An 87,675-nucleotide genomic window follows, 5' to 3' on the forward strand; every position below is an offset into this window, starting at 1 on the left:
ATCGAGGAGCTGGCTGAGAGCGCCCGTGCTAGGGGCGGAGAGCACCACGATGAGGTCGAAATCGCCGCTGATGGCGTAGAGCGCCTGCACCTCGCTGATGCGGCCGAGCTGCCCGGTCACCTGGGCGGTGAGCCGCTGCTCCACCTCCACCAGCACGTGCGCCGCGACCTGCCCGGCACGGTAGGCCTCGCCGAGGGTCACCGTGTAGCCGGTGATAACCCCCTCGCGCTCGAGGCGGGCCATGCGGTTGTGCACCGTCGCCCGGGACACGCCGAGGCGGCGCGCGAGGGCCGTGGAGCTCAGGCGGGCGTCCTCGCGCAGGGCGGCGATGATACGTTCATCCAGCGAATCTGACATTCCGTCATAATAGGCTGACGAAACGTCAAACTGAAGGACAAATCCGCACGGTTCGGCTATTCAGTATGACAGGGGCCGCGCGTAGACTGAGACGCAGTCACAACATTCAGCAGTCACACCAGGCAACGGTCACGACGACAGGCAACAGCCAGGACGTACCACAGTCGCGAGAGACAAGAGCGCAACCGCCGCCACAGGAAACAGGAAGAGGTAGAAGCCATGCAGGTAACCCGCGCGACCTTCGACGAGGTCATGGTGCCCAACTACAACCCCGCCGCCGTCATCCCGGTGCGTGGCGAAGGCTCGCGCCTCTGGGACCAGGACGGCCGCGAGTACATCGATTTCGCCGGCGGCATTGCCGTGAACTGCCTGGGCCACTGCCACCCCGCCGTCGTGGGCGCCCTGAAGGCGCAGGCCGACCGGCTCTGGCACCTGTCCAACGTCTATACCAACGAGCCGGCGCTGCGCCTGGCGCGCAAGCTCGTTGACGCCACCTTCGCGGACCGGGTCTTCTTCGCCAACTCCGGGGGCGAGGCGAACGAGGCCGCCCTCAAGCTGGCGCGGCGCTGGGCCGTGGACCACTACGGCCCGGAGAAAGACCAGATCATTGCCTTCGAGCGCGCCTTTCACGGCCGCACTTTCTTCACGGTCACGGTCGGCGGCCAGCCGGCCTACGCCGAGGGCTTCGGCCCGCGCCCCGGCGCCGTGGACCACGTGCCCTACAACGACCTCGCCGCCCTCGAGGCGGTCATCTCCGACCGCACCTGCGCCGTGGTCCTCGAGCCCCTGCAGGGCGAGGGCGGCATCATCAACCCGGTGCCCGGTTTCCTGGCCGGCGTGCGCGAGCTCTGCGACCGGCATAACGCGCTGCTGGTCTTCGACGAGGTGCAGACCGGCGTCGGCCGCACGGGCCACCTCTACGCCTACGAGGGCGCCGGCGTCACGCCGGACATCCTCTCCAGCGCCAAGGCCCTGGGCGCCGGCTTCCCCATCGGCGCCATGCTCACCACGGCGGCCATCGCCGAGAGCTTCAAGGTCGGCACCCATGGCAGCACTTACGGCGGCAACCCGCTGGCCTGCGCCGTGGGCGAAACCGTGCTCGACCTCATCAACACGCCGGAGGTCCTCGACGGCGTGAAGGCACGCGGCGAGCGCTTCCGCGCCACGCTCGAAGCCATCAACGCCGAGCACCACGTATTCAGCGAAATCCGCGGTCAGGGGCTGCTCCTCGGCGCGGCCCTCGCCCCGGCCTACGCCGGCCGTGCGCGGGATTTCCTCAACGCCGCGCTGGAGGCGGGCACCATGGTGCTCGTGGCCGGTGCCGACGTGGTGCGCTTCGCACCGTCGCTGGTGATCCCCGAGGCGGACATCGACGAGGGCCTGCGCCGCTTCGCCGAGGGCGTGGCCGCCGTCACAGAACCGGCCGCGGCCGCGAGCTGACGCCATGATGGTCATCCGGCCCATCGAGGCCCGGGACTTCCCGGCCCTCGTCCGCTTCGCCTACGAGTCCGGCCACGGCTTCACCTCGCTGCCGAAGAACGAGCCGCAGCTCCAGGTGCGCATCGAGCGCGCCCGGCAGGCGTTTGCCGAGGGCCCGGACGCGCGCGGCAACGCGGGCTTCCTGTTCGTTATGGAAGACAGTGAGAGCGGCGCCGTCGTCGGCACCAGCGGTATCGAGGCACGGGTGGGTACGGAGGACGCGGTCTACCACTACCACCTGAGCAAGGTCGTGCACACCTCGCGCGAGCTCGGCATCCACAATACCGTGGACGTGCTAACGCTGTGCAACGACTACTCCGGCGCCACGGAGATCTGCACGCTGTTCCTCACCCCCGAGGCCCGGCAGCGGCGCAACGGCTTCCTGCTGTCGCGCTTCCGCTTCCTGTTCATGGCCCAGCACCCGCTGTTCTTCGCCGACACCGTGATGGCGGAGATGCGCGGCGTGAGCGACGAGGACGGACGCTCGCCCTTCTGGGGCTGGCTGCAGAAGCACTTCTTCTCCATGGATCTCGCCGACGCGGTGCACCGCGTCGGCATGGGCCAGAAGTCCTTCATCGCCGAGCTCATGCCGCACTACCCCGTGTACGTGAGCCTGCTCGACGAGGCGGCGCAGGCGGTGATCGGCAAGGTGCACGCGCAGACCGTGCCCGCGCTGCGCATGCTGGAGCGCGAGGGTTTTCTCTGGCGCGGCTATATCGACCCGTTCGATGCCGGCCCCACCGTGGAAGCCCGGCGCGAGGCCATCGGCTCCGTGGCGGCGAGCTGGGAGGAGAGCGTCGCCGTCATCGACCGCCTGCCGGAGGAGGCGCCAACGGCGCTGCTGACCAACGGCGAGTGCGCCGGCTTTCGCGCCACCCTCGCCGGCTACCGCATCGACGACAACGGCACGCTGCAGATCGACGCCGCCACGGCCGCCGCCCTGCGCACGGACAGTGGCGGCCGGCTGCGGGCGCTGTCCCTGCCGGCCCGACAACTACGTGAATGGCGAGAGGAGCACGCCGCATGAACAGTCATTTCTGGGACGGCCAGTGGCATGCCGGCAGCGGCGACCCGCTCCGCTCCACGGACCCGGCGCACGGCACGGTGCTCTGGGAGGGCCGGGCGGCGACCCCCACCGATGTCGACGCCGCTGTCGGCGCGGCGCGCGAGGCCGCCCCGGCCTGGGGCAGGCGCCCGCTGGACGAACGCGTCGCCCTCGCCGAGGCTTTCGCCGCGGCCGTGAAGGCCGACAGCGAGCGGCTGGCGCGGCTCCTCGCCGCGGAAGTCGGCAAGCCGCTCTGGGAGGCGCGGACGGAGATCGGCGCCATGGTCGGCAAGGTCAGGCTCTCCATCGATGCCCAGGCCGAGCGCGCCGGCACCCGCAGCCAGCCCATGGGCGCCGGCACCGCGGCCCTGCGCCACCGCCCGCACGGCGTGCTGGCGGTGTTCGGCCCGTACAATTTCCCGGGGCACCTGCCCAATGGCCACATCGTGCCGGCGCTGCTCGCGGGCAACAGCATCGTGTTCAAGCCCAGCGACCTCACCCCCGCCGTGGGCGCGGCCATGGTCGAGCTCTGGCACCGGGTCGGCCTGCCCGCGGGCGTGCTCAACCTCGTGCAGGGCGCCGTCGGTACCGGCGAAGCGCTGGCCGGGCACCCGCAGATCGACGGGCTGCTGTTCACCGGCAGCGCGAAAACCGGCCAGCTCCTGCACCGCCAGTTCGCCGGGCAGACCGGCAAGCTCCTGGCGCTGGAACTCGGCGGCAACAACCCGCTCATCGTCGACCGGGTGACCGACCTGGACGCGGCGGCCCACACGATCATCCAGTCGGCCTTCATCACCAGCGGCCAGCGCTGCACCTGCGCCCGGCGCCTGTTCCTGCCCGCGGGCGCGGACGGCGATGCGCTCCTCGATAAACTGCTGGCCGCGACCCGGGGCCTGCGCCTCGGCGCCTGGGACGACGAACCGGCCCCCTTCCTCGGGCCGGTGATTTCCGCGAACGCCGCTGCGGGTCTGCTCGCCGCGCAGGACGACCTGCTCGCGGCGGGCGCCGAGGCCCTGCAGCCGCTTGCCGGCGACCCGCGCGGCGCGGCCTTCCTCGCCCCGGGCATCGTCGAGGTCAGCGCCCTCGGCGACGACCTCCCGGACGAGGAGCGCTTCGGCCCGCTGCTGCAGGTGCTCCGCTACGCCGACCTCGACGAGGCCATCGCCGGCGCCAACGCCACCCGCTACGGTCTCGCCGCCGGCGTCATCGGCGACGACGAGGACCGCTACCGCTACTGCCGGGAGCGGCTGCGCGCCGGCATCCTGAACTGGAACGGTCCGACCACCGGAGCCAGCGGCGCGGCGCCCTTCGGCGGCGTCGGCGACTCCGGTAACCTGAGGCCCAGCGCCTGGTACGCTGCGGACTACTGCGCCTACCCGGTGGCGTCCGTGGAACTGCCGGCCGTGGCGCTGCCGGAGAACCCGGTGCCCGGCACCCCCTGGAGCCAGGAGGACTGACCCGCCCCATGGACCCGAACACCTTCTTCGCCCGCCTCTGGGACGATTTCCTCGCGCACGCACCGAGCGCCGAGGGCATCCACGCCCTGCTCGGCGGCGGCGCGCCCATCGTCAACGATCACGTCGCCCTGCGCACCTTCGCGACAGAAGAGCTCGGCGTCGATGCCCTGCACCCGCTGTTCGAGGCCCTGGGCTACGAGCTCGGCGACCACTACCGGTTCCGTGCCAAGAAGCTCCGCGCACGCTACTACCGCCACCCGGACCCGGCCCAGCCGAAGATCTTCATCAGCGAGCTGCTGCTCGACGAGTGCTCAGGCGCGCTGCGCGACACCGTGCTGCCGCTCTGCGAGCAGGTGCCGGCCGGTGCCGCGGACCAGCCAGCCTTCCTGTTCGGCGGTCGCCCCTGGGACCTGCCCTTCGCCAGCTATACCGCGCTGCGAAAGGAGAGCGAGTACGCCGCCTGGCTCGCCGCCCACGGCTACCGCGCTAACCACTTCACCGTGAGCGTGAACGACCTGCCGGGCTTCGACTCGGTCGCCGCGGTGAACGCCGCGCTGAAGCGCGCCGGCTATGCGCTCAACGACTCCGGGGGTGAGATCAAGGGCTCCCCGGCGGTGCTGCTGGAGCAGTCCTCGACCCTCGCCGACCGGGTGCCGGTGCGCTTCAGCGACGGCGAGCAGGTCATTCCCGGCTGCTTCTACGAGTTCGCCTGCCGCTACCCGCAGGCCGACGGCAGCCTCTACCAGGGCTTCGTGGAGGCGAGCGCCGACAAGATCTTCGAAAGCACGGACGCGGGCGCATGAGCGGTCTCGACGCCAGGGCCCGCGACGATGCCCTCGCCTTCGTGGCCGAGGGCGCTGACACCATGCGCGCGGAAACCATCGCGCTGGCCGAGATCAATTCCGGCAGCTACCACGCCGCGGGCGTGAATCGCGTGCGGGAGGCGCTCGCAGCGCTGTTCGCGGACCTCGACGCAGAGAGCACCGTGCTGCCCTCACCGCCCCTGGAAGTGCTCGACGACGACGGCGCCCTGCGCGAGCGCAGTCTCGGCGACGGACTGCGCCTGCGCAAGCGCCCGGACGCGCCCTTCCAGGTGTTCCTCTGCGGGCACATGGATACCGTGTTCCCGAAAGACCACCCCTTCCAGGCCGTGCGTGAAATCGACGGCGACACGCTCGGCGGCCCGGGCGTGGCCGACCTCAAGGGCGGCCTGGTGCTCATGCACCGCGCCCTCCTCGCCCTCGAGCGCAGCCCGCTCGCGGGGAAGATCGGCTGGGAGGTGCTGCTGAACCCGGACGAGGAGATCGGCTCGCCGGTGTCCGCGCCGTGGATCCGCGAGGCCGCCGAGCGCGCCGACGTGGGCCTGATCTACGAGCCGAGCTTCCCCGACGGCAGCCTCGCCGGCCGCCGCAAGGGCTCCGGCAACTTCGCCCTGCTCGCAGCCGGCCGCGCCGCCCATGCGGGCCGGGAACACCACCTCGGCCGCAACGCCATCCGCCTGCTCAGCGAGGCGCTGGTGGCGATTGACGAGCTCAACGGACAGCGCCCCGGCGTCACCTTCAACCCGGGCTTCGTGCACGGTGGCGGCGCCGTGAACATCGTCCCGGACACGGCCGTGGGCCGCTTCAATATCCGCGTGGAGGAGCCCGAGGACACGGCCTGGTGCGAGCGGGAGCTCGCGGCGATCATCGACACTTTGAACGCGCGCGACGGCCTCTCCCTCGAGCTGCACGGCGGTTTCACCCGCCCGCCCAAGGTACCGGGGCCCGCCAATGAACGCCTCTTCGACCTGGCCCGGGCCTGCGGTGCGAGCCTCGGCGTGGAGCTCGCCGTGAAGCCGACCGGCGGCTGCTGCGACGGCAACAACCTCGCCGCCGCCGGTGTGCCCAACATCGATACGCTCGGGGTACACGGCGGCAACATCCATTCGAGCGACGAGTGGATGCGTGTTTCCAGCCTGGTCGAGCGCGGACAGCTGAGCGCGCTGCTGCTGCTGCGGCTGGCGGCGGGGGACTGGTCACCGGCCTGACCGGTTCAGCAAACGACAGGCAAAAAAAAGGCCCGCTCGCGCGGGCCTTTTCTGTCAACCTGGCTGGCTCAGACGACTTCGATGTTCGACGCCTGCGGGCCTTTCTGGCCCTGGGTCACCTCGAAGGAGACCTTCTGGCCCTCGAGGAGGGTCTTGAAGCCGCTGCCGTTGATCGCGCTGAAGTGCGCGAACACGTCCGGGCCGTTGTCCTGCTCGATGAAGCCGAAGCCCTTGGACTCGTTGAACCACTTAACCGTGCCGGTGGAAGTTGCCATGATGTCTATCCTTTCTTTCCAATACTATCCAATAAGGTTTGCCCACGAGGGGCGGTCGTGCTTGAAGTCTTGCGGGGCCTTATGGACAAATCGGACGTGGGCCGCAGGGGCCGGGACGAACTCAGAGGACATAGTGCTGCAATTCTCAAACGTAACCAGCATAGCACCGATCGCGGCAAAAAGATCGCACTTTTTCACAAGAGTTTTCTCACGGCAGCCCCGAAGGCACCGGAGGCCCGACGCACCGTGGCATAATCGGGGGCGCGGCGCCGCGAAAGCCAAGACCCAGCCCCCTGCGTAACAGCATGCGGGCGACGGGAAGGCGCGTCGCAAACCATTAGCACCACAGCCAACGGAACGCAGCTCCTGATGTCACGACTCCTGGGCCTCGCAAGGCCCCTGCTCATTCTCGCGGTCGCAGCCGCCATCGCCGTGTTCATGATCAAGAGCCGGCCCCAGCTGGAGGCGCGCAACGTGGCCACGCCGCCGCCCCTGGTGGAGGTGGACACCATCCGCCTCGGCACCGTGCCGGTCACCGTCGTCGCCCACGGCAACGTCACCGCCTGGCGGGAGCTGGAGCTGGCCGCGCAGGTATCCGGGCGTATCCTCTGGCAGTCGCCGAAGTTCGAACCCGGCGTCGTGGTCGAGGCCGGCGAGCCGCTCCTTCGCATCGACCGCACCGATTACGAGCTGGCCCTGGCCGAAGCGCGGCAGGCCCTCGCCAGCGCCGAGCTGGCCCTGGCCGATGCGAAGGCCCTGCGCCAGTCCGCCCGCATCGACGAGGCGGAGGCGACCGTCGCCGCCGCGCGGGCGCGCATCGCCCGCGCCGAGCGCGATCTCACCAACACGGAAATCACGGCGCCCTACCGCGCCGTGATCGACGAGCAGCGCGTGGAGCTGGGCCAGTTCATCAGCGCCGGCACCGCCGTCGGCCGGGTGCTCGGTGCCGAGCGGGCCGAGATTCGCCTGCCCGTCCTCGCGAAGGACATCGCATTCATCGACGGCGACGCGCCGGCGCCGGTGGCGCTGTTCGCCGAGGGCGGCACCCGGGAAGCACGCTGGACCGGCAGGCTCGTGCGCATCGAGGCACGCCTCGACACCGCGACGCGGGTCGTGCCCGTGGTGCTGGAGGTCGAGGACCCGCTGGACGGCAGCCGCCATGAGCAGACGCTGCCCTTCGGCCTCTTCGTTCGCGCCGAGATCCCCGGTCAACCGGTGGAGCGTGCCGTGGAGCTGCCGCAGGACGCCCTGCACGGGGAGGACGTTTTCGTTTTTGCTGACGGGGCGCTGGAGCGCCGCGCCGTGACCGTGGCACGCCTGAGCGATGGCCGCGCCCTGGTAACGGACGGCCTCACAGACGGCGACCGGGTGGTGACCACCCGCCTCGACCTGATGTTCGACGGCATGGCGGTCGCGCTCCTCGATGGCTGAATACACCCCGCCCGACCGCCGGCGCGGCGCCGTCGCATGGATGGCGCGCAACCCCGTCGCCGCCAACCTGCTCCTGCTCATCGTGGTGGTCGCGGGCCTCTACGCCATGCAGGCCCTCGACAAGGAGGTTTTCCCCTCCTTCCCCACGGAGACCTTCACGGTCACCGTGCCCTACCCCGGCAGCTCCCCGGAAGAGGTAGAACGCGGCATCATCCTGCGCATCGAGGAGGCGGTGCGCGATATCGTCGGCATCAAGGAGATCCGCAGCGAGGCCCGGGAAGGGGTGGGCGTGGTGACGGTGCGCATGGAGCCCGGCAGCGACATGGCAAAGGCCGTGAACCTCGCCAAGGTGCGCGTCGACGGCATCTCCTCCTTCCCCGCCGACGCCGAGAAGCCCATCGTCGAGGAGATCGAGGCCGCCACCGGGGCGATCCGCGTGAGCCTGTTCGGCGAGATCGAGCCGACGAAACTCAAGGAACTCGCCGAGGAAATCCGCGAAGAGATTCTCGCCCTCGGCAACATCAGCGAGATCGCGGTGCTCGGCGAGCGCGACTACGAGATTTCGATCGAGCTGTCAGACGAGCGCATGCGCCGCTACGGACTCACCTTCGATGCCGTGGTGAACGCCATCCAGCAGCGCTCCCGGGACCTGCCCGGGGGCCTCCTGCGCACCGATGCCGGCGCGATCACCCTGCGCTCGACGTCCCAGGCCTACCGCGGCCGGGAGTTCGAGCAGCTCACGCTCATCAGCCGCGACGACGGCACGCGCATCCGCCTCGGCGACATCGCCACGGTCCGCGACGGTTTCGCCGATCAGCCGGTGCTATCGCGGGTGAACGGCGAACCCGCGCTGACCTTCGATATCGATCGCGTCGGGGCGCAGGACGTCCTCGAGATCACCGCGCTGGTAAAGGACTACGTGGCGGAGAAGCGGGCGGAACTGCCGGAGGGCATCGGACTTCAGGCCTGGGGTGACCAGAGCCGGATCCTCCGCGGCCGTATCGAGCTCATGCTGCGCAACGCCGCGTCCGGGGCGATCCTGGTGATCATTGCCCTCGCCCTGTTTCTCGACCTCGCCCTGGCTTTCTGGGTCGTCGTCGGCCTCCCCTTCGCCGTGCTCGGCTGCCTGGCGACCATCGGCTTCCTCGGCCTGCCCGTGTCCATCAACGTGCTCTCGGTCTTCGGCTTCATCCTCGTGCTCGGCCTGCTGGTGGATGACGCCATCGTCACCTCGGAGAGCGCCTATACCTCGCTCGAGAATGAGGGCCGTGGCGTCGACAGCGTCGTCGGCGGGGTGCAGCGCGTGACCACCGCCACGGTCTTCGGCGCCCTGACTACCGCCGTGGCCTTCGGGCCGAGCCTGTTCCTCACCGAGGGTTTTGCGCGCATCCTGTCGCAGCTGGGCTACGTGGTGATTTTCTGCGTGGTCTTCTCGCTCATCGAGACCAAGCTGGTGCTCCCCGCGCACCTGCGCCACATCCGCGTCCCGCAGCCGGGCGACCGGCTGGGCCCCGTGCGGCGCTTCCAGCAGCGCGTCTCCCGGGGCATGATCGCCTTCGCCCGCGGGCCCTACCGCCGAATGCTGGCGAAGGCCGTGCATTACCGCTACACCACCCTGGCCCTGTTCCTCGCCGGCCTCATGGTCTGCCTCGCCCTGGTGCCCGCGGGAATCCTGCGCGTGGTGTTCTTCCCCTCCGTGCCCTCGGACGCCATCGAGATCAACCTCGACATGCCCCAGGGCACGCCCTGGCAGCGGACCCACGACTATGCCGGGCGCATCGAGGACGCGGCCCGGGCGATGAACGAGCGCTTCAAGGCCCAGGACCCCGCGGGCCGCGATGTCATCCGCACGCTGCACCTGCTCTCGGAGACCGACACCTCGGCGCGGCTGATCATCGAGCTCATCGTGAGCGAAGAGCGTGACATCGACTCGGTGGAACTCGGCGGCTGGCTGCGCGAGGAGCTCGGCACGCTGCATGGGGTGCGCTCCTTCCGCCTCGACGCGGCGGCTGGCCCCGGCGGTTCGCCGATCGATGTGCAGCTGCGTGGCCGCGACCTCGAGCAGCTGCGCCAGGCGGCGAGCGAGCTCAAGCTGCAGATGGCCCAGGTCGACGGCGTGCGCGACATCCGCGACAGCTTCAATGCCGGCGGCCGGGAGCTGGATATCCGCGTGACGCCCGAGGGCGAGGCCCTGGGCCTCACGGACGTGGAGCTGGCCCGGCAGGTGCGCCAGGCCTTCTTCGGCGCCGAGGTGCAGCGGGTGCAGCGCGGCCGCGACGAGGTGCGCGTCTACGTGCGCCTTCCGGAAGAGGACCGCACGCAGCTCGACACGCTGCAGGAACTCTGGATCAGCCTGCCGAACGGCAACCGCGCCCCCTTCTCCGTGGTCGGCCACGCGCGGGAACAGGCGGGCCTCAGCGTGATCAACCGCATCGACCTGTCGCGGGTCGTGGACGTGCAGGCCGACGTCGACAAGGCGCTGATCTCCACCACGGAGGTGATGGACCTGATCGAGCGCGACATGCTGCCCGACATCCTCGCCCGGCACCCCTCCGTGCGCTACACCGTTGCCGGCGAAGTGGAAGAGCAGCGCGACACCTCCCAGGCCCTGCTCTACGGCGGCCTGCTGGTGCTGCTGCTCATCTACGCGGCGCTGGCGATTCCGCTGAAGAGTTACCTCGAGCCGCTGCTGATCATGTCCGTGATCCCCTTCGGCGTTACCGGTGCCTTCCTCGGCCACCTGATTCTCGGCATGGACGTGAGCATCCTCTCGGCCATCGGCATCATCGGGCTGGTGGGCGTGGTGGTCAACGACAGCCTCGTGCTGGTGGACTTCATCAACCACTTCATCGACGAGGGACATGACTGGGAGGAGGCGGTGCTGGAGGCAGGCCCGACCCGGTTCCGCGCCGTCATGCTGACCTCCCTCACCACCTTCATCGGCCTGCTGCCGATCCAGCTGGAGACGTCGATCCAGGCCCAGTTCGTCAAACCCATGGCCACCTCCGTGGCCTTCGGCGTGTTCTTCTCGACGGCGGTCACGCTGTTCCTGGTGCCGACGCTGTACTACGTGTCACAGGATATCCGGCGGGCCGTCGCCCGGCCCCGGCTGGCGCGGACATCCTGAGCGCGACGCCAACCCCCGGGGTGAACTCGGGGACGATGCCCTGAGCTGCTATGCTCCCGGCGTTGTCGGCCCGGGAGACCGCCCATGGATTTCAGCTACAGCCCACGCGTCGAAGCCCTGCGCCAGCAGCTCTGGCAGTTCATGGACCGTTACATTCTCCCGCGGCTCGGGGCCTGGCGCGCGGAGGTAAGCGCCGGGCAGTACCCGGTGTCCTTCATGGAGGACCTGAAGGAACTCGCCCGCGACGAGGGGCTGTGGAACCTGTTCCTGCCCTCCCTGAAAGACGGAGAGCCCGGCACGCGCCTCAGCAACCTCGAGTATGCGCCGCTCGCCGAGATCATGGGCCGCGTGCCCTGGGCCTCGGAGGTGTTCAACTGCAACGCGCCGGACACGGGCAACATGGAGGTGCTGCACATGTTCGGCAGCGAGGCCCAGAAAGCGCACTGGCTCGAGCCGCTGATGCGCGCTGAGACGCGCTCCGCCTTCGCCATGACCGAGGTCGCGCTGGAGCTGAAGCAGCAACAGGAACAGCTCGACCGGGTCAGCGCCTATCTCGCCGGCGCCTGAACCCCTTCTGCGGCGATCGCCGCCTGGACGTCGGCGAAGACCAGCAGGAAGCACGCCTCAAGGCCCGCCTCTTCGCTGGCCACCGTGTCCACGAGAGCCGCCACCGGCAGCGGCCGCCGGCGCCGTTCGGCAAGCCGTTCCAGCACGGCGGCGACGCCCTCGAGGGTCTCGTAGGCGCGCAGCCACTGCGCGTCCGCCCAGGCCGGCCCCAGGCTCGCAAAACCCGCGGGCAGCCAGGGGCGGTACTCGTGGATGACCCGGTAGACCGCCTGGCGGAACGGTTCCAGGGGCTCCGCGGCAAAGCGATGCCAGTGGCGACACAGAAAGTAGTCAAAAGCGATGTCCAGGGCCACGCCCGCGAAACGCCTCTGGCCTGCGGGGAAAACGGCCAGGGCCTCGCCATAGGCGTCGTGTGCGTCGGTCAGCGCATCGACCCGGCGGTGCCGGCGGACACCGGCCGCAACGCGCGGGTGCAGCGCCTGCCCCTCGAGCGGGCCCTTGACATGGTCGCCGGCGACATTGCCGATCAGCGCGCCCGGGTCGGGCTGGGCAAGCAGGGCGTGGGCGAGGTAGTTCACGAGGAACCCGCGCTCAGGCGACGCCCGCCGCGCGCAGCGCCTCCAGCGCCCGGTCGATGTCCGGCTCATCGTTGTAGATGTGCGGCGACAGGCGGAAGCCCAGGGCCCGCCGATCCACCTGTACGTCGGCGGCGGCGAAGGCATCGGCCACGCTGTCGTTGGCGCTGCCGAAATCGAGGATCACCGTCCCGCTGCGCGCGTCCGGATCCGCCGGAGAGACGCGGCCTTCGGCGGGCACGCCCGCGCGCAGCCGGTCGCCCAGGGCAAGGTTGTGGCCGCGGATGCGGGTCAGGCCGATCTCCTGCAGGCGCTCGATGCTGTGCGCCGCAATCGCGTAGGGAGCGATCGACGGCGTGCCGCCCCAGAAACGCAAGGCTCCCGGGTGGTAGCGGAAGTCATGGATGTCGAAGGCAAACGGGTCTGCGTGGGAGAACCAGCCGACCGCATCCGGCTCGCAGCGCTCGACCAGCGCCGGGGCTACCCAGAGGAAACCGGCACCCGGCCCGCCGCAGAGCCACTTCACGCAGGAGCCGAGCAGAAAGTCCGCGCCGATGGCCCGCACGTCGACCGGCAGGATGCCCACCGCCTGCGCCGCATCCACGACGCTGAGCGCACCGGCCTCGCGGGCGGCTGCGCAGACGGCCTGCACCGGCACCTGGACGCCCGTGTTCGACTGCACCTGCGTCACCAGCACGAGCGCCGTGTCGTCGCCAAGCGCTGCCCGCCAGGCCGCCGGGTCGCGCTCGTCGACAGCCGCCGGTAGAAAGCGCGGCGCGAGGCCGAGACTGCGCGCCCGCTCTGCCACAAAGCCCAGGGAGGGGAAGGCGCGCTCGCTGAGCAGGATTTCCCGGCGCGTGGTGAGGCCGGGCACACACTGGAGCACCCGCGCAAAGCCGGTGGAAACGTCCGGTTGCGGGCAGAGGTCGTCACCGCGCGCGCCCAGCAGCTCGCCCAGCGCGGCCCGAAAGCGCTCCACCGCCTGCAGCCAGGCGGGCCAGGGTTCGCCGGCGCCGCCCGCCCAGGGATCGTAGAACGCCGCCGCGAAGGCCTCCCGGCTATCCACCGGCGGTCGACCGACGGAATGGTTGAGCAGGTAGGTACCCGGGCCAAGATCAAAACGGTCGCGCAGGGCCGAGGCTTCCGGGCTCATGCCAGGCTCTCCCGCAGCCGCCGGATATCGGGGTGGCGCGAGGGGATATCCTCGCGGTCGGCCGCCTGGCGCAGGTCCCGCAGTCTCGCCAGCGCGCGCATGAGCACCGGCAGCGGCGGCCCGCTCGCGGTGAGGTTGTCCTGGTGCTGCTCGCCGATATGCTCGGCCGGCTTCTCGATGAACTTCGCCACCAGCTGGTCGTGGTGCTGTGCCGCCGTCTGCCCATGCAGTTCGCAGACCTCGAGGAACAGGGCGAGGTTCTCCCGGCAGGGTGACGCCCGGCGCGCCGCCTCCGGCAGGTCGAGAAAATCATCCATCAGGCTGCGCCGGCGCATGCAGTCGCGGAGGATGACCTGGTCCTCGGGCATCATGTAGAGGAACTTGTCCACGAGCAGCTGCGAGTAGTACGCATGGTCGGCACGGCAGAGGCCGAGGAGCATGTCGATGACGTTGATGCCTGCGAAGTCACCCGCGTTGGCGCCGCGGTACACGTGCTGGGCGACCCGGTGCGGCTTGAAGTAGGGGCGCACGCAGTAAAAGAAGCGGTCCGTGTCGAGCTCGGCGAAGAGACGCTCATTGGAAGCGACCACACCGGCCAGCGCGCTCTTCGCCATGCGCAGGAGGTCCGCGGTCACCGGGTGCCGCACGCCCAGGGGCAGACTGCGCAGCAGCGCATCGGCCGCGGCCTTGTAACCGAGGATGCCGCGCGTGTTGTAGTCGGTGAACAGGTACTCGTCGCGGAGCGTGGTGAAGCTCTTGTAGCGGCCATCCACGGCGCGGTTGTGGGTGGTGAGGTGGCTGGTGGCAAAGCGCGGCGTCACGCCCAGGCTGGCGCCGAGCTGCAGGGCCAGGGCCGAGGCCTCGGGCAGCCCGCCATCCTTCGCGTCCTGGTCCGCCGCACCGTGGCGGGCACAGGCGGCCATGAACAGGCCGACGTTGCCGAGCAGGTCGAAGCCCGCATCGAAGCCCTCGTCCGTGTTGCCCTCGGCCAGCAGGCGGGCGACGTGTTCGTTGCCCTCGACCTTGAGCCGGGCCTTCAGGTCCTCCCCGACCCCGGCGACCTGTGCGCGGTCTGCCTGCGCGAAATAGGCTTCTTCGAGCCGTGTATTGAGTTCCGCAAAGGTGCTGCGAATCCAGTGGTCGAAGCGTTCGGCGTTGGTGGTCATGCGGGGATTATACGTGTGAAGCACCGTGGGAGCTGTATCCTCCGCCCCGGCGGCAAACTTGCACGGTGAGCCGAAGATGATCACCTACGGATAGCACAGCTGTGCTACATTCTTCGCATAGCATGGAAGGGGAACGCAGCATGAGCACGACAACGATTCGCCTGCCGGAACAACTCAAGAAACGCCTTGGTGAGGCGGCGCGGAAGGCAGGCCTGACGCCCCATGCCCTGATCATCCAGGCCATCGCGGAACGTGTCGACGCCGAGGAAAAGCAAGGGAGTTTCATCGCCGAGGCGGAAGCGCGCTACGATAACCTTGTCTCGACGGGCGAGGCCATTTCCTGGCCGGAGATGCGTAACTACCTCGAAAACCGCCGCGCCGGCAAACGCACCAGGCGGCCTCGCACTCGCAAGCTGTAGCCCGGCCCGGGAAACAGTGGCCCGCATCGAACTGGCACCAGAGGTCGGCGACGATATCGAGCGCATTCTGCAGCATCTGGAGGACCACGACGCCGCCCATCTCCAGCAGAGACTGCGCGAACTGATTGACGCGCTTTCTGTACTGGAGCACAACCCGGCGATCGGACGCCTCGTGCAGGGCGACCTCCGGGAGCTCATCATCGGTAGCAACGCCCGCGGCTACGTCGCCCTCTATTGCTACATCGCTGCCATTGACACGGTCTTCGTACTGGCGCTGCGAAGCCAGCGGGAGGCCGGCTACTCGCGCTGACTGCGCTAGAGGTGCTCGCGGAAGTAGCGCGTCATGGTGCTGAAGACATGCAGGCGATGGTCGGCGATGCCGTGGCGCTGGTTGGGGTAGACCAGCATATCGAACTGCTTGTTCGCGCGGATCAGGGCATCCGCGAACTGCAGCGTGAAAGCGAACTTCACGTTCTCGTCGCCGGTGCCGTGGATGAGCAGCAGCTTGCCCTGCAGCCGGTCTGCGTAGTTCACCAGGTTCACCCGGGCGTAGCCTTCGGGGTTCTCCGCGGGGGTTCCCATCCAGCGTTCCACGCCCACCGCCTGGTAGCGGGTGAGGTCGATCACCGGCGCTACACTCACCGCCACCTTGAACAGCGGCGCGGCCTTGGTCATGAGTGCTGCCGCTAGGTAACCGCCGCCGCTCCAGCCCCAGAAGCCGATACGGTCGCCGTCGATCCAGGGCAGCGAGTTCAGGTAGTCGACCCCCTCGATGTAGTCGAGCACCGCCCACTTGCCATACTCGCCGTAGGTCAGGTTCTTCGCCGCTTTGCCGCGCCCGGTCGTGGTGCGGTTGTCCATGGCGAACACCACGTAACCTTCCTGCGCCAGGTAGCGGTGCCACAGGTCCTGGGTAGGACCGCGCTGCGTGCCCCAGCGGTTCACGACGACCTGCGAGCCGGCGTTGCCGTAGCCATAGGCGATCACAGGGTAACGCTTCGCCGGGTCGAAATCCGGCGGCTTGATGACGAAGGCATTGAGCTCGATGCCGTCGTCTGTCTCGAAGGAGACGAACTCCGTGTGCGCCATGGCGTAGTCGTCGAAGGCCGGAACCGCGTCATCCGCGAGCACCGACAGGCGCTCGCCGTCCGCAGCAAGCAGCTGCAGCGTGGGTGGCGTGCGCGCATCTGAGTGGGTGGCCAGGGCGTAGCGGCCGTCCGGCGAGAGCTGCCACCGGTGCCAGCCCGGCGCGCTGGTCACGCGCTCCACCGCCCCCCCGTTCAGCGCAACGCGGTAGACGTGCTGGTCGATCAGCGACTCGCGCTTGGCGTAGAAGTATGCCCACCCTTCCTTCTCGTCGACGCCGATCACGTCGCCCACGGTCCACTCACCCGAGGTGAGCGGTTGGGCCTTGCCATCCGCTGTAATGCGGTAGAGATGCCGCCAGCCGCTGTCTTCGCTGGTCCAGAGCACGGAACCGTCGGCGAGGGGGGTCAAATCATCGGTGATATCGATCCAGGCGGGATCCGTATCCGTGTGCAGGAGTTCCACGCCTTCCCCGTCCGCTCCCGCGCGCCACAGGCGCAGGGTCTTGTGGTCCCGGGTCAGGTGCTGGACGTAGAGGTGCTCGCCGGTAGAGTCCCAGTGCAGCTGGGGCAGGTAATCATCGGCATCGTGGCCGATGTCGATCGCGCTGGTCTTCGCCGTGCGCAGGTCGTAGACACGCACCGCATTCACGGCGTGCACCTCACCCGTATTCGGGTAGTGGAAATCGCGCACACGCGGGTAGCTGTGCAGCTCGTCGATCAGCGGATAGCGCGGTACCGCGCCGGCGTCCATGCGCCAGTAGGCAATCCGCCCCCCGGTAGGGGACCAGCGCCAGCCGTCCAGCCAGCCGAACTCGGTGCTGCCGTAGTCAAAGATGCCGTTGAAGACAGCTTCGTCGCCGTCACCGGTGACCGCCGTGGTCTCGCCCGTGCGCAGGTCGACCACGTAGAGGTTGTTGTCGAGGACGTAACCGGCATGCAGCCCGTCCGGGGACAGCTTGACCAGCTGCACCGGCCGATCGTCATCGCGCAGCGGGCGGGCGCGCCCGGCTTCGACAGCATAGTGGTACCAGCGGGCGCTGCCGTGGCCCTGCCAGTCGTTGGTGACCGGGCCGCGCAGCAGCAGCACATCGCGGCCGGCATGCCACTGGTAGTCCGTTACTTGCAATCCCGCCGGCAGCCCCGGCACCGCGGCAAGGGACAGCACACGCCCCCTGCCCTTGACGACGTCGTGGCTGATGAGGGCCGGACCGTCGGCGCCACTGTCGAGATAGGCGTAGCGCGCATCCGTCGGCAGCCACTGGAGGGCGCCGGGCATCCTGGCGGTGAAGGTATCGCTGGTGAAGATCGTCGCCAGGTCCAGTGCTTTGCCGTCCAGTGCCGCGGCTGGAAGCGCCAGCGCGAGTCCGAGCGCGGCCCCGCAGCGGAGCATGCGCCCGACGCGGGGAAAGGCAGCAGGGAAAAGACCCCCACGGTTACCGGCTATCACGTTCACGTCCCCCTGTCGTAGCGACCGTGGCACCTGCCCCAGGTCAATATCCAGCGAGCATAGCAGGAAGCTCACCGAAACGGATGCGGGTCGCAATATGCGAGCCCGTTCAACCTGCCGGGGTCGCTAACGCAGGGGCGCCCACCCGGGAGCGGACAGCAGATCGGTGGGAGGGCCTACCGCATGATCATCTTCTGCGAGGAAGAGCGCGCGCTGCACGAGTTCCCCTACGGCAACTTTGAGGGCAGGAACGCATCGGCAAAACGAGCTGCGGCTTGTCCTCAGGCGGGTTTCCGGGAAATCACGCGGGCCTGTGAGGCGGGATAGCGGCGCACGGCGAGGCAGTCGAGCGACGCGCCCCAGAGCTCCTTTAGCCTGTCTTCCGTCAGCAGGGCACGCATGTGGATGCCGCGCGCCTTCCCCGTCTCGTGCCAGCCCCGCGCCCGCGACCGCTTCGGCACCTTGCCCGGGTCGTGCACGGTGACCGAGACGTAGCCGCCGGGCTTGAGGATGCGCTGGAACTCGGCGATCCAGCCCGGTTGCAGGGCCAGGGGAATGTGCGTGAATACCGAGGTGGCGATGATCAGGTCGAAGTGGTTGTCCGGGTAGGCAAGCGGCGGCTCCAGCCGGGACATGGACAGGTCTGCATGCGCGCCGAGAGTTTGCTTCGTCCAGTCGTAGGACACCTGGTTGACGTCACAACCGCAGCGCTCGAGCTTGAGGGGCAGGAAGTGCACGAGCACGCGCCCGGTGCCGAAGCCGAAATCCAGCATGCGCTCGGCCCGGGTGATATCGAAGCCCAGCTCGGCGAGCTCGGTCAGGTAGCGGTAGGCGTCCATCGCCCCGCTGCCGCGGAAGGTCACCGGGTCGGCCTTGCTCGGGCCCTGCACCTGGTCCACCACCGCCGTGCTGGGCACGATGGCGGGGTCTGTCTGCAGCGGGTGGAACTCCAGCTCCCCGAGGTCCCGATAGACGTTCCGCAGCTTGTCGAGCCAGTCCTCTGCAACCGCGGGCGGCATGAGCTTGACCTTTTTGCGGAACACGCGCTTGACGGCGCGCACGTGCAGGTTACCGGTATGTACTTCCATGGGCGGGTCGCTCTGCAGCTGTTTTTCTAGGGCCGCAAGCCGGAGCACGCCGGCAGGCCGCGCGGAAGCATACACCAAAACAGGCACAGGTGGCCGGTCGCTGTGCTGCCCTGTGCTACGCTGACCCTTCATCTAAGGAGCGCAACCCATACCGCGATGCATCCTCGCCTTTTCGCCAGCCTGCCCCTTGTGGCGATGCTGTCAGCCCGCACCCGGTCCCCGGCCCCCGGGCGGCGTCGCAGCTGGCTGGCAGCATTCGGTTGCAGTCTCGCGCTATCCGTTCTCCCGGGAGTCGCCATGGCACAGGCAGAAGCAAAGGCAGCGACAGGGCTGGCCCGTCCATCGATCGACGAAACGGTCATCATGCTCTACTACCGGGACCTCGGCCCGGCGTCGGCTTTCTACGGCGACGCGCTCGGGCTGGAGACTATCTACGAGTCCGCGTCGGCAAAACTGTTCCGCCTGACGTCGACGGCGGTCGTCGGCATCGTGCGGGAGGGTGAGCAGGCCTACCACCCGGCTCGCGAGGAGAACGCGGTCATGCTCAGCATCGTAACGGCCGACGTGGACGCGTGGTACGAACGCCTGCGGGACCGCGGCGATATCGAGATCCTGAAGCCCGTTGCGAACAGCACGGACAACCCGATTCGCGCCTTCCTGGTCGCTGACCCCGGGGGGTACACGGTGGAGTTCTTCAGCTGGCTGAACGAACGGCCCTGACAGGCCGGCGCCCCTGCCCTGCTGCACTGGCTTGCCTCGCCTTGACCCAGATCAATTGCAAATGCGAATTGTTCGCATTATCTTATTGCTGAAGGACCCCCGACCGGGGCCTGTGCCAGACAACGGGGGCGACCATGCGCTTGAAATTCCTTTGCAAAACACACCGTCACTCACTGCTCGAAGACACGGAAGCGGCCCGATCGCTGTGGCTCGGCCTCTGTGACCAAATGCAGGCAGAACCGGCAGTCCCCACACCGCAGCGCGTGCGGGCTGCCGGCACCGCGCTGGAGGCGGCGGGCATCTACCTCATGGCCAACCCGGTGGCCGATGCCGGCCTTCTGCACCGCTACCACGAGACGGCACAGCAGCTCATCGAGCTGCTGGTGCAGCTACGCGAAACACGGCTGGCCATCGTCGTGATCTCCGGTGCCAGTGCCCTGGTCGAACACCTCGCCCGCAACGGCGCTGACCGCGAGGCCGCCCTCGCCGTCTGCCGCCGGCTGACGCTGCAGGGCATGGGCCGCATCGAGCAGAGTGGCCGCCACAGGCCGGCGACCGGCGCGCAGCGCCCGGCCATGGTGCGCACTGCCACCGTCCACTGAAGAACCGGGCCCGCCGGCGGCGCAGGTCACCCGGCGCGCTGCGTCTCCCCGAAGGTGGCCCCGGCGACCATGAACGCCTCGTAGTCATCGAGCAGCTCGGGGCGCTCGAAATGCAGGAAGTGGCCCACGCCGTCGACCAGCAGGCATTGGCAATCCGGTATCATCCGCTCGGCGAGCCACATGTCGTCGAGGTCGATGATGCGGTCCTCGGCGCCGTTGACGATGAGCGTTCGCGCGCGGATGCGGGACAAGTCCACGGTTTCCTGAAGGTGGCCAAGCTTCAGGATGTTCCGGCAGTGCTCGTAGAACACGTCGGCATTGTCGTCGCTCAGGTTGGCGAACTGCGCGGTAATCTGGCGCTTGTAGGTCGGACCGATCTGCTGGCCGAACATGTCGATGATGAGGTCCGCACCCGCGGCGTAGTCGCGCGCATCGTAGAGCGCCTGTGCATGGGCGACGATACCCTCCATCACCGCATTGGGCTTCATGCCGAAGCTGCTCAGCACCAGCTGGTGCACCGCCTCCGGGTAGCGGGCCGCATACGCGGCGGCGATCGCGGTGCCCCAGCTGCTGCCAGCCAGCGTCAGTGCTCCGCAGGGGGCAGCGTGTTCGACCAGCGCGTGCACTACCTCGAGTTGCTCTTCGACGGTAACGTGCGGGTTGCCGTGGAGAATGCGCGAGCGGCCAACGCCCGGCATGTCGAAGACGATAACCCGGAAATGGGGCGAGAAACGGCGGGTAATCGAGCGCCACACGGCCATGGTCTGCAGCACGCCGCTGACGCAGAGCAATACGTTCGGGTGGTCGCCGTAGACCCGGAAGGGAATCTCGAAGCGACCGTACTGGAGCAGCTGTTTTCCCGTCTTCATACCTGCGTTCCTTCCTTTGCCGCCCCGGCGGCGATAAGCGCCTCTGCGCGTCGCGCAGCGCTACGGCATTTCCAGCGGTACCAGGCTTTCGCAGCCAGGCGATTGGCGAGGCGGTCCAGCGGCGAAGTGACGAGCAGGTTGCGCGCGCTGAGCGCACGCAGCCGGAGCCGGGCCGGCGCCGCACGCAGGGAGACGCCCATGCCCGCCTCGAGATAGTGGAACTCGTGCCACCACCCCGGCGGCATGTACAGGGCCTGGCCCGGCTCCAGCACCACCTCGAAGCCCGCGGCACAAGCAAGGGCGGGAAAGCGGCCGAGGTCCGGGGTGTCTAGATCGACGTAGCTGCGCACGGTACAGGGATGGCGGTAGAGCGCCGTGGAGGCCTCCGGCGGAAACAGGCGAACCCTTCGCCGGCCGCGGATTACCGCATGGAGCACATGAGCCATGTCGATGTCGAAATGCAGCGGCGTCGTGCTGCCGCGACAGCCGAAAAAGCTGAACACGAAGCGGCGGGAGAAGCGCAGCCCGACGTCAGGGAGGCAGACATCATCGAGAAGCTCCGGCAGCTGCCGCGAGAGATTGTAGAGAAACATGCGCAGGTCGCGCCCGCGGGTCTGGGTCTCCTCGAGGAACGCCGCGAAGCTCATGGTCGCGATGCTGCCCATGTAGTGCCGCCCAGGGGCGCCGAAGCTGGCGTCGTAGACTCGAACGCTGCGCTGGCCGAAGCGCTCGGCAAGCCGTTCCGGGGTCCAGCGCCGGAAGGCGGGCCAGTCGACAGCGAAGTCATTCACGACGACCGGCCGGCCAGCGGCGATCGCCTCGCGCAACGCCGCACCGCCCTCGTGGCTGACCGGCGGAAGCGGCTGCCAGCGAAGCCCGGTGACGCAGGCCCCCGCCGGTGCTGCGGCGGGCTGGCCGGAAAACACCGACTGTGCCGGGACGCCCTGCGACAGTGTCACGGTGACGGCTCCGCGCTCAAGCCGGCCAGCAGTGCCTCCCGGTCGCAGACCGGGTCCGCGCCGAACCAGATCGACCAGAGCAGCCGGGCAAAGGCGATATCCGCCACCTCGAAAGCTCGCTCGCCGTTGAACTCGACCCGCAGGCGTCCACCCTCGAGCCAATAGAAAACCAGCCGGTCGCCGGCCGTGACCCCGCGGTCGATGCCGGCGAGGAACCGCTCGATGGTGTCATCGGCCGCCTCAAGCCAGGCAGGCTGCGCATTGCGCCGCAGGCTCTTTGCGAATTCGCTGCGGATCCGCTCCACGCCGAGGTCCCGCTGAAAGTGAAGCATCAGCGCCTTGCTGCGGTCATCCGCCAGCACGGCCTCCGGAGTGAGTGCCGGGCGGTCCTCGATCGCAGCATAGTGAGCGATTTCATAGACCCGGAAGACGAAAACCACACGCGCGGACTCGCCCGTGAACTGCAGCTGGTGGCGCTCTCCGTCCAGGTGCAGGCTGAGGGCCTGAGGAAACGCCGCAGCCCACACGGTCTCGCAGGCAAACAACAGAGCGAGGACCGGCAGCGCGCGGAGCGGCCACAAACGGCGGTCTCCCGCGGACCGGCGCGAGGTCGAGGGCGTTGCTAGGGACGCTACCATGGCTCCAGCCTTTACCTGACAGCCCAGTGTAGCGCACATTCGCCCGGCAACGACGATGGGAGAGGCGCAGGCAGGCAGTCGATCTCGACGCTGCACCCCCCGCATCCCGCGATCTGCAGCTCGTCATCGTGGCCGCCTGCGATAGCCTTAGAGCGGACGCCCGGGCACGCCGCGCAGCTAGGGCCTGACGGTGCGCAAGGTCTTCGAGGATGCACCGGCGCGGGCCGTTCCGGGCGTCGACGGGCGCGGCCGAGGCATTTCCGGTAGGATCGAAGCGTCGGCCCTGCGGGCCTCACCGAGGTGCTTCCCGTGTCAAAACTGCGTTTTCCTGTCGCCCTGGTGGCACCGCTGTCGATCTTCGCCGTGGCTGCCGCGAGCAACGCCGAGGTCACGGTCGGCAACCCCGCAGTAGCCTGTGCCGAGGACCCGGCCTGCATGAACCGGATCCATCCCGCCATACCGATGGTCGCCACGGCGGAGCCGGGGGAGCGCATCGTGTTCGTCGGTCGCGATGCCTTCGACCTCTCCCTGGACCCCGACGAACTGTCCAGCGCGCCGGCCATCCCGCGTGAAGGCATCGGCATCGTCCACGCGCTGACCGGCCCGGTCGCCATTCGTGGGGCACGGGCGGGCGATGTGCTGGCGGTCACCATCGAGGCGCTGGAGCCGGCGGCCGTAGGCTGGACCGAGGCCGGCCCCTTCGGCTTTGCCGGGGAGCAGTTCGGACAGGACGGGCGCTTCATCGTCTGGCGCATCAATGAGGAATACGCGGTCAGCGATGCGTTACCGGGGGTGCGTATCCCCAATGCCGCATTCCCCGGCGTCGTGACCACGCTGCCCGGGGAGCGCCTGCTGGCGGAAGTGCTCGAGCGGGAAGGGGAACTGCTGGCACTGGGCGGCACAGTGCTGCCCCCCGATCCCGTTGAGGCGCAGCCCGCAGCGCTGTGCGGCCCCGGGGGAACGCGGGCTTCCGAGTGCCTGCGCACGATCCCGCCGAGGGAGCACGGCGGCAACATGGATATCCGCTACATCACCACGGGGACCACCGTCTACCTGCCCTGCCAGATCGATGGCTGCGGCCTGGCGGTGGGTGACTTTCACTACGCCCAGGGCGATGGCGAGGTGTCCGGGACGGCCATCGAAATGGGCGGCGAGCTCACCGTGACCACGCGCATTGTGAACGGTGGGCCGGACCTGTCCCACGGCCCGCACTATGAAGGTCCCGCGTCGGTGCTGCGCATCCCCTCCGAACGCTTCTATGCGGTCACGGGTTTCCCGCTCAAAGCGCCGGGCAGCGTTCCCGCGAACATGGCCTACCTGGCTTCGGACCGGGTCGCCGGCCTCTCGAACCTCTCCGCTGATGTTCACCTCGCCGCACGCAACGCGCTGGCTGCGATGATCGATTACATCGTGACGGAGTACGGCTACGACCGGGCTCAGGCCTACATGATCGCCAGCGTCGCAGTCGATCTGCGGATCGGGCAGCTGGTCGACGTGCCGAACGTCGGCGTCACCGCCGTGCTGCCGCTGGACATCTTTACCGGCGAACGGCACTGACCGCTCGTGCCGCTGCCGTCGTGATCCGCGCCGCCGTCGACACGCCGAAGGTCCCCGGAGGCGCGACCAGCAGGGCTATCTGCTAAGTACACAGGCCGGGGCAGTAGTCAGAGTGGCAGGCAAGGGGTCGGTAGGAGTCTTTCTGGTCCGCTAGCCACCTGATTTCAGGCGATTAATGGCGGAGGGGGTGGGATTTGAACCCACGGTACGCTCGCGCGTACACCTGATTTCGAGTCAGACCCGTTCGACCACTCCGGCACCCCTCCGTGAGATCCCGCGACGGGGCGGCGATGATACCAGCACGCTTGCCGCGATGCCTACCCCGGACGCCTGCTAATGGTCCGACCGCCGGACCGGCGTCCGGCGTTGTGCCAGGCGCCACGTCGCCGTGCTAACCTCCGGACTGACGCTCGTGGGGCCAGCTCGTGGCAGCGCTGCCACTGCGCAGTCCGTCCTGGCATGGCTGCGCCGGCTCAGAACGATAACAAGACAGGTTCATCGCTATGGAGCAGCCAAGGGCTACCCCTGCAGGCCCCGACGACAACCCCTACCGGAGCACAGCGGCCTGCTGGTACGCGCTGGGACTGCTGACCGTCGTCTACACCTTCAACTTCATCGACCGGCAGCTGCTCGCGATCCTGCAGGAAGCGATCAAGGCCGAGCTGTCCCTGTCGGACAGTCAGCTGGGGCTGCTGACAGGTTTTGCCTTCGCGATCTTCTACGTGACAGCGGGGATACCCATCGCCCGCTGGGCGGACCGCAGCAACCGGCGCAACATCGTCGCCCTGTCGCTGTTCATCTGGAGCGGGATGACGGCGCTAAGCGGTTACGTGCAGAACTTCCTGCAGCTGCTGCTCGCGCGGATCGGCGTGGGCGTCGGCGAGGCCGGCGGCAGCCCGCCCTCGCACTCGATGATCTCCGATATCTTTCCGCCGAACCGGCGCGCCACGGCCATCGGCTTCTACTCCATGGGCGTGAACATCGGCATCCTCTTCGGGTTCCTGGCCGGGGGCTGGCTGAACGAGTTCTTCGGCTGGCGTGTCGCCTTCCTGGTCGTGGGCATTCCCGGGGTCGCCCTCGCCCTGCTGCTGCGCCTGACGCTGCGCGAGCCGATCCGGGGGCTGCACGACAATACGGGCGCCAACCCGGACCCGGTGCCCTTCGGCGAAGTGCTCAGGGTGCTGCGCACGCGGCGCACGTTCATACACATGGCGCTGGGCGCGGGCCTGAATGCCTTCTGCGGTTACGGCATCGCCAACTGGACCGCCTCCTTCATGATCCGCAGCTACCAGATGCCGACCGGTGAACTGGGCACCTGGCTGGCGGCGATCATCGGCCTCGGTGGCGCCGCGGGCGTGTTCCTGGGGGGTATGCTGGCGGACCGGCTGGCGCCCCGCGACCAGCGCTGGTACACGTGGGTACCGTGCATCGCCGGCTTCGTCGCCGTCCCCTTCATGGCCGCTGTCTACCTCGTCGACGGCGCCTACCTCGCCCTCGGCATGTCGATCGTCCCCGGCCTGCTGTTCCAGACCTACCTGGGCAACACCATCGCGACCACGCACGCCATCGTCGGCCCGCGCATGCGCGCCACCGCCTCGGCGCTGCTGTTCCTCGTGATCAATATCATCGGTCTCGGTGCCGGGCCCTATACCGTGGGCCTGGTAAGCGACCTGCTGGCACCGACCCTGGGCAGCGAATCGCTGCGCTACGCCATGCTCTACGTGCTGCCGCCGGTCATGACCTGGTCGGCCCTGCACTTCTGGCTGGCCGGGCGGAGCCTGCGCGAGGACCTGGCGGCGGCGCCGGCCTAGGCGCTCCCGGGCCGGGAGCGCCCTGCCCAGTCCTCACCCATCCGCCGCGAGCGGCGGGACGACGTGGGGAATCCCGTTGTCACCCGCCCAGCCGTTGACCGGTTCAAGGTACTCGTCCTCGATCCGGGTCAGCTCGGCGCGCAGCGCCTCCCACTGCGTTTCCAGGTCCGCCAGGCGCTCCCGCGCGCCGTCGGTAATCGGCGCACCGCCATCCTCGACCACGTCCAGGAGGTGGCGCAGCTGCCCGTCGAGCTTCATGACCCAGGCGTCCTCGTCCTCGAAGGTCTCGTGGCGTAGCTCGGTAAGCTCCGCTTCCCAGGCATCGATGGCCTTGATGGCCGCCGCGCCCCATTCGGCGAGCGCCGGGTCATCGTGATCGGCGAGCAGTCCCCGCACCTGGCGACGGGCCTCGCGGGCGCCATCCAGGGCACCGAGGACGGCCTCCAGCATGGTGGCCACGCGCGCCTGCATCGCGACCCAGGCGGCGAGTTCCTCGCCGGTCGCGTCCGAGCGCGGATCCGGCAGCACTTCGACGGGCGCGGTCGCCGACGACTCACCGGCGCTTACCCGCACCGTGTAGCGCCCCGGCGCGACGGGCGGGCCGTCGTAACCTTCGAAGAGGATGTGGTTGTCGATGCAGCGCACGTCGTCCCTGTGCAGGTCCCAGGCCCAGCGCTGCAGACCGGCCTCCGTGGCCGGATAGTCGATCGTCAGTGGGCGCCGCGGGTCCTGGTTGTCCAGGCGGCAGCGATCGTGGTCTGTCTCCTCGCTGCTGTAGCGGCGCAGTACGGTGCCGTCGGCATCCAATACCTCGATCGTCAGCGCGGCGTCGGCCGGCACGGTCTCGCCGAGGTAATAGTAGATCGGCAGGTCCGGCGACGGGTTCTCGCCCTCGAAGTTGCCCGCGCTGCTCCCCGGGCGACCCATGGCCAGCGCCGGCGGCGCGTACACGTGTACCGAAGCCTCTGCGTTGGCCGCCACTGCCTGGCGCACGACGAACAGGTCGTCCAGCACCCAGAAAGCCCGACCCTGCGTGGCCACCGCCAGGGCGTCCTCGCGAACGCGCAGGTCGGTGATCGGTACCGCCGGCAGGTTGAGATCCAGGGACTGCCAGCTGTCGCCGTCGTTGTAGGAAACGAACAGTCCCTTCTCCGTGCCGGCATAGAGCAGCCCGGGCACTTCCCGGTCCTCGCGGACCACGCGCACGAAGGCGCCGTCGGGGATGTTGCCCTCGATGCGCTCCCAGCGCTTGCCGTAATTCGTGGTCCTGTAGATGTAGGGCGCAAAATCGTCCAGCTTGTAACCCGTGACGGCGACGTAGGCAGTCCCCTCGGCATGGGGTGACAGCTCGATTGCGTTGATCATCGCCTCGCCGCGGTGCGGCGGAGAGATGTCAGTCCAGTTTTCGCCGCCGTCACGGGTCAGATGCACGAGGCCGTCGTCGGCGCCGACCCAGAGCGTGCCCTCCTCCCGCTCGGACTCCACGATGTAGAAGATGTTGTGGTAGAACTCCGCGCCGACGTTCTCCGGCGTCAGCGGACCGCCGTTCCGGCCGAGGTGCTCCGGGTTGTTGCGCGTGAGGTCCGGGCTGACCCGTTCCCAGCTCATGCCGCGGTCCGTGCTCTTCAGCAGGTACTGGGTGCCGTAGTAGATCACCGAGTGGTCGTGCGGCGAGGTGATGACCGGCGCGTTCCAGTTGGTGCGGTACTTGAGATCCTTCGCGTCCGCGCCGTAGACCCGCTCCGGATAGGGCACGATGTAGCGCTTCTTCTGGTTTGCCTCGTTGAACTCGGTGAGCGTGCCGTTGATGGTCGTGGCATAGATGAGTGTCGGGTCGTCCGGGTCGAAGGCGATGTGCGCGCTCTCGCCGCCGCCCACCGCGTGATAATCGTCGCGGCCGATGGCGCCGTCCCAGGCCCAGGCGGCGATGGAGACCGTGGAGTTGTCCTGCTGGCCGCCGTAGAGGCGCCAGGGCACCTGGTTGTCGGTGATGAGCCGGTAGAACTGCGCCGTGGGCTGGTTATCGATCGGCGACCAGGTCTCGCCGCCGTCGAAGGTCACGGTAGCGCCGCCGTCGTTGCCGTTGATCATGTTGCGGCTGTCGTCCGGGTTGATCCAGTGGTCGTGGTGGTCGCCGTGCGGCGTGGACACCTTGCTGAAAGTCTCACCGCCGTCGATGGACTTCATCAGCGGCACGTTGAGCACCCAGACCGTGTCCGGATCGTTCGGATCCGCGGTGAGGTGGATGTAGTACCACGCCCGGGTATGCAGCACCCGGTGCGGGTTGATGTGCTGCCAGCTCTCGCCGTAATCGTCGCTGCGCCAGAGGCCGCCCTCGCCGGGCTCGGCCTCGATGACGGCGTAGATACGCGACGGCTGGCTGGCGGATACGTCGAGCCCGACCTTGCCGATCAGGCCGGGCAGACCCCCTTCGAGCTTCTCCCAGCTGTCGCCGCCGTCGCTGGACTTGTAGATGCCGCCGCCCTCGCCGCCGGACTCGATGTACCAGGGCTTGCGGCCGTGGTGCCACAGGCCGGCGTAGAGGATGCGCGGGTTGGTAGGGTCGAGGGAGAGATCGGTCGCGCCGGTGCTGGCGTTGACCTTGAGCACGTGCTCCCAGGTCGCGCCGCCGTCGCGGGTGCGGTAGACACCGCGTTCCTCGTTGGGCGCCCAGATCTGCCCCTGCACGGCGACCCAGGCCGTGTCCGGATCCGTCGGGTGCACCTCGATCTTCGCGATCTGCCCGGCCTTCGGCAGCCCCATGAAGGTAAAGCTCCGGCCCGCATCGGTGGACTTCCACAGTCCCTCACCCTGGCTCGTGGTCACGCCGCGGATGGGCGCCTCACCGGTGCCGACGTAGATCACGTTCGGATCGGAGGGGGCAACGGCGATGGCGCCGATGGTGCCGACGGGAATCTCGCCGTCGGAGATGTTGTCCCAGGTCGCGCCGGCATTCTCCGTCTTCCACACGCCACCACCGGCGGCGCCCATGTAATAGAGCTGTGGATTGCCCGGCACGCCGGTCACCGCGGTGACGCGGCCGCCGCGCCAGGGGCCGATGAGGCGGTATTCCAGGCCGTCGACCAGGGAGGCATCGACAGCGGATACCGCTTGTGGGATCAGTGCCGCGCCGCCGACGGCGGCGGCCAGGCAGACGGTGCGATACAGGGAACGCAGCATGAGCAGGTCTCCGAAGGAAAAGGCCCGTCAGCGAGCCACAGGGGGCCAAAGCTACCGGCAGCTTCGCCCTGACTCAAGGGCCATGGTTCCTTGACGCCGCAGCAGGCCATCCCCCTTCCGGGTAGGGACGGGATGGTGATTGCCAGGCCCCGGCGCAGGACGGACAATGCGTCATGCCCTTCCGCTTTTTCGAGAAACTGGTCGACCCGTTCCCGCCGGTTGCGCCGGGCCGGTCGCCGCGCTCCATCTACCGCTTCTGCCGGCATTACTCGCGCGGCCTGGAGCCCTGGCTGCTGCTGCTGGCGCTGTTCAGCACCGCCATCGCCATCGTCGAGGTGGCGCTGTTCGACGTGCTCGCCGATGTCATCGACCTGCTCGGTGAGTTCAGCCCGGCCGAGGTTCGCGCGGGCGAGGGGCGGGACCTGCTCTGGCTCGCACTGGGCATCCTGGCCGCTTACCCCACGCTGATCGGCCTGCAGTCCCTGCTGCTGCACCAGACGCTCATGGGCAACTTCCCGATGATCGTGCGCTGGCTGGCGCACCGCTACCTGCTGCGCCAGAGCCTGTCGTTCTTCCACGACGAGTTTGCAGGGCGCATCGCGACAAGAGTGATGCAGACCGCCCTGGCGGTGCGCCAGACCGTGATCAAGCTGCTCGACATCATGGTCTACGTGGTCGTGTACTTCGTCTCCGTGCTCGTGCTGTTCGCGGGCATCGACCTGCGCCTCGCGATGCCGATGGCCGCCTGGCTGGTGCTCTACGTGGCGATTCTCTGGGTCGTCCTGCCGCGGCTGCAGCGGGTCTCGGAGCGGCAGGCAGATGCCCGCGCACTGATGACCGGGCGCGTTGCGGACTCCTACACCAATATCGCCACCGTCAAGCTGTTCTCCCACGCCCGCCGCGAGTCCGCCTACGCCCGCGAGGGCATGGAGGAGTTTCTCGGCACCGTGCACCCGCAGATGCGCCTGGTCACGATCATGGACACGGCGGTGATTCTCAACAACGCGGTGATGGTGCTCGCGGTCGGGGCGATGTCGCTCTACCTGTGGCTGAACGGCGCCATCACCCCCGGCGCCATCGCCGCGGCCATCGGCCTGTGCCTGCGGGTCACCGGCATCAGCGAGTGGATCATGTGGGAAGTCTCGGACCTGTTCGAGAACATCGGCACGGTACAGGACGGGATGAGTACCCTGTCCCGGCCCATCGCCGTGCAGGATGCGCCGGAGGCGAAACCGCTCAGCGTCCCGGCCGGGCACATCGCCTTCCGCGGGGTCGACTTCTCCTATGGCGGAGTGCGCGGCGAGAGCAAGCCGGTCTTCCAGGGGCTGGACCTCGATATCCCGGCGGGGACCAAGCTCGGCCTCATCGGCCGTTCCGGCGCCGGCAAGTCGACGCTGGTGAACCTGCTGCTGCGCTTCTACGACGTCGACGGCGGGCGCATCGAGATCGATGGACAGGACGTGCGCGCGGTCACGCAGGAAAGCCTGCGCGCCAGCATTGGCATGGTCACCCAGGACACCTCGCTCCTGCACCGCACCGTGCGCGAGAACATCCTCTACGGCCGCGAAGATGCCACCGAGGACGAGCTCATGAGCGCCATCGAGCGCGCGAGGGCCTGGGACTTCATCCAGTCGCTGGAAGACGCGAAGGGCAACCGGGGCCTGGACGCCATGGTCGGTGAACGCGGCGTCAAGCTCTCCGGCGGTCAGCGCCAGCGTATCGCCATCGCCCGGGTCATCCTCAAGGACGCACCCATCCTCATCCTCGACGAGGCGACCTCGGCGCTGGACTCAGAGGTGGAAGTGGCGATCCAGGAAAGCCTCTACGAACTCATGGAGGGCAAGACGGTACTGGCCATCGCCCACCGCCTGTCCACCATCGCCGCCCTGGACAAGCTCGTCGTGCTCGAGCAGGGGCAGGTCGTCGAGGCCGGGAGCCACGACGAGCTGCTGGCCGCGGGCGGCATCTACAAGCGGTTGTGGGACTACCAGTCCGGGGGCTTCCTGGCCGCGGACTGACGCGTGGTTGCAGACACCATCGGCGTCGTCCGCTTGTTACACTGCCACGCTTGAGAAGTGGGTTCAGGAGGCCCGTCAAGGCACATGAGCGACACCGAGCTGGAAGTCTTCGATCGCGATGCGCTCAACCGGGCGCGTCGCCGCGCCCTGCTCAACGAAGCCGGCAGGCAGTTCGCCGAGAAGGGCTTCCACGGCACATCGCTGGCCAGCATCGCCAGGGGCGTAAAACTGACCAAGTCAGGACTGTTCCACTACGTGGACAACAAGGAGGAGTTACTTTTCGCCTGCTACCGCGATGCGCTGCGCTCCGCAGAGGAGTGCCTGGAGGCCGCGGAGGAAAAAGAAGGCGATGCTCCGGCAAAGCTCGCCCATTACCTTCGCAGTCACCTCACCCGTATCGGCAAACCCGGGGGCTACTTCACGATCCTGAGTGAACTGTACGTCCTCAATGCGGCGCAGCAACGGGAACTCCGCGCCACGGCGCGGCGCATCGACGCTCGCCTCCGCGCCATCATCGAAGCCGGCATCGAGGAGGGAAGTATCGGCTACGATAATCCGCGCATGGCAGTGTACGCCATCGATGGAGCGCTCAACTGGCTACCCAAGTGGTATTCCACCGATGGGGCCGAGAGCATCGAGGAGATCGCCGAGGATTTCATCCGCTTCTTCCTCGACGGCCTTCGCAAGCGCTGAGGGTCAACAGATCTTCGGCCAGGACGCCATCAGCCGGCGACTGCGCTGGCCCTCTCCATGGCTGCCTCGCGCCAGGGCAAAGGCACGTGCCAGCTCCGAGCGGGTCTCCGCCGGGTCGATCACCTTGTCAATGAGATTCAGGGCGGCGGGCTCCCAGCATTCACTGCCCAGGGCGAGTTCGTCGCGGTAGCGGGCTGCCAATGCCTCCGGATCATCCGACGTCTCGAGCTGCCGGCCGTACATGACGTTCACCGCGACCTCCGGCGCCATGAAAGACACCTCAGCCGATGGCCAGGCGAGCAACTGGTCGCTGAGCATGTTGCCACCGGACATGGTGAAGTGCGCCATGCCGTAGGACTTGCGCAGGATCAGGCTCACCCGGGGCACCGTGCAGTGGTGAAGGGCCTCGATCAGTCGCATGATCTGGATCGGCATCTTGTGCTCTTCAGCCTCGCGACAGAGCAGGAAGCCGGGCGTGTCATGAATGAAAAGCAGGGGGATGTGAAAGGAGTCGCAGAGCGTGAGGAAGCTCGTGGCCTTTTCGCAGGCGCCATGACCCATGGCGCCGGCCGTGACCTGCGGGTTGTTGGCCAGTACTCCGACCACCTGTCCATCGAGCCTGGCCAGCGCGGTGATCAGGCTGCCATCGTACTCCGGCTTGAGTTCAAGCAGGCTGTCGGGGTCACAGAGCATCGCCAGGAACAGGCGCATGTCATAGCCCTGGCGGGCATCGGCCGGCACGAGTTCACAGAGCTGCTCACCGTCATGCAGCGCAGGGTCGGGGGCGGGTGCCGACGGCGGCAGCGCGCCGGCATGACTGGGCAGGTAGCTCAACGCGCGACGGACTAGCGCAAGGCACTCGAGGTCGTCTTCCGCGAACAGGTCAACAGCGCCCGTCGTGCGCGCGTGCAGTTCCCAGCCCCCCAGTTCCTGGTCGCTGACCTGCTCGCCCGTGGCCACCGCGATGATCGAGGCACCACCCACGGCGTAGACCGTGCCGCGGACCTGGATAACGATGTCAGACGTCGCGGCATTCCAGGAGGGCAGGCCGAAACACTCGCCCATGATCGCCGAGATCAGCGGCACGCGCCGATCGCGGGGCGCATGGTCGATGGGCCAGGCGGTACTCATGAGTCCCCGGGAGCCGAGGATGTCGGGCATGCGGGCACCGCCGGCGTCACCGAGGTTGATCAGTGGCAGCCCCTTCTCCACGGCGTAGGCTTTCGCCCGCCAGGCTTTCTTCATGCCAACAGAGCCTCCGGCGCCGGCGAGCACGGTCACGTCGTCGGCCGTCACGAACGCCTGCCGGCCGAGGATCGACGCGAAGCCGGCCAGCTTGCCGTCGGCAGGGGTCCGGCCCCGCATCTCCGGGCGTTCGCTGGCCGCGAGGAGACCGAACTCATCAAAGCTGCCGGGGTCGACCAGCGCATCAACGCGCTCCCGAGCCGTGAGCCGGCCCTTGGCGTGCTGCCGGGCGATCCGCTCCGGCCCGCCCATGGCCAGCGCCTCCTCCCTGCGCGCAGCCAGTTTCTTCCGCCCCTTCGGATCACCACCTGTACTCATTGCCCGGCAGACTCCATGCGAACCAGCAGCTGTCCCTTGCTGACACTATCGCCAACGGCAACCGCGACTCTACTGACTCTGGACGCCTCCGCTGCGCACACGGCATGCTCCATTTTCATGGACTCGAGCACGCAGAGGCAGTCGCCCAGCGCTACGGAACGCCCCTCACTCGCCGGTACCGCAATGACCCGTCCGGGCATGGGTGCGAGGTAGGCGCCGGGCTCGGTGCCAGCCATGGCGCCTGCGCCCCCCGCCGCTCCCCTGGCGACAAGGACAGCGTCGCCCTCGGCGAAGAAGTGATACTCACCGCCCGCCTCCGCAAAATGCCAGCGGCGGGCCTGACCCTCGATGTCGATGAGGAGGGGACCATCGCCACTACCCTCCAGCAGGGAGACATCCAGGCCGACCCCGTCCATTTCCACCCGGGCGCTGCGGTCACCCCGATGCAGCACCCGAAGCACCAGGTCACGCAAGGCACCCGGGCGACGGTAGCCGTAGCACGCATCCTTCATGCCCAGGGACCGCCGCCGCTCTGACTCCCTGAGCCACTGCCACAACGCCAGCGCCGGCAGAGCGGCAACCCATTCCGCTTCGCCCGGCCGACACGCGAGCGCCGGGCGGGCTTCGAGATAGGCTGTCGTCGTGCGTGCAGCCTGAAAGTCACCGTCACGCAGCACGGAAAGCAGCAGCTCCCGGTTGGTTGCTACGCCGAGGACTACCGATCGCGCCAGGGACCAGCGGAGCAGGCGGCATGCTTCGGCGCGGGTATCGGCCGCTGCGACGAACTTCGCCAGCATCGGATCGTAGCGCGAGGATATCTCCATACCCTCGGTCACGCTGCTCATGACCTCGCCGCCGCGGGCGGCGACGGGCACCCAGCGCGCCAGGCAGCCGGCAGCGGGAAGGAAGCCCTCTGCGGGGTCCTCGGCGTAAAGGCGGGCCTCGATGGCGTGGCCCTGCAGCTCAAGATCATCGAGTAGCGCGCCCAGGGCCGCTCCCTCGGCCAGCCGCAACTGCCAGTCCACGAGGTCCAGCCCGGTTACCTTCTCGGTCACCGCGTGCTCCACCTGCAGGCGCGTGTTCATCTCCAGGAAGTAGTGGGTCCCGGTACCTGGCTGAACAATGAATTCCACCGTACCGAGACCGCAGTAGCCCACGGCCGATGCAATCTGCACGGCCGCGTCGCACAAGCGCGCGCGCTGCTCGGAGGAGAGATTGGGCGAGGGGGCCTCCTCGATCACTTTCTGCCGGCGCCGCTGCACCGAGCATTCGCGATCGAACGCATGGGCAACGGTGCCGTAGCGATCCCCGAGCACCTGCACTTCAACGTGGTGCACGTTCTCGACAAAACGCTCGAGGAGTACGCGCGGATCACCGAACGCTGCCTCGGCCTCGCGGCGAACGGCAGACAGCGCATCAGGAAAGGCCGCTGGGTCCACCACCACCCGCATACCCATGCCGCCACCGCCGGCAACTGCCTTGACCAGCAAGGGAAAGCCGACACGATCAGCCGCCCGCCGCAGGTAGTCGTCACCCTGCTCCACCGGGTTTTCTCCCGGGATGACGGGCAGACCGATGCTGGCCACCAGCGCCCGCGCGGCCTGCTTGTCCGCCATGGTCTCGATCGTGCCGGGGTCGGGGCCGATGAAGCGAAGGCCCGCCTCGCCGACGGCGCGTGCAAAGGCTGTACTCTCGGCCAGGAACCCGTACCCGGGGTGTACGGCATCGGCGCCGGACGCCAGGGCGACCGCGAGCAAGCGATCGATAGCGAGGTACGTCTCGCTCGCCTTGCTGCCGGCCAGCCGGAAGGCCTGATCCCCCGCCAGTCGATGCGGGCTGCCGGCGTCGGCGTCGGAGTAGACCACGACCGTATCGATACCGCGGCGACGGCAGGCCTCTGCAATACGGATAGCAACCTCGCCCCGGTTGGCGATGAGAATGCGGCGCAGGGGGGCCGGCACGTTCATCTGCCGAGCCCCGCCTCGGGCGTACTAGCAGCGCCAGCGAAGGCCCCGTCCCCGGACCTCAGAAAGGGATCGGTCACGGCGACAAGTGGCCCTGCGCCCGAGCCGACCATTTGTCGCAGGCCTGCCACGCGCGGAAAAATCCGCGAGAAATAAAAGACTGCGGTGAGCAGCTTGCTTTCGTGGAGGTCATCGGCCTGTGCTGTCGCTAGAGCATCCGCGGCCGCCTCCGCTGCACGTAGCCAGGCATGTCCAAGAAGCAGGTAGCCGGAATACATGAGGTAATCCGTTGCTGCCGCGGGAACAGCGAACGGGTCCCGCCCGGCATCGGCGACCAGGGCCTCCGTCAGGGCGACCCATTGCGTGCACTCAGCCTTCAGCGCCTGCGCGTGGGTGGCGATGTGGCCGTGGCGTGCCGCCCTGTCGCAGCTGGCGGCAATGGTCTCGGCCTCGCGCTTCACGGCCCGGCCATCATCGCGCACCACCTTGCGACCGAGCAGGTCCAGCGCCTGAATGCCGGTGGTACCTTCGTAGATGGTCGCGATGCGCGCATCGCGGAGATTCTGTTCAAGACCCCACTCGCGGATATAGCCGTGACCACCCAGGCATTGCAGCGCCAGGCCGGCCGCCTCGACACCGAGCTCGGTCAGGAATCCCTTGATGATGGGGGTAAGGAAGGCCAGCCGCTCCCGCGCCGCCGAACGGGATGTCTCGCTGTCTCCATGATCGGCCGTGTCGAGAAGGCAGGCGGCCTCCAGCACCAGCAGGCGCCCGCCCTCGGCGATCGCCCGCTGCTGCAGCAGCATCCGGCGAACATCGGGGTGCAGGACGATGGGGGCGGGACCGTCGCCACCGCCGGGGGCGCGCATGGCTCGGCGGTCCTTCGCATAGGCCAGCGCGTTCTGGTAGCCCAGCTCCGCATGCACCACACCCTGCTGACCGGCACCGATTCGCGCCGCGTTCATGAAGACGAACATGCACTGGAGGCCGCGGTGCGGCTCCCCCAGCAGCTCGGCCTGCGCAGCGTCGAAATGCAGTGTGCAGGTGGCCGACCCCTTGAGGCCCATCTTGTCCTCGAGGCCGCCGCAGCGCACCGCGTTGCGAGAAACCGGGCGGCCCGTGTCATCCGGAATAAACTTGGGCACGAGGAAGAGAGAAAGGCCGGCCGTGCCCGCTGGCGCGTCGGGCAGACGGGCGAGAACGATATGCACGATGTTCTCGGCGAGATCGTGTTCGCCCGCGGTAATGAAGATCTTGCTGCCCGTGAGCGTATAGCGCCCGTCTTCGGCCGGTTCCGCGCGCATGCGCACCTGGGCGAGATCCGAACCGCACTGCGGCTCGGTCAGACACATGGTGGCGGTCCAGCGCCCACTCACCAGCGGCGGCAGATAGCGCGCCTGCTGCGACCGCGTGCCGTGGGCTTCAAGCGTGTCCATGGCACCGGGGGCAAGGCCCGGGTACATGCTCCAGGACCAGTTCGCCGTCGCAAACAGCTCGGTCACCGCTACTCCGAGGGACGCGGGCAGGCCCGAGCCGCCCCACTCCGCGGGCCGGGACAGACCGGCCCAGCCGCCGTCGCACCAGGCCGCATAGGCCTCGCGAAAGCCCGCGGGCGTCTGCACGTTGCCTTCGACAAACCGGCAACCCTCCGCGTCTGCCGACTGGTAGAGCGGGACCAGGGCCTGCTCGGCAAACGCCGCCGCGGCCTCGAAGATGGCCCGGGCCTGTTCCCGGTCCAGGGGCGCGCGCCCCTGTAAGGAGTCCAGGTGATGCTCATAGCCGAGCACCTCGTAGAGCAGAAACTCGAAGTCGCGCAGCGGGCAGTCGTAGTGAATCATGGAGAAGGGCTCGCAGCAGGCTAAAACAGCCAAGGGCCTGGGCGGAAAAAAAGAGGGCGCCGGAACGCCCTCACAGGGGTACTGCTCAGAACCGGTATTGCAGCTCGACACCGACGGTGCGGGGCGGCCCGAGCACGCTGAAGTACTGGCTCACGAAGGGGTTCGTGAAGAGATCGAAAGTGCTGACGAGATAGGTTTCGTCGGACAGGTTGTAGCCCCACAGCGCGGCATACCAGTTCTCCGCATTGAGCGTTATCCGCGCGTTGTAGAGGCTGTAGCCCGGCTGCTCGTTGAAGGGGTCGATCGAGGAGGGCCGGGCGTCGAGGTACATGTCGCCCTGCCGGCGCCACTCGCCGCGAAGTACCAGTTCAAGGTCTGCCGGTAACGGTATGGCGTACTCCACGTCCGCGGACGCAGTGTAGTCAGGCACGCGGGTAAAGTGATCCAGGGGGATGCCCTGACCCACACCCGTCGGCAGCTCGCCATCATCGTAGCCGGCGTCCAGGTAGTTGCCCATGAGGTTCACGGTCAGGCGGTCGGACAGCAGGGCCTTCACCTCGATCTCGACGCCGTTCGAATGGGCTTCACCCGCGTTGTCGATCCGCGGGTCGAAGGACTGCGGTGTCGTCGGGTCATCGGCGCGGATGTGAATGTCCTCCCACTGCATCGCATACAGCGACGCATTGACCAGCAGCCGCTGGTCGAACCAGGTGGATTTCAGACCGAGCTCGTAGTTGTCGAGGAATTCCGGGTCGAAGCCTTCCGCCTGCTGAGAAGGTACGCCGGAATCGACGTTGTAGCCCCCGCTCTTGAAGCCGCGGCTGTAGGTGGCATAGAGCATCACGTCATCGGAGTGATGGTAGCGGAGCGTGACCGTCGGCGTTGTCTCGTCCCAGGAGTCGCTGGCTTCCGCAGACCCGGTACCACCCAGGATCGGCGCGCCGAAGATGGCCTCGAGGTCGTTCTGTACCCAAAAGAAGTCCTTCTCCTCCCAGGTATGGCGTGCACCGACGGTGAGCTCGAACTGCTCGTTGAAGCGGTAGTCGACGCTGGCAAAGACCGCGTAGGTTTTCGCCGTATGGTCGCCCCGGGAACCCCCTTCCACCTCGCCCAGGAACCCGGCACCCAGCAGGGTGAGCAGGTCGTTCTGGATGAGGATGCCGCCGTCATTCACCGAGTCGAGCTCTGAGTAGTAGACGCCTGCCAGCCACTGCAGCGGTGCATCGGTCTGCGAGGCGATGCGCAGCTCGCTGGTGAACAGGTCAAGTTCCTCCGGGTCGAAGTTGCGTCCGATGCCGAACGGCAGCAGGTCCGACTCACCGTCGACGAAGTACTTGTAGGTCCGGTAACCACCGATACCCACGACCTCGTAACCGTCGCCACTGTAGACGCCGCGGAGGGAAACGCCGTACGCATCCTCGAGGGTCTCTTCACCGGCAAAGTCACCGAAGGTGACCCGGTCTTCCGGGTCCCGGTTGACCAGCAGGCCGAGGGAGCCGAGCAGGGAGTTGTCGTCGTTCGCGAGCGTTTCGAAGGTCTGCGCCTTCTGGTCTGCCTCGCGGACATCCGCACTCAACAGGAACTCGAGGCGGTCGGTCGGCGTGAACAGTAGCGAGCCGCGAAGGCCCCACTGGTTGCGATCGTTGGTGTCGGTATTGAGAAACGCGTTGTCCAGGTAGCCTTCGCGCTCGTGGTAAAGACCGGTGATCAAGCCGCTCAGCTTTCCGGGGACCAGCGGACCCGAGACGGTACCGAAGTAGCGCTGCATGTTGTAGTTGCCAAGCTGCGCGGTGAACTTGCCGGTCAGTTCGTCCGTAGGCCGCTTCGACGTGATGTTGATTACACCGCCGATGGTATTGCGTCCGTACAATGTGCCCTGGGGCCCACGCAGCACCTCGATCCGCTCCGCGTCGTAAAGGTCGATGACACTTCCCACGGTGTTGCCGAGGTACACTTCGTCGATGTAGTAGCCTACCGAGGGGTCCGCCCCGGCCGAGCCGGACACAGGCGCGATGCCGCGGATCGTCGTCGACGACGACTTCATGCGCTCGCCTTCGCGAAAATACAGGCCCGGGGTCGCCCGAGCGACACGGTCCATGGTTATCGCGCCGAGTTTCTCGAGGTCATCCTCCGACCAGGCCGTGACGGCGATGGCGACATCCTGCAGGCTCTCTTCGCGGCGCTGGGCGGTCACGATCACCTCCTCGATGCGAAGGCTCGTTTCCTGCGCTTTCAGCACGCTGCCATAACCCCCTGAAACGGCCGCAACGATCGCACCGACTAGTACCTGTCTGTTCATTCCCTCAACTCCCCCTGGAGCGGACGCCATGCGCCCATCTGAATGGTTTTTTTACCAACCGCATGGTCTTTTTGGCAGACGATTGACACTGTGTCAAGTTTTATTCATTAAGTCAGAGGCTTTGCTGAGGGCTGCCGCGGCGAACCGACAAAGCATGGACGAGCCCGCCAAGTCCCAGGAATGCCCCGGCCAACGCGGCCTGGCGAGGGCTCCCCGCCACCACGAGCAGCGCAATTGCCGCAGAAGCAACGACAAGCAGCCCGGCAGATGCGCGAAGCGCGACGGAAGGCAGGACAAAGCCGGCGGTTGCGAGCCTGTGCGGATCCCGCCGGGGCAGCTGCCACAGGGCGAGACCGAGGAGCACCTGCGCAAAGAGAATACCGAGCACGGCCTGGGTCGCGAGCGCCGTGATATCCCCGCTGCTCATCACGGCGACGAGGGCCAGGAGCGTCATCGGGACAACGCCGGCGGTACGGTCCGGCAGGCTTCGCGCGTGCAACAGGAGTTTCCGGGGGAGCAGGCCGCGCTCAGCCAGGGCATGCAGGTCGCGGGAGTAGGCGAGAAGGATTCCATTGATCGAACTCGCGCCGGCCGCCACCGCGGTAAGCGCAAGCGGCAGCATCAGCGCTTCCGGGAGCACGCGACGGGCAGCCGTGACCACCGGCGCAGGATCGCCCCCCAGCGCTTCCCAGGGGACCAGCCCTACCAGCGTCAACGCAACCGCCAGGTAGGTGACGACGACCAGGACAAAGCTGATCGCCATGGCTCGCGGGATGGTCTGCGCCGGGCTTTCAATCTCACCCGCGAGTTCAATGATCACGAAGAAGCCGGCATAGGAAAAATAGGCGGGGACGATGGCGGCAAAAACCGGACCGGCTCCGCGTGGCAAGAACGGGCTGAGAAGGTCACCGTCCACGGCCGGGAGCCCCGCACCCACGAACAGGAACAGCGCAGCGAGGAATGCGACCACCAGTACCAGCTGCAGGCCGGCGCCCGCCCGCGCGCCACACAGATTGACCGCGCCGGACACCAGCACGGCGCCGACCGCCACACCGCGCACCTCGACCGTGAGAACGTTGCCGAGGTAGTTCGCGAGCCCGAGCGCCAGCAGCCCGACGCCGATGGCGCTGGCCCCCACGATCATCCAGACGAGCAGGAAACCCCAGCGCACGCCCAGCAGCTGCGACACAGCAACGAAACTGGCGGCGTCGGTCTGGTAGGCACAGCCGAGCTGCGCGCCGACCACACCGGCCAGCAGACCAAGCAGGGAAGCCGCCGCGTAGCTCACCACCACCCCGGGACCGGTACTGCCGGCCAGGGAACCGGGCAGGACGAACACCGATACGCCGATGACAAAGCCGACGATAATCGCCGTGGCACCGACGACCCCCACGGTGCGTGCAACTTCGCTTTGACCGGATTCAGCCACGGGCCGGCGTCGGCATGCTAGACGGCCTGCTGGCAGATCGCGGCGACGAGGGCATCCGCTTCCAGGTCCAGCGTCTCCTCGAGTGACAGCGTCGAGGACTCGCGCAGCGCGCGTTTCCAGCGGGCGACAGCGCTGGCGGGCAGCTCGAGCAGTTGCTCCGCAATGCCGAGGGCAGCCTCGAGTACCTGCTCATCGGGGACGACCCGGTTGGCCAGGCCCAGGCCCTGCAGCGTGTCCGCGTCGTACTTCTCGCCGAGCAGGAACATCTCCCGAGCGCGCGCCAGCCCCACGATACGCGGCAGCAGGGAGAGTACGCCACCCGTGGGGAAGAGACCGAGACCGAGCTCCGGGAAGAACGCCCGCGCTTCCTGGCCCCAGACCGTCAGGTCGCAGTTGAGCGCCCATTCGAAGCCAGCGCCGACAGCCCAGCCGTGGATGGCACCGACCACCGGCTTGTCGCCCAGCAGAAGCTTGCGGGAGATGGCCTGCAGGGCCTCGGCATGGGCCTGCACGTCTGCCCGGGCAATGCCGCCGGCAGCCTGAGCGTCGCTCGCCTCCAGGTCATTCCCTGCACAGAATGCCCTGCCCTCCCCCCGCAGCAGGATGACCCGGTCGTCGGGGCACTCCAGCGCCGCCGCAAGCGCGTCATTCAAAGCGGAAATCAACGCGGCGTCGATCGCGTTGAGCTTGTCGGGACGGTTCAGTGACAGGATGCAGATGCCGTCGCGATGTTCGCGCGTGACTGGCTGGTTCAAGCGTGTACTCCTCTGTTCAACCGGGGCTGTCCAGCTGCTCGGCGGCAAGCCGCTGGAGCCGGGCCTTGTCGATTTTTCCAACGGGCAGCAGCGGCAGCTCACTGACGATGCGGTAGTGCTTGGGTACCTTGTAGTTCGCCAGCTGATCGCGGCAGGCGTCGCGCAGCAGCGACTCGCTCAGCCGGGTGCCCGCCTCCGGCACGACCCAGGCATAGCCCACCTCCTGGTAGAGCGGGTCGGGGACACCGACCACCGCCGCCGCGGCGACACCCGGTATCGCTTCCAGTGCGGCTTCGAGTTCCCGGGGGTAGACGTTGTAGCCACCGGATTTGAACATCTCTGAGCGGCGGCCTTTCAGGCGCAGGCGGCCATCGACGTCGAGCGTTCCGATGTCGCCACTTCGAAACCAGCCATCGTGCGTCCAGGCATCCCGCGTCGCCTGCTCGCGTTCCCAGTAGCCGATGAAGAAGAAGTCAGCACGGAACTGAAGCTCCCCGGCTGCTCCCGGCGCGCAGGGATGGCCCTGCTCATCGACGACGCGGCAGGCGACAGAGGGGTCGGCTCTGCCGACGCTGTCAAAGAGCGCTGCGGGATCCTCGCGACTGTCGCCGAACGCAATGTTGGCGGACGTCTCCGTCAGGCCATAGAGCGTCATCAGCCGGGGCGCGAGCTCGTTCAGCCGCCCGAGGTACTCCCGGGGCATGGCGGCGCCGCCCCAGGCAATCAGCTCGAGTGACGACAGGTCCAGGGTGGGCAGCAGGGGATCTTCGAGCAGCAGTTGCAGCATGGTCGGCACGCCGCCGAGCATGGTACAGCCCTCCTCGGCCGTCGCCTCGAGGAGCGCCCGCGGGTCGAAGCGCTCCTGGAATACGATCTTGCCGCCGCTGACCAGGGTGGTCGCACAGGTGTCGGCCAGGCAGGCGACGTGATTGATCGGGAAGCTGACGACCATGGACTGGACCGATACGTCGAGCTGGGCCACCTGCATGCCCGCACCGGTTACCAGACCGTGGTGGCTCAGCAGCGCACCCTTGGGTTTGCCGCTGCTGCCGGAAGTGTACACGAGCGCTGCCGGGCGTTCCGGCGAGCGCGCTGCCCGGGCCCGGTCCCGCAGGCGTGGTGCGGCGGTCGCCGTCGCGCCCGTGTGTCCCGCCGTGAACTCGTCGATCGCTACAAGCTCGTAGCCGTCCGGCGGCGCGCCCTCGAGGCGCTCGAGTTCGCGCAGGTAATCCCTGTCCTCAAACGCCGCGATAGCGAGAACCAGCTTTGGACGGCTGTCGGCGAGCAAATAGGCCAGCTCCGCAGGTCGGTAACGGGGATTCAACCCCATCCAGATTGCGCCGACGCGCATGACAGCCAGGGCACTGCACCAGAACTCAAGGCTCGGGCAGGCCAGCACGGCGACCCGGTCGCCCGCCTCGATGCCCCTGCCCACCAGCGCAGCAGCACACTGATCGACCCGCTCTTCCAGCTGAGCGTAGCTCAGCCGTCTACCGCTGCAGACGACCGCCGTGTCAGCGGGCCTCTCTGCCGCGTGATGACTCAACCAGTCATCGAGGTAGGCAATCGCAGTCATGACCAGCCGCCGCCCAAACCCGCTTTCGATCCAAGGAACATAAACTATAGTTTTATTTTTGACATGTCGTCAAATTATGCCATAGTTGTCAACATCCACGGCCCAGGGGCGACAACCGGAGAAGGAAGGATGGCGAGAGAAAAGCAGCCAGCGAAGAGCAAGAGCCGCCGCGGCGGCGATCCGACTTTCACGGAGCGGGCGCGCCGGACACAGATCATCGACGCCGCGGCTGCCCTCTTCAGTAGCCAGGGTTTCGCCAACACGTCCATGGACGATATAGCCAAAGCGGTCGGCGTCAGCCGCGGCGTCCTGTTCTACTACTTTGACGGCAAGGCCGAGATCGGTGAGCACACGCTGAGGCTGGCGGTGCGGGCCTACAGTGACTACGTACGCGACAGGGTACGGCGTCGCCGTACGGCGCGGGGAAAGCTTCACGAGTTCGCCGAGGCGTGCCTCGACTACCAGGCCGAACATCCGGACCTGTACATCGCCTTTGTGGAACTGCTCGGGTGCCTGGGTGAAGACGAGGAAAAGTACCGCCTGACCCGCTCCCTCAACCAGCGTACGCGAAATCAGCTCATCGAGATCATCCAGGCCGGCGTCGACCGTGGCGAACTGGCCGCGGTCGATGCGGGGGCACTGGCGGACATCATCCAGGCCTTCATTGACGGCATGATGGAGATGATGGCCATGGAGCCGGGGGCCGTAGCGGTGCCCGCCACAAAACGCCTGTGGCGGCAGATGCTGGACAGCGTGCTGTAAACGTTCCTATCGATGTACTGACCCGGGAGATGACCCCATGCTCATGCCCTTCCGATCGATTGCTCTCTACCTGTTCACTGCGCTTCTCCTGACGGCCCGGGCTGAGGACGTCACGCGGGCGAGGGATCTCGGCGTGCCTTTCGAGGGCGTGCCGGGGCCAGTGAACGCCATCACCGATGTGGCAGGCGTGATGGTCGGTCACAGCACCCTCATCCACGGCAGTGGAGAGGTCGTCATCGGCGAAGGCCCCGTGCGCACCGGCGTCACGGCAATCCTGCCGCGGGGGAGAGATTTTTCGCAGCTGGTCGCTGCGGGCCGGGCCGTGATCAACGGCACCGGGGAAATGACCGGTAGCTGGCTCATCGACGAGACCGGCTACTTCGGCGGCCCCATCATGCTTACGGGCACGACCAGCGTCGGCATGGTGCACCACGCCACGACACGCTGGATCCGCGACCAGCTGCCACCGTCGCAGTGGTTCTCGGGCCTGATCCCCGTTGTCGCCGAAACCCTGGATATCCATCTCAATGACGTGTGGGGCTTCCACGTTAAGCCGGAGCATGTCTTCGAGGCCCTCGACAGCGCCAGCGCCGGCCGCGTCGCGGAAGGCAACGTCGGCGGCGGCACCGGGATGATCGCCTACGCCTTCAAGGGCGGCATCGGCACGGCGTCGCGAAGGATCGCGGTGGGCGATGACACGTACACGGTCGGTGTGCTGCTGCAGGCGAACCACGGCAAGCGGGAGAACCTCAAGATCGCGGGCGTCCCGGTGGGCCGCGAGATTCCCGACATGATGCCGAGCCGTGATTCCGCCGAGGCAGAGAAAAACTCCCTGGTGATCATCCTGGCCACTGACGCACCGCTGACGCCGACGCAGCTTCGCCGGCTGGCCCGCCGGGCCGCGCTCGGCGTCGGCCGCGGTGGCAGTATCGGTGGCTACATGTCCGGCGAACTCGCGCTAGCCTTCTCCACGGGCAATACCATCTCCATCGGCCAGCAGCAGCAGACCCTCACATCGCCCACAGCGTGGCACGGTGAGGCGCTGAACGGCCTGTTCAAGGCGGCGATTCAGGCAACAGAGGAAGCGCTGGCCAACGCCCTGGTGGCGGCGGAGACCATGACCGGGGCCAATAATCTCACCGTGCATGCACTGCCTGAGGAACGCCTGCAGTCGGTGCTGCGCCGCTACAATCGCCTTGACGAAGCGGCTTCCGCCCCTTCTTCGCCGTAGCGCCCAAAAGATCCCGCCAGCTTACTCGTCTCGACAGACACGACAGAAAGGGTACCCACATGCACAGGTTGTTCTCCTTCGTTGCGCTACTCTCCCTCCTGCTCACGCTGCCCTCGCCGTCGGGTGCGGCTCCGCTGACGGCGGCGCAGACCGAGGCCCTCGAGGCAATTCTCACCCAGGCCCAGGAAGGATCGCGCATGCCATCGCTGGTCGCGGTGGTAGATAAAGGTGGCGAAACGCTCTATGCAGGCGCTCTCGGTCATGCGGAGCTTTCCCACAAGGTCCCGACCACGGTCGGCACGGCCTATGCCATCGGCTCGATCACCAAGACCTTCACCGGGCTCGCCGTTGCGCAACTGGTGGACGCGGGCCGCATCGAGCTCGACGCCACGGTGGCTGACTACCTGCCTGACTACGCAGGCCCGGGACGGGTCGCGACGGTGGCACAGTTGCTGACCCACAGCTCCGGCATCCCCAGCTACAACACCGAGATTCCGGGCGTCCGCGAGGCCCTGAGCCGCAATGCCTGGACGCGCGATGAGCTGGTCGCCCTGTTCGAGGAGCTGCCGCTCAACTTCGAGCCCGGGGAGCGTTTCAGCTACAGCAATTCCGGCTACTACCTGCTCGGCCTGATCATCGAGACGGTCACCGGCACGGATTACTACAGCTACCTGCAGGCGCAGGTCTTCGAACCGCTGGGCATGGACCGCAGCTTCGGCGGGGACCTCACCGAGGTGATCCCGGACATGGCCCGTGGCTACGAGCTGGGTGACGGCGCGTACAGCCACGCGCCGCAATGGCACCAGCTCGTGCCGTTTTCGGCGGGCTCGCTGGTGTCGACCGCCGCCGACGTGATTGCCTACCGCCGCGGCGTCTTCCACTCTCCGGCCATCCCGGATTCAGTGCGGGAACAGCTGCTGAGCACGACAACGCTCGCAAACGGTGTGGAGAACACCTACAGCCTGGGCGGCTTGGTACTGTCCGAATTCCACGGCCATCGCAAGATCTCCCACGCCGGCGATATCTGGGGTTATTCATCGAACCATGCGTACTATCCGGAGGAAGACCTCACCATCGTGCTGCTCGCCAACCGGCAGGGCGGCAACCCGACGCTGTCCTCCATCGAGGCGAAGCTGGCGCGCGTTATCCTGGGTATTCCGCCGCTCGAGGTACGCCAGCTGACTCTGCCCGAGGCAGAGCTGCGTCGCTACGCCGGTGACTTCGAGGTTCACCCGTTCCTGATCGGCTTCGAGCGGCTTGGCTTCATCGCCGGCGACGACGGCCAGCTGCTGCTGCGCTTCGGCGGCACCGCGGCGGCCGGCCCCGCTATTCCGTTGCTCGCCCAGGGCGACGGCGTTTTCCGGGCGCCCTTCGACGACGAGTGGGTCTTCCGGTTCAGCGACGAGACGCCCCGCGCATTGCGCCTGACGTCACAGTACCGGGACGGCACGATCACCGCACAGCGCATCGACCCGGCACAATGAAGGAACGCGGGCAGGCCGCCCTCCGACGGCAGCGGTGCCACAGGCCGTGGGCCGTGATGCCGCTCGTGGTTCTGCTCTCCTCTCCTTCCCTCGGGGCGGCGCCCGCAAACGGTGCGCGCTTCTCGGTCGTGGAGAAGAGCTTTGCCGAGCTGCAGGAGTCCATGGCGGAGGGGAGGACCACTGCCCGCGCCATCACCACGCAGTACCTCCAGCGTATTGCCCGCTACAACGACGACCTTAAGGCGGCACTGGCGGTCAATGACCGGGCATTGGAGTACGCGGACCTGTTGGACCGGGAGCGGGCCGCGGGCCGGCTCCGCGGGCCACTCCACGGCATCCCCATCGCACTCAAGGATCTGATCCAGACTACCGACATGCCCACCACCGGCGGCGCACAGGCCCTTCGCGGCTACCTGCCCCCCTACGACGCGACCCTCACCCGCAAGCTCAGGGACGCCGGCGCGGTCATCATTGCCAAGACCACCCTGACCGAGCTGGCGAACTGGATGGGCACGGATTTTCCCAACGGCTACAACGCGATCGCCGGCCACAGCTACAACCCCTACGATCCGCGGCTCCATCCGACCATCGCCGACGGCCGGGGTCGGCTGGACACCGGTGGCTCGAGCTCGGCGATCGGCACGGCCGCCAACCTCTGGGCGGCGAACGTCGGCACGGAAACCTCCGGCTCCATCATGTCGCCGGCCAGCACCAGTTGGCTGGTCGGCATCAAACCGACCGTCGGGCGCATCAGCCGCTACGGCGTGATACCGCTCACTGCCGACCAGGACACGCCGGGGCCGATGGCCCGGAGCCTCGCCGATGCGGCGGTGCTGCTCGCTGCCATGGAAGGACCTGACCCCGCGGACCCAGCCACCGGTGCCTGTCGGCCCCTGGCCGGGAACGGCGCCTGGACCGGTGATGCAATCGAAGACCTGTCCGGCCTGCGCATCGGTATTCCGCAGGCCTTCTATGTCGAACCCGTCACGCCACCCGGACAGCAGGCGCCGGTCGGCGGTCTGTCCGCCGCAGGCGCCGAGCGCCTGCGCGAGGCGGGTGCGGCGCTCGAGGCGCTCGGCGCGACGGTCATCGAACCGGCCGACATACCGAGCATCACGGCGCCGCGGGCAGTCGACAACTTTCTAAGCTTCGGCATCTGCGCCTATCCGTCACAGGTACGCGGTGCGGACGGCGATTGCTCGCTGGTCGCAAAATACGGGATGAAGCGCGACTTCAACCGATGGCTGGCCACCCAGCAAGGCGCCGCACCGTTCGCCTCGCTGGACGGGCTGATCGCAATGAACCGCACCCTCGCCCCTTTCGGAGCGACTCGCTACGGCCAGGCGCGGCTTGAACTCTCCGCCACCGTGGACCTCGCGCGGGACCGGGAGCGTTACCTGCGCGACCGGGCGCGGGATCTTCGCCTTGCCCGCGCGGAGGGCATCGACGCCGCGCTCGAGATCCACGCGCTGGACGCGCTGCTGTTCCCCGCAGCTGCCGGCGCCCGATTGATCAACAAGGCCGGCTACCCGGCCGTCACGGTTCCCTTCGGCAGCGTGTCACTTTCCCCGGATGGCGCTGACGGCGATGACCCTGCGAGCGCCGTCGCGACCCGGCCCTGGGCGGTAACGTTCGCCGGCGGCGCCTGCGAGGAGCCGAAGCTCCTGCGCATCGCCGCCGCGTTCGAGCGGGTAACCCGCGCCCGGCAGCCCCCGCCGGCCTTCCCGTGACGCGGGCGCGGGCGGGGCTAGCCCGCAGGCGCGGCTGTGAGGCGCCGGGCGACCTGCTCCGCTGTGCGCAGGGCGCGCAGGATGTTGCCGTTGGCCAGCGTGGCAAGCTGTTCCTCCGTCCAGCCGCGCCGGATCAGCTCCGCGAACAGCTTCGGGTAATCGTCCGCCTCCGAGAGCTCCGGCACCATCCAGTCGGGTTCACCGAACAGGTCCGCGCCGATACCGACGTGACCCCGGCCGGCCACGGCGGCAATGTGCTCGATGTGGTCGGCGACATCGGCCACCGTGGCATCGGGCACCGGATGTTCCGCCGTGTACGCGTCGAGCGCCTCGTCATAGCCTGGCTCTCCCCATTCGACATCGCCGCGGAAGGCCTTGAAGCCGGCCTCCCACTCCGCGAAGCCCGGCGTGTTGAAGCTGTTGACGAAAGAAACCATGACCACACCGCCATTGAGACGGAGCCGCTCGAGCACCGCGTCGGGCACATTGCGACGGTGCGGTGTCAGTGCGTAGGCGTTGGAGTGGGAAAAGATCACCGGTGCCTCGCTCAGGTCCAGTGCGTCGTTCATCACCGCCGGCGAGACATGGGACAGGTCGATCAACATGCCGAGACGATTCATTTCACGGATGACGTCGCGGCCGAAATCCGTGAGCCCGCCGTGCTCGTCCTGGCCCGCAGCGTCAGCCCAGTCCACGCTCTGCGAGTGCGTCAGTGTCATGTAGCGCACGCCGAGGTCGTAGTAGGCGCGAAGGGCACCCAGGGAATTCTCGATCGCATGGCCGCCCTCGATGCCGTAGAGCGATGCGATCCTGCCCTCGGCCATGGCGGCTTCCACCTCGTCGGCAGTACCGGTAAACGCGAATACTTCCGGGTACCTTGCTACCAACGCACGGGCAACGGCGAGCTGCTCGAGCTGGGTCTTGGCAAAACCCTCAGCTCTCATGGCCTCGGTGCCGGGAATGAATACGGACCAGAACTGGCCGCCCACGCCACCGGCGCGCAGCCGGGGGATATCTGTGTCACCGGGAACTTCACCATGGAAGTCCCAGTCCGCCACTTCCGCCCCGTATTCCCGGATCACCCACGGCAGATCGTTGTGACCGTCGATGATCGGGTGCGCCTCGAGCAGCGCCCGGGCACGCTCCAGCGCATCGTCGGCGCGCCCGGGCAGTGCCAGGAAGAACAGGAACGTGCAGGCGGTGGCACGGAAAACAGGGGACAGTTTCATGGGGAGAACTCACTATCTTGGGGGCGTGACCATGCCGCAAACGATTCGCGGCTGGTGTCTAGTCTCCGCATCGAAGCGCGCCTTGGCAAGGCAGCGCCCCATCCCTGCCGAGGCGCCCCACGCCCCCGCCCTGGTCCCTAACGGAAAAGAGGAACGCGTCATGCAAGCTCCCGGCGCCAAAATCCGCCTTGTCACCCTCCTCCTGGCTGTCGTCCTGGGCACTCCACTGGGCGCCGGTCAGACCCTCGCCGACACACAGGAATTTGACCTGGTGCTTCTCGGCGGGACCGTCGTGGACGGCACCGGGGCACCGCCACGACGGGCGGATGTCGGCTTCCGCGATGGACACATTGCGGCAATCGGAGACCTCGGCACTGCAAGCGGCGCAGAGCGGCTGGCGGTCGCGGGCAAGGTCGTGGCACCCGGGTTTATCGACGTCCACAGCCACGCGGATCGCGCGTTCGCTGACGAGCAGGCCGCAGCCATGGAGGGCTTTCTTCGCCAGGGCGTTACAACCACGGTCTTCGGAGTCGACGGTTACCAGGGGCTCGAGGATCTGAAAGAAACGGCTGCACGTGCGGCGGCGGGGCAATCCGGGCTGAACTTCCTGTCCTACATCGGCCACAACGCGGTAAGGGCCTCGGTGATGGGCAACGCGCAGCGCGCGCCCACGGAGGCGGAGCTTGACCAGATGAAGGCACAGGTCCGTGAAGCCATGGAATTCGGCGCCGTCGGGCTTTCATCCGGGCTCATGTACCTGCCGGGTCGCTACGCCGACCAGGCTGAACTGATCGCCCTGGCCAGGGTCGTCGCCCCCTACGGCGGTCGCTATGATTCGCATGTCCGCGACCCCGCCAACAACCTGATCGCCTCTCACCGGGAGTGCCTCGAAACCGGAGCCGCTGCCGGCGTTCACGCACACCCGGCACACATGAAAGCCGTGGGTGGGAAAAACTTCGGCAGCGCTGAGGCGCTTGTCGAGCTGGTCAACGACTTCCGCAGAGCAGGGCATGAGGTGACCGTCGACGTCTACCCCTACGACGGCGCCGCCACTGCACCTGTCGTCAACCTCCTGTACCCCGGAACGGACCCCGCCGGCGAGGCTTTGATGCAGCGCCTCGATCCGCTGCTCTCAGGCAAGAGCATCCCGGCGGAGAGCATTGCGCAGCTGTTGACGGACCTCCGCAGCTACTGGCGCGAAAGCGCTGACAACCCGCAGGCGCTCGCCACTGCCCGTGCCAGGACCGAGGATCCACCGGCAGGTGTCTTCAGCTGGATTGCTACGGTCGGGTACGCATCGTTGCGTATCGTGGTCAGCGCCGAAGGATCCTACGAGGGCCGCCTCGTCACGGAACTGGCAGCCGAGCAGGGGATCGGGCCCTTCGAACTGCTGCGCCGTATCGTCGTCGCCGAAGGCACTGATGCCATGGTCACGCTGGGCGCGATCCTCGAGGAGGATGTCCGCCGGGTGCTCAGTCAGCCCTGGGCTATGGTCGCCTCCGACGGCGAGGAGCTGGCTCCCTCCCATCCGCGCGGGCGTGGTACCTTTGCGCGTCTTCTGGGCCGCTACGTGCGTGAGTGGCAGGTGCTGTCCCTCGAGGAGGCCGTCTACAAGGTGACCGGGCTGCCTGCCAGCTACCTTCGCCTCGAGAACCGGGGCGTCCTCCGCGAAGGCGCCGTCGCGGACGTCGTCGTTTTCGACCCCGGGGAGATCATTGACCGCGCCACCTGGGCGCAGCCCCAGCGCTACGCGACGGGCGTCAGCCACGTCTTCATCAGGGGCCGGCCGGCGATCGCCGACGGTGTCCTGCAACCGCAGCGCCTGGGACGTTACCTTCCCTTCAAAGGCGACAGCATGACCGGGGCAGGGACCATCCCGTCACCGTGAACTGGCGCGCCTACCTGCTGCCCGGGCTCGTGTTTCAGTCCGTGATCATCGGTGGCGGCTACGCCACCGGGCGGGAGTTGGTCGAGTTCTTCCTGCCGGCGGGTCCACTCGGCGGGATCCTCGGCCTGCTCGTCGCCGGATTGGTCTTCGCCGTGGTGATGGGCACCGCCTACGAGTTCGCGCGAATCACCGGCGCTCACGACTACCGCACCTTTACCCGCGCCCTGCTCGGCCGTGCCTGGCCGGTCTACGAACTGGCCTACCTGGTCCTGGTCATCCTGATCCTCGCCGTCATCGGCTCCGCAGCCGGTGAACTGGCGAACAGCGCCCTGGGCTGGCCAGCCTGGGCCGGTACCGTCGGCATGATGCTGCTGGTGGGCGTGCTGACCTTCCTGGGGTCGTCGGCGATCGGCGGTGTGCTCGCGGGGTGGTCCGTGCTGCTCTACGCGGTCTACCTTCTCCTGTTCGGCCTGACCTTCCTCGACCACGGACCGGCCATCGAGGCCGCGCTGCGCCAGCCCCCGGAGACGCGGGACTGGGCGCTCGCCGGCGTGCGCTATGCGGCCTACAACGCGAGTATTCCGGCGGTCCTGTTCTGCATGACCCTGCTCACCAACCGGCGCGAGGCCGTCGGCGCCGGTGTGATGACCGGGGTGATTGCCATCATTCCGGCACTTCTCTTCTATCTCGCCATGCTGGCACACTACCCGCACATCGCGGCGGAGCCTGTGCCCGCGCTGTACCTGATGAGCGAACTGAATATTCCCTGGCTCGAGGCGCTGTTCCAGCTTGTCGTTTTCGGCACTTTCGTCGAGACCGGGGCCGGGGTGCTGCACGCGATCAACGAGCGGCTCGACGTCACCGCGAGGGAGCGAGGCGCAGGCCTGCCCCGCCGGGCCCGTGCCGCCGTTGCCCTGGGACTGTTCGTGCTGTCCGTTTACGGCGCAACAAGCTTTGGTATCGTGGCGCTCATCGCCCGGGGCTACGGTCTGCTGAGCTGGACTTTCATCGTCGTCCTGATTCTGCCGCTCATGACCGTGGGGCTATGGCGCATCGTGCGCGGAACTGCTTGAGGAGCTGACATGCCCACGCTGACCCTGAGAACACCGTTCCTGATCTTCGTCGGCGACGAGAGCCGGGTCACCTATGCCAAGACCGGCCGCGGCATCGTCGACTGGCGCCGGGACCACTGCGCCGGCCAGCTGCGGCTGAGCGCCGGGGCCTGCGACCTGGGCCTGCCCGACATGACCGTGGCCGAGGCGGCGGGCGCCGGCGTCGGCTCCCTCGTCATCGGCACCGCGCTGGTCGGCGGCAGCATTCCGCCAGCCTGGATCGCCACCCTCACCGAGGCCGCGCGCGCCGGGCTCGATATCGTCGCCGGCCTGCATACCCGCCTCGCCGGCATCCCCGAGCTGGCCGCAGCCGCCGCCGAAGGTGGCGCGAAGCTGGTCGATGTTCGCACGGCGCCTGCTGACCTGCCCGTCGGCAGCGGCAGGAAGCGCACCGGCATGCGGCTGCTCACGGTTGGCACGGACTGCGCGCTGGGCAAAAAGTACACCGCATTGCAGCTCGAGCGCGATATGCGCGCTGCAGGATTGTCGGCGGACTTCCGCGCGTCCGGCCAGACGGGGATCATGATCGCGGGCGAGGGCGTGCCCATCGACTGCGTCGTCGCCGATTTCATCTCCGGTGCAGCGGAAGTCCTCTCCCCCGAGAATGCACCGAACCACTGGGACGTCATCGAGGGCCAGGGCGGCATTTTCCATCCCGGCTACGCGGCCGTGACCCACGGCCTGCTCATCGGCTCGCAGCCCGACGCGTTCGTCGTCTGCCATGCAGCCGGGCGCACGGAGATCGAGGGCTGGCCACACGTGCCGCTGCCCAGCATCGGTGACGTCATCGAGCGCACCGTGCAGATCGGCAGACTCACCAACCCCGCCATCCGCTGTGTCGGCATCAGCGTGAACACCTCGACGCTGCCGGAAGGCGAGCGCCGCGAGTACCTCGCCCGTCTCGGCAAGCGCTATGGCCTGCCGGCCGTCGATCCGCTGCTGACGGGCACCGCGGCCATCATCGACAATCTCTGATCCAGCCGGAGCCCTCATGAAACTCACGGTCGACATCGTTTCCTTTCCGCTGGAAAAGCCGTTCGTGATCACCGGCCATGTCTTCGAGACCACGGACACGGTCCGGGTCACCCTCAGCCGCGATGGCGTCGCCGGCCGCGGCGAGGCAGTCGGCGTCTACTACCTCGACGAGACGGCCGAGAGCATGGCCGCCCAGCTGGAGGCCGTGGCCGGCGAGCTGCGCGAGCCCGATGCAGCGGCCATCCAGGCGCTGCTGCCCCCGGGCGGTGCCCGCAACGCGCTGGACTGCGCCTGGTGGGACTACCGGGCCAAGGCCGCGGGCCGGTCTGTCTGGTCCTTGCTGGATCTCTCGCCGAAGGAGCTGACGACGGTCTACACGCTGGGCATCGCCGAGCCCGATGTCACGGCCGAGCGCGCCGCGGCGGCCCATCGCTTCGCGCACCTGAAGCTCAAGCTAGACAGCGACCGACCCATCGAGCGGATCGAGGCGGTGCGCGCGGCGCGGCGGGATGCGGCGCTGGTCATCGACGTGAACCAGGGCTGGACCTTCGACGAGCTGCGCGAGTACCTGCCGCACTGCGAGCGCCTCGGCATCGCCATGATCGAGCAGCCGCTGCCCCGGGGCGGCGACGAGGCCCTCGAGGGCTTCCGCTCGCCGGTGCCCCTGGGCGCGGATGAATCCTGCCTGCACCTCGGCGAGTTCGACACCGCCGCCCGGCGCTACGACGTACTCAACATCAAGCTCGACAAGTGCGGCGGGCTGACCGAGGGGCTGGCACTGGTTGCAGCAGCGCAGCGCGCGGGGATGGCGCTGATGGTCGGCAACATGACCGGCACGTCGCTGTCCATGGCGCCGAGTTACGTGGTCGGCCAGCACTGCCGTTTCGTTGACATCGACGGCCCGCTGCTCCTCGCCGGGGACATCGAGCATGGGCTCGCTTACCGCGACGGCGGAAAGGTGGGCCTGCCGACGCCTGCGCTCTGGGGCTGAACGGTCAGCGCGAGTTCCCGTCGCGTTCGAGCGGCGGCACCCAGCCCGGCTCGAGCGCCGTGCGCGGATGGTAGGCCGTGACCTGGCCCATGAACGGCGGATGAATCGAATAGCCCAGGAGGGACTGCACCCCTGGTGACATCGCCCGCACCCGCGCCGGCGGGATCGCGAGGAAGAAGTTCTCCTGCGGCCGCGCCCAGGGCTGGCAGTACTGGTTCGAGAAGGCGCGGCGGGTGCGCGTGCTGCCGTTTTCGCCGCCGCGGTGCAGCAGCGTGCCGGCAAAGACGAGGCAGCTGCCGGCGGACATGATTACCGGCCGGGCCTGCGCCGCGAGGCGGTCGGCGAGCGCCGGATCTTCCTCGGCATCGCCCTGGCGGTAGTAACCCGCGACCTCGGTATCGCTCCAGCGGTGACTGCCGGGAATCACCTCCGTGCCGCCGTTCTCCGCATCGAAGTCCTCCACCGCCACGATGGTCGACAGGCTGACCATGGGGCGCGGCCGGGGGATGGGGTAGAAGGAATCATCGGTGTGCCAGGGCTGCGGCGTTTCACCGGGGCCGATGACGATGGCCTGGCTGGCCGTGAGCAGGTAGTTGGGCGCGAGCACCGCATCGCAGAGCGCGAGGATCCGCGGGTCCTCGACGATGTCCTCGAACACGCGGTCCCGGGCCACCAGCGTGTAAATGCGTTCCGTGCACGTGCCCTCGAAGTTGTTGCGCCCCCGGTGACCGCCGAGCCACGCGTCGTAGAGCGCATTCACCCGGGCCAGCCGCTCGCGGTCGAGGAACCCCTCGATAACGGTATACCCCTGGCTGTCGAGTTCCGACAGCCGCTTGACGCTATCCGTAGCCACAGCCCCGTTCATTCTGCGCGGGCCCCTGAAGGTGCCGACCCCAGGTGTTCCGCGAGGAACGCGGCGGTCTCGCCGTAGGCCTTGAGCCAGGACGCGTGACGGTGGAAGCCGTGCACCTCGTCCGGCAGCACCAGCACTTCGACATCGACCCCGCGGTCGAGGAGCCGGTGGTAGAGGTCCACGGTTTCGTCGAAGCGCACGTTGCGGTCGTCGTCGCCGGAGATCAGCAGCACCGGCGAACGCCAGCCCTCGATGTGGGCGACCGGTGAGGAGGCGCGCGCCTCCGGCCTGTCGGCGTCGGCGAGCCCCCAGTAGCGTCCCTCCTCGCCCGGCATGGGCAGCGACCAGTCGTGCACGCCGTGCAGGTCGACGCCCGCGGCAAACAGGTCCGAGTTGCGCGCCAGGGCCAGTGCCGTGAGGTTGCCGCCGTAGGAGCCGCCCCAGAGGCCGATGCGGTCGGCGTCGACGGTGTCGAGGCCGGCGAGATACTGCCGCGCGGCGAGCACATCGAGATATTCGCTCGCTCCCCGCGGACCGGTATTCGGCGCCAGGTGGAAGTCGCGGCCGTAGCCGATGCCGGCGCGATAATTGAGGGACAGCACCACGAAACCGCGGCTGGCCAGGTACTGGTTCATGCCGTAGGCGTTCGCGTAGTAGCCGCGATCGTGCCAGCCGAGGAGCATCTGCCGGATCGGGCCGCCGTGCAGGAAGATCACCGCCGGGCGTTTGCCGCCGTGGTCGGCGGGCCGGAACAGCTGCCCGTGCAGCTCGACGCCATCCGCGGCCGTCATGTGCACCGGTTCCGGCGCCTGCAGCGCATCCGCGGGGAACACCGCGGGCGGCGGCGCGGTCAGCCGGCGCACGCTGCCATCGCTGCGGTGCAGGGTCGCCGCCATGGGCTGGCGATGGTCGCCGGCCAGCACCGCCAGGGCCCCGCCGGCGAGAAGCCGGGGCCCGACCTCGATACCCTCGCCTTCGGTGAGCGCAGACAGCTCACCGCTGGCGAGGTCCACGGCGGCCACGTGCCGCCGGTTGCTGTCGCCGCAGTTGTGGGCAAAGGCGACGCGATCGCGGTCCGGCGCCAGGTCGAGGCCGAGGACCTCGCAGCTCGCGGGGCTGAGCGCCTCGGCCGTGGCGCCGGCCGTGGGTTCGACACCGTAGAGGCGCAGGAACCCGTCGTGCTCGGAGTAGAACAACAGCCGGTCGGCCTGCGGCCACCAGAGCGTGCGGCCGTAGAGAAACTGCGGCAGGCCCGACGCGGGCTCGTCGGTGGACCAGGCTTCCTGCACGGCGCTGCCGTCCGCGGCGGCCACCATGACCCGGAACGGGTGGCCCGCGGTGATGTCGAGCCGCTCGCCGATGAGCAGCGGCCGGCGGCGCAGGAACGCGATGGATTCGCCGTCCGGCGACCAGGTCGGCTGCTCGTCCTGCCACGCGCTGGGAGCGATCCAGGTGACCGTGTTCGAGGCGAGCTCCAGCACGCCGATGAGGCTGTGCTTGGCGCGGCGCGCGCTGACGAAGGCAATGCGATCGCCCGCGGGCGAAAACACTGCGCCGATCGTCTTTCCCTGGAGCGTCAGCAGCGCATCGGGCGCCGGCGCCTCCTCCCGGAACGCGCCTTCCGCAGCGACACGGTAGAGGCCATCGCTTCGCGCGAGCAGGAGCATTGCGCCATCCGGCGAGAAGGCCGCCGGGCTGCCCTCACCGAGGCTGACGGTCGCCCCGTCAGCGGTGCGCAGCAGCACCACTTCCCGGATGCCGCCGCGCGGCAGACTGGCGGGATTGGCGTTGCTGCCAGCGGCATTGGGTCCGCCGCCACGGGCGAAGGCGAGCAGCGCGCCGTCGGCGGAAAGCCGCAGCGCCGAGAGCGGTTCGCCACGGTCGCCCTCCAGCGCAAAGACTTCCCGGGGCGCGTAGCCCGGTGCGCTGGCGACATGCACGCTCCGGCGGCCGGCGCTGTTTTCCACCCAGGCGATGCTGTCACCGGCTTTTGAGCGCACGAGGTCGCTGGCCATGGGGGCAGAGAGCACAGCTTCCAGTTCCATGGCCCGAGCCGCGGGGACGGCCATCCCGGCTAGCGCCAGCATCATCCCCGCGCAGACTGCTGCTACCCGATGTCGATACGCGCTGATGATCATGCGTCCTTGTCCCGTTGGGGTCGGTGCCGCGTCGCTCAACCTCGGCAGGTAAACGCGGCGCGAAGAGGCTAGCATGCCCGCCTGAGCAGGCAAGCACCAGTCGCGGCACACTACCCGTCCGCATCGACGCCATCGCGCGGCATGCCCGGACCGTCGGCATGGGGGACTTGGACCCCAACCCGGCGCAGCGGGTTTTGAGGCAGCCTCCGACGCAGGGCTTGCGATCATCAGCGCCGAAGACCCATCGCCGCCCTGAGGGGTTCCCTTCTCCGCCGGCTTCGCTAAGCTACCCGGCGATAAGGTTTCCCCTGCCCTGAGAGAAAAGCCATGGCTCAAGCCTACGAGAAAGGTTTTCCGCCCAGCCATCCCGAACCCTCCCCCGAGATCATCGCCGAATGGCGCTGCATCGCGACGCTGCTCGCCAAGGCCTGCGGTGTCGAGGCAGGACTGGTCATGCGCGGCAATCCGGACACGATGGAGGTTATGGCCGCTTCGGAATTGCCGGAAACGCCTTATGAAGAGGGCGAGAAGGCGCCGCGAGAGCCACTCTACTGCAATACCGTGCTGCGCACGGGGTCCGAGCTGGTCGTCCACGATGCCTTCAACGACCCCGAGTGGCGGGACAACCCCGACACCGAGCTCGGCCTGGCCTCCTATTTCGGTATGCCTATCAGGTGGCCAGACGGAGAGCCCTTTGGCACCATATGCATTCTCTCGGTCGCACCGCGGTCTCCGAGCACCTTCGACCGTGAATTGATGGACCGCTTTGCCCATGTCGTCGAATTGACGCTCCAGTTATTGGTCGCCCAGGCCGAGCTGAAGCATGCAGCGACGCATGATCCGCTCACCGGGCTGATGAATCGCAAGCCCCTGGAGCCCCTCGCCGAGCAGTTCATGCACCTTGGGGAGCGCAGTGGCGTTCCGGTCTGGCTCGTCTACTGGGATCTCGATCATTTCAAATCGATCAACGACCTCCATGGGCACGCCGCCGGTGACGAGGTGCTCGTCGCGGTGGCCGACGCAGCGCTTGCCTCCTTCCGCGCGTCCGATCGTGTGGCGCGGATCGGTGGCGAGGAATTCATCACCCTGATGTATGACGTGGACGAACGGCAGCTCGCAGAAGCACTGGATCGGTTCATGGAGCGTCTCAGCCGGATACGTATCGGCCAGCCGGATAAGACACAGACCATGACGGCGAGCCTGGGAGCCACAGCGCACATCGCCGGCGAGAGCCTCGCCGACTGGATTGCCCGGGCGGACCGCCTGATGTTCCAGGCCAAGAACGCGGGGCGCAACCGCTACCTCCTCGCCTGAACCTCGTCTTTCGCTGTCCATCGGTTGTAGTCACGAGCTCCCGGAGAATGCCACGAGGAGCCGCTGGATAGTCCGGCAGCAGGGTGCACGCTCCGGCGGGCAAACGCGGCTTCCATACGATGGCATGCCCGCCTGAGCAGGCAAGCACCAGTCATGGCACACTACCCACCCTTCACGGGGAATACAGCTCATGACAGACCCGGCTTTGCTCACTCAAGGCGCCCACGTCGAGCACTGGCTTGCCGCTGCCATCGAGCAGGCCGAGAAATCCTGGGCCGAAGGCGGCATCCCTATCGGCGCCGTAATCGGCGCGGCGGACGGCAGCATCGTCGCGCGGGGCCACAATGAGCGGGTCCAGAGCGGTGACCCCACGGCGCACGCCGAGATTGCCTGTATCCGCAACGCCGGCCGCCGCCGCGACTGGCCGCAGCTCACCCTGGTTTCCACCCTGAGCCCCTGCATCATGTGCACCGGCGCCGCCGTGCTCTATCGCTTCGGGCGGGTCATCGTGGGGGAGCACCGCACCTTTCTCGGCGCGGAGGACCTGCTCGCCGCCAGCGGCATTGCCGTCGCTGTGCTCGACGACCCGCGCTGCATTGCGCTCATGGAGCGGCTGCAGCGCGAGAAACCGGATCTCTGGGCTGAGGATATCGGTGAATAGCCACTTCGCCCATCCTGTGCAAATTGTTGCAAGACACCTTCTATGAGGACATCCGCCATGCGCCCGCCAGCTCTTCAACGCGCCCTCAGGACCACCGTCGCCGTCCTCGCCCTCCTGCTGGTGAGCGCCGCCGCGACGGCGGCAGGGCGCTACGACACCCTGATCCGCAATGGCCTGATCGTCGACGGCTCCGGCGAGGCGCCCTACCCGGCTGATCTCGCCATCCGCGGCGACCGCATTGCCACCATCGGAGACCTCGAGGACGCCGCGGCGGCGAGGGTGATCGATGCAACGGGCAAGGCGGTGAGCCCGGGCTTCATCAACATGATGGCCTGGAGCGTCATCGACCTGATCAGGGACGGGCGCGGCATGAGCGACCTCACCCAGGGCATCACCCTGGAGGTCTTCGGCGCCACCACGCCGCGCGCCTACGTCCTCGGCATGGACGACGTGCAGCCGACACCGGCGCAGCTGATGGCGATGCAGGACTTCGTGCGCGATGCCATGCGCGAGGACTCGGAAGAGTGGGAGAACATGCTCACCGGCGCCGGGCCGAGGGCGAGTTCCTGAAGAACAGCACCCACCCGCGCGACTACGGCATGTTCCCGCGGGTGCTGGGCCATTACGTCCGCGAGGGAAGCCTGCTGTCCCTGGCCGAGGCCGTGCGCAAGGCCAGCGCGCTGCCGGCCGAGAACCTCTCCCCGGTCGACCGCGGCCGGCTGGTCCCGGGCTTCTACGCCGACGTGGTCGTGTTCGACCCGGAGACCATCACTGACCGCGCCACCTGCGAGGCCCCGCACCAGTACTCCACCGGCGTGGAACAGGTGTTCGTGAACGGCGGCCGCGTCATTGCCGACGGCGCACACACGGGCGCGACCCCCGGGCGCGTCGTGCGCGGGCCGGGCTGGACGGGCTGGGAATAGACCCGGGGACTTGACCTGCCGCAAGAAGAGCGCAGGTAAACGCGCCGCGAACTGCTAAGCGTCATCTGCCTGTGGCACACTCGCCGCCATCCCGCTGCAGCAAAGCCAGCTGCGGTAAAGGAAGAAGGAGGACATCATGCGCAAGCAAAGCCAATCCGCCGCGGCCTGGCTGGCCGCCCTGGCCATCGCCCTGCTCGCCCCGCTGGCCAGCGCCCAGGGCCTGTTCGGCGGCAGCGTGCCGACGATCACCCTGGAGGAGATCCGCGAGGCCGAGGAGAAGGGCGAGCCGCTGCAGTTCGTCGACGTGCGCTCCGAGGAGGAGATGGCCGTATCCATGCTGCCGGGCGCGATCACGCGGCGCGAGTACGAACGCAATCCCAAGGCCTACGAGGATGCCCGCATCGTGCCCTACTGCACCGTTGGCGCCCGCAGCGGCAAGTACACCCGCGAACTGCGGGAGCGCGGGATCACCGCCGTCAACTATCGCGGCAGCATCATCGACTGGGTCGAGCACGGCGGACCGCTGGTCACGCCCGACGGTGAGCCCACGAAACGGGTCCACACCTACAGCGACCGCTTCTCGGTGCCCGAGCCCTACATCGCGGTCACCGAGTGACGGAAAACGGCGGCGGGGCGCCCTACCGGCCCCTGCCGGGTGGCATCAGCTGCATCGACGCGGCTTACGTCGCGCCGGGCGTCGCCTGCTTCTATCTCGTCGAGGGAAATGATGAGTACGCTCTCGTCGAGACCGGCACGGCCCACAGCCTGCCCAACCTGCTGATCACTCTCGACGCCCTCGGCATTGAGCGCGAGCAGCTGCGCTACGTTGTACCGACGCACGTTCACCTGGACCATGCCGGCGCTGCCGGCCTCTACCTGCGCGAGTTCCCCCGGGCGGAGCTCCTCGTCCACCCGCGCGGCGCGCGCCACCTCATCGATCCGGGCAGGCTCGTGGCCAGCGCTATCGGCGTCTACGGAGAAAAGAGCTTCCGCGACCTCTATGGTGAAATTGTGCCGGCGCCGCCAGAGCGGGTGCGCACGCTGGCGGACGGCGAGCGTTTCGAGGTCGGCGGCCGCACCCTGGAGGCGGTGCACCTGCGCGGTCACGCGGAACATCACTTCTGCCTCTGGGACGAGGCCACGCGCGGCTGGTTCAGCGGCGACATGTTCGGGATCTCCTACGACCACCTGCGCCTGCCGGCCGGTGCCTTCGTGCTGCCGGCGACCACGCCGACGCAGTTCGACCCGCCCGCCTACCGCGAGAGCGTGCGCACCCTTGCGCGGCGTGACCCCGCCTGGCTGTACCTCACGCACTACGGTGCGCTCGCCTACGACCCGGCGCAGGCAGACCTGCTCTGCGACCAGCTGAGCACCTACGAGGCCCTGGGTGCGCGACCCGAGGAAGACCTCGACCGCGCCCTGCGTCGCTGTACCGAGGCAGCGCTGCAGACGCTGGTCGATGAAGACACCGCCCATGCCATTGCGGGACAATTGCAAATGGACCTGGCGCTCAATGCCCAGGGGATCGCCTGGCGGGCGCAGCAGCTCGCGGCGCGACAATAAGCGAACACGGAGACCATCGACCGATGATCCGCCTGCCCCGGCTCTCTCTCACCGCGCTCATCGCACTCGCCCTGGCCCTGCCGGCCACCGCCCACGACCTCGTGCTCCGCGGCGGCCGGGTCATGGACCCGGAGACGGGCCTCGATGCCGTGCGCGACGTCGGCATCGACGGCAACCGCATCGCGGCCATCAGCGAAGAACCACTCGCCGGCGACCGGGTGATCGACGCCACCGGCAAGGTCGTCGCGCCGGGCTTCATCGACGCCCACCTGCACGGGGTGACGCCCATCGCTTACAGGCTGGCGCTGCGCGACGGCCTCACCACCGCCATGGACCTCGAGTTCGGCACGCTCGGCACTCGCGTCGACGACTGGTACGCCGAGCGCGCCGGGCGCACCCAGGTGAACTACGGCACCGCCTCCAGCCACGAGCTTGCCCGCTCCCTCGTGCTCGACGGCATCGAGGCGAAGGACGTGAGCGAGGCCGCGCGCAGCCGCGGGCAGGGCACCCGCTGGGCGGACGGTGTGCCCTCCCCCGAAGAATCAGCGGCTATCATGCAGACCATCGACGCCGGCCTCGCGGCGGGCGCTATCGGCCTCGGCTCCACCGTCGGCTACCTGCCCGGTGCCAGCGCACGCGAACTCTACGAGGCGCAGAAAGTGGCGGCGCGCTACGGCCGCCTGAGCGCCGTGCATACAAGGCACACGCCCGGAACAGCCACTACCACGCCGAACGGTATCCAGGAAATGCTCGCCAATGCCGTCGCCCTGGGTGCGCCGGCCATCGTCATGCACTTCAACAACCCGGGCTGGGAACTGGTGCAGGACCTGCTCCTCGGCCTGCGTCGCGAGGGGCATAACGTCTGGGGCGAGATCTACCCTTACGCGGCGGGCTCCACCACGCTGAATGCTGCGTTTTTCCGCCCGGAAGTCTATGAGCAGGAACTGGGCAAGCGCTACGAGGACACGCTCTTCGACCCGGCGACGCAGACCTTCTACACGAAGGCGCGCTACCTCGAGACGGTGGCGAAAGAACCGGCCCGGCCCGTCATCGTCTACAAGATGCCGCCGGAACAGATTCCCGACTGGCTGCGCATGGAAGGCATCACCATGGGCTCCGACGGCATGCCTATCGACGGCCGCCACGGCTGGGAGACGCCCTACGAGGCACTGCCCGCCATGCACCCCCGGGGCGCCGGGGCACGCGGGCGCTCCCTGCGCCTGGCGCGGGAACACGACATCCCGCTCATGCACGTGCTGGCCGCCCTGAGCTATCGCACCGCAAAGCATCTCGGCGACACCGGCCTTGCCGCCATGCGCGAGCGCGGCCGGCTGCAGGCGGGGATGGTGGCGGATATCGTGGTGTTCGACCCGGCGACGGTGACCGACAACGCCAGCTATGCCGAGAGCACGCGCCCGACCACAGGTATCGACTACGTGCTGGTCGGCGGCCGGGTCACCGTCGACGGCGGCCGCGTGCGCGATGATGTGTTCGCGGGCGAGGCGATCCGCTTTCCCCCGCAGGCGCCGGACTAGCCTTCGGCTTCCCGCGGGCCGGCCTCCACGTCACGCAGCGCGGTGAGCACGTAGACAGCCGCGAAGGGCGTGAAGAAGATCGAGCTCAACCCATCCGTCAGCGCAGACAGCACGGCACCCAGCAGCAGAAGGACCAGCGTCAGCGTGAACTGCTGCGCGAGGCCCACGCGGTCCGCCAATGCCTTGCTCTCGCGCATGGCCTCGCCCAGCCCCAGCTCGCGCTCGACCATGAGCGGAAAGACGTAGAGCCAGATCGTCGCCAGGAAAAGCCCCGGCAGGATGAAGAACGCAAAGCCGATGGCGATGAGAATCACCAGCGCGTAGAAGGCGAGCACGAACTGCAGGAAGCGGTCGAAGTAGAACACGTCGCCGAACTGCGGCTCCCGGCCCTCGCGCAGGCGCAGCGAGACCATGCGGTAGAGACCGGCCAGCAGCGGCCCGCCGAGGATGCCGAGCGTCAGGCCCGTGAGGAGCGAGACGAAAAAGCCCGCGACGATGAGGGGCAGAATGTCGCGCAGGAAGGCGTCGAAGGCGCGTTTCAGGATGCTCAGGATCGCGGCGCTGTCCATCGCTTGACCTCTGTCTTCAAGTGGCCTTCCATAAACGCATCGACCAGCGATCGCTGTCAAGCGAGACGCCGCTGCCCGGAGCGCGGAGCCCCATGCCCGACACCGTGATCGCCATCAGCCTGCCCCGCCTCGCCCTCGCGTTCCTGCCGGTGTTGGCGACCCTCGCGGTATTCCTCGCCTGGACTCTTGACGTGCGCCATCCGCTCTACGCGCTGCTGCGCATGCTGGTGCAGCTGCTGCTGGTAGGCTACGTGCTCGCCTACATCTTCGGCGCCGACACCTGGTGGCTGATCCTGCTGGTGCTGCTGTTCATGGCGGGCGCGGCCGGCTGGATCGCCCTCAACACGGTGCCGGAGCTGCGCTGGCGGCTGCTGGCACACTCCCTGGTCGCCGTATTGGTCGGCGGCGGCGTGACCCTGCTCTTCGCCACCCAGGGCGTGCTGCAGGTAGAGCCCTGGTACAAGCCGCGCTACCTCGTGCCCCTCGGCGGTATGACCTTCGCCAACGCCATGACCGCCGTAAGCCTGGCCGCGGAGCGGGTGCGCAGTGAACTGGGGCACGGCGCCCCGTGGATCGAGGCGCGCAACACCGCCTTCCAGGCAGCCATGATCCCGGTGATCAACGCGCTGCTCGCCGTGGGCCTGGTATCCCTCCCGGGCATGATGACCGGCCAGATTCTTTCCGGCGTCTCACCGCTGCTGGCGGCCCGGTACCAGGTCCTCATCATGTGCCTGATCTTCGCCGCCGCGGGCCTCGCCGCGGCCCTGTTCCTCGCCGGCGCGCGCCCGGTGCTCGCCCCCCGACAGCCCGGGGACCACGGCCACTGAACTTTCTCGACGGACAGTCAGCGACTATGCTGGGACCGTCCACGCACCGGAGTCTGTCCATGGTTCAGCAACGACTTTTCCTGCCCCTTATGCTCCTCATGTCCGCCTGCGTTGCGGGAAGCCCGGAGCCGACCGACCCGCGTCCGCCCAACCCGGACCCGGCCCACAACAGCCGCCTCAGCCTGGACTGGGAGGGCACTTACCGGGGCATACTGCCCTGCGCCGACTGCCCGGGGATCGAGACCGTGATCACCCTGACCGCGGACGGCACCTACCTGCGCACCGTCCGCTATCTCGAGCGCGAGGACGGCTACCGGCGCGACCAGGGCGAATTCGAGTGGAACGAGGCCGGCTCTTTGGTCACCCTGGGTGATGGTGAGGACAGCCAACGCTACCAGGTAGGGGAAAACCGGCTGTTCTTCCTCGACCGGCAGGGGAAACGCATTGAAGGCGCACTCGCGGAGAACTACGTACTCGTGAAAGACCTGACCGACCCCAGGCTGGAGAGCCGGGACTGGGTGCTCACCGAGCTGATGGGTAAACCCGTTTCGCTCCCCGAGGGCCAGCCCGCGCCGAGCCTCCGCTTCGACCCCTCTACCGGGAGGGTCAGCGGCAGCGACGGCTGCAACCGCCTCATGGGCAGCTACCGGCTCTTCGAACGGGACCGCATCGAGTTCGGCCAGCTCGCCGGGACGCTCATGGCCTGCCCCGACATGACCCTGCCGGACCGCTTCCGCGACATGCTCGGCAAGGTGGGCGACTACGCGATCAGCGACGGCGAGCTGTCGCTGTTCAAGGGGCGCATGGCGATCCTGGCGCGCTTCCGCGAGTCGCCGGCCTCGATGGAGTAAACCGTCCGGCTGAAGCCGCCGGCGTTCAGTTCGCAGCGGTCTCCAGCAGGGACCGGCTGCCGGCGGCAAAGCGCGCATCGATCACGGCGCTGATCGCCCTGCGCACGCGCTCGGGAACGACAGCACGCTCCACCACGGCCGCCTCGACGGTGGCAGCCGCCGGGTCGTCCGGCAGCGTTTCACTCAGTTTTTCGACCATGATCGTGGGCACGGCTTCGGGGGCGACTCCCACGTTCCGCGCAGCCGCGGGTGGTGCTGCCGGCACCGCGGGATCGATGCCCAGCGCCGCGAACAGGCCGGCGCCGGGATAGGCCTCGCTGTCGAAGTCGAAGACCCGCAGCGGCGCACCGGGCACTCGGCGGCGGAAGCGGGACAGATGCCTGCCGTGGTCCAGCAGGCACAGCCATTCCGGCGCGAAGAAATCGCCCGGGGCCGGTTCCGCAATGCGCACGAAACCGTCACGCAGCGCCTCGGCGAGGAGCTGGAATGGATCGTAGTAGCCGTGACCCGCGAGCTGACCGACCATGCTCCAGAACTGCGCCGAGGGCCGGCGCAGGTAGACCGCCAGCGCCACCGACGCGTCACACTCGCGGCGCACGGCCTGGACCAGTTCCACGCCGAGCCCCGGCCGCACGAGTAGCGATGACAGGTCCTCGGCCGAGAGGACGACCTGGCTCGCGCCGGTCTCGAAGCCCGCCCGGGCGTAGGCCAGCAGCGGGTCCAGGTCGCCCTGCTGCAGGGCCCAGGCCTCCGGGTAATTGCCTTCGATCGGACCTTCGGGACGGCGAAAGAAAACCCCGGCCTCGGCCAGCCGGGCCTGCTCCTGTGCCAGCATGGCCTGGATGTAGGTCGAACCGGTCTTGTGCAGCCCCGCGTGCAGCCAGAGCCGACGCTGCGGCGCGTCTGTCACGCTAGAGCGGACCGTCGCCGGCCCAGCGCGCCAGGTTCAGGAACTGGCGCCGGCTGGTGGGGCCGTAGGTGCGGAAGTGCGGGTCGGGCTGCTCGCGGTAGCGCGCCCGGGCGCGGGCGACCCGGTCCGCGCTCAGGGTGTCGACGAGGCCGGGCTCCACGTCGTACACGCGCAGCGCGTTGCCGGCGAAGATCTTGCGCTTGCGCGCCGCGGTGAGCGCCGGGTAACCGTGCTGCTCGGCCACGGCGGGGTCGATCTGGAAGGCGCGGAAGGCCTGGATCTGGTCCTGCGGCGAGCCGTACCAGATCGAGTCCGTGCCCCAGAGGATATTGTCCTCGCCCAGGTGCTTGAGCAGCTTGCCCAGCGCGTGCGCAGCCGAATCCGGGTCGCGCAACAGGTAGCGCCAGGTCGAGCCGAGCTCCGCATACACGTTCGAGCCGTGGCCGAGATCGTTGTCCAGCACCGTCTTCACCAGCGAATCGATGCCCTCGTTCCTCTCGGGATCATAAGGGCCTTCCGGCTGGCCCGGCACGAAGCCGGAGTGATAGACCAGAAAGTCGATGTCCGGGTAGCGACGCGCCGCCCGGCCGATGTCGTCACAGAGGGAATGCTCGTAGGACTGTTTGCCGAAGGGAATGCCCTTGTGGATGGCCACGCGCTTCACGCCCAGCTCCCGCGCCTGCTCGAGGAAGGGGATGCCGGTGTCCGGATCATCCAGCCAGTAGCCCACCCCGTCCGGCCCCCACTGCGTGTAGGTCTTCCAGGCGCAGATGCCGAAGTCGTCCCGAAGGCGGCGCATGTCGTCGATATCGCCGGGCTGGTTGGGGTTGACCCGCCCGTGCAGGAACAGCCGCTTCGAGCCTTCCAGCTGCGCCACCACGGACTGCGCGGCGGCGGCCTCCTCGATGGTCAGCGGCTCCTTCGCCCGCGTCGACGGCACGAAGGACAGCACCATCAGCTCCGTGTCGGAATCCATGAACACGTCCTGCACGAAGGCATCGGGACCCAGGCACTGCAGGTAGCTGCGTTCCCCGGGCTCGCTGGCCAGGGCGCAGCCCGCCTGCGGCATGCCAGACAGCGGCCGCGCGTCCCCGGGCAGCAGGTCGAGCCAGGCGCCCGTCGGGTTCACGAAGTGTCCCTGCACATCGAAGATCAGCTCGTTGCCGCCGAGCACCGCATTCGCGGCCTCTTCTTCCAGCGCGGTCTCGGGCGCGAGGGCATAGTAGCCGGCCGCCCCGCCGGCAGCGGCGCGGGCGGCGTTGAACGCCAGCAGGGTACAGGCGGCGCCGCGGGCGGAGACGAGAAAGGTCCGACGGTTCAGGCCCAGTCGCCGGGCCGTTTCCGTGGCCCGTGCCTGCGCAAGCTCGTTGGCATGTGCGCTTAGCGGGTCGAGGGGAAGGGGTTCGAACTCACCGTTGCTGGTGCTGTCGACCTTGATCGGCAGGCGGTGACCCTCGGGGTCGTGCGTCGATGGCATGGGGGAAGCCCTCTGCTGCGCTTTATCCCCCTTGTGCCAGATAGCGCGGGCCCCGGCAACCATCCATCGTTACCGGCATCCCCTGGTCACTTCCCCAGCGCAGGCCTCGGGTGCGCCGGTCTCCCGCCGGTGCAGGTCAATCGTCAATGATGAAGCGCAGGCGTGTCGGCGCCTCCAGGCCGCCTCCGCCGCCGCTCTCGCAAAGATCGATGGCCGCTCTCGCGGAGCGCACGTCCTGGTCCTCGGTGTAGCAGACCGTGTAGGTGCCATTTTCCGCATCGAAGCCCTCGAACACCGCGTAGCCGGTCAGGTCCGGCCGCTCCGTGCTCGCGAGCTGGGTATAGTTGATCACCCGGTCGTTCTGTTCGAAGTTGTATTTGCCCGCGGCAAAAATCGGCCCGGCCCGCTTGGTATAGCTGCCGTTTTTGGAAAAACTATAGGTGACGGTCAGGCCGGACTCGCGAACCGTAAAGGTGGTGGAAACGAACAGGTCCGGGTCGAAGGCGTCCGTGGGAATCTCCTCGAACTGCGGCACGAGGTAGAAGATCTCTTCCGGGCGCTCAAGGAAGCCCATCAGGACCTCGTTGCCCTCGAAGCCCGCGGTGAGCAGCCGGCAGGGGTCGTCGGAGCCGCCGCAGAGGCCGCGATCCCGCTTGAGCCAGCCGTCAAAGCGGTAACCGGTCGCCGGCTCGGCGCTGAAGGTCTCGTCGAAGAACAGGTCCACGACGTCGATGCTGCACACCTCGCCGGTGCTGCAGCTGTAGACACCGGATTCGGTCACTACCTGGCCGCCGAGCGGAACTTCGATCTGGATCTTGCAACCTGCGGTAAATAACAGTGGCATGGTAATGACTATCAGCTTCGACTGTTTCATGATGCGCTACCTCTGTGTTCTGGTCGGAATCGTCCGGGTCCCCGCCGCGCACGTAGGCATGGACACCTGCCAGACGCGCGTCGGGAGGTAAGCAAGATAGGATGGGCGGCCGGGGAAATAACGAAAAGCGGACGAAATTTCACGAAATTTGCGTGAATTCCGCTGAAAACGCGAAAAAAAGGGCAACTTGAACATGCCATCAGCGGAGCCAACTGATCTGCTCACCTACCGGCATTTCTCCGTCGATGTCAGCCGCGGTGAGGTGCTCCGCGACGGCCAGGCGTATACGCTCCGCCCCCAGTCCTTCCGCGTCCTGCACTATCTCCTGAGCCATCCGGACCGCCTGGTCAGTAAGCAGGAGTTGTTCGAGCAGATCTGGGGCGAAGCCGTCGTCACCGACGACAGCCTGGCGCAGTGCCTCGTCGATATCCGCAGGGCGCTGGGTGAAAGCGGCCGCCAGGCCGTGAAAACCGTGCCTCGCCGGGGCTACCTGTTCCAGGCTGCCGAAGCCGGCGCGCCAGCCGATGCCGGGGTGCCGAACGAAGCGCGCCCGGACCGGCGCGCCGGGGCGCGATGGCTTGCGGTGACCCTGCTGCTGCTGGCCGTGCTCTCGGGCTGGTGGCTTCTCGACGCACGCCGGCCCGACCGGGAGGCGGCGGCGCCGGCCGCGTCCCCCGCGCCGGCGCCGGTCATCGCCGTGATGCCGTTCGCGGATTTTACGGCGGACCAGGACATGGCTTACCTCGCCTACGGCCTGCCGGAGGAAATCCTCAACACCCTGACACGCCTCCAGGGCCTGCGGGTCATCTCCCGCACCTCCTCGTTCCTGCCGCGCTTCAGTAACCAGAAAACGGCCACGGAAATCGGTAAGGAACTCGGCGCGACGCACCTGCTCGAGGGCAGCATCCGCGAACACGACGGCTTGCTGCGGATCACGGTACAGCTCATCGAAACCCGTACCGGCCACCACAACTGGTCCGAGACCCTTGATCGCAGCCAGGAAGACCTTTTCCGCGTGCAGAGCCAGCTTGCCGCCGCCGTCGCGAACCGCTTTCGACTCACGGTCATGCGCCCGGTCGAGCAGTCCGTCAGCGCCGGGGACTACACGCGGTACCTGCGCGCGATTTACCCGCTACGCCAGGGAGAATTCGGCAGCCGCAGCGCAAGCGCGCTGACGCTGGAAGGCGTCGTGCAGCGGAATCCGGCATTCGTACCGGCGGCTGACGCGCTGGCGGAAATCACCTTCTTGCAGGTGTACCTTGGGGATCTGTCCACGGCCGAGGGGGCGGCCCGGGTGCGCGCCCTGGCGCAGGGGATGCAGTCTGCGCCGTCGGGCGAGGCCAGTGCCCACGGCGTGCTGGCAGAACTGGCCCTGCGGCTGGAGAATGATCTACCCGGCGCTGCGGCGCATATTTCCCGGGCCCTGGCGATCGCGCCGAACACGCCGCGCTACCTGCGGATTGCGGGCGATCTCGCCTACGCCTTGTACCGCTTTCCAACCGCGATCCGGTTTCACCAGGCGGTCATCGACCTGGACCCCCTGTGCGCCGGCTGCCACGCCGCCCAGCTGCGGGCCTACATCGCCGCCGGGGAACTCCGCCTAGCCGAGCAGGCCGCACACAGGGTCATGGAACTGAGTCGCGGTGGTCACTTCAGCCTGGCACTGATCAAGACAAGGCAGGGTGCCTTCGACACGGCGCAGCAGATCCTGGAAACGGAAATTCCGCGCAAGGCCGAGCCGTTCCGGCAGTTCTACGAGGCGCTGCTTTGTCACGCCCGCGGAGATGAGCCCTGCTACCGGTCCAGGCTCCAGGTCTTCGAGGCCGGGCAAGGTGAGGAGGAGGCGGTGCGCATTGCGCAGCTCTACGCCATCGATGGCGACAGCGACCGGGCGCTCGCCTGGATCGAGCGGGCGCGGCAAAGCAACCTGGCCCTGTTGCTGACGACGCTGCCCGACCCGTTGTTCGACAGGCTGCGCGAGGATGACCGCTGGCAGCAGCTGCTGACGGAACTCGGGCGGTCACAGCGGCAGCTCGACGCCATCACCCTCGATGCGCAGACGCTGCTTGCCGGCGAAGCGGGCGGGAACTGGCAGGAACAAGCGGAGAGGAGTTAGTGAGAACCGGTCATCCCCCGTTAATGGGGTAGAGCCCCGGAAAGGACCTTTCGAGATTGGTCGGGACGGCAGGATTTGAACCTGCGACCACCACACCCCCAGTGTGGTGCGCTACCAGACTGCGCTACGCCCCGACGGGTCGCCCTTGCGGCGAGAGGCGCATTATACGCGACCGGGCCCGCGACACAACGGCTCCGGGGGAGCCGGCCGGGCCGGCCTAGCGGCTCGCGGGCTTGAGGAGTTCCAGCACTTCCTCGAGGTCGCGGATCGATTCCTGGATCACCGCCTTGATCTCCGCCGGGCGCACGCCCTGCTCACCGTCGTCTTCCATGCGCTGCCGGGCGCCACCGATCGTGTAGCCCTCCTCGTAGAGGAGCGAGCGGATCTGGCGGATCGTCAGCACGTCCTCGCGCTGGTAGTAGCGGCGGTTGCCGCGGCGCTTCACCGGCTTGAGCTGGGGAAACTCCTGCTCCCAGTAGCGCAGGACGTGGGGCTTTACCGCACAGAGCTCGCTGACTTCGCCGATGGTGAAATACCGCTTGCCGGGGATGGCCGGCAGTTCGTTGTTATGACTCGGTTCCAGCATACGCTTCCACCCTGGCCTTGAGCTTCTGCCCGGGCCTGAAGGTTACGACGCGGCGGGCGGAAATGGGGATCTCCTCGCCGGTCTTCGGGTTGCGGCCGGGCCGCTGGCTCTTGTCGCGCAAATCGAAGTTGCCGAAACCGGAGAGCTTCACCTGCTCGTTGTTTTCGAGGCACGCACGGATCTCCTCGAAAAACAGCTCGACGATCTCCTTCGCCTCGCGCTTGTTCAGGCCCAGTTCCTCGAACAAGCGCTCGGCCATTTCCGACTTGGTCAGTGCACTCATTGGCGCGACGCCTAGCCCCGCAACTCCGCGTTATAGTTTTTCACCAGCGAATCAATGACTTGGTCGACGGCCTTAGTCACCTCTTCATCATCAAGAGTGCGCGATTGATCCCGGAAAGTCAAACCGATTGCAAGACTTTTTCGTTTAGGATCAATGCCTTTCCCGGCATACACATCAAAGAGGGTTAACTCCTTGAAGTAAGGGCCTGCCGTGGCTCGAACATCTGCCACGATCGCCGCGGAAGGCACCTCGCGGTCGACGACGACGGCGAGGTCGCGACGGATTTCCGGGAAGCGCGAGACCGGCGCAAAGCTCGGCAGGCGCGCCTCGAGCAGTGCCGCGAGGTCGAGTTCGGCCACGTAGAGGGGGCGGTCGAGATCCAGGGCGGCGAGCGTCTCCGGGTGCAGGGCACCGAGGCAACCGACGACCGCGTCGCCCCGGTGAATCGCCGCGGTCTGGCCCGGGTGCAGCCCCGCGCGCTCGGCGGCGGCGAGGGAGAACGCCGCCTCGCAGCCGGTCAGCGCGAACAGGCTCTCGAGGTCACCTTTCAGGTCGTAGAAGTCCGCCGCGTCGCGGCTCCCGGCCCAGCCCTCGGGCTGCCGGCGCCCGCCGAGGAGCACGGCGAGGGTCGGGCGCTGGTCGAGCGTGTCGCCCTCCCCGGGGAGGAAGCGCAGCCCGGTCTCGAACAGCCGCGGCCGCGGCTGCTGGCGGTTCAGGTTGCGCTGCGCCGTGGCCACCAGGCCCGGGATGAGGCTCGTTCGCATCACCGCCATGTCGGCCGAGATGGGGTTGCGCAGCGCAACCGGCGGAAGCGCCGGGTCGAAGAGCGCCTGCTGCGCGGGGTCGACGAAGCTGTAGGTGATCGCCTCACGGTAGCCCCGGGCGGCGAGGTGGCGGCGCAGCAGGCGCAGCGACAGCTGCGTCTCCGGGCGCCGCGGCATGGTGAGATCGGCGCGGATGCGGGTGGTCGGCAGGCGGTGATAGCCGTAGACCCGCCCCAGTTCCTCGAGCAGGTCGGCCTCGATGGCGATATCGAAGCGCCAGGGCGGCACGGCGCAGTGCCAGCCGTCGTCCACGGCCTCCACGTCCAGGCCGAGACCGCGCAGGATCTTCTCCACCGCCGCGTCCTCGATGGCCACGCCGAGCACGCGCTCGATGCGCGCGGCGCGCAGGTGCACGGGCTCGCGAACCGGCAGCGCGCTCTCCTCCACCGCCTCCACCACCGGGCCGGGCTCGCCGCCGACGATGTCGATGAGCAGGGCCGTGGCGCGCTCCATGGCCAGGCGCTGCAGCGTGTAGTCCACGCCGCGCTCGAAGCGGTGCGAGGAATCCGTGTGCAGGCCAAAGCTGCGGGCCTGGCCGGCGAGGTGCTCCGGGGCGAAGAAGGCCGACTCGAGGAAGATGTCCGTCGTGCCCGCGCCCACCCCGCTGCCCTCGCCGCCCATGATGCCGGCCAGGGCCAGGGGCCGGCGCTCGTCGGCGATCACGAGGTTGTGCTCGCCGAGCGTGATGGTGTTGCCGTTCAGTAGCTCGAGCGTCTCGCCCTTCTTTGCCGTGCGCACGGCGATAGCGCCGGCGAGCTCGCCCAGGTCGAAGGCGTGCATCGGCTGACCGAGTTCGAGGAGGAGGTAGTTGGTGATGTCCACCACCGGGTCGATGCTGCGGATGCCGCCGCGGCGCAGCCGCTCCTGCAGCCAGAGCGGACTGGGACGCGACAGGTCGACACCGCGGATAACCCGGCCGACGTAGCGCGGGCAGCGCGCCGGGGCCGCCAGGGTGACCGGGAACGTGTCGTCGATGGTCGCCGCGACCGGCTCGATCGGCGGTTCGCAGACGGCGATCCCGTTGAGCGCCCCGACCTCCCGGGCCACGCCGCGAATGCCCAGGCAGTCGGCGCGGTTCGGGGTCAGGTCCACCTCGATCACCACGTCGTCGAGGCCCAGGGCCTGGCGCAGGTCCTGGCCGACGGTCGCCTCCGGCGGCAGCTCCATGAGGCCCTCGTCGGCATCGGAAAGCCCGAGCTCGGCCTCGGCACAGAGCATGCCCTGGCTCTCCACGCCACGCAGCTTCGCGCGCTTGATGCGGAAGTCACCAGGCAGCTCGGCGCCGACGGTAGCCAGCGGCGCCTTCAGGCCAACGCGCGCGTTCGGCGCACCGCAGACGATCTGCAGTGTTTCATCGCCACCCGCGTTTACCTGGCAGACCCGCAGCTTGTCGGCGTCCGGGTGCTGCTCGGCGCTGACGATCTCGCCGACCACCACGCCCCGGAAGGCCCCGGCCACGGGGCTCACGGCGTCCACCTCGAGGCCGGCCATGGTCAGCTGCTCGGCCAGCTCCTCGCTGGACAGCGCGGGGTTCACCCACTCGCGCAGCCACTGTTCACTGATCTTCACGGTTACTGTCTCCCGGCTGGCCTAGAACTGCGCGAGGAAGCGCAGGTCGTTGTCGAAGAAGAGGCGCAGGTCACCGACGCCATAGCGCAGCATGGCGAGGCGCTCCACGCCCATGCCGAAGGCGAAGCCGGCGTAGCGGTCTGGGTCGATGCCGGACATCTCGAACACCCGCGGGTGCACCATGCCGCAGCCCATGATCTCGAGCCACCCGGTGTGGCTGCACACGCGGCAGCCCTTGCCGCCGCAGTGCACGCACTGCATGTCGACCTCGGCGCCCGGCTCAACGAAGGGGAAGTAGGACGGCCGGAAGCGCACGGCCAGCGACTGCTCGAAAAAGGACTGCAGGAAATCCTCGATCAGGCCCTTGAGGTCCGCCAGGGTGGAGTGCTCGTCCACGAGCAGTCCCTCGACCTGGTGGAACATGGGGGTGTGGGTCAGGTCCGAGTCGCAGCGATAGACGCGCCCCGGGCAGATGATGCGCAGCGGCGGCTCGCGGCTTTCCATGACCCGCACCTGTACCGGCGAGGTGTGCGTGCGCAGCACCGTGCCCTCGTCGACGAAGAAGGTGTCGTGCTCGGCCCGCGCCGGGTGGTTCGGCGGGAAGTTCAGGGCCTCGAAGTTGTGGTAGTCGTCCTCGATCTCCGGCCCCTCGGCGATCTCGAAGCCGACAGCGGCGAAGAAGTCCTCCATGCGCTCGATGGTCCGGGTGACCGGGTGCAGGCTGCCGCTGCCTTCCCCCCGGCCCGGGAGCGTCACGTCGATGGCCTCGGCCGCCAGCCGCTCGGCGACGGCGGCGGCACCGAGGGCGCTTTTGCGCTCGGCGATAAGGCCCTGCAGGCTTTCCTTGACCTCGTTGATGCGCGCGCCGGCGGCGGGGCGCTCCTCGGCCGAGAGCTTCCCGAGCCCCTTCAGGAGCGCCGTGACGCGCCCCTTCTTGCCGAGGTAGTCGACCCGAAGCTGCTCCAGGGCCGCGCCGTCGTCGGCGGCCTCGATAGCGGCGCGGGCCTCGCCGGCCAGCTCTTCCAGGTTGTCCATGTCAGTCCCTTACAGGTCGCGGCGGGTTGAGCGCCGGCAATAAAAAAGGGAAAGAGCGACGCCCTTTCCCTTCATCTAATGGTGCAACAAGCAAACCGCCGGAGCGGTGGGATGGGTCTTACGCGGCCAGGGCCGCTTTCGCCTGCTCCACCACCTCGGCAAATGCCGGCTTGTCGTGCACGGCCAGGTCAGCGAGGACCCGGCGGTCCAGCCCGATCTCGGCCTTCTTCAGGCCATTGATGAACTGGCTGTAGGGCAGGCCGTTGGCCCGCGACTGCGCGTTGATCCGGGTGATCCAGAGGGCCCGGAACTGGCGCTTGCGCTGGCGACGGTCGCGGTAGGCGTACTGCCCGGCCTTGGTGACCGCCTGCTTGGCCACCCGGAACACGCGGCTGCGCGCACCGTAGTAACCCTTGGCTTGCTTGAGAATCTTCTTGTGCCGCCGATGGGCGACGACACCACGTTTTACGCGAGGCATGGTTGTCTCCTGTGTCCGTCAGTCGCTCAGCGGGCCCGCAGCATGCGGTCGATATGCACCTTGTCGCTCGGGTGGATCATGTCCGTCCCGCGCAGCTGGCGCTTCCGCTTGGTCGTCATCTTGGTCAGGATGTGGCTCTTGTACGCGTGCTTGCGCTTGTAGCCGCCGGCGGTCTTCTTGAACCGCTTGGACGCCCCGCTGTGAATTTTTGCTTTTGGCATGTCAGTACTCCGCTATCAGAGTTTCAGGTACGAGCGCATCAGGGCATTCACGGGCCGCTAACCGCTCTTCTTTCTCGGGGCGATGACCATGGTCATCTGCCGCCCCTCCATCTTCGGGAACTGTTCGACGGACCCGAGTTCCTCGAGATCCGCCTCTACCCGCTTGAGGAGCTCCAGGCCGAGTTCCTGGTGAGCCATTTCACGACCGCGGAAGCGCAGCGTGACCTTGGCCTTGTCTCCGTTTTCGAGGAAGCGAGTCAGGTTGCGCAGCTTGACCTGGTAATCGCCCTCTTCCGTCCCGGGACGGAATTTCATTTCCTTTATCTGCGTCCGCTTGGCCTTCTTCTTCTGCAGGTTCTTCTGCTTCTTGGCCTCGAACACGTGCTTCCCGTAGTCCATGATCTTGCAGACCACGGGATCGGACTGGTCGGCGATGAGCACCAGGTCAAGGCTCTCTGCCTCGGCCTTGGCGCGGGCCTCTGCCATCGGCACGATGCCGATCTGCTCGCCGTCCGACCCGATAAGGCGACAGGTGCTCGCCGTGATTTCGTCGTTCGTTAGGGCGCGTTTGCCCTTGCCTGCGTCTTTCTTAATGCTGCTTCTCCAATACAATACGGCCGCGTCGCGCCACATCGTCTGCGAGGATGAGGCTGAATGCCTCGAGGTCCATTGAACCCAGGTCCTCGCCGCTGCGGGCGCGCACGGCCACGGTCTGCGATTCGACTTCCTTGTCCCCGATCACGAGCAGATAAGGGACGCGCTGAATCGTGTGCTCGCGGATTTTAAAGCCGATCTTCTCGTTTCTCAAGTCCGAAATGACGCGAAAGCCCTTGTTTTGCAAGGAATCTTCCACACTTTTCACGTAATCGTGCTGCTTGTCGGTAATATTAAGCACCACCGCCTGGGTCGGCGCCAGCCAGGCGGGGAAGGCGCCTTCGAAGTGCTCGATGAGAATACCGATGAAACGCTCGAAGGAGCCGAGGATGGCCCGGTGCAGCATGACGGGCACTTTCCGCGAGCCGTCCTCGGCCACGTACTGCGCATCCAGGCGGCCCGGCATGGAGAAATCCACCTGGATCGTGCCCAGCTGCCAGACGCGGCCGATGCAGTCTTTCAGGGAGAATTCGATCTTCGGCCCGTAGAAGGCCCCCTCCCCCGGCAGCTCTTCCCAGTCGAGGCGCTGGGCGTCGAGGGCGTCGGCCAGCGCCTTCTCGGCCCGGTCCCAGTCTTCGTCGGTACCCACGCGCTGCGGCGGGCGGGTGGACAGCCGGTAGATGACGTCGTCGAAGCCGAAGTCCGCGTAGACGGCGTGCAGGAAGTCGATGAAGCGCGAGACCTCCGGCTGGATCTGCTCCTCGGTGCAGAAGATGTGGGCGTCGTCCTGGGTAAAGCCGCGCACGCGCATGATGCCGTGCAGTGAGCCCGAGGGCTCGTTGCGGTGGCAGCTGCCGAACTCGGCCAGGCGCAGGGGCAGGTCCCGGTAGGAGCGCAGGCCCTGGTTGAACACCTGCACGTGGCAGGGGCAGTTCATGGGCTTGACCGCGTAGTCGCGCTCCTCCGCCTGCAGCATGAACATGTCGTCGCCGAACTTGTCAGCGTGGCCGGACTTCTCCCACAGGCTCATGTCCACCACCTGCGGCGTGCGGATCTCCCGGTAGCCCTCGGCACGCTGCCGCTCGCGCATGTACTGCTCGATCACCTGGTAGATGGTCCAGCCCGCCGGGTGCCAGAACACCATGCCCGGGGCCTCTTCCTGGGTATGGAAGAGATCGAGCTTGCGGGCGATCTTGCGGTGATCGCGCTTCTCGGCCTCCTCGAGGCGCTTCAGGTACTGCTTGAGCTGCTTCTTGTCGGCCCAGGCCGTGCCGTAGATGCGCTGCAGCATCTCGTTCTTCGCGTCGCCGCGCCAGTAGGCGCCGGCCAGCTTGGTCAGCTTGAAGGCGCCGAGCTTGCCGGTGCTGGGCACGTGCGGGCCGCGGCACAGGTCCATCCACTCACCCTGGCGATAGACGGACACCTCTTCGCCCTCGGGCAGCTCGCGGATAATCTCCACCTTGTACTGCTCACCCATGTCGCGGAACAGCGCCACGGCCTCTTCCCGCTCCATGACCAGGCGCTCCACGGGCAGGTCCTCGGCGGCGAGCTCGGCCATGCGCTGCTCGATCTTCGGCAGGTCTTCCGGCGTGAACTGGTGCTCGCCGGCAAAATCGTAGTAGAAGCCGTCCTCGATCACCGGGCCGATAGTGACCTGGGTGCCCGGGTACAGGTCCTGCACCGCCATGGCCAGCAGGTGGGCGGTGGAGTGGCGGATGACCTCGAGACCGGCGTCGTCGCGGCCCGTGATGATGGCGAGCTGCGTGTCGCCGTCGATACGGTGACTGGTGTCGACCTCGCGGCCGTCGACCACGCCGGCCAGGGCCGCCTTGGCAAGGCCGGGGCCGATGTCGGCAGCGACCTCGGCCACGGTGACCGGGTTTGCGAATTCGCGGACGCTTCCGTCGGGCAGGGTAATGGCAGGCATGCTGATCCTCCTCCAGTGGTGGCCCCTACGCCAGGCCACGTGACTTACTGTCCAGCGCCGGCAACGCCGGGCTGTAAAGGCGGCGCATAATGCCCGAAAACGACGGCGATTGAAACCGGGCGTTCTCGCTCCCAGCGCCCTGCCGCGCCGCGAGTGCAAGGAGGAAAGATGCGGTCGACCCGCGATGGGCGATCTACCAGCCGGAGAAAGCTTAACAGCCGGTACTTGTGATCACCTGCTGCCCATGTTGCTCGGTTGCCTTCCGGCTTCGAGCGGGTTCCGATGCGAGACGCCGGCGAAGCGGCGAAAATCGTAGTCCGCCGAGTAAATCGTCGCCCCCAGTTCCATGGCCAGCGCGGCAATGTGCGCATCGGAAGTCAGGTTGCCGCCGGTGCCTGATGCGAGTAGCAGATTGCGCAGCGTGGCCCAGTGCGTCGCGCGCGGCAGGACCATCTCGACGACGGGTTGCGCAAGCCAGTCATCGACGAACTGGATCGCGGCATCAGCGGTCAACGGGCGCTCCAGGATGCCGTGGCGCGTTGTGATTCGCAGAAAGGCGAGCACGACGATCCACGGCAAACCCACTCCTTCGCTGCCGGACAGCGCACTCTCCCACCAGCTCCGCGCCGCCCGGTGCGCGGGCGCATCGCGATTGATCGCATAGATCAGTAGGTTGGCGTCTACGAGAATCACTTGCGCAGGTTCAGCTTGCTGACCAGCGCTTCGTCTTCCAGGTGCTCGGCAATGGCCAGTGCCTTGTCCAGGTCATAGCCCGGAACGGGCTCTCCAAGCGATACCGGTTCCAAACGATAGGGCGGTGCGGGTGCGCGGCGTTCAGCGGCTGCCAGGCCCCGGCGTAGCGTGTCGTTCACTACCTGCTTGAAGCTGGCGTCGGTCTCATGCGCGATCGCTTTCAGTTGCCTGGCGATCTGGTCGTCGATGGTCAGGGTGGTACGCATTGATCTGCACCGGCACTCACGAAAACTAGCATCTTAACATCCCTAGTGAAGGCATCAAAACATCAATACTGGCCAGGTCATCCCGGCCTTGCAGGCGGTTACAGCGCGCCGCCCATGACCGCGGCCGCCTCCACGACGTAACGCAGCGGCCCGCCCGCGACAACGGCGTCGAAAGGGAAACAGGTGACCAGGACCAGGCCATCCGCCAGCCCGGCTCGCAGCGGCCCGGCGCGGCTGTCGAGGACGCGCTGGCGGACGACCTCGTAGTGCCGGGTCGCGCCGGCCCGGTCCGTGAGCTGCAGGCGGTCGCCCGGAGCGATGGACGCCAGCCACGCAAAGTGGGTGTCGCGGTGGCCGGCGAGCAGCACGACGCCCGGCTCCCCCGGCGCGGCACCGGCGGGGTCCAGCCCCGGTCCAAAGGCCAGGGCCTGGCCGCTGGTGCCGTGCAGTACGTATTGCGTTCTGCCCAGCGACGGCACCTCCAGCCGGGCCACCGGCCAGGTATCGGCCCAGGGCCAGGGGCGGGCCGGACCCATGGCCGCATCCTGCGCCCAGGCCCGGGCGATCAGCCACTGCGCCAGCACGGCCTTGCCGTGGATGGCAGCCGCACCCCCGAGCAGCCAGGCAGATGCGACCAGCGCGCCGGCCGCACACAGCAACCGCGCCCGCTTCACCCGCGTCCGCTCCGCTGCGGCAGGCCCTCCGCGACCCGGTCCTCCTGGCGCAGGGCGACCGCGACCACGCCGATGAACAGGAGCAACAACCCCGCCCAGGCCCGCGCCCGCGCCGTGGTCGCCGTTGCCGGGAACGCGAAAGGCTGCGGCGCCTGGCCCGCGGGGCGGGTGTTGGGCACCGGGCTGTTACCGGCTTCTTCTCTCTCGGGCCGCGCGCGCCGCTCCTCGACGGCAATGAAGCTGGTGAAGGGCGTGAGCAGCTGGTGCGCCAGCGCGAGGGGCAATACCTCGGCGCGCACCTGCGCCCGGTCGGCCCCGACCTCGAGCGTATCCAGCAGCGCCTGCACGCGGCCCCGGGCCCAGAGCGTGCCCACACCCGGTGCGTTGCCGCTGGCCGCGTCCGCCCGCAGCGTCTGCGACCAGTGCTCGCCGCCACGCTGGCCGGACAGCGTCACTACGCCCGCGAGGGGCTTGCCGAGAGCGACGGTCTGCAGTACCGGCTGGCCCGTGTAGAGGTCCGGGACGATCGCCGGCACCGCATCGGCCCCGGCCGGCCAGCGCACGTCGATGTCGGTGAGCACCGGGCTGGCCAGGCGCGCCAGCAGCGTATCCATGGCCGGGCCGGCCTCCTCCCGCCGGCCGACGTGAACGAAGGTGCCGCGGCCCGCCTCGGCGGCGCGGCGCATGAACCAGCTGTTCGGGGCCGCGCCGATACCGACGGTGAACAGCCGGGCCCGGCCCAGGCGCTCGCGGATACGGGCGAACAGCGCCTGTTCATTGCCCACGGCGCCGTCGGTGATGAACACGACCTGCCGCAGCCGCCCCGCTCCCTCCTGCTCCTGCGCAGGCAGGGCGAGATCCAGCGCCGGCCGCATTTCCGTGCCGCCGCGGGCATCCAGCCGGTCGACGAAGCGGCGCGCTGCGGCGAGTGCTTCCGGCGAGGCCGGGCGGCTTGCCGGGTAGAGGGCGTCGACCTTGTCATCGAAAGCGATGACGTTGAAATGGTCTTCGGGCCGCAGCGCGGCCAGGGCCGCGCGCACGCTGGCCCGCGCCTGCTCGATGGGTGCACCGCCCATGGAGCCGGAGCGGTCTACCACCAGCACCAGCTCGCGCGGCGCCGGTGGCTCACCGCCGGGCCGCGGCGGCAGGAGCATCAGGTAGGCGTAGTGCTGCCCGTCGACCGCCTCGGTGTAGAGCGCCGCCGATGGCGCCGCGCCGCGCACCGGGCGCCAGCGCAACACGAGGTCCCGGTCCATCTCCGCGACGTCATCGCGCAACCGGGCGCGGTAGCGGGCACCGTCCCGCTCCAGGGCGAGGTCGTGGTAGAGCGCGTCCACCGAGGCCAGGGGGACACCGGCGTCGAGCACGAGGTCGAGGCGCAGCGGGTTGAGCGGGGCCGCGTCGCTGCCGTCGGCGGCGTGCTGGAACGGCGTAATGCGATGGGCATCGGGCACCTGGTCCGAGGGCCGGCTCCAGCTCTCTCCCGGCGTGCCGGGCTCGCCGGCCAGCGGTTGGCCCGGGATGTAGCGGGGGGTCACGGTGCTTGGGAAGCGCAGGGAGAACACGCCGTCCTCGTAGGCGACGGGCAGCACGAGCTCCAGGCGCACCCGCACCGTTTCACCCGGCGGGATGTTGGCGATGCGGCTGGTAAACAGGTTCGGCCGCTGCTGCTCGACGAGCGCCGCCTGCCTGCCCTCGCGTTTCGCCGCCGCAAACACCCTGGCCGCCTCCTCGCGCTCGCGGACCCGGCCGCGGATCACCCTCTCGCCGAGCACGAAGTCCAGGCGCCGCACCGCGGCCTGCTCGGGCAGCGGGAAGCTGTACACGCCGTGGCGCCAGCCGGCCGCCCGGTTCTCGAAGGACTGCTCGAGCACCGCCACCGCCACCAGGCCGTGGATCTCCAGCGAGAGGTGGCTCGCCTGGCGCAGGGAAAGGCTCGCCTTGCCGGCGTCGTCGACCAGCGCGAGCGCAGGGCCCTCGGCGCGCGCCGGCGCCGTGTCCAGCAGCAGCAGGCAGAGAAGGACCAGCACCGCGCGGGCGAGCCAGCGCAGTGCCGCATCGGTGACGGAACAGGGAAAGGGAGCGGGCGAAGCCATGGCGGGTCTCCTTGGGCGTTTGCCCCAGTACACCGCCCCGCGGTGGCAGGCAGCCGCCCGCCCCGTGGCGCACCGCTGATCAATTGTGGCGAATTCTGGCAGCCGCTTGAGCGCCGCCAGCCTTTCTGGAATGCTGCTGCGACTCCCGGCAAGGCAGCGAGCCATGCGCCAGCACATCGCCATCATCGAGGACGAGGCCGCCATCGCGGCCAACTACAGCGAGGCCCTCGCCCGCCAGGGCTTCCGCGTGAGCACCTACCGGGACCGGCCGAGCGCCAGCAGCGCCCTCGCCGACCAGCTGCCGGACCTCGCCATCATCGACGTCGGCCTCGGTGACGACGTGGAGGGCGGCTTCGAACTCTGCCGCGAGCTGCGCGCCCGCAGCCCGGAGCTGCCCATCGTCTTTCTCACCGCGCGCGACTCGGAGCTGGACATCGTCTCCGGCCTGCGCCTTGGCGCTGACGACTACCTCACCAAGGACATCAGCCAGGGCCACATGCTGGCGCGCATCCACGCCCTGCTGCGCCGGGTGCAGGCCCTGCGCACGCCCGTCGCCCACGAGGACGTGCTCGAGCGCGGACCCCTGTCCCTCAACGTCGAGCGCATGACGGCACACTGGGGTGAGACGCGGGTCGACCTGACGGTAACCGAGTTCTGGATCGTCCACGCCCTCGCCCGTCACCCGGGCCACGTGAAAAACCGGCAGCAGCTCATGGACGCCGCCAGCGTGGTACTCGACGACAACACGGTGACCTCGCACATCAAGCGGATCCGTCGCAAGTTCCAGGGCATCGACGCGGGCTTTGCCGCCATCGAGACCGCCTACGGCATGGGCTACCGCTGGCAGGACGCGTGAACCTCCGCCGGCAGCTGCTGGCTGTCTCCCTGCTGCTCCTCGCGCTGCCCTGGGCCGGCTGCCAGTTCGTGCGCGAGATGGAAGGCGCCCTGCGCAGCGGCCAGGCGCAGGCCGTGGCAGCCAGTGCCCGCGCGATAGCCGCCTCGCTCCACGACCAGCCGCAGCGCTTTGCGCCGGCACCGCTGACGGAACGCCCCGCCGCCGCTGCGAACAGCCTGTACGCAGCGCCGGGCCCACCGGTGATCATCGACGGTTATGCGGACGACTGGGCCGACACGCCGCGGCAGGTGCTGGACGGCGAGGACGGCTTCCGCGTCCGCTATGCCCCGCGCGAGCACGGCGCCCGCCTCTACCTCCTGCTGGAAGTCACGGACCCGACGCCGATCTACAGCGACCCGCTGCGCGCGAAGGAGAACGGCGACCGCGTGCGCCTGCGTTTCGGCACCGACGGCTGGCGCGAGGCACTGATCGCCACGGCGGCGCCCGGCCGCGTGCGCGGGCGACCGCGCAACAGCAGCCTGTCGCTCCTCGATGCCCGGCGCATCCGCGGCAGCTGGCAGGACGGCGAAGCGGGCTACAGCCTGGAACTGGACCTGCCGCTCACCCTGCTCGACGGCCGCCTCGCCTTCGAAGTTGTCGACGCCGCCGGCGACGCGGACCGTGCGGCGCTCGGCAATCTCGACAGCAGGCCCGCGCCGGTCGTCGTGCGCCGGGCCGCGGCCCTGGATACGCACCTCGCGCGCTTTGCAGACCCGGGCACCCGGCTGCAGGCGCTCGACAGCCAGGGCTACCTCGCCGGTGTCGCCGCCGGTGGGCCCGCGCAGGGGAACGGCGACGAGGAGACGTTCTGGGCGCTGCGGGCGCTTTACCGCGGCATCCTCCGCGACCGCCCGCTGCCGGCGGCACCGGTCGCCCGCGCCGGGCGGCTGCCGGGCGCGGAGGTTGAACAGGCCCTGGCCGGCAATGCCGCGACCGCCTGGTACCGTGGCGAGGACGGCAGCGCCCGCGTCGCCGCCGCGGCGCCGGTGCTCGCGGGCGCCACTGTGATCGGCGCCGTACGCGTCAGCCAGGACAGCGAGCAGTACCTCGCCCTCGCCGATGCGGCGACCGGGCGGGTGCTTGCGCTCAGCCTGGCCGTGATGCTGTTCGCGGTGATCGTGCTCCTCGGCTACGCCAGCCTCCTCGGCTGGCGCATCCGCCGCCTTGGCCGGGCCACAGAGGCCGTAGTCAGTGACGACGGTGCCGTGGCCGCGGCCTTCCCGCGCAGCCAGGCCCGCGACGAGATCGGCGATCTCTCCCGACGCTTCGCGGACCTCCTCGAAGCCGTGGCCGGGTACAACGATTACCTCAGGCATCTAGCCCGGCAGCTCGGGCACGAGCTGCGCACGCCCATCGCCGTGATCCAGTCCTCCCTCGACAACCTGGAGGACGCCAGTCTCTCGCCGGCGGACCGCGCCACCTACCTGCAGCGCGCCCGCGACGGCCTGGGCAGGCTGGGTCGTATCCTCGCCGCCATGAGCGAGGCCTCGCGGCTGGAAGACAGCATTCGCGCGGCAGAACTCACAGCCGTGAGCCTGGCGCCGCTACTGGCGGAAGTGGTCGTGGCCTACGACGACAGCTACCCGGACCACTGCGTGCGCTTTTCCCCCGCGGCGGGCACGGACGCTGCGACGGTCCACGGCAGCGCGGAACTGCTGGTGCAGGCGCTCGACAAGCTGGTGGACAACGCCGCCTCCTTCGCCCCGGCGGGCAGCGCGATCACCGTCTCCCTGCGTCCGGCAACGGGTGGCTGGCAGCTGGCGGTGGAGAACCCGGGGCCGGCACTGCCCGACACGCTGCGCGGGCAGCTGTTCGAGCCCATGGTGTCGCTGCGCGCCGGGCGGGACGACTCGCCGCACCTCGGCCTAGGCCTGCACGTGGTGCAGCTCATCGCTAAGCGCCTGGGCGGCCGGGCAACGGCGGAGAACCGCCCGGGGAACGACGGCGCGGTCTTCAGCCTCTGGCTGCCGCGGCCAGCGGCGGTCAGTGCAGGAACGCCAGCTGCTTGAGCTCGGCCACCTGGTCGCGCAGCGCCGCGGCCTCCTCGAACTCGAGGTTCTTGGCGTGCTCGTGCATCTGCTTTTCCAGGGTCTCGAGCTTGCGCGCCAGGGCCGCCGGTGACAGGTTCTGCAGGTCTGCGCTGTAGCTGAGGCTGTCTTCAGCCACCTTGCGCCCCTTCGCCCGCGCCTTCGTGGGCATGCGCCGCGCCCCTTCCATGATGTCGGCGACGGACTTCTCCACGCCCTTCGGCGTGATGTGGTGCTCTTCGTTGAAGGCGACCTGCTTCTCGCGCCGGCGCGCCGTCTCGTCCATGGCCCGCTGCATGGAGCCGGTGACATTGTCGGCGTAAAGGATGGCGCGGCCGTGAAGGTTGCGGGCGGCCCGGCCGATGGTCTGGATGAGGGAGCGGTCCGAGCGCAGGAAACCTTCCTTGTCCGCGTCGAGGATGGCGACCAGCGCCACTTCGGGCATGTCGAGCCCCTCGCGCAGCAGGTTGATGCCCACGAGCACGTCGAACTTGCCGAGGCGCAGGTCGCGGATGATCTCCACGCGCTCCACCGTGTCGATGTCCGAATGCAGGTAGCGCACGCGGATGTCGTGCTCGGCGAGGTACTCAGTGAGGTCCTCGGCCATGCGCTTGGTCAGCGTCGTCACCAGCACTCGCTGGCCCGTCTCCAGCACGATGTGGATCTCGCCGAGGAGGTCGTCCACCTGGGTGCTGGCCGGACGCACCTCCACTGCCGGGTCCACCAGGCCCGTGGGCCGCACGACCTGCTCCACCACCTGCCCGGCGTGCGCCTCCTCGTAGGGCCCCGGCGTGGCGGAGACGAACACGGCCTGCGGCAGCAGCTGCTCCCATTCCTCGAAGCGCAGGGGCCGGTTGTCCAGCGCCGAAGGCAGGCGGAACCCGTACTCCACCAGCGTTTCCTTGCGCGAGCGGTCGCCCTTGTACATGGCGCCGATCTGCGGAATGGTGGCGTGGGACTCGTCGATGATGCACAGCGCGTCGTCCGGCAGGTACTCGAAGAGCGTCGGCGGCGGCTCGCCGGGGGCACGGCCGGAGAGGTAGCGGGAGTAGTTCTCCACCCCCTGGCAGTAGCCGAGCTCGCGGATCATCTCGATGTCGTAGCGCGTGCGCTGCTGCAGCCGCTGCGCCTCCACCAGCTTCTCGGCGGCCTTGAGCTGGGCCACGCGCTCCTCCAGCTCCACCTCGATGTGCTCGATGGCGTTCAGCATCACGTCCCGGGAAGTGACGTAGTGCGTCTTCGGAAAGATCGTGACCCGCGGCAGCCGGTCGCCGATGGCACCGGTGAGCGGGTCGAAGGTCACGATGTTCTCGATCTCCTCGTCGAAGAGCTCCAGGCGCACCGCCTCGGACTCGGCGTCGGCCGGGAAGATGTCGATAACGTCGCCGCGCACGCGGTAGGTGCCGCGGGAGAAGTCGACATCGTTGCGCGTGTACTGCAGCTCCGCCAGCTGCCGCAGGATCTCGCGCTGGTCCACCATCTCGCCGCGCGAAACGTGCATGACCATGCGGAAGTAGGACTGCGGGTCGCCCAGGCCGTAGATGGCGGACACCGTCGCCACCACCAGGCAGTCCCGCCGCTCCAGGAGCGCCTTGGTGGCCGACAGGCGCATCTGCTCGATGTGGTCGTTGATGGAGGCGTCCTTCTCGATGAAGGTATCCGACGACGGCACGTAGGCCTCGGGCTGGTAGTAGTCGTAGTAGGAGACGAAGTACTCCACCGCGTTGTCGGGCAGGAACTCGCGGAACTCGCCGTACAGCTGCGCCGCCAGCGTCTTGTTGTGGGCCATGACGATCGTCGGCCGCTGTACCCGCTCCACCACGTGGGCCATGGTGAAGGTCTTGCCGGAGCCGGTGACACCGAGCAGCGTCTGCGATGCGAGCCCCGCCTCGATGCCCTTGACCAGGGCGTCGATGGCCTTTGGCTGGTCGCCGGCGGGCTGGAACTTCGAGGCGACGCGGAAGGGTTTGCCGGTAGACACGGGCTGACTCCACTGATCGAGGCTAGCCCGCCATTATGACGAACTCCCCCGCCCCCTTGTAGGCTATGCGCCCCGTGCCCCAGCCCGCCCTGAAACCCACCCTGACAGTGTTGACCCCTGCCCCCTCCGTCAGTAGAATTCGCGCCTCTCGCCCCGCGTGAGACTACTCCGCCTTAGCTCAGTTGGTAGAGCAACTGACTGTTAATCAGTGGGTCGCTGGTTCGAGCCCAGCAGGCGGAGCCAAATTCCGAGAGGAGACAGGGGGTTACAGCGATGTAGCCCCTTTTTTTCGTCCGGGGGTCATGCCCCGGCAGCCACCAGTTACCTACAGCAACGGGA

At 68.1% G+C, this 87,675-nt stretch carries 74 protein-coding genes and 3 tRNA genes (1 of these 77 cut by a window edge); 37 read left to right on the plus strand and 40 right to left on the minus strand.

What is annotated here, in order from left to right; genetic code table 11:
• Nucleotides 1-357, minus strand: the 5' portion of a protein-coding gene (locus RKE50_RS00490; RefSeq protein ID WP_350033483.1) for an Lrp/AsnC family transcriptional regulator. Its footprint begins 72 nt before the window's first position; 357 of the gene's 429 nt are visible here — the first part of the coding sequence; its start codon is at nucleotides 355-357; its stop codon lies off the left edge, out of view.
• A gap of 219 nt (nucleotides 358-576) precedes the next feature.
• Here RKE50_RS00490 and RKE50_RS00495 point away from each other — a divergent pair, with 219 nt between their 5' ends.
• Genes RKE50_RS00495 through RKE50_RS00515 form a run of 5 tightly spaced genes read left to right on the plus strand, consistent with a single transcriptional unit; the run spans nucleotide 577 to nucleotide 6,367 of the window.
• Nucleotides 577-1,797, plus strand: coding sequence for an aspartate aminotransferase family protein (locus tag RKE50_RS00495; protein WP_350033486.1), 1,221 nt, complete (start codon nucleotides 577-579; stop codon nucleotides 1,795-1,797).
• Nucleotides 1,798-1,801: 4 nt separating this feature from the next.
• Nucleotides 1,802-2,863, plus strand: coding sequence for an arginine N-succinyltransferase (gene astA, locus RKE50_RS00500; RefSeq protein ID WP_350033488.1), 1,062 nt, complete (start codon nucleotides 1,802-1,804; stop codon nucleotides 2,861-2,863).
• Nucleotides 2,860-4,338 (plus strand): succinylglutamate-semialdehyde dehydrogenase, encoded by a 1,479-nt coding sequence (astD, locus tag RKE50_RS00505; RefSeq protein ID WP_350033490.1) that lies wholly within the window; start codon nucleotides 2,860-2,862, stop codon nucleotides 4,336-4,338. Before astA ends, astD begins: the two co-directional genes overlap by 4 nt.
• An 8-nt stretch (nucleotides 4,339-4,346) precedes the next feature.
• Complete coding sequence (locus RKE50_RS00510; RefSeq protein ID WP_350033492.1) at nucleotides 4,347-5,141, plus strand: DUF1338 domain-containing protein; 795 nt, start codon at nucleotides 4,347-4,349, stop codon at nucleotides 5,139-5,141.
• Nucleotides 5,138-6,367, plus strand: coding sequence for a hydrolase (locus tag RKE50_RS00515; protein WP_350033494.1), 1,230 nt, complete (start codon nucleotides 5,138-5,140; stop codon nucleotides 6,365-6,367). Before RKE50_RS00510 ends, RKE50_RS00515 begins: the two co-directional genes overlap by 4 nt.
• A gap of 68 nt (nucleotides 6,368-6,435) precedes the next feature.
• On the opposite strand, the gene RKE50_RS00520 is transcribed toward RKE50_RS00515, so the two are convergent.
• Complete coding sequence (locus tag RKE50_RS00520; RefSeq protein WP_350033496.1) at nucleotides 6,436-6,642, minus strand: cold-shock protein; 207 nt, start codon at nucleotides 6,640-6,642, stop codon at nucleotides 6,436-6,438.
• A gap of 369 nt (nucleotides 6,643-7,011) precedes the next feature.
• On the opposite strand from RKE50_RS00520, the gene RKE50_RS00525 reads away from it, so the two are divergent.
• From RKE50_RS00525 to RKE50_RS00535, 3 genes are all read left to right on the plus strand, one after another.
• Nucleotides 7,012-8,073: an efflux RND transporter periplasmic adaptor subunit gene (locus tag RKE50_RS00525; protein WP_350033498.1), complete on the plus strand. Its 1,062-nt coding sequence runs from the start codon at nucleotides 7,012-7,014 to the stop codon at nucleotides 8,071-8,073.
• A complete protein-coding gene (locus RKE50_RS00530; RefSeq protein ID WP_350033501.1) occupies nucleotides 8,066-11,200 on the plus strand; it encodes an efflux RND transporter permease subunit in 3,135 nt (1,044 codons plus the stop codon). Before RKE50_RS00525 ends, RKE50_RS00530 begins: the two co-directional genes overlap by 8 nt.
• A gap of 84 nt (nucleotides 11,201-11,284) precedes the next feature.
• Nucleotides 11,285-11,767 (plus strand): acyl-CoA dehydrogenase family protein, encoded by a 483-nt coding sequence (locus RKE50_RS00535; RefSeq protein ID WP_350033503.1) that lies wholly within the window; start codon nucleotides 11,285-11,287, stop codon nucleotides 11,765-11,767.
• On the opposite strand, the gene RKE50_RS00540 is transcribed toward RKE50_RS00535, so the two are convergent.
• From RKE50_RS00540 to RKE50_RS00550, 3 genes are read right to left on the minus strand one after another with little or no spacing between them, the layout of a single operon-like run.
• Nucleotides 11,749-12,345 carry an acyl carrier protein phosphodiesterase gene (locus tag RKE50_RS00540; RefSeq protein ID WP_350033505.1) on the minus strand — a complete coding sequence of 199 codons (597 nt, stop codon included), beginning with the start codon at nucleotides 12,343-12,345 and terminating at the stop codon, nucleotides 11,749-11,751. The two genes, RKE50_RS00535 and RKE50_RS00540, sit on opposite strands and share 19 nt — an antisense overlap.
• A gap of 13 nt (nucleotides 12,346-12,358) precedes the next feature.
• Entirely contained in the window at nucleotides 12,359-13,495 is a 1,137-nt protein-coding gene (locus RKE50_RS00545) for an aminotransferase class V-fold PLP-dependent enzyme (protein ID WP_350033507.1), read from the minus strand.
• Nucleotides 13,492-14,661, minus strand: a complete 1,170-nt coding sequence (locus RKE50_RS00550; protein ID WP_350033509.1) for a PrnB family protein — start codon at nucleotides 14,659-14,661, stop codon at nucleotides 13,492-13,494. The genes RKE50_RS00545 and RKE50_RS00550 overlap by 4 nt, the downstream gene beginning before the upstream one ends.
• A gap of 140 nt (nucleotides 14,662-14,801) precedes the next feature.
• On the opposite strand from RKE50_RS00550, the gene RKE50_RS00555 reads away from it, so the two are divergent.
• The gene (locus tag RKE50_RS00555; protein ID WP_350033511.1) at nucleotides 14,802-15,080 is read left to right on the plus strand and encodes a CopG family ribbon-helix-helix protein; all 279 of its coding nucleotides are present in this window, start codon (nucleotides 14,802-14,804) and stop codon (nucleotides 15,078-15,080) included.
• A gap of 16 nt (nucleotides 15,081-15,096) precedes the next feature.
• Nucleotides 15,097-15,390: a type II toxin-antitoxin system RelE/ParE family toxin gene (locus RKE50_RS00560; RefSeq protein WP_350033513.1), complete on the plus strand. Its 294-nt coding sequence runs from the start codon at nucleotides 15,097-15,099 to the stop codon at nucleotides 15,388-15,390.
• A 5-nt stretch (nucleotides 15,391-15,395) separates the two neighbouring features.
• Here RKE50_RS00560 and RKE50_RS00565 read toward each other — a convergent pair whose 3' ends face one another.
• Nucleotides 15,396-17,558, minus strand: coding sequence for a S9 family peptidase (locus tag RKE50_RS00565; RefSeq protein ID WP_350033515.1), 2,163 nt, complete (start codon nucleotides 17,556-17,558; stop codon nucleotides 15,396-15,398).
• Nucleotides 17,559-17,896: 338 nt separating this feature from the next.
• Nucleotides 17,897-18,703 (minus strand): class I SAM-dependent methyltransferase, encoded by an 807-nt coding sequence (locus RKE50_RS00570; protein WP_350033517.1) that lies wholly within the window; start codon nucleotides 18,701-18,703, stop codon nucleotides 17,897-17,899.
• A gap of 297 nt (nucleotides 18,704-19,000) precedes the next feature.
• Between RKE50_RS00570 and RKE50_RS00575 the strand changes: the two genes are divergently transcribed.
• Both RKE50_RS00575 and RKE50_RS00580 read left to right on the plus strand, forming a co-directional pair.
• On the plus strand, nucleotides 19,001-19,423 hold the full coding sequence (locus RKE50_RS00575; protein ID WP_350033519.1) for a VOC family protein: 423 nt from the start codon (nucleotides 19,001-19,003) through the stop codon (nucleotides 19,421-19,423).
• 227 nt (nucleotides 19,424-19,650) lie between these two features.
• Nucleotides 19,651-20,025, plus strand: coding sequence for a hypothetical protein (locus tag RKE50_RS00580; RefSeq protein ID WP_350033521.1), 375 nt, complete (start codon nucleotides 19,651-19,653; stop codon nucleotides 20,023-20,025).
• A gap of 26 nt (nucleotides 20,026-20,051) precedes the next feature.
• Here the strand turns inward: RKE50_RS00580 and RKE50_RS00585 are convergent, their stop codons facing one another.
• From RKE50_RS00585 to RKE50_RS00595, 3 genes are read right to left on the minus strand one after another with little or no spacing between them, the layout of a single operon-like run.
• On the minus strand, nucleotides 20,052-20,894 hold the full coding sequence (locus tag RKE50_RS00585) for an alpha/beta fold hydrolase (protein ID WP_350033523.1): 843 nt from the start codon (nucleotides 20,892-20,894) through the stop codon (nucleotides 20,052-20,054).
• On the minus strand, nucleotides 20,891-21,853 hold the full coding sequence (locus RKE50_RS00590) for a cupin-like domain-containing protein (protein WP_350033524.1): 963 nt from the start codon (nucleotides 21,851-21,853) through the stop codon (nucleotides 20,891-20,893). The genes RKE50_RS00585 and RKE50_RS00590 overlap by 4 nt, the downstream gene beginning before the upstream one ends.
• Nucleotides 21,850-22,434 (minus strand): chalcone isomerase family protein, encoded by a 585-nt coding sequence (locus tag RKE50_RS00595; protein ID WP_350033526.1) that lies wholly within the window; start codon nucleotides 22,432-22,434, stop codon nucleotides 21,850-21,852. Before RKE50_RS00595 ends, RKE50_RS00590 begins: the two co-directional genes overlap by 4 nt.
• A 366-nt stretch (nucleotides 22,435-22,800) precedes the next feature.
• Here RKE50_RS00595 and RKE50_RS00600 point away from each other — a divergent pair, with 366 nt between their 5' ends.
• Entirely contained in the window at nucleotides 22,801-24,048 is a 1,248-nt protein-coding gene (locus tag RKE50_RS00600; protein ID WP_350033527.1) for an acetamidase/formamidase family protein, read from the plus strand.
• 176 nt (nucleotides 24,049-24,224) lie between these two features.
• On the opposite strand, the gene RKE50_RS00605 is transcribed toward RKE50_RS00600, so the two are convergent.
• Nucleotides 24,225-24,314 (minus strand) — tRNA-Ser (locus RKE50_RS00605).
• 237 nt (nucleotides 24,315-24,551) lie between these two features.
• On the opposite strand from RKE50_RS00605, the gene RKE50_RS00610 reads away from it, so the two are divergent.
• A complete protein-coding gene (locus tag RKE50_RS00610; RefSeq protein WP_350033529.1) occupies nucleotides 24,552-25,859 on the plus strand; it encodes a spinster family MFS transporter in 1,308 nt (435 codons plus the stop codon).
• A 33-nt stretch (nucleotides 25,860-25,892) separates the two neighbouring features.
• On the opposite strand, the gene RKE50_RS00615 is transcribed toward RKE50_RS00610, so the two are convergent.
• Nucleotides 25,893-29,039 (minus strand): VPS10 domain-containing protein, encoded by a 3,147-nt coding sequence (locus RKE50_RS00615; protein ID WP_350033530.1) that lies wholly within the window; start codon nucleotides 29,037-29,039, stop codon nucleotides 25,893-25,895.
• A 173-nt stretch (nucleotides 29,040-29,212) separates the two neighbouring features.
• On the opposite strand from RKE50_RS00615, the gene RKE50_RS00620 reads away from it, so the two are divergent.
• Nucleotides 29,213-31,057: an ABC transporter ATP-binding protein gene (locus RKE50_RS00620; RefSeq protein WP_350033531.1), complete on the plus strand. Its 1,845-nt coding sequence runs from the start codon at nucleotides 29,213-29,215 to the stop codon at nucleotides 31,055-31,057.
• A gap of 84 nt (nucleotides 31,058-31,141) precedes the next feature.
• Nucleotides 31,142-31,750: a TetR/AcrR family transcriptional regulator gene (locus tag RKE50_RS00625; RefSeq protein ID WP_350033533.1), complete on the plus strand. Its 609-nt coding sequence runs from the start codon at nucleotides 31,142-31,144 to the stop codon at nucleotides 31,748-31,750.
• A gap of 3 nt (nucleotides 31,751-31,753) precedes the next feature.
• Here the strand turns inward: RKE50_RS00625 and RKE50_RS00630 are convergent, their stop codons facing one another.
• The 7 genes from RKE50_RS00630 to RKE50_RS00660 all read right to left on the minus strand — a co-directional run bounded on the left by RKE50_RS00630 (nucleotide 31,754) and on the right by RKE50_RS00660 (nucleotide 43,174).
• Nucleotides 31,754-33,313: an acyl-CoA carboxylase subunit beta gene (locus RKE50_RS00630; RefSeq protein ID WP_350033534.1), complete on the minus strand. Its 1,560-nt coding sequence runs from the start codon at nucleotides 33,311-33,313 to the stop codon at nucleotides 31,754-31,756.
• Nucleotides 33,310-35,280 carry an acetyl/propionyl/methylcrotonyl-CoA carboxylase subunit alpha gene (locus RKE50_RS00635; protein WP_350033536.1) on the minus strand — a complete coding sequence of 657 codons (1,971 nt, stop codon included), beginning with the start codon at nucleotides 35,278-35,280 and terminating at the stop codon, nucleotides 33,310-33,312. The genes RKE50_RS00630 and RKE50_RS00635 overlap by 4 nt, the downstream gene beginning before the upstream one ends.
• Nucleotides 35,277-37,115: an acyl-CoA dehydrogenase C-terminal domain-containing protein gene (locus tag RKE50_RS00640; protein WP_350033538.1), complete on the minus strand. Its 1,839-nt coding sequence runs from the start codon at nucleotides 37,113-37,115 to the stop codon at nucleotides 35,277-35,279. The genes RKE50_RS00635 and RKE50_RS00640 overlap by 4 nt, the downstream gene beginning before the upstream one ends.
• A gap of 85 nt (nucleotides 37,116-37,200) precedes the next feature.
• Nucleotides 37,201-39,414, minus strand: coding sequence for a TonB-dependent receptor (locus RKE50_RS00645; protein ID WP_350033540.1), 2,214 nt, complete (start codon nucleotides 39,412-39,414; stop codon nucleotides 37,201-37,203).
• Nucleotides 39,415-39,526: 112 nt separating this feature from the next.
• The gene (locus tag RKE50_RS00650) at nucleotides 39,527-40,843 is read right to left on the minus strand and encodes an APC family permease (RefSeq protein WP_350033542.1); all 1,317 of its coding nucleotides are present in this window, start codon (nucleotides 40,841-40,843) and stop codon (nucleotides 39,527-39,529) included.
• Between the two features lie 17 nt (nucleotides 40,844-40,860).
• A complete protein-coding gene (locus RKE50_RS00655) occupies nucleotides 40,861-41,598 on the minus strand; it encodes an enoyl-CoA hydratase/isomerase family protein (RefSeq protein ID WP_350033544.1) in 738 nt (245 codons plus the stop codon).
• Nucleotides 41,599-41,614: 16 nt separating this feature from the next.
• Entirely contained in the window at nucleotides 41,615-43,174 is a 1,560-nt protein-coding gene (locus tag RKE50_RS00660; RefSeq protein WP_350033546.1) for a class I adenylate-forming enzyme family protein, read from the minus strand.
• Between the two features lie 129 nt (nucleotides 43,175-43,303).
• On the opposite strand from RKE50_RS00660, the gene RKE50_RS00665 reads away from it, so the two are divergent.
• The 4 genes from RKE50_RS00665 to RKE50_RS00680 are packed head-to-tail and all read left to right on the plus strand — an operon-like array spanning nucleotide 43,304 to nucleotide 48,381.
• A complete protein-coding gene (locus RKE50_RS00665) occupies nucleotides 43,304-43,936 on the plus strand; it encodes a TetR/AcrR family transcriptional regulator (RefSeq protein WP_350033548.1) in 633 nt (210 codons plus the stop codon).
• A 37-nt stretch (nucleotides 43,937-43,973) separates the two neighbouring features.
• On the plus strand, nucleotides 43,974-45,167 hold the full coding sequence (locus RKE50_RS00670) for a DmpA family aminopeptidase (RefSeq protein WP_350033549.1): 1,194 nt from the start codon (nucleotides 43,974-43,976) through the stop codon (nucleotides 45,165-45,167).
• Nucleotides 45,168-45,226: 59 nt separating this feature from the next.
• The gene (locus RKE50_RS00675) at nucleotides 45,227-46,651 is read left to right on the plus strand and encodes a serine hydrolase domain-containing protein (RefSeq protein WP_350033551.1); all 1,425 of its coding nucleotides are present in this window, start codon (nucleotides 45,227-45,229) and stop codon (nucleotides 46,649-46,651) included.
• A gap of 56 nt (nucleotides 46,652-46,707) precedes the next feature.
• A complete protein-coding gene (locus RKE50_RS00680) occupies nucleotides 46,708-48,381 on the plus strand; it encodes an amidase family protein (protein ID WP_350033610.1) in 1,674 nt (557 codons plus the stop codon).
• Between the two features lie 17 nt (nucleotides 48,382-48,398).
• On the opposite strand, the gene RKE50_RS00685 is transcribed toward RKE50_RS00680, so the two are convergent.
• A complete protein-coding gene (locus RKE50_RS00685) occupies nucleotides 48,399-49,610 on the minus strand; it encodes a dipeptidase (RefSeq protein WP_350033552.1) in 1,212 nt (403 codons plus the stop codon).
• A 160-nt stretch (nucleotides 49,611-49,770) separates the two neighbouring features.
• Here RKE50_RS00685 and RKE50_RS00690 point away from each other — a divergent pair, with 160 nt between their 5' ends.
• From RKE50_RS00690 to RKE50_RS00705, 4 genes are read left to right on the plus strand one after another with little or no spacing between them, the layout of a single operon-like run.
• On the plus strand, nucleotides 49,771-51,498 hold the full coding sequence (locus tag RKE50_RS00690) for an N-acyl-D-amino-acid deacylase family protein (RefSeq protein WP_350033554.1): 1,728 nt from the start codon (nucleotides 49,771-49,773) through the stop codon (nucleotides 51,496-51,498).
• Nucleotides 51,495-52,571, plus strand: a complete 1,077-nt coding sequence (locus RKE50_RS00695) for a YkvI family membrane protein (protein ID WP_350033556.1) — start codon at nucleotides 51,495-51,497, stop codon at nucleotides 52,569-52,571. The genes RKE50_RS00690 and RKE50_RS00695 overlap by 4 nt, the downstream gene beginning before the upstream one ends.
• A gap of 9 nt (nucleotides 52,572-52,580) precedes the next feature.
• Nucleotides 52,581-53,585 carry an N-acetyltransferase DgcN family protein gene (locus RKE50_RS00700; RefSeq protein WP_350033557.1) on the plus strand — a complete coding sequence of 335 codons (1,005 nt, stop codon included), beginning with the start codon at nucleotides 52,581-52,583 and terminating at the stop codon, nucleotides 53,583-53,585.
• Nucleotides 53,586-53,601: 16 nt separating this feature from the next.
• Nucleotides 53,602-54,576, plus strand: coding sequence for a dipeptide epimerase (locus RKE50_RS00705; RefSeq protein ID WP_350033559.1), 975 nt, complete (start codon nucleotides 53,602-53,604; stop codon nucleotides 54,574-54,576).
• Nucleotides 54,577-54,580: 4 nt separating this feature from the next.
• Here RKE50_RS00705 and RKE50_RS00710 read toward each other — a convergent pair whose 3' ends face one another.
• Entirely contained in the window at nucleotides 54,581-55,429 is an 849-nt protein-coding gene (locus RKE50_RS00710) for a phytanoyl-CoA dioxygenase family protein (protein ID WP_350033561.1), read from the minus strand.
• Between the two features lie 8 nt (nucleotides 55,430-55,437).
• The gene (locus tag RKE50_RS00715; protein WP_350033562.1) at nucleotides 55,438-57,567 is read right to left on the minus strand and encodes a S9 family peptidase; all 2,130 of its coding nucleotides are present in this window, start codon (nucleotides 57,565-57,567) and stop codon (nucleotides 55,438-55,440) included.
• A 327-nt stretch (nucleotides 57,568-57,894) separates the two neighbouring features.
• Between RKE50_RS00715 and RKE50_RS00720 the strand changes: the two genes are divergently transcribed.
• The 7 genes from RKE50_RS00720 (at nucleotide 57,895) to RKE50_RS00750 (ending at nucleotide 63,563) form a co-directional block, all read left to right on the plus strand.
• The gene (locus RKE50_RS00720) at nucleotides 57,895-58,881 is read left to right on the plus strand and encodes a sensor domain-containing diguanylate cyclase (protein WP_350033564.1); all 987 of its coding nucleotides are present in this window, start codon (nucleotides 57,895-57,897) and stop codon (nucleotides 58,879-58,881) included.
• 190 nt (nucleotides 58,882-59,071) lie between these two features.
• Nucleotides 59,072-59,542: a nucleoside deaminase gene (locus RKE50_RS00725; protein WP_350033566.1), complete on the plus strand. Its 471-nt coding sequence runs from the start codon at nucleotides 59,072-59,074 to the stop codon at nucleotides 59,540-59,542.
• Nucleotides 59,543-59,599: 57 nt separating this feature from the next.
• The gene (locus RKE50_RS00730; protein ID WP_350033567.1) at nucleotides 59,600-60,112 is read left to right on the plus strand and encodes a hypothetical protein; all 513 of its coding nucleotides are present in this window, start codon (nucleotides 59,600-59,602) and stop codon (nucleotides 60,110-60,112) included.
• Nucleotides 60,067-60,465: an amidohydrolase family protein gene (locus tag RKE50_RS00735; protein WP_350033568.1), complete on the plus strand. Its 399-nt coding sequence runs from the start codon at nucleotides 60,067-60,069 to the stop codon at nucleotides 60,463-60,465. The genes RKE50_RS00730 and RKE50_RS00735 overlap by 46 nt, the downstream gene beginning before the upstream one ends.
• 136 nt (nucleotides 60,466-60,601) lie before the next feature.
• Nucleotides 60,602-61,081 carry a rhodanese-like domain-containing protein gene (locus RKE50_RS00740; protein WP_350033569.1) on the plus strand — a complete coding sequence of 160 codons (480 nt, stop codon included), beginning with the start codon at nucleotides 60,602-60,604 and terminating at the stop codon, nucleotides 61,079-61,081.
• Nucleotides 61,078-62,028 (plus strand): MBL fold metallo-hydrolase, encoded by a 951-nt coding sequence (locus tag RKE50_RS00745; protein WP_350033570.1) that lies wholly within the window; start codon nucleotides 61,078-61,080, stop codon nucleotides 62,026-62,028. The genes RKE50_RS00740 and RKE50_RS00745 overlap by 4 nt, the downstream gene beginning before the upstream one ends.
• 23 nt (nucleotides 62,029-62,051) lie before the next feature.
• Complete coding sequence (locus tag RKE50_RS00750; RefSeq protein ID WP_350033572.1) at nucleotides 62,052-63,563, plus strand: amidohydrolase family protein; 1,512 nt, start codon at nucleotides 62,052-62,054, stop codon at nucleotides 63,561-63,563.
• Here RKE50_RS00750 and RKE50_RS00755 read toward each other — a convergent pair.
• Nucleotides 63,560-64,132 (minus strand): hypothetical protein, encoded by a 573-nt coding sequence (locus RKE50_RS00755; protein ID WP_350033573.1) that lies wholly within the window; start codon nucleotides 64,130-64,132, stop codon nucleotides 63,560-63,562. The genes RKE50_RS00750 and RKE50_RS00755 overlap by 4 nt on opposite strands.
• A 92-nt stretch (nucleotides 64,133-64,224) precedes the next feature.
• On the opposite strand from RKE50_RS00755, the gene RKE50_RS00760 reads away from it, so the two are divergent.
• Together RKE50_RS00760 and RKE50_RS00765 are read left to right on the plus strand one after the other, a co-directional pair.
• Nucleotides 64,225-64,959, plus strand: coding sequence for an ABC transporter permease (locus RKE50_RS00760; protein ID WP_350033574.1), 735 nt, complete (start codon nucleotides 64,225-64,227; stop codon nucleotides 64,957-64,959).
• A gap of 59 nt (nucleotides 64,960-65,018) precedes the next feature.
• Nucleotides 65,019-65,810: a copper resistance protein NlpE N-terminal domain-containing protein gene (locus RKE50_RS00765; RefSeq protein WP_350033575.1), complete on the plus strand. Its 792-nt coding sequence runs from the start codon at nucleotides 65,019-65,021 to the stop codon at nucleotides 65,808-65,810.
• A 25-nt stretch (nucleotides 65,811-65,835) separates the two neighbouring features.
• Here the strand turns inward: RKE50_RS00765 and RKE50_RS00770 are convergent, their stop codons facing one another.
• From RKE50_RS00770 to RKE50_RS00780, 3 genes are all read right to left on the minus strand, one after another.
• The gene (locus tag RKE50_RS00770) at nucleotides 65,836-66,720 is read right to left on the minus strand and encodes a hypothetical protein (RefSeq protein ID WP_350033576.1); all 885 of its coding nucleotides are present in this window, start codon (nucleotides 66,718-66,720) and stop codon (nucleotides 65,836-65,838) included.
• A 1-nt stretch (nucleotide 66,721) separates the two neighbouring features.
• A complete protein-coding gene (locus RKE50_RS00775) occupies nucleotides 66,722-68,197 on the minus strand; it encodes an amidohydrolase family protein (protein WP_350033578.1) in 1,476 nt (491 codons plus the stop codon).
• 136 nt (nucleotides 68,198-68,333) lie between these two features.
• The gene (locus RKE50_RS00780) at nucleotides 68,334-69,071 is read right to left on the minus strand and encodes a hypothetical protein (protein ID WP_350033580.1); all 738 of its coding nucleotides are present in this window, start codon (nucleotides 69,069-69,071) and stop codon (nucleotides 68,334-68,336) included.
• Between the two features lie 193 nt (nucleotides 69,072-69,264).
• On the opposite strand from RKE50_RS00780, the gene RKE50_RS00785 reads away from it, so the two are divergent.
• On the plus strand, nucleotides 69,265-71,187 hold the full coding sequence (locus RKE50_RS00785; protein ID WP_350033582.1) for a winged helix-turn-helix domain-containing protein: 1,923 nt from the start codon (nucleotides 69,265-69,267) through the stop codon (nucleotides 71,185-71,187).
• A gap of 57 nt (nucleotides 71,188-71,244) precedes the next feature.
• On the opposite strand, the gene RKE50_RS00790 is transcribed toward RKE50_RS00785, so the two are convergent.
• The 13 genes from RKE50_RS00790 to RKE50_RS00850 all read right to left on the minus strand — a co-directional run bounded on the left by RKE50_RS00790 (nucleotide 71,245) and on the right by RKE50_RS00850 (nucleotide 82,433).
• A tRNA-Pro gene (locus RKE50_RS00790) sits at nucleotides 71,245-71,321 on the minus strand.
• An 83-nt stretch (nucleotides 71,322-71,404) separates the two neighbouring features.
• A complete protein-coding gene (locus RKE50_RS00795) occupies nucleotides 71,405-71,773 on the minus strand; it encodes a MerR family transcriptional regulator (RefSeq protein ID WP_350033584.1) in 369 nt (122 codons plus the stop codon).
• Entirely contained in the window at nucleotides 71,754-72,056 is a 303-nt protein-coding gene (gene ihfA / locus RKE50_RS00800; RefSeq protein WP_350033586.1) for an integration host factor subunit alpha, read from the minus strand. The genes RKE50_RS00795 and ihfA overlap by 20 nt, the downstream gene beginning before the upstream one ends.
• Nucleotides 72,057-72,067: 11 nt before the next feature.
• Complete coding sequence (gene pheT, locus RKE50_RS00805; RefSeq protein WP_350033588.1) at nucleotides 72,068-74,449, minus strand: phenylalanine--tRNA ligase subunit beta; 2,382 nt, start codon at nucleotides 74,447-74,449, stop codon at nucleotides 72,068-72,070.
• A gap of 21 nt (nucleotides 74,450-74,470) precedes the next feature.
• Nucleotides 74,471-75,484 (minus strand): phenylalanine--tRNA ligase subunit alpha, encoded by a 1,014-nt coding sequence (pheS, locus tag RKE50_RS00810; RefSeq protein ID WP_350033590.1) that lies wholly within the window; start codon nucleotides 75,482-75,484, stop codon nucleotides 74,471-74,473.
• Nucleotides 75,485-75,602: 118 nt separating this feature from the next.
• Complete coding sequence (gene rplT / locus RKE50_RS00815; RefSeq protein WP_350033592.1) at nucleotides 75,603-75,962, minus strand: 50S ribosomal protein L20; 360 nt, start codon at nucleotides 75,960-75,962, stop codon at nucleotides 75,603-75,605.
• Between the two features lie 26 nt (nucleotides 75,963-75,988).
• The gene (gene rpmI / locus RKE50_RS00820; RefSeq protein WP_350033594.1) at nucleotides 75,989-76,183 is read right to left on the minus strand and encodes a 50S ribosomal protein L35; all 195 of its coding nucleotides are present in this window, start codon (nucleotides 76,181-76,183) and stop codon (nucleotides 75,989-75,991) included.
• 57 nt (nucleotides 76,184-76,240) lie between these two features.
• Nucleotides 76,241-76,816, minus strand: coding sequence for a translation initiation factor IF-3 (infC, locus tag RKE50_RS00825; RefSeq protein WP_350033596.1), 576 nt, complete (start codon nucleotides 76,814-76,816; stop codon nucleotides 76,241-76,243).
• Nucleotides 76,773-78,704 carry a threonine--tRNA ligase gene (gene thrS, locus RKE50_RS00830; protein ID WP_350033597.1) on the minus strand — a complete coding sequence of 644 codons (1,932 nt, stop codon included), beginning with the start codon at nucleotides 78,702-78,704 and terminating at the stop codon, nucleotides 76,773-76,775. The genes infC and thrS overlap by 44 nt, the downstream gene beginning before the upstream one ends.
• Before the next feature lie 231 nt (nucleotides 78,705-78,935).
• Entirely contained in the window at nucleotides 78,936-79,397 is a 462-nt protein-coding gene (locus tag RKE50_RS00835) for a type II toxin-antitoxin system VapC family toxin (protein WP_350033599.1), read from the minus strand.
• Nucleotides 79,394-79,663 (minus strand): hypothetical protein, encoded by a 270-nt coding sequence (locus RKE50_RS00840; protein ID WP_350033601.1) that lies wholly within the window; start codon nucleotides 79,661-79,663, stop codon nucleotides 79,394-79,396. Before RKE50_RS00840 ends, RKE50_RS00835 begins: the two co-directional genes overlap by 4 nt.
• Nucleotides 79,664-79,761: 98 nt before the next feature.
• On the minus strand, nucleotides 79,762-80,337 hold the full coding sequence (locus RKE50_RS00845; protein WP_350033602.1) for a class GN sortase: 576 nt from the start codon (nucleotides 80,335-80,337) through the stop codon (nucleotides 79,762-79,764).
• Entirely contained in the window at nucleotides 80,334-82,433 is a 2,100-nt protein-coding gene (locus tag RKE50_RS00850; RefSeq protein WP_350033604.1) for a marine proteobacterial sortase target protein, read from the minus strand. Before RKE50_RS00850 ends, RKE50_RS00845 begins: the two co-directional genes overlap by 4 nt.
• Before the next feature lie 163 nt (nucleotides 82,434-82,596).
• On the opposite strand from RKE50_RS00850, the gene pdsR reads away from it, so the two are divergent.
• Complete coding sequence (gene pdsR / locus RKE50_RS00855) at nucleotides 82,597-83,289, plus strand: proteobacterial dedicated sortase system response regulator (protein ID WP_350033605.1); 693 nt, start codon at nucleotides 82,597-82,599, stop codon at nucleotides 83,287-83,289.
• Nucleotides 83,286-85,337 carry an ATP-binding protein gene (locus RKE50_RS00860; RefSeq protein ID WP_350033606.1) on the plus strand — a complete coding sequence of 684 codons (2,052 nt, stop codon included), beginning with the start codon at nucleotides 83,286-83,288 and terminating at the stop codon, nucleotides 85,335-85,337. Before pdsR ends, RKE50_RS00860 begins: the two co-directional genes overlap by 4 nt.
• On the opposite strand, the gene uvrB is transcribed toward RKE50_RS00860, so the two are convergent.
• A complete protein-coding gene (gene uvrB / locus RKE50_RS00865) occupies nucleotides 85,312-87,336 on the minus strand; it encodes an excinuclease ABC subunit UvrB (protein ID WP_350033607.1) in 2,025 nt (674 codons plus the stop codon). The two genes, RKE50_RS00860 and uvrB, sit on opposite strands and share 26 nt — an antisense overlap.
• A gap of 167 nt (nucleotides 87,337-87,503) precedes the next feature.
• Here uvrB and RKE50_RS00870 point away from each other — a divergent pair.
• Nucleotides 87,504-87,579: transfer RNA gene (locus RKE50_RS00870), tRNA-Asn, on the plus strand.
• Nucleotides 87,580-87,675: the final 96 nt, after the last annotated feature.

This window comes from Pseudohaliea sp. (assembly GCF_040217025.1).
Lineage (GTDB): Bacteria > Pseudomonadota > Gammaproteobacteria > Pseudomonadales > Halieaceae > Pseudohaliea.

Bases quoted from the DNA above. Each gene is read 5' to 3' on its own strand.
- RKE50_RS00635 (WP_350033536.1), bottom strand. From the start codon at position 35,280: ATGAACGTGCCGGCCCCCCTGCGCCGCATTCTCATCGCCAACCGGGGC.
- RKE50_RS00755 (WP_350033573.1), bottom strand. From the start codon at position 64,132: ATGGACAGCGCCGCGATCCTGAGCATCCTGAAACGCGCCTTCGACGCC.
- RKE50_RS00520 (WP_350033496.1), bottom strand. From the start codon at position 6,642: ATGGCAACTTCCACCGGCACGGTTAAGTGGTTCAACGAGTCCAAGGGC.
- RKE50_RS00685 (WP_350033552.1), bottom strand. From the start codon at position 49,610: ATGAAACTGTCCCCTGTTTTCCGTGCCACCGCCTGCACGTTCCTGTTC.
- ihfA (WP_350033586.1), bottom strand. From the start codon at position 72,056: ATGAGTGCACTGACCAAGTCGGAAATGGCCGAGCGCTTGTTCGAGGAA.
- RKE50_RS00780 (WP_350033580.1), bottom strand. From the start codon at position 69,071: ATGAAACAGTCGAAGCTGATAGTCATTACCATGCCACTGTTATTTACC.
- RKE50_RS00775 (WP_350033578.1), bottom strand. From the start codon at position 68,197: ATGCCATCGACGCACGACCCCGAGGGTCACCGCCTGCCGATCAAGGTC.
- RKE50_RS00625 (WP_350033533.1), top strand. From the start codon at position 31,142: ATGAGCGACACCGAGCTGGAAGTCTTCGATCGCGATGCGCTCAACCGG.
- pheS (WP_350033590.1), bottom strand. From the start codon at position 75,484: ATGGACAACCTGGAAGAGCTGGCCGGCGAGGCCCGCGCCGCTATCGAG.
- RKE50_RS00665 (WP_350033548.1), top strand. From the start codon at position 43,304: ATGGCGAGAGAAAAGCAGCCAGCGAAGAGCAAGAGCCGCCGCGGCGGC.
- RKE50_RS00840 (WP_350033601.1), bottom strand. From the start codon at position 79,663: ATGCGTACCACCCTGACCATCGACGACCAGATCGCCAGGCAACTGAAA.
- RKE50_RS00620 (WP_350033531.1), top strand. From the start codon at position 29,213: ATGCCCTTCCGCTTTTTCGAGAAACTGGTCGACCCGTTCCCGCCGGTT.
- RKE50_RS00715 (WP_350033562.1), bottom strand. From the start codon at position 57,567: ATGATCATCAGCGCGTATCGACATCGGGTAGCAGCAGTCTGCGCGGGG.
- RKE50_RS00630 (WP_350033534.1), bottom strand. From the start codon at position 33,313: ATGAGTACAGGTGGTGATCCGAAGGGGCGGAAGAAACTGGCTGCGCGC.
- RKE50_RS00785 (WP_350033582.1), top strand. From the start codon at position 69,265: ATGCCATCAGCGGAGCCAACTGATCTGCTCACCTACCGGCATTTCTCC.
- RKE50_RS00585 (WP_350033523.1), bottom strand. From the start codon at position 20,894: ATGAAGACGGGAAAACAGCTGCTCCAGTACGGTCGCTTCGAGATTCCC.
- RKE50_RS00565 (WP_350033515.1), bottom strand. From the start codon at position 17,558: ATGCTCCGCTGCGGGGCCGCGCTCGGACTCGCGCTGGCGCTTCCAGCC.
- RKE50_RS00690 (WP_350033554.1), top strand. From the start codon at position 49,771: ATGCAAGCTCCCGGCGCCAAAATCCGCCTTGTCACCCTCCTCCTGGCT.
- rplT (WP_350033592.1), bottom strand. From the start codon at position 75,962: ATGCCTCGCGTAAAACGTGGTGTCGTCGCCCATCGGCGGCACAAGAAG.
- RKE50_RS00705 (WP_350033559.1), top strand. From the start codon at position 53,602: ATGAAACTCACGGTCGACATCGTTTCCTTTCCGCTGGAAAAGCCGTTC.
- RKE50_RS00550 (WP_350033509.1), bottom strand. From the start codon at position 14,661: ATGACCACCAACGCCGAACGCTTCGACCACTGGATTCGCAGCACCTTT.
- RKE50_RS00530 (WP_350033501.1), top strand. From the start codon at position 8,066: ATGGCTGAATACACCCCGCCCGACCGCCGGCGCGGCGCCGTCGCATGG.
- RKE50_RS00660 (WP_350033546.1), bottom strand. From the start codon at position 43,174: ATGACTGCGATTGCCTACCTCGATGACTGGTTGAGTCATCACGCGGCA.
- astD (WP_350033490.1), top strand. From the start codon at position 2,860: ATGAACAGTCATTTCTGGGACGGCCAGTGGCATGCCGGCAGCGGCGAC.
- RKE50_RS00640 (WP_350033538.1), bottom strand. From the start codon at position 37,115: ATGATTCACTACGACTGCCCGCTGCGCGACTTCGAGTTTCTGCTCTAC.
- RKE50_RS00700 (WP_350033557.1), top strand. From the start codon at position 52,581: ATGCCCACGCTGACCCTGAGAACACCGTTCCTGATCTTCGTCGGCGAC.
- RKE50_RS00570 (WP_350033517.1), bottom strand. From the start codon at position 18,703: ATGGAAGTACATACCGGTAACCTGCACGTGCGCGCCGTCAAGCGCGTG.
- RKE50_RS00730 (WP_350033567.1), top strand. From the start codon at position 59,600: ATGCGCCCGCCAGCTCTTCAACGCGCCCTCAGGACCACCGTCGCCGTC.
- RKE50_RS00675 (WP_350033551.1), top strand. From the start codon at position 45,227: ATGCACAGGTTGTTCTCCTTCGTTGCGCTACTCTCCCTCCTGCTCACG.
- RKE50_RS00610 (WP_350033529.1), top strand. From the start codon at position 24,552: ATGGAGCAGCCAAGGGCTACCCCTGCAGGCCCCGACGACAACCCCTAC.
- RKE50_RS00580 (WP_350033521.1), top strand. From the start codon at position 19,651: ATGCAGGCAGAACCGGCAGTCCCCACACCGCAGCGCGTGCGGGCTGCC.
- thrS (WP_350033597.1), bottom strand. From the start codon at position 78,704: ATGCCTGCCATTACCCTGCCCGACGGAAGCGTCCGCGAATTCGCAAAC.
- RKE50_RS00765 (WP_350033575.1), top strand. From the start codon at position 65,019: ATGGTTCAGCAACGACTTTTCCTGCCCCTTATGCTCCTCATGTCCGCC.
- rpmI (WP_350033594.1), bottom strand. From the start codon at position 76,183: ATGCCAAAAGCAAAAATTCACAGCGGGGCGTCCAAGCGGTTCAAGAAG.
- RKE50_RS00740 (WP_350033569.1), top strand. From the start codon at position 60,602: ATGCGCAAGCAAAGCCAATCCGCCGCGGCCTGGCTGGCCGCCCTGGCC.
- RKE50_RS00725 (WP_350033566.1), top strand. From the start codon at position 59,072: ATGACAGACCCGGCTTTGCTCACTCAAGGCGCCCACGTCGAGCACTGG.
- RKE50_RS00750 (WP_350033572.1), top strand. From the start codon at position 62,052: ATGATCCGCCTGCCCCGGCTCTCTCTCACCGCGCTCATCGCACTCGCC.
- RKE50_RS00495 (WP_350033486.1), top strand. From the start codon at position 577: ATGCAGGTAACCCGCGCGACCTTCGACGAGGTCATGGTGCCCAACTAC.
- RKE50_RS00720 (WP_350033564.1), top strand. From the start codon at position 57,895: ATGGCTCAAGCCTACGAGAAAGGTTTTCCGCCCAGCCATCCCGAACCC.
- RKE50_RS00615 (WP_350033530.1), bottom strand. From the start codon at position 29,039: ATGCTGCGTTCCCTGTATCGCACCGTCTGCCTGGCCGCCGCCGTCGGC.
- astA (WP_350033488.1), top strand. From the start codon at position 1,802: ATGATGGTCATCCGGCCCATCGAGGCCCGGGACTTCCCGGCCCTCGTC.
- RKE50_RS00555 (WP_350033511.1), top strand. From the start codon at position 14,802: ATGAGCACGACAACGATTCGCCTGCCGGAACAACTCAAGAAACGCCTT.
- pdsR (WP_350033605.1), top strand. From the start codon at position 82,597: ATGCGCCAGCACATCGCCATCATCGAGGACGAGGCCGCCATCGCGGCC.
- RKE50_RS00510 (WP_350033492.1), top strand. From the start codon at position 4,347: ATGGACCCGAACACCTTCTTCGCCCGCCTCTGGGACGATTTCCTCGCG.
- RKE50_RS00850 (WP_350033604.1), bottom strand. From the start codon at position 82,433: ATGGCTTCGCCCGCTCCCTTTCCCTGTTCCGTCACCGATGCGGCACTG.
- infC (WP_350033596.1), bottom strand. From the start codon at position 76,816: ATGTGGCGCGACGCGGCCGTATTGTATTGGAGAAGCAGCATTAAGAAA.
- RKE50_RS00525 (WP_350033498.1), top strand. From the start codon at position 7,012: ATGTCACGACTCCTGGGCCTCGCAAGGCCCCTGCTCATTCTCGCGGTC.
- RKE50_RS00545 (WP_350033507.1), bottom strand. From the start codon at position 13,495: ATGAGCCCGGAAGCCTCGGCCCTGCGCGACCGTTTTGATCTTGGCCCG.
- RKE50_RS00795 (WP_350033584.1), bottom strand. From the start codon at position 71,773: ATGCTGGAACCGAGTCATAACAACGAACTGCCGGCCATCCCCGGCAAG.
- RKE50_RS00670 (WP_350033549.1), top strand. From the start codon at position 43,974: ATGCTCATGCCCTTCCGATCGATTGCTCTCTACCTGTTCACTGCGCTT.
- RKE50_RS00760 (WP_350033574.1), top strand. From the start codon at position 64,225: ATGCCCGACACCGTGATCGCCATCAGCCTGCCCCGCCTCGCCCTCGCG.
- RKE50_RS00680 (WP_350033610.1), top strand. From the start codon at position 46,708: ATGCCGCTCGTGGTTCTGCTCTCCTCTCCTTCCCTCGGGGCGGCGCCC.
- RKE50_RS00575 (WP_350033519.1), top strand. From the start codon at position 19,001: ATGGCACAGGCAGAAGCAAAGGCAGCGACAGGGCTGGCCCGTCCATCG.
- RKE50_RS00535 (WP_350033503.1), top strand. From the start codon at position 11,285: ATGGATTTCAGCTACAGCCCACGCGTCGAAGCCCTGCGCCAGCAGCTC.
- RKE50_RS00515 (WP_350033494.1), top strand. From the start codon at position 5,138: ATGAGCGGTCTCGACGCCAGGGCCCGCGACGATGCCCTCGCCTTCGTG.
- RKE50_RS00645 (WP_350033540.1), bottom strand. From the start codon at position 39,414: ATGAACAGACAGGTACTAGTCGGTGCGATCGTTGCGGCCGTTTCAGGG.